Annotated in this window: 100 protein-coding genes and 1 pseudogene (2 of these 101 running past the window's edge); 47 read left to right on the top strand and 54 right to left on the bottom strand. The window is 35.0% G+C overall.

Features of this window, described 5'->3' with window-relative positions:
• Positions 1-243, top strand: partial view of an Ig-like domain-containing domain gene (locus Q4566_RS10455; protein WP_303420889.1) — the final stretch only. 1,362 nt of this gene lie to the left of the window's left edge; only the last 243 of its 1,605 coding nucleotides appear in the window; the start codon falls outside the window, past its left edge; its stop codon occupies positions 241-243.
• Here the strand turns inward: Q4566_RS10455 and Q4566_RS10450 are convergent.
• From Q4566_RS10450 to ald, 4 genes are all read right to left on the bottom strand, one after another.
• A complete protein-coding gene (locus Q4566_RS10450; RefSeq protein ID WP_303420888.1) occupies positions 236-1,015 on the bottom strand; it encodes an amidohydrolase in 780 nt (259 codons plus the stop codon). The genes Q4566_RS10455 and Q4566_RS10450 overlap by 8 nt on opposite strands.
• A 274-nt stretch (positions 1,016-1,289) precedes the next feature.
• On the bottom strand, positions 1,290-3,062 hold the full coding sequence (locus Q4566_RS10445; RefSeq protein ID WP_303420886.1) for a MutS-related protein: 1,773 nt from the start codon (positions 3,060-3,062) through the stop codon (positions 1,290-1,292).
• 192 nt (positions 3,063-3,254) lie between these two features.
• Positions 3,255-3,950: a zinc metallopeptidase gene (locus Q4566_RS10440; RefSeq protein ID WP_303420884.1), complete on the bottom strand. Its 696-nt coding sequence runs from the start codon at positions 3,948-3,950 to the stop codon at positions 3,255-3,257.
• A gap of 157 nt (positions 3,951-4,107) precedes the next feature.
• The gene (gene ald, locus Q4566_RS10435; RefSeq protein ID WP_303420882.1) at positions 4,108-5,202 is read right to left on the bottom strand and encodes an alanine dehydrogenase; all 1,095 of its coding nucleotides are present in this window, start codon (positions 5,200-5,202) and stop codon (positions 4,108-4,110) included.
• Positions 5,203-5,688: 486 nt separating this feature from the next.
• On the opposite strand from ald, the gene Q4566_RS10430 reads away from it, so the two are divergent.
• Positions 5,689-6,240: a porin family protein gene (locus Q4566_RS10430; protein ID WP_303420881.1), complete on the top strand. Its 552-nt coding sequence runs from the start codon at positions 5,689-5,691 to the stop codon at positions 6,238-6,240.
• A gap of 147 nt (positions 6,241-6,387) precedes the next feature.
• Here Q4566_RS10430 and Q4566_RS10425 read toward each other — a convergent pair whose 3' ends face one another.
• Entirely contained in the window at positions 6,388-9,456 is a 3,069-nt protein-coding gene (locus tag Q4566_RS10425; protein ID WP_303420880.1) for a leucine--tRNA ligase, read from the bottom strand.
• 146 nt (positions 9,457-9,602) lie between these two features.
• On the opposite strand from Q4566_RS10425, the gene Q4566_RS10420 reads away from it, so the two are divergent.
• The 3 genes from Q4566_RS10420 to Q4566_RS10410 all read left to right on the top strand — a co-directional run bounded on the left by Q4566_RS10420 (position 9,603) and on the right by Q4566_RS10410 (position 11,897).
• Complete coding sequence (locus Q4566_RS10420) at positions 9,603-10,523, top strand: DMT family transporter (protein ID WP_303420879.1); 921 nt, start codon at positions 9,603-9,605, stop codon at positions 10,521-10,523.
• Between the two features lie 162 nt (positions 10,524-10,685).
• Positions 10,686-11,564: an ABC transporter permease gene (locus Q4566_RS10415; RefSeq protein ID WP_303420878.1), complete on the top strand. Its 879-nt coding sequence runs from the start codon at positions 10,686-10,688 to the stop codon at positions 11,562-11,564.
• 78 nt (positions 11,565-11,642) lie between these two features.
• Positions 11,643-11,897 (top strand): DUF3098 domain-containing protein, encoded by a 255-nt coding sequence (locus Q4566_RS10410; protein ID WP_303420873.1) that lies wholly within the window; start codon positions 11,643-11,645, stop codon positions 11,895-11,897.
• A gap of 11 nt (positions 11,898-11,908) precedes the next feature.
• Here Q4566_RS10410 and Q4566_RS10405 read toward each other — a convergent pair.
• A pseudogene (locus Q4566_RS10405) lies at positions 11,909-13,036 on the bottom strand (glycerate kinase).
• 232 nt (positions 13,037-13,268) lie between these two features.
• Between Q4566_RS10405 and Q4566_RS10400 the strand changes: the two are divergent.
• Genes Q4566_RS10400 through Q4566_RS10390 form a run of 3 tightly spaced genes read left to right on the top strand, consistent with a single transcriptional unit; the run spans position 13,269 to position 15,513 of the window.
• Positions 13,269-14,066 carry an undecaprenyl-diphosphate phosphatase gene (locus Q4566_RS10400; protein WP_303420872.1) on the top strand — a complete coding sequence of 266 codons (798 nt, stop codon included), beginning with the start codon at positions 13,269-13,271 and terminating at the stop codon, positions 14,064-14,066.
• Positions 14,066-14,761 (top strand): tRNA pseudouridine(55) synthase TruB, encoded by a 696-nt coding sequence (truB, locus tag Q4566_RS10395; protein WP_303420871.1) that lies wholly within the window; start codon positions 14,066-14,068, stop codon positions 14,759-14,761. Before Q4566_RS10400 ends, truB begins: the two co-directional genes overlap by 1 nt.
• Before the next feature lie 38 nt (positions 14,762-14,799).
• Entirely contained in the window at positions 14,800-15,513 is a 714-nt protein-coding gene (locus Q4566_RS10390; RefSeq protein WP_303420870.1) for a hypothetical protein, read from the top strand.
• Here the strand turns inward: Q4566_RS10390 and Q4566_RS10385 are convergent.
• Positions 15,491-16,114, bottom strand: a complete 624-nt coding sequence (locus Q4566_RS10385) for a thioredoxin family protein (protein ID WP_303420869.1) — start codon at positions 16,112-16,114, stop codon at positions 15,491-15,493. The genes Q4566_RS10390 and Q4566_RS10385 overlap by 23 nt on opposite strands.
• A gap of 109 nt (positions 16,115-16,223) precedes the next feature.
• Here Q4566_RS10385 and Q4566_RS10380 point away from each other — a divergent pair, with 109 nt between their 5' ends.
• Positions 16,224-16,790, top strand: coding sequence for a DNA-3-methyladenine glycosylase I (locus tag Q4566_RS10380; protein WP_303420868.1), 567 nt, complete (start codon positions 16,224-16,226; stop codon positions 16,788-16,790).
• Here the strand turns inward: Q4566_RS10380 and Q4566_RS10375 are convergent.
• Positions 16,787-17,776, bottom strand: coding sequence for a 2-hydroxyacid dehydrogenase (locus Q4566_RS10375; protein ID WP_303420867.1), 990 nt, complete (start codon positions 17,774-17,776; stop codon positions 16,787-16,789). The genes Q4566_RS10380 and Q4566_RS10375 overlap by 4 nt on opposite strands.
• Before the next feature lie 151 nt (positions 17,777-17,927).
• On the opposite strand from Q4566_RS10375, the gene Q4566_RS10370 reads away from it, so the two are divergent.
• Complete coding sequence (locus Q4566_RS10370; RefSeq protein ID WP_303420866.1) at positions 17,928-18,620, top strand: DUF2490 domain-containing protein; 693 nt, start codon at positions 17,928-17,930, stop codon at positions 18,618-18,620.
• 20 nt (positions 18,621-18,640) lie between these two features.
• On the opposite strand, the gene aat is transcribed toward Q4566_RS10370, so the two are convergent.
• The 3 genes from aat to Q4566_RS10355 all read right to left on the bottom strand — a co-directional run bounded on the left by aat (position 18,641) and on the right by Q4566_RS10355 (position 20,826).
• Positions 18,641-19,267 carry a leucyl/phenylalanyl-tRNA--protein transferase gene (gene aat, locus Q4566_RS10365; RefSeq protein WP_303420865.1) on the bottom strand — a complete coding sequence of 209 codons (627 nt, stop codon included), beginning with the start codon at positions 19,265-19,267 and terminating at the stop codon, positions 18,641-18,643.
• Between the two features lie 35 nt (positions 19,268-19,302).
• Positions 19,303-20,259 (bottom strand): Fic family protein, encoded by a 957-nt coding sequence (locus tag Q4566_RS10360; protein WP_303420864.1) that lies wholly within the window; start codon positions 20,257-20,259, stop codon positions 19,303-19,305.
• Between the two features lie 189 nt (positions 20,260-20,448).
• The gene (locus Q4566_RS10355) at positions 20,449-20,826 is read right to left on the bottom strand and encodes a DUF3127 domain-containing protein (protein ID WP_303420863.1); all 378 of its coding nucleotides are present in this window, start codon (positions 20,824-20,826) and stop codon (positions 20,449-20,451) included.
• 395 nt (positions 20,827-21,221) lie between these two features.
• Between Q4566_RS10355 and Q4566_RS10350 the strand changes: the two genes are divergently transcribed.
• Together Q4566_RS10350 and Q4566_RS10345 are read left to right on the top strand one after the other, a co-directional pair.
• On the top strand, positions 21,222-22,373 hold the full coding sequence (locus Q4566_RS10350) for a HAMP domain-containing sensor histidine kinase (protein ID WP_303420862.1): 1,152 nt from the start codon (positions 21,222-21,224) through the stop codon (positions 22,371-22,373).
• Between the two features lie 2 nt (positions 22,374-22,375).
• Entirely contained in the window at positions 22,376-22,717 is a 342-nt protein-coding gene (locus tag Q4566_RS10345; RefSeq protein ID WP_303420861.1) for a hypothetical protein, read from the top strand.
• Here Q4566_RS10345 and Q4566_RS10340 read toward each other — a convergent pair.
• Positions 22,712-23,101, bottom strand: a complete 390-nt coding sequence (locus tag Q4566_RS10340) for an HIT family protein (protein WP_303420860.1) — start codon at positions 23,099-23,101, stop codon at positions 22,712-22,714. The genes Q4566_RS10345 and Q4566_RS10340 overlap by 6 nt on opposite strands.
• Before the next feature lie 144 nt (positions 23,102-23,245).
• Entirely contained in the window at positions 23,246-23,719 is a 474-nt protein-coding gene (gene greA / locus Q4566_RS10335) for a transcription elongation factor GreA (protein WP_303420859.1), read from the bottom strand.
• A gap of 429 nt (positions 23,720-24,148) precedes the next feature.
• Here greA and Q4566_RS10330 point away from each other — a divergent pair, with 429 nt between their 5' ends.
• Positions 24,149-24,577, top strand: a complete 429-nt coding sequence (locus Q4566_RS10330) for a hypothetical protein (RefSeq protein ID WP_303420858.1) — start codon at positions 24,149-24,151, stop codon at positions 24,575-24,577.
• Positions 24,578-24,753: 176 nt separating this feature from the next.
• Here Q4566_RS10330 and Q4566_RS10325 read toward each other — a convergent pair whose 3' ends face one another.
• The 8 genes from Q4566_RS10325 to Q4566_RS10290 form a co-directional block, all read right to left on the bottom strand.
• On the bottom strand, positions 24,754-26,940 hold the full coding sequence (locus tag Q4566_RS10325) for a TonB-dependent receptor (RefSeq protein WP_303420857.1): 2,187 nt from the start codon (positions 26,938-26,940) through the stop codon (positions 24,754-24,756).
• 319 nt (positions 26,941-27,259) lie between these two features.
• Positions 27,260-27,667, bottom strand: coding sequence for an alternative ribosome rescue aminoacyl-tRNA hydrolase ArfB (gene arfB / locus Q4566_RS10320; protein ID WP_303420851.1), 408 nt, complete (start codon positions 27,665-27,667; stop codon positions 27,260-27,262).
• The gene (locus Q4566_RS10315) at positions 27,668-29,218 is read right to left on the bottom strand and encodes a DUF4301 family protein (protein WP_303420849.1); all 1,551 of its coding nucleotides are present in this window, start codon (positions 29,216-29,218) and stop codon (positions 27,668-27,670) included.
• Positions 29,205-29,786, bottom strand: coding sequence for an ATP-binding protein (locus Q4566_RS10310; RefSeq protein ID WP_303420847.1), 582 nt, complete (start codon positions 29,784-29,786; stop codon positions 29,205-29,207). The genes Q4566_RS10315 and Q4566_RS10310 overlap by 14 nt, the downstream gene beginning before the upstream one ends.
• Positions 29,747-30,379, bottom strand: coding sequence for a nicotinamide riboside transporter PnuC (pnuC, locus tag Q4566_RS10305; RefSeq protein WP_303420841.1), 633 nt, complete (start codon positions 30,377-30,379; stop codon positions 29,747-29,749). The genes Q4566_RS10310 and pnuC overlap by 40 nt, the downstream gene beginning before the upstream one ends.
• The gene (locus Q4566_RS10300; protein ID WP_303420839.1) at positions 30,363-30,623 is read right to left on the bottom strand and encodes a thiamine-binding protein; all 261 of its coding nucleotides are present in this window, start codon (positions 30,621-30,623) and stop codon (positions 30,363-30,365) included. The genes pnuC and Q4566_RS10300 overlap by 17 nt, the downstream gene beginning before the upstream one ends.
• Complete coding sequence (locus Q4566_RS10295; protein ID WP_303420837.1) at positions 30,607-31,359, bottom strand: geranylgeranylglyceryl/heptaprenylglyceryl phosphate synthase; 753 nt, start codon at positions 31,357-31,359, stop codon at positions 30,607-30,609. Before Q4566_RS10295 ends, Q4566_RS10300 begins: the two co-directional genes overlap by 17 nt.
• 107 nt (positions 31,360-31,466) lie before the next feature.
• Complete coding sequence (locus Q4566_RS10290; RefSeq protein WP_303420836.1) at positions 31,467-32,093, bottom strand: 4'-phosphopantetheinyl transferase superfamily protein; 627 nt, start codon at positions 32,091-32,093, stop codon at positions 31,467-31,469.
• Between the two features lie 128 nt (positions 32,094-32,221).
• On the opposite strand from Q4566_RS10290, the gene ahcY reads away from it, so the two are divergent.
• Positions 32,222-33,538: an adenosylhomocysteinase gene (gene ahcY / locus Q4566_RS10285; RefSeq protein WP_303420834.1), complete on the top strand. Its 1,317-nt coding sequence runs from the start codon at positions 32,222-32,224 to the stop codon at positions 33,536-33,538.
• A gap of 307 nt (positions 33,539-33,845) precedes the next feature.
• Here the strand turns inward: ahcY and Q4566_RS10280 are convergent, their stop codons facing one another.
• Positions 33,846-34,115 carry a hypothetical protein gene (locus Q4566_RS10280; protein ID WP_303420832.1) on the bottom strand — a complete coding sequence of 90 codons (270 nt, stop codon included), beginning with the start codon at positions 34,113-34,115 and terminating at the stop codon, positions 33,846-33,848.
• 95 nt (positions 34,116-34,210) lie between these two features.
• Here Q4566_RS10280 and Q4566_RS10275 point away from each other — a divergent pair, with 95 nt between their 5' ends.
• From Q4566_RS10275 to Q4566_RS10265, 3 genes are all read left to right on the top strand, one after another.
• Positions 34,211-34,693: a DUF1569 domain-containing protein gene (locus Q4566_RS10275; protein ID WP_303420830.1), complete on the top strand. Its 483-nt coding sequence runs from the start codon at positions 34,211-34,213 to the stop codon at positions 34,691-34,693.
• A gap of 176 nt (positions 34,694-34,869) precedes the next feature.
• Positions 34,870-39,834, top strand: coding sequence for a translocation/assembly module TamB domain-containing protein (locus Q4566_RS10270; RefSeq protein WP_303420828.1), 4,965 nt, complete (start codon positions 34,870-34,872; stop codon positions 39,832-39,834).
• Positions 39,835-39,860: 26 nt separating this feature from the next.
• Complete coding sequence (locus Q4566_RS10265; protein ID WP_303420826.1) at positions 39,861-42,143, top strand: BamA/TamA family outer membrane protein; 2,283 nt, start codon at positions 39,861-39,863, stop codon at positions 42,141-42,143.
• 261 nt (positions 42,144-42,404) lie between these two features.
• On the opposite strand, the gene Q4566_RS10260 is transcribed toward Q4566_RS10265, so the two are convergent.
• The 5 genes from Q4566_RS10260 to rplU all read right to left on the bottom strand — a co-directional run bounded on the left by Q4566_RS10260 (position 42,405) and on the right by rplU (position 49,239).
• A complete protein-coding gene (locus Q4566_RS10260; protein ID WP_303420824.1) occupies positions 42,405-43,415 on the bottom strand; it encodes a phytase in 1,011 nt (336 codons plus the stop codon).
• A gap of 177 nt (positions 43,416-43,592) precedes the next feature.
• Complete coding sequence (locus tag Q4566_RS10255; RefSeq protein ID WP_303421232.1) at positions 43,593-46,430, bottom strand: TonB-dependent receptor; 2,838 nt, start codon at positions 46,428-46,430, stop codon at positions 43,593-43,595.
• Positions 46,431-46,589: 159 nt separating this feature from the next.
• Positions 46,590-48,158, bottom strand: a complete 1,569-nt coding sequence (locus Q4566_RS10250; RefSeq protein ID WP_303420822.1) for a tetratricopeptide repeat protein — start codon at positions 48,156-48,158, stop codon at positions 46,590-46,592.
• A 153-nt stretch (positions 48,159-48,311) separates the two neighbouring features.
• Positions 48,312-48,572: a 50S ribosomal protein L27 gene (gene rpmA / locus Q4566_RS10245; protein ID WP_013869859.1), complete on the bottom strand. Its 261-nt coding sequence runs from the start codon at positions 48,570-48,572 to the stop codon at positions 48,312-48,314.
• 43 nt (positions 48,573-48,615) lie between these two features.
• Positions 48,616-49,239 carry a 50S ribosomal protein L21 gene (gene rplU, locus Q4566_RS10240; RefSeq protein ID WP_303420814.1) on the bottom strand — a complete coding sequence of 208 codons (624 nt, stop codon included), beginning with the start codon at positions 49,237-49,239 and terminating at the stop codon, positions 48,616-48,618.
• A 308-nt stretch (positions 49,240-49,547) separates the two neighbouring features.
• Between rplU and Q4566_RS10235 the strand changes: the two genes are divergently transcribed.
• The 4 genes from Q4566_RS10235 to Q4566_RS10220 all read left to right on the top strand — a co-directional run bounded on the left by Q4566_RS10235 (position 49,548) and on the right by Q4566_RS10220 (position 52,095).
• The gene (locus tag Q4566_RS10235; RefSeq protein WP_303420812.1) at positions 49,548-50,165 is read left to right on the top strand and encodes a heavy-metal-associated domain-containing protein; all 618 of its coding nucleotides are present in this window, start codon (positions 49,548-49,550) and stop codon (positions 50,163-50,165) included.
• A gap of 284 nt (positions 50,166-50,449) precedes the next feature.
• A complete protein-coding gene (locus tag Q4566_RS10230) occupies positions 50,450-50,860 on the top strand; it encodes a Fur family transcriptional regulator (protein ID WP_303420810.1) in 411 nt (136 codons plus the stop codon).
• A gap of 60 nt (positions 50,861-50,920) precedes the next feature.
• Positions 50,921-51,289 carry a DUF3703 domain-containing protein gene (locus Q4566_RS10225; protein ID WP_303420808.1) on the top strand — a complete coding sequence of 123 codons (369 nt, stop codon included), beginning with the start codon at positions 50,921-50,923 and terminating at the stop codon, positions 51,287-51,289.
• Between the two features lie 11 nt (positions 51,290-51,300).
• On the top strand, positions 51,301-52,095 hold the full coding sequence (locus tag Q4566_RS10220) for a cation transporter (RefSeq protein WP_303420806.1): 795 nt from the start codon (positions 51,301-51,303) through the stop codon (positions 52,093-52,095).
• A 201-nt stretch (positions 52,096-52,296) separates the two neighbouring features.
• On the opposite strand, the gene gldD is transcribed toward Q4566_RS10220, so the two are convergent.
• The 4 genes from gldD to mutY form a co-directional block, all read right to left on the bottom strand.
• Entirely contained in the window at positions 52,297-52,878 is a 582-nt protein-coding gene (gene gldD, locus Q4566_RS10215; RefSeq protein WP_303420804.1) for a gliding motility lipoprotein GldD, read from the bottom strand.
• Complete coding sequence (locus tag Q4566_RS10210) at positions 52,875-54,182, bottom strand: gliding motility-associated protein GldE (RefSeq protein WP_303420802.1); 1,308 nt, start codon at positions 54,180-54,182, stop codon at positions 52,875-52,877. Before Q4566_RS10210 ends, gldD begins: the two co-directional genes overlap by 4 nt.
• 50 nt (positions 54,183-54,232) lie before the next feature.
• Positions 54,233-54,697 carry a single-stranded DNA-binding protein gene (locus Q4566_RS10205; RefSeq protein WP_303420800.1) on the bottom strand — a complete coding sequence of 155 codons (465 nt, stop codon included), beginning with the start codon at positions 54,695-54,697 and terminating at the stop codon, positions 54,233-54,235.
• A gap of 149 nt (positions 54,698-54,846) precedes the next feature.
• The gene (mutY, locus tag Q4566_RS10200; RefSeq protein ID WP_303420798.1) at positions 54,847-55,887 is read right to left on the bottom strand and encodes an A/G-specific adenine glycosylase; all 1,041 of its coding nucleotides are present in this window, start codon (positions 55,885-55,887) and stop codon (positions 54,847-54,849) included.
• Between the two features lie 139 nt (positions 55,888-56,026).
• Between mutY and Q4566_RS10195 the strand changes: the two genes are divergently transcribed.
• Positions 56,027-56,317, top strand: coding sequence for an HU family DNA-binding protein (locus Q4566_RS10195; protein ID WP_013869848.1), 291 nt, complete (start codon positions 56,027-56,029; stop codon positions 56,315-56,317).
• A gap of 423 nt (positions 56,318-56,740) precedes the next feature.
• A complete protein-coding gene (locus tag Q4566_RS10190; RefSeq protein ID WP_303420789.1) occupies positions 56,741-58,288 on the top strand; it encodes a ribonuclease E/G in 1,548 nt (515 codons plus the stop codon).
• Positions 58,289-58,694: 406 nt separating this feature from the next.
• On the opposite strand, the gene Q4566_RS10185 is transcribed toward Q4566_RS10190, so the two are convergent.
• Positions 58,695-60,230 carry a family 16 glycosylhydrolase gene (locus Q4566_RS10185; protein WP_303420787.1) on the bottom strand — a complete coding sequence of 512 codons (1,536 nt, stop codon included), beginning with the start codon at positions 60,228-60,230 and terminating at the stop codon, positions 58,695-58,697.
• A gap of 392 nt (positions 60,231-60,622) precedes the next feature.
• Between Q4566_RS10185 and Q4566_RS10180 the strand changes: the two genes are divergently transcribed.
• Complete coding sequence (locus tag Q4566_RS10180; RefSeq protein ID WP_303420785.1) at positions 60,623-64,738, top strand: two-component regulator propeller domain-containing protein; 4,116 nt, start codon at positions 60,623-60,625, stop codon at positions 64,736-64,738.
• Between the two features lie 7 nt (positions 64,739-64,745).
• Here Q4566_RS10180 and Q4566_RS10175 read toward each other — a convergent pair whose 3' ends face one another.
• Positions 64,746-66,038, bottom strand: coding sequence for a DUF445 domain-containing protein (locus tag Q4566_RS10175; protein WP_303420783.1), 1,293 nt, complete (start codon positions 66,036-66,038; stop codon positions 64,746-64,748).
• Positions 66,039-66,291: 253 nt separating this feature from the next.
• On the opposite strand from Q4566_RS10175, the gene Q4566_RS10170 reads away from it, so the two are divergent.
• A complete protein-coding gene (locus Q4566_RS10170; RefSeq protein ID WP_303420781.1) occupies positions 66,292-66,669 on the top strand; it encodes a hypothetical protein in 378 nt (125 codons plus the stop codon).
• A 113-nt stretch (positions 66,670-66,782) separates the two neighbouring features.
• Positions 66,783-67,160, top strand: a complete 378-nt coding sequence (locus Q4566_RS10165; protein ID WP_303420778.1) for a hypothetical protein — start codon at positions 66,783-66,785, stop codon at positions 67,158-67,160.
• An 88-nt stretch (positions 67,161-67,248) separates the two neighbouring features.
• Here the strand turns inward: Q4566_RS10165 and Q4566_RS10160 are convergent, their stop codons facing one another.
• Both Q4566_RS10160 and Q4566_RS10155 read right to left on the bottom strand, forming a co-directional pair.
• Positions 67,249-68,208 carry an OmpA family protein gene (locus Q4566_RS10160; protein ID WP_303420776.1) on the bottom strand — a complete coding sequence of 320 codons (960 nt, stop codon included), beginning with the start codon at positions 68,206-68,208 and terminating at the stop codon, positions 67,249-67,251.
• A 29-nt stretch (positions 68,209-68,237) separates the two neighbouring features.
• Positions 68,238-68,999 carry an exodeoxyribonuclease III gene (locus Q4566_RS10155; RefSeq protein WP_303420774.1) on the bottom strand — a complete coding sequence of 254 codons (762 nt, stop codon included), beginning with the start codon at positions 68,997-68,999 and terminating at the stop codon, positions 68,238-68,240.
• Between the two features lie 170 nt (positions 69,000-69,169).
• Here Q4566_RS10155 and Q4566_RS10150 point away from each other — a divergent pair, with 170 nt between their 5' ends.
• Positions 69,170-72,592, top strand: a complete 3,423-nt coding sequence (locus Q4566_RS10150) for a hypothetical protein (RefSeq protein WP_303420773.1) — start codon at positions 69,170-69,172, stop codon at positions 72,590-72,592.
• 99 nt (positions 72,593-72,691) lie between these two features.
• Here Q4566_RS10150 and Q4566_RS10145 read toward each other — a convergent pair whose 3' ends face one another.
• The 7 genes from Q4566_RS10145 to Q4566_RS10115 form a co-directional block, all read right to left on the bottom strand.
• Positions 72,692-73,018 (bottom strand): hypothetical protein, encoded by a 327-nt coding sequence (locus tag Q4566_RS10145; RefSeq protein WP_303420770.1) that lies wholly within the window; start codon positions 73,016-73,018, stop codon positions 72,692-72,694.
• 119 nt (positions 73,019-73,137) lie between these two features.
• Positions 73,138-73,464 (bottom strand): hypothetical protein, encoded by a 327-nt coding sequence (locus Q4566_RS10140; RefSeq protein WP_303420768.1) that lies wholly within the window; start codon positions 73,462-73,464, stop codon positions 73,138-73,140.
• 259 nt (positions 73,465-73,723) lie between these two features.
• Positions 73,724-74,647 carry a M28 family peptidase gene (locus tag Q4566_RS10135; protein ID WP_303420765.1) on the bottom strand — a complete coding sequence of 308 codons (924 nt, stop codon included), beginning with the start codon at positions 74,645-74,647 and terminating at the stop codon, positions 73,724-73,726.
• Between the two features lie 109 nt (positions 74,648-74,756).
• Positions 74,757-75,509, bottom strand: coding sequence for a succinate dehydrogenase/fumarate reductase iron-sulfur subunit (locus Q4566_RS10130; RefSeq protein WP_303420763.1), 753 nt, complete (start codon positions 75,507-75,509; stop codon positions 74,757-74,759).
• A gap of 10 nt (positions 75,510-75,519) precedes the next feature.
• Positions 75,520-77,532 carry a fumarate reductase/succinate dehydrogenase flavoprotein subunit gene (locus tag Q4566_RS10125; protein ID WP_303420760.1) on the bottom strand — a complete coding sequence of 671 codons (2,013 nt, stop codon included), beginning with the start codon at positions 77,530-77,532 and terminating at the stop codon, positions 75,520-75,522.
• An 11-nt stretch (positions 77,533-77,543) separates the two neighbouring features.
• Positions 77,544-78,221 (bottom strand): succinate dehydrogenase cytochrome b subunit, encoded by a 678-nt coding sequence (locus tag Q4566_RS10120; protein WP_303420759.1) that lies wholly within the window; start codon positions 78,219-78,221, stop codon positions 77,544-77,546.
• A gap of 149 nt (positions 78,222-78,370) precedes the next feature.
• Positions 78,371-80,239, bottom strand: a complete 1,869-nt coding sequence (locus tag Q4566_RS10115) for a T9SS type A sorting domain-containing protein (RefSeq protein WP_303420756.1) — start codon at positions 80,237-80,239, stop codon at positions 78,371-78,373.
• A 113-nt stretch (positions 80,240-80,352) separates the two neighbouring features.
• Between Q4566_RS10115 and Q4566_RS10110 the strand changes: the two genes are divergently transcribed.
• The gene (locus Q4566_RS10110) at positions 80,353-81,645 is read left to right on the top strand and encodes an aminopeptidase P family protein (RefSeq protein WP_303420753.1); all 1,293 of its coding nucleotides are present in this window, start codon (positions 80,353-80,355) and stop codon (positions 81,643-81,645) included.
• An 85-nt stretch (positions 81,646-81,730) separates the two neighbouring features.
• Here Q4566_RS10110 and Q4566_RS10105 read toward each other — a convergent pair whose 3' ends face one another.
• Positions 81,731-83,053: an aspartate kinase gene (locus Q4566_RS10105; protein ID WP_303420751.1), complete on the bottom strand. Its 1,323-nt coding sequence runs from the start codon at positions 83,051-83,053 to the stop codon at positions 81,731-81,733.
• A 108-nt stretch (positions 83,054-83,161) separates the two neighbouring features.
• Here Q4566_RS10105 and Q4566_RS10100 point away from each other — a divergent pair, with 108 nt between their 5' ends.
• Entirely contained in the window at positions 83,162-83,818 is a 657-nt protein-coding gene (locus Q4566_RS10100) for a hypothetical protein (protein WP_303420749.1), read from the top strand.
• Positions 83,819-83,928: 110 nt separating this feature from the next.
• Here the strand turns inward: Q4566_RS10100 and Q4566_RS10095 are convergent, their stop codons facing one another.
• Positions 83,929-85,617 (bottom strand): FAD-dependent oxidoreductase, encoded by a 1,689-nt coding sequence (locus Q4566_RS10095; RefSeq protein WP_303420747.1) that lies wholly within the window; start codon positions 85,615-85,617, stop codon positions 83,929-83,931.
• A 160-nt stretch (positions 85,618-85,777) separates the two neighbouring features.
• Between Q4566_RS10095 and Q4566_RS10090 the strand changes: the two genes are divergently transcribed.
• Both Q4566_RS10090 and Q4566_RS10085 read left to right on the top strand, forming a co-directional pair.
• A complete protein-coding gene (locus Q4566_RS10090) occupies positions 85,778-86,554 on the top strand; it encodes an alpha/beta fold hydrolase (RefSeq protein ID WP_303420745.1) in 777 nt (258 codons plus the stop codon).
• A 62-nt stretch (positions 86,555-86,616) separates the two neighbouring features.
• The gene (locus tag Q4566_RS10085) at positions 86,617-86,895 is read left to right on the top strand and encodes a hypothetical protein (protein WP_303420743.1); all 279 of its coding nucleotides are present in this window, start codon (positions 86,617-86,619) and stop codon (positions 86,893-86,895) included.
• Positions 86,896-86,944: 49 nt separating this feature from the next.
• Here Q4566_RS10085 and thiL read toward each other — a convergent pair whose 3' ends face one another.
• Entirely contained in the window at positions 86,945-87,991 is a 1,047-nt protein-coding gene (thiL, locus tag Q4566_RS10080) for a thiamine-phosphate kinase (RefSeq protein WP_303420741.1), read from the bottom strand.
• 433 nt (positions 87,992-88,424) lie between these two features.
• Between thiL and Q4566_RS10075 the strand changes: the two genes are divergently transcribed.
• The 12 genes from Q4566_RS10075 to Q4566_RS10020 all read left to right on the top strand — a co-directional run bounded on the left by Q4566_RS10075 (position 88,425) and on the right by Q4566_RS10020 (position 98,258).
• Positions 88,425-88,754: an iron-sulfur cluster assembly accessory protein gene (locus tag Q4566_RS10075; protein ID WP_303420738.1), complete on the top strand. Its 330-nt coding sequence runs from the start codon at positions 88,425-88,427 to the stop codon at positions 88,752-88,754.
• Between the two features lie 87 nt (positions 88,755-88,841).
• Entirely contained in the window at positions 88,842-90,290 is a 1,449-nt protein-coding gene (sufB, locus tag Q4566_RS10070) for a Fe-S cluster assembly protein SufB (RefSeq protein ID WP_303420736.1), read from the top strand.
• Positions 90,291-90,353: 63 nt separating this feature from the next.
• A complete protein-coding gene (locus tag Q4566_RS10065; protein WP_303420734.1) occupies positions 90,354-90,740 on the top strand; it encodes a hypothetical protein in 387 nt (128 codons plus the stop codon).
• 1 nt (position 90,741) lies between these two features.
• Positions 90,742-91,497: a Fe-S cluster assembly ATPase SufC gene (sufC, locus tag Q4566_RS10060; protein ID WP_303420732.1), complete on the top strand. Its 756-nt coding sequence runs from the start codon at positions 90,742-90,744 to the stop codon at positions 91,495-91,497.
• Positions 91,498-91,636: 139 nt separating this feature from the next.
• Complete coding sequence (gene sufD / locus Q4566_RS10055) at positions 91,637-92,950, top strand: Fe-S cluster assembly protein SufD (RefSeq protein ID WP_303420731.1); 1,314 nt, start codon at positions 91,637-91,639, stop codon at positions 92,948-92,950.
• 133 nt (positions 92,951-93,083) lie between these two features.
• Positions 93,084-94,298, top strand: coding sequence for an aminotransferase class V-fold PLP-dependent enzyme (locus tag Q4566_RS10050; protein WP_303420729.1), 1,215 nt, complete (start codon positions 93,084-93,086; stop codon positions 94,296-94,298).
• 45 nt (positions 94,299-94,343) lie between these two features.
• On the top strand, positions 94,344-94,820 hold the full coding sequence (locus Q4566_RS10045) for a hypothetical protein (RefSeq protein ID WP_303420727.1): 477 nt from the start codon (positions 94,344-94,346) through the stop codon (positions 94,818-94,820).
• Positions 94,821-94,860: 40 nt separating this feature from the next.
• A complete protein-coding gene (locus tag Q4566_RS10040; protein ID WP_303420725.1) occupies positions 94,861-95,283 on the top strand; it encodes a SufE family protein in 423 nt (140 codons plus the stop codon).
• A gap of 80 nt (positions 95,284-95,363) precedes the next feature.
• Positions 95,364-95,687: a DUF59 domain-containing protein gene (locus tag Q4566_RS10035; RefSeq protein WP_303420723.1), complete on the top strand. Its 324-nt coding sequence runs from the start codon at positions 95,364-95,366 to the stop codon at positions 95,685-95,687.
• Between the two features lie 60 nt (positions 95,688-95,747).
• Positions 95,748-96,254: a DUF2480 family protein gene (locus tag Q4566_RS10030; RefSeq protein ID WP_303420722.1), complete on the top strand. Its 507-nt coding sequence runs from the start codon at positions 95,748-95,750 to the stop codon at positions 96,252-96,254.
• Between the two features lie 65 nt (positions 96,255-96,319).
• Positions 96,320-97,246, top strand: a complete 927-nt coding sequence (locus tag Q4566_RS10025) for a DUF3078 domain-containing protein (RefSeq protein ID WP_303420720.1) — start codon at positions 96,320-96,322, stop codon at positions 97,244-97,246.
• Positions 97,247-97,325: 79 nt separating this feature from the next.
• A complete protein-coding gene (locus Q4566_RS10020) occupies positions 97,326-98,258 on the top strand; it encodes a DUF3078 domain-containing protein (RefSeq protein ID WP_303420718.1) in 933 nt (310 codons plus the stop codon).
• 210 nt (positions 98,259-98,468) lie between these two features.
• Here the strand turns inward: Q4566_RS10020 and Q4566_RS10015 are convergent, their stop codons facing one another.
• Both Q4566_RS10015 and hflX read right to left on the bottom strand, forming a co-directional pair.
• A complete protein-coding gene (locus Q4566_RS10015) occupies positions 98,469-100,724 on the bottom strand; it encodes a transglycosylase domain-containing protein (protein ID WP_303420716.1) in 2,256 nt (751 codons plus the stop codon).
• Between the two features lie 9 nt (positions 100,725-100,733).
• A complete protein-coding gene (hflX, locus tag Q4566_RS10010; protein WP_303420714.1) occupies positions 100,734-101,945 on the bottom strand; it encodes a GTPase HflX in 1,212 nt (403 codons plus the stop codon).
• A gap of 165 nt (positions 101,946-102,110) precedes the next feature.
• Here hflX and Q4566_RS10005 point away from each other — a divergent pair, with 165 nt between their 5' ends.
• From Q4566_RS10005 to Q4566_RS09995, 3 genes are all read left to right on the top strand, one after another.
• Positions 102,111-103,082 carry an endonuclease gene (locus tag Q4566_RS10005; protein ID WP_303420711.1) on the top strand — a complete coding sequence of 324 codons (972 nt, stop codon included), beginning with the start codon at positions 102,111-102,113 and terminating at the stop codon, positions 103,080-103,082.
• An 18-nt stretch (positions 103,083-103,100) separates the two neighbouring features.
• Positions 103,101-103,736 (top strand): DUF1801 domain-containing protein, encoded by a 636-nt coding sequence (locus Q4566_RS10000; RefSeq protein WP_303420709.1) that lies wholly within the window; start codon positions 103,101-103,103, stop codon positions 103,734-103,736.
• Between the two features lie 179 nt (positions 103,737-103,915).
• Positions 103,916-104,554, top strand: coding sequence for a hypothetical protein (locus Q4566_RS09995; protein ID WP_303420707.1), 639 nt, complete (start codon positions 103,916-103,918; stop codon positions 104,552-104,554).
• Positions 104,555-105,027: 473 nt separating this feature from the next.
• Here Q4566_RS09995 and Q4566_RS09990 read toward each other — a convergent pair whose 3' ends face one another.
• From Q4566_RS09990 to Q4566_RS09975, 4 genes are all read right to left on the bottom strand, one after another.
• Positions 105,028-105,285: a DUF3781 domain-containing protein gene (locus Q4566_RS09990; protein ID WP_303420705.1), complete on the bottom strand. Its 258-nt coding sequence runs from the start codon at positions 105,283-105,285 to the stop codon at positions 105,028-105,030.
• 349 nt (positions 105,286-105,634) lie between these two features.
• Positions 105,635-106,012 (bottom strand): hypothetical protein, encoded by a 378-nt coding sequence (locus Q4566_RS09985; RefSeq protein ID WP_303420703.1) that lies wholly within the window; start codon positions 106,010-106,012, stop codon positions 105,635-105,637.
• Between the two features lie 31 nt (positions 106,013-106,043).
• Positions 106,044-107,489 carry a DUF5689 domain-containing protein gene (locus tag Q4566_RS09980; RefSeq protein ID WP_303420701.1) on the bottom strand — a complete coding sequence of 482 codons (1,446 nt, stop codon included), beginning with the start codon at positions 107,487-107,489 and terminating at the stop codon, positions 106,044-106,046.
• A 13-nt stretch (positions 107,490-107,502) separates the two neighbouring features.
• Positions 107,503-110,304 (bottom strand): TonB-dependent receptor, encoded by a 2,802-nt coding sequence (locus Q4566_RS09975; RefSeq protein ID WP_303420699.1) that lies wholly within the window; start codon positions 110,302-110,304, stop codon positions 107,503-107,505.
• Between the two features lie 103 nt (positions 110,305-110,407).
• Between Q4566_RS09975 and Q4566_RS09970 the strand changes: the two genes are divergently transcribed.
• A complete protein-coding gene (locus tag Q4566_RS09970) occupies positions 110,408-111,451 on the top strand; it encodes an endonuclease/exonuclease/phosphatase family protein (RefSeq protein ID WP_303420697.1) in 1,044 nt (347 codons plus the stop codon).
• 2 nt (positions 111,452-111,453) lie between these two features.
• On the opposite strand, the gene Q4566_RS09965 is transcribed toward Q4566_RS09970, so the two are convergent.
• From Q4566_RS09965 to pgi, 3 genes are all read right to left on the bottom strand, one after another.
• The gene (locus tag Q4566_RS09965; RefSeq protein ID WP_303420695.1) at positions 111,454-111,891 is read right to left on the bottom strand and encodes a hypothetical protein; all 438 of its coding nucleotides are present in this window, start codon (positions 111,889-111,891) and stop codon (positions 111,454-111,456) included.
• A 102-nt stretch (positions 111,892-111,993) separates the two neighbouring features.
• Positions 111,994-114,522, bottom strand: coding sequence for a TonB-dependent receptor (locus tag Q4566_RS09960; protein WP_303420694.1), 2,529 nt, complete (start codon positions 114,520-114,522; stop codon positions 111,994-111,996).
• A gap of 151 nt (positions 114,523-114,673) precedes the next feature.
• Positions 114,674-115,343: the end of a glucose-6-phosphate isomerase gene (gene pgi / locus Q4566_RS09955; protein ID WP_303420693.1), read on the bottom strand. It continues 947 nt past the right edge of the window; 670 of the gene's 1,617 nt are visible here — the last part of the coding sequence; the start codon falls outside the window, past its right edge; its stop codon occupies positions 114,674-114,676.

The raw sequence follows: 115,343 nt of genomic DNA, 5'->3' as shown, positions 1-115,343 counted from the left end.
CAGTTAACGGATAAAGATGGTAAAGTAAAATATGAAAACTTTATCACCGAAGAAGGCCCCGTTGATTTCCTTGATTTAAATCCTGCTATTTATCTTATTAGAATAATCCATGATGTTAATGGCAATAATAAATACGATACAGGAAGTTATTTAGAAAAGCGCCAACCTGAAAAAATAAGTCATTTCCCTGATGTTGAAATTAGAGCCGATTGGGGTATTGAAGAAATGCTTGAATTTAAGTAATTGAAAACTGGTCTCTATCGTTTAAAAATTTGAATTTATTTCGATAGGCCTCAATATGTCGTTTTTCTAAAGTTACGGTTTTTACCTGCTCTTGGTTGGGCGTGATTTCAGAAATACCATTACCCAGCACATCGTATGCGGCTGAATGTCCTGAATACACACTATTCACACCATCAACACCTACACGATTTAAACCAATACAGTAGGCCATGTTTTCAATAGCGCGGGCTTTTAAAAGCACATCCCACGCCGAAATTCTTGGTTTTGGCCAATTGGCGACATACAGTAACACATCGTAATCTTCAGTATTTCTAGCCCAAACTGGAAAACGTAAATCGTAACATACTAGCGGACAAATTTTCCAGCCTTTATAATCGACAATCAACTTTTTAGTTCCTGCGGAATACGTTTGCTCTTCGCCTACCAAAGTAAAGGTATGGCGTTTATTGTAAACACTTATTTTTCCTGAAGGCTCTACAAATAATAAACGGTTATAAAAATTGCCGTTTTCGGAAATCACTAAACTACCAGTAATTGCAGCATCTTGTTTTTTAGCCATTTCCTTCATCCAAGTAACCGTTTCACCTTGCATGGTTTCAGCAACTTTTTCCGCATTCATCGTAAAACCTGAAGAAAACATTTCAGGTAAAATAATGAGATCAGTCGCTTCCGAAAGATTTTCAATTTTTTCACTGAAGTTAATACGATTTTGCTGTGGGTCTTCCCAAGCTAAATCGGCTTGAATCCATGTTACTTTTAGTTCTTTTTGCATAGTCCTAAAGATAAAAAACTTCTGAAGAACCTTGTTTTTGTTTTCTGAAATATTTAGTGGTTATCAACTATAAATTAAATAATGAGAACAAACAGAACTCTCTTCATTTCAATTTCCATGATGTAACCTAATGATTTTGAAACCATAGTAGTGTCACATCGAGCGCAGTCGAGATGTCTTGTTTTAGTAACCTGTAGTGGTTCTCGACTGCGCTCGAACTGACATCCTACTAAAAATCAATAAAGTTTTACTAACAGCTTCTATGGTTTTCAATCTACACGATCTCCATCTTCTTCAACAAAAAGGAAGCATTCATATTCTGGCACACACCTTTTTTCAGTCTGTAATCAAAATGCAGTTCGTCATTAATAATTTCAGCATCGAAATAATAGTTTTTCACTTCGCTGAGCTCTTTTTCAATCTCACACAAACTCAAATCGTGTGTCGCGATGATTCCCGTAGCATCTGAAGCTACCAGTTTCTCAACAAATTTCTTAGAACCAATCGCTTTATCGGTGCTATTAGTACCTTTTAAAATTTCATCAAGAATAATAAAGTACGGTTCTTTTTTAATGGCATCAACAATATATTTTAAGCGTGTTAATTCTGAGAAGAAATACGAACTCTCATCGGTTAACGAATCGGTGGTACGCATGCTTGTAATTAATTTTACTGGCGAATAAACGCTAGCTTTTGCACAAACAGGCAAGCCCGTATTCGCCATAACAATATGTAAGGAAATAGTTCGTAAAAAGGTACTTTTCCCAGCCATGTTGGCGCCAGTAACGATAAAAAACTGTTCGTTGTCAATGATGACATCACTATCAACACGTTTGGTTTTACTCAATAAAGGGTGCCCCAAACCTGTAGCTTTTATCACTGGTCCATCTTTCATTATTTCAGGAAACACAAAGTCGGGATGATTGTAAGCATAAGTACCAAGGCTATTATAAGCATCGAAGAAAGCTACGACTTCAAACCATTCGGAAACTACATTTCCATATTCTGAAATCCACTGCTCAACTTGATATGAATTTTTAATATCCATTAAGAAAAGGCCATTCCCGAACATGGCACCGATTAAATTATTACGGTTATCCAACGCATCTAAAGATTTTGAAAACGCCTTAAAAATAGCTGACGCTTTCTTAGCCTCTGCCTGAATAAGCTGCTGTTTTTCTTTAAGTAATGCTGAAGTAAAAGTTTCCTTTTCAATCAAATCCAATAAGGTGGCGTACTGGCGAAAAGTATCACGAACTTTATCGGTTTTAGAAGCTAGAACGTTAACCTTTTTTAAATAAATGGTAGAAAATCCTAAACCTAAAAACATCCAATAGGCAATTAGAGGTTTGTAAGTAATGACATTAAAAACGGTTAATACAAAGATGAGAATGGAAATCATGCCAAAACCTTGAGCCAACCTAAAAACGGTTTTATTTAAAAAGAGCTTATGGTCTTTAATCCAATTAACTATGAATTCAGCAGGCGTTTCAACCTTAATTAAGCTAGAGGTTGCCGCATAAAATTGACGGAACTCCGTTTTTTCAGCCAATTCTTTTATGGCTTCTTGTCGCAGTGGAATATCTGAAACATGGTTCGCCTTTAAAAGGTCTGCCAAAGTTTTTGCTCCTTCGCGACTCGTGGTACGATTCATAAACTGATAAAAGGAACCTCTACCAAACAAATCGATATCCAAACTATAGAAATGATTCGAGTCTTGAAATTGGAGTCCTTCCTCGCGATTATGAAAATCACCAGCTGCGATTTTAATTTCTTCTTGATTAAGTACTACTAGAGCCTTATTAAATTCGCGTTGCTGCTTGATATCGGTGTATTTTGAAAGCAAATACAGAAATATAGCAATACCAATTACAGCCACAAACAATGCGACTTGCCATTGTTGAAAAAACAAATAAACACCGAAACCAGTGGCTACAAAAACAGCCAAACGCAGTACACTCAAACTGGCAATTTTTTTGTAAAGTTTTTTAACTTCTAATTGATAGGTTTCTAGGTGGTTTTTATAGTACTCTAAAGGTGATTTCATTTAAAAAATTTGTTGCGTATAAAGTAACAAAAAGAGGCTGTACAAAAAGTATTAAAGTACGTCATTCTGAATTTATTTCAGAATCTCATCATACTGATAACCAATCATTATGAGAACCTGAATCAAGTTCAGGTTGACGAAAACTTTACTTTTTAGACAGCCTCTTTGTTTTGTGTTTTATTAATCTATAATTTAATCGCGTCCTCCAAAAAGCTGAAGTGCCCAGTACAGTAAGTTTGCTAAGGCACCAATGGCAGCAACTAAATAGGTTCTAGCTGCCCATTTAAGCGAATCTTCCGCCCCTGCATATTCTTCTGGAGCTAGCATGTTTCTGTTTTTTAACCAAGCTAAAGCGCGGTTACTCGCATCGTATTCCACAGGTAAAGTAATGAAGCTAAAAAGCGTAGCAAAACCCATAAACACAACACCTAAAACAGCAACCCACCAGCCTAATCCAACACCAGCGGCACCACCTAAAACAAGCCCACCAATAATTAACCATTGCGACATGCCTGAAGTTGCACTAACCACAGGAACTAAAGTAGAGCGCATTTGTAACCAGTTGTAAGCTTGCGCATGTTGCACAGCGTGACCACATTCGTGCGCTGCAACAGCTGCCGCAGCGGCGTTACGTTGGTTATACACCGACTCACTTAAATTTACAGTTTTGTTTTTTGGGTTGTAATGGTCTGTTAATTTCCCAGGTGTAGAAATCACCTCAACATCATAAATACCGTTATCTGACAACATTTTCTTAGCGATTTCAGCACCACTCATACCGTTTCTTAAGTGGACCTTAGAATACTTTTCAAACTTACGTTTAAGCGTATTACTCACTAACCAACTTACCAAAGCCACGGCTCCAATAATTACATAATATCCTATCATCTATTTCTTTTTTAAGTTTTGTTTTTTTTATAAAGATAACAAAAATGACGCCATAAATATATCGTGAAAATTTGTCAGTTTTGGTAAAAAACAAAAAAAACGCCCAGACTTAAAAATTAAGCACTGGGCGTTTCAGTATATTTAAAATCTTATCGACTTAAGCCATTTCCATATCAAAAGCTTCAGCGATTTCTTTATAAACAATTTCTCCTTTAACAATGTTTAATCCTTTTGCTAATGGCGCATTGTTTTCACAAGCAGCTTCCCAACCTTGATTCGCTAATTTAAGCACATAAGGTAAAGTTACGTTTGTTAAAGCCATTGTAGACGTGTATGGTACAGCACCTGGCATATTTGCTACGGTATAATGCACCACCTCATCAATAATATAAGTTGGATCTTGGTGTGTTGTAGGTTTTGTTGTTTCAAAACATCCACCTTGATCTACAGCCACATCAACCATAACGGTTCCTGGTTGCATCTCTTTCAACATATCTCTTGTAATTAACTTAGGCGCTTTGGCCCCTTTAATTAATACACCACCAACAATTAAATCGGCATCCTTAATATGCTTTCTAATGTTATATTCACTTGAAAATTCACTAATTACGTTATTTGGCATAGAATCACTTACATAACGTAAAGCTTTCATATTAATATCCATAATAACCACGTGAGCTCCTAAACCAGCTGCCATTTTAGCCGCTTGATATCCTACAATACCAGCTCCTAAAATAAGTACTTTTGCAGGAGGCACTCCAGGAACACCACCTAATAAAATACCACGTCCTTTAATTGGTTTTTCTAAGTATTTCGCTCCTTGTTGAATAGACATTCTACCTGCAACTTCAGACATCGGAATTAATAATGGCAACGTACCATCGGCATCTTCAACCGTTTCGTAGGCAATACAAATCGATTTACTTTCAATCATCGCGTTTGTTAACGCTTCACTTGATGCAAAGTGGAAATATGTAAATACCACTTGATTTGGTTGTATTAACTTGTATTCTGGTTCGATGGGCTCTTTTACCTTCACAATCATTTCTGCCACAGCATACACTTCTTCAATCGTGTCAAGAATGGTTGCACCAACCTCAATATAATCTTCATCTAAAAAACCACTGTTAAAACCAGCATTTTTCTGAACAAAAACCTCATGGTCTCTCTTTGTCAATTCAAACACCCCAGAAGGCGTCATCCCCACTCTATTTTCGTTGTTTTTAATCTCAATAGGAACACCAATTTTCATAAGCGCAATTTTTTTAAAAAGTTAATATTTGAAAACGCTACAAAGCTAATTTAAATGATTGACAAAAAAAACCATAAATCCATTTTTACTTAAATTTTTAATAACACATTTAACTTTTTGTTAAGAATAAAATAATATATACCGATTTACTAGGAATTAAATGAAGATTCAACAATTCAAAATCACAAAGTTTAAATTCACACACACCCAAGCCATTAATAGCTTAGTTTTTCGGGCGTTACCACAAGGGTCAGGCTATCCGTTGCAATCTTTTTAAAACTCTGGTTTTAAAAAGGATTTCCACTACTATCCTTAACGCAAAACACGTTACATATTAATCACACAACTAAAACCATAAAACCCTCATAACGCACAAAATACAAACGTATCTTAAAGTTAGTTAAAAAGGTTAAAACTATACTAAACAGAAATAGCAACTTCAAAAAAAGACCTTGCTTTGAATCAAATTAAATCAAACTTTATATTATGAAAAAACTATTACTAGTGATCGCAGTCGTCCTTTTTGGAACTGTAAACCTCCATGCTCAAGACTTTCAATTTGGGATTAAGGGCGGACTCAATTTCGCAACAATTACGGGAGACAACACCCTGAAATCTGACATGGTTACCGCTTTTCACGTGGGTGGGATGTTAGAAATCCCAATTTCCGAAAAATTCTCAGTGCAACCTGAAATCCTGTTTTCTGGAGCAGGTTATAGTTTTGAAGATAACATCACTGCTTTAAATTACCTCGACATCCCAATAATAGCTAAATATTATGTCACAAAAGGACTAAGTCTTGAAGCAGGACCACAAATAGGATTTTTACTTTCCGCTAAAACTGAAGATCTTGATGTAAGAGACGCCTACGATAATGTTAATTTAAGTTTAGCTACAGGTGTAGGGTATAAATTGGATAACGGACTTCATTTTGGAGCACGATACAATTTCGGACTAACAAGTATGTATAACCTCAATGATATTGATGACAAAAATACAATTGGTGTATTCCAACTTTCTGTGGGCTACTTCTTTTAATGTATAAAAACGACAAACCCGAAGCCAATCGACCTCGGGTTTGTTTATTCAAGATTAAAAATTAAAATAAGGAAGTGCTAAGCAAGAGCGTTTAACTTTTCAACATTTCACTTTTAACTTTTAATTTTTAATTTTCAACTTCAATTCCTACCCTACAATATTCACAATTTTACCAGGTACCACAATCACCTTTTTAGGTGTTCTGCCCTGTAATTGCTCTTGTGTTTTTTCGTGAGCTAAAACCGTGGTTTCAATAGCTTCCTTACTCATGTCTAATGGCAATTCTAATGTGAAACGCATTTTTCCGTTAAACGAAATCGGATAGTTTTTAGCACTTTCAACCAAGTGGCTCGCATCAAACTCTGGGAAAGCCGCTGTTGAAATCGACTCCTCATTCCCCATCAAACTCCACAATTCTTCTGCAATATGTGGTGCATACGGCGAAATTAAAACCAATAATGGTTCAAGCACGTCTTTACTTGTACATTTCTGAGTTGTTAATTCGTTAACAGCAATCATAAATGTTGATACCGATGTGTTAAACGAAAAGTTTTCAATATCTTCTTGAACTTTCTTTATGGTTTTATGCAAGGTTTTTAAAGCATCTTTCGAAGCTTCAGCATCGTTTACTTTTATGCCATTATCGTCTACATACAACTTCCAAAGTTTTTTAAGAAAGTTATGTACACCTGTTATACCTGCAGTATTCCAAGGTTTGTATTGCTCTAACGGCCCAAGAAACATTTCATATAAACGTAAACTATCAGCACCGTAATCGGCAACAATATCATCTGGATTCACCACGTTGTATTTCGATTTCGACATTTTTTCAACATCGCGACCTACTTTATAAACGCCGTTTTCTAAAATGAATTCGGCATCTTTAAATTCCTTTCGCCAGTTTTTGAAGGCATCTATATCCAACTCATCTGAGGCATTTACAAAAGAAACATCGGCATGGATAGGTGAAATAAGATTGGAAACCTTAATAGATAATTCTTTTCCTGTTTCTTTTAGGGCTTTTTTGAATTTATCTTTTAGTTTGGGTGATATTATTTCAATTATTTTTTTTTCTAATATTTTATCTTCAATGATTACATTTTCAGTTTTGTCTAAAAACGGCTTAACTAAATTGTAAGAGATAAACACCTTGTTAGAGTGTAACTCAAGATAAGGACTTTCTGTCTTATCTTCTGTCCACTTAAAATCCTGCAGTTGCAAAACTATATCCACACGATAAACAAAAGCACTTGTTCCTAAAATCATCCCTTGGTTAATCAGTTTTTTAGCAAACTCATCAACAGGCACAACGCCTTTATCGAATAAGAATTTTTGCCAAAAACGAGAATATAGCAAGTGTCCAGTAGCATGCTCACTACCTCCAATGTATAAATCTACATCCTTCCAGTAGTTTAACGCCTCCTGACTAGCAAATTCATTTTCGTTGGTAGAATCCATGTAACGGTTAAAATACCAAGAACTTCCTGCCCAACCTGGCATAGTGTTTAATTCGAGGGCAAAAACGGTTTTATCATCAATTAAATCGTTAGAAACCACTTCGTTTTTAGTAGTATCCCAAGCCCAAACAGTAGCGTTTCCTAAAGGTGGCTCACCTGTTTCGGTTGGTAAATATTTTTCAACTTCTGGAAGTCTGATTGGTAAATGTTCGGCAGCAATCATTTGTGGCATCCCATCAACGTAATAAACCGGGAATGGCTCTCCCCAATAACGCTGACGCGAAAATACGGCATCACGTAAACGGTAATTGGTTTTCCCTTCGCCAAAACCTAATTGCTCCAATTCGTAAATAGCACGTTTTGTTGCTTTTTTATAGTTCATGCCGTCTAAGAAACCAGAGTTTTTTAGAGTAAACCCGTCTTTTTCAGTAAAAGCCTCAGCGGCAATTAAATCGTCCGAGTTCTTGGTTCCCCCTTTGGGGGATAGGGGGCTAAAAATGTTTATAATCGGAATATTAAAATGCTTCGCAAAATCGTAATCACGTTGATCTCCACAAGGTACCGACATTACTGCTCCTGTACCGTAGCCTGCTAAAACATAATCACCAATCCAAACAGGAATAGGTTCTTTAGTAAAAGGGTGTTCCGCGTAAGCACCAGTAAAAGCACCTGAAATGGTTTTTACATCGGCCATTCTATCGCGTTCGCTACGTTTTGCGGTTGCTAAAATATAAGCTTCAACGTCTGCTTTTTGCTCTGGAGTTGTTATTTGAGACACTAAATCGTGCTCTGGAGCTAAAGTCATAAAACTTACTCCAAAAATAGTATCAGGGCGGGTTGTGAATACGTCTATAACGTGAGATTGCTTCGTTTCACTCGCAATGACATTAAAGGTCACCGAAGCTCCAACCGATTTTCCAATCCAGTTACGCTGACTTTCCTTTAAAGAATCTGTCCAATCAATGGTATCTAAACCTTGTAACAAACGCTCGGCATAAGCTGAAATTCGCATGCTCCATTGGGTCATTTTTTTACGAACAACGGTGTGTCCACCACGTTCTGAAACACCATTTACGATTTCATCATTTGCTAAAACCGTTCCTAATGCAGGGCACCAGTTTACTTCAGTTTCTGCTAAATAAGTTAAACGGTATTGTAATAATATTTTTTGTTGTTTTTCTGAAGTATATCCATTCCATTCTTCAGCAGAAAACACTTCAATGTTGTCATCACAAACTGCGTTTACATTTGCATTCCCTTCCGAAGCAAATATTTTTTCTAACTCAGTGATTTCTTCAGCTTTACTGGTATTGTTATTAAACCATGAATTGAACAATTGAATGAAAATCCACTGCGTCCATTTATAATAACTCGGATCTGATGTTCTCACCTCACGCGACCAATCGAATGAAAAACCAATTTGGTCTAACTGTCGGCGGTAGGTTTTAATATTTTCTGCTGTAGTAAGCGCTGGGTGTTGCCCCGTTTGAATCGCATACTGCTCAGCAGGCAAACCAAAACTATCATAGCCCTGTGGATGCAAGACATTAAAGCCTTGATGACGCTTGTAACGCGCATAAATATCGGAAGCAATATAACCTAAAGGATGCCCAACGTGTAAGCCCGCACCACTCGGGTAAGGAAACATATCCAAAACATAGTATTTTGGTTTTTTACTGTTGTTTACCGCTTTAAAAGTTTGGTTCTCGGCCCAATATTTTTGCCACTTGGCATCTATCTCGTTGAAATTATAGGTCATTATCATCCTTATTTTAAGAAGTTGCAAATTTACGTTTTAATTAGAAAAAGGACGACCTAAAGCATAAAAAATGAATTTCTAAACGATTGCCATAAAATACAATTACTTTTGCCGCAGATTTAACGTGATAAAAAAACCTAAATTCCTTGGTAAAAAGTAACATTATAAAAGCCCACCTGGCCTTATTTGGAACGCATGTGATATATGCTGCCAATCATTTTATAGCTAAAGGTATTATGCCTGAAAAGCTAGACCCGAGACCTTTTGTTTTGTTTCGCGTTGTAGGTGCTGGTCTTTTATTCTGGTTTATCAAGATGTTTATTAAAGAAAAGGTAGAGAAAAAGGATTTCTTGCGTTTAGTGCTTTGTGGACTCTTTGGAGCCTCCTGCAACCAGCTCTTTTTCTTTGAAGGTTTGAGTTTGACTTCGCCAGTAGACACCTCAATTATCATGACCTCCTCTCCTACCGTGGTCTTTATTTTAAGTATGATTTTCTTAAAAGAAAAAACAAGCACCAATAAACTCATTGGTTTAAGCCTTGGTGCTGTTGGAGCCGTTGGCTTAGTTTGGTACGGCCATGTGGCAGAAGGCACCTCTAGTTTTTTAGGTAATTTGTTTGTTTTCCTTAATGTGGTTTTCTTTTCGCTTTACCAAGTGGTGGTAAAACCGCTTATGAAAAAGTACCACTTTATCACCATAATTAGCTGGGTATTTTTATTCGGATTATTGTTTGTAATTCCTGTGGGCTTGAATGATGCCATATTTAATACAGACTATGAGTTATTTAACCTGAACACCTGGTTAACGGTTGCCTATGTGATTGTTTTTACCACGTTTTTAACCTTTTTATTTAATATTTACGCGCTTCGACAGGTTTCACCATCGGTTGCGGGCAGTTATACTTACATTCAACCCGCGGTGAGTTTTGCCATTGTCTTGATGCTAAGCTATTTCCTAAACGACAACACGTATAGCGAAGATATCAATACCATTAAAATCATGTCCTGCTTGTTGGTTATTGTTGGGGTGTATCTCATTAGTAAAAAGTCAAAAAAAGCCGTAAACTAAGCTTTCATTTCACAACAAAATCTATTTATTTGAGTTTCTATAATCACTGTGATTCTTAAGAACGCATCACTGCAATTTAGCCAGAAACCATAAAGACTTAAAACCTTTTGAAGTTTTCTAAAATTACTTTAGTATTTTTACCTCGTTAATCCAAAATTTTTTATGAGTTCATCCTTTGAAAAGCACCAAAAACGCAGACTTATCTCCTCTTATTTCTCTGTAGTGCTAAGTATTGCACTGGTTTTATTTTTGTTGGGATTACTAGGTTTGTTAATTCTTAACGCTAAAAAAGTATCCGATCATTTTAAAGAACAAGTGGTTGTGACTATTTATTTAAAAGACACGGCGAAAGAAGTAGAAACCAAGCAACTTGAAAAAAGTTTAGCCATGGCCGATTACGTAAAATCGACCGAATACGTCTCTAAAGATCAAGCTGCCGAATTCATGAAAGCAGAAAATGGTGAAGACTTTATGGATTTTGTGGGTTATAACCCTTTACAGAATTCTATTGATGTGCATTTAAAAGCAGATTACGTAACTTCCGAACACCTTGAAAAAATTTCAACTGAAGCCTTAACTAAAAATTTTGTTGAGGAAGTGACTTACGATAATGACTTGGTTAATTTAATGAACGATAACGTTAAAAAAATCAGTTTCTGGGTGCTTATCATCAGTTCTATATTCACGTTAATTGCGGTTTTACTTATAAACAGCTCGATACGTTTAGCCGTTTATTCCAAGCGATTTACCATTAAAACCATGCAAATGGTAGGTGCTACCAAACAGTTTATTAGACGCCCATTTGTGCTGCAAAGTGTAAAACTTGGCATTATTGGCGCTGTTTTAGCGCTTATTGGTATGGCCATCGTCTTATATTACTTAAACAAAACGTTCTTAGAATTAAACCTTTTAGGGCAACCTATTCATGTCGGTTTACTTTTTACTTTAATTTTTGGCTTAGGCATTATCATCACTTGGATAAGCACACATTTTGCAACGCAACGTTTTTTAAATTTAAAAACAGATCAGTTGTATTACTAATAATTTAGAAAGCCATTAACAGGATATTTTTAAATAAATCTTTTACTTTGCGAAAATAATTGCCTCAGTATTTTAATTATGGGAGAACAAAAACGAAAAGAAGCAGCAAAACCGAGTTTTATCTTCGGAAAGAAAAACTATAAATTCATGTTTATCGGTTTAGCCGTTATTGCTCTAGGTTTTATTTTAATGTCTGGTGGCGGAAGCGACGACCCCAACGTTTTTAACCCAGAAATTTTCAGTTGGAGACGCATACGTTTAGCGCCAACTTTAGTGCTTATTGGGTTTGGTATTCAAATTTATGCCATACTATTAAACCCAGATAAAAAGTAAATTTCTGTAATTCACAGTACATTTTTAGCAAAACATTTAGCCATCGTTTTTACGTGTTCAAAACTTTGATGCATCGCATCGTTTAAATCTTTAGCATGCTTTAAAACCGTATCACTATAGTTAATTCCGAAGTCTTTTAATATTGAAGCCTCTAAATCTATAGTACCACAAAAAGCAGCGACTTTTATGTTTTTCGCTTTCGCGGAATGCAGCACGCCACGAATCGTCTTTCCCGATAAAGTTTGAGAATCTAGTTTACCCTCACCGGTAATAATCTAATCGGCATCTTTTATCGATTGATCAAAATTCGCTAAATCTTTTACCAGCTGAATACCCGATTTCAATTCGCCATTTAAAAATACTTTTGAAGCCACACCCATACCTCCTGCTGCTCCTGCTCCTTTTACAGAAAGTATACCAATTTCAAAAGTCTGTTCTAATACTTTGGAGAAACCAACCAAACCGTGTTCTAACATTTCCATATCTAATTCGGAAGCCCCTTTTTGCTTCGCATAAGTGTAAACCGAACCGTTTTCACCGTATAAAGGATTATCAACATCACAAGCAATTTGAAAGTTTACAGTCTTCAATTTTGGATGAACTTTAGAAACGTCAATCGTTTTAATTTGTGATAAATTCGCTCCAATAGGCTTTACTTCCTTTCCTTTTTTATCTAAAAACTGATAACCTAAAGCGGTTGCCATACCAACTCCGCAATCGTTGGTTGCGCTTCCTCCTAGACCTAAAATAATGGTTTTAACATCTCGGTTTAATGCATTAACTATTAAATCGCCCGTTCCAAAAGTCGTAGCATTTTTACAATCAAACGCTGCTTCATTTAATAATTTAAGCCCTGAGGCTTCGGCCATTTCAATAAAAGCAGTTTTAGAATCTTCCGAATACAAATAAGTTGCTGAAATTTTTTCAAAAAACGGATTATGAACCTCAACACGAATTAATTCAGCATTCAAATAAAATTTAATGACTTCAATGGTGCCGTCTCCACCATCGGCAAGAGGTCGTTTTACTATTTCAGCTTGTGGATGAACCTCTTTTATACCAGCTTCAACCGCTTCACAAAACTGCAAAGCAGATAGGCTATTTTTAAATTTATCGGGTGCTAATACCAATTTAACCATATAATGTCACATTTAATTAGTTTCTTTTTCGCCCATATTTCAGTATAAAATAAAACCGTAGCTAAGGCTATGCTTGAATTTTCTATTTCATCTGAACAAAAAATAATTCAAATTAAAAACACAACATTATACAGTCAAATTGGTATAAACCAATTTCATAAGGATTCTAAAATAACGCTTTATTATTTAGCAAGGCATGTTGAATGTTGCAGTATTTTAATATTTTAGCGCCATGGAAATTATTGACGCAATCATTTTAGGCATCATTCAAGGCCTTACCGAGTTTTTACCGGTATCTTCAAGCGGACATTTAGAAATAGGTAAAGCCATTCTTGGTGACGACCTTGAAGCTGAAAGCAGTTTACTGTTTACCGTCGTACTGCATTTTGCTACAGCCTTAAGTACACTTGTAGTTTTTAGAAAGGACATTTTCGACCTCATTAAAGGCGCACTTAAATTTGAATGGAATGAAGATTTACAATTCATCACCAAAATTGCCATTTCTATGATTCCAGCAGTCATTGTTGGTTTGTTTTTTGAAGAACAATTAGAGCAATTATTTGGCGGAAACATCATGCTTGTTGGGTTTATGCTTATCTTAACCGCAGTATTATTATATTTTGCCGATAAAGCTAAAAACACTGATAAAAAAGTATCTTTTAAAGATGCCTTTATCATTGGAATTTCTCAAGCTATCGCCATGCTTCCTGGAATTTCACGTTCAGGAGCTACCATTTCAACTTCAGTATTATTAGGAAACGACAAAACAAAAGCAGCACGTTTTTCATTTTTAATGGTGGTGCCGTTAATCTTTGGAAAAATTGCTAAAGATATTTTAAGTGGTGACTTAGCTTATGACAGCGGAAATTTCACTTCCCTTTCTATTGGGTTTGTAGCTGCTTTTATTGCGGGACTTTTTGCTTGTACCTGGATGATTTCTTTGGTTAAAAAAAGTAAACTAATCTATTTTGCCATATATTGTGCCATTGTTGGTATTATTGCCGTTATATTTTCAATGTTAAATGCCTAATGAAAACGCTTGACGACTATCTTTCTGGAGAAGTTTTATTAATTGATAAACCTTTGCATTGGACCTCTTTTCAAGTGGTTAACAAACTGCGTTGGGAAATTAGGCAAGCTTTCAAAATTAAAAAGATAAAGGTTGGTCACGCAGGCACATTAGATCCGTTAGCCTCAGGATTATTAGTGCTTTGTACGGGGAAAATGACTAAGCAAATAGATACTTTTCAAGGTCAGATTAAAGAATACACAGGGACTATAGTTTTAGGAAGTACGACACCTTCCTTCGATTTAGAAACTGAAATTAACGAAACTTTCCCTACCGAACACATTTCTGAAGCTCTGATTAAAGAAACAACCAACCAATTTATTGGCGACATTCAGCAGTACCCACCTGTTTTTTCAGCATTGAAAAAAGACGGAAAACGCCTGTATGAATTTGCTAGAGCTGGTGAAGACGTGGAAATTAAACCAAGAACGGTTTCTATTTCAGCATTTGAAATCACTAATATTGATGGTTTAAACGTAAACTTTAGAGTGGTTTGCAGTAAAGGCACTTATATTCGTTCTTTAGCAAACGACTTTGGTAAAGCTTTACAATCTGGCGGACACCTTTCTGAGCTAAGACGTACTAAAATTGGTGATTTTAATGTTGAAGATGCCACAAGTATTGAAGCCTTTATTGAAGCCCTAAAAACTAGTTAAGTTTAATTACGTATATTAAATCCATTAAAATCATAGATTTGAACCTAACAAATCAACATAGAGCCCTACTGATTACCCTTCTAATTTCTGGAACAGTTGTTCTTATGGTTTTTAATTTGAGTTTAAATAAGCAAAAGGAATTCGCTTCTGAGAGCTATTACGAATTAGAACCTGAAAAAGAACCTACACCAGAGGAGGTCAAAATACTTGAAGCTTTAGAAAACCAAAGTAGCGCTAAAGCGGAGACCAATAATGCTTTTAACGAAACACAAAAAGCAAAACATTTTGCTCAAGCCTTCAAACCTATTGCTCCACCAGAAGATTACACACCGAAATCTAATGAGAAAGGCGAAGCTGAACCTTCAGAAAAAAACGATTTCAAAAAGTCTCCAGACGCTTCATTAAACCAAGAAGAGTTATCTAAATTTAGTAAGGTTAATGAGGTACTCAAAAAACAACGTGCTCAAAACAATTCGAGAAGTAGCATTAGCTATGCGCTACCAAATAGAACCAAAGTCTACATTCCCATTCCAATTTATCTTTGTGAAGTTGACGGAAAAATAATTGTAAATGTTACGGTAAATGCCGATGGTGACGTTGTGGATTCTTATGTCAACACAGCCTCAACATCCGAAAATGAATGCTTGATTGAACGCGCTATAGAATACGCCAATCGATCTCGTTTTAGCAGAGATCCTAATCAGAAAAGTCAGCTAGGAACTATTACATTCATGTTTGTTGGCAAGCGGTAACTTGTAATTTAGCGAGTAACATTGTAATATCTTCAATTACATTCTGGCCTTTATTATCATTATACCAATGTTGTAAATCGGCTTTAAAAGCTGGCGTTAATTTTCCGTTTTTAGCCACAAATCTTTTTACGTAGTTTGCCGCTTCAGTGGGTCTAGGACCATAAGTTTTAAGCACATCACCAGTTTCATCGTCAATAATTATAACTTTAGGAATAGACGCACTACCCTTTGTTAAGAATTGCTCCATCAGTTGCGGATTTTCATCACGAATAACCACTTTGAAATCGATGTTATCACTAAACGAAGCTACCTTATAAAGTGCAGGTAATACATGGGCAGCATCACCACACCAACTTTCCGTAATCACTAACCAGGTTACTTTTTTCTGGAATCCTAAAATACGTTGCTGTGCTTCTTGAGAAAGTGTTATGGTTTTATCCCAGCGCTTCATACGCCTTTCATTTAGCTTAGTAAAATGTATGAATTCTTCCGATTTATTAATCCCGGTACTTGAGTGGTCATCAACTAGTTGTTTCACCAAAGTTCGATAGGCCTCATAGGACATGCTACGTTCAAAACTTTCTTTAATAATGGATTTCATACGCCTTATTTTTAAAATGTAAAATAACTTAACGCAGCAAAATTAGTATCTTGACAAGATAATTAAGCTGACATTTGTCATAATTCAAATTTAAAACCTACAGAATCAAATGAATACTAAAGAAAGATGCCCTTGGTGTCAAGGTGACGCCCTATATGAAGCGTACCACGATCAGGAATGGGGAGTCCCTATTTATGATGATGCCAGTCTTTTTGAATTCTTGATTTTAGAAACTTTTCAAGCCGGTTTAAGCTGGATTACCATTCTGCGGAAGCGTGAAAATTTCAGAAAAGCTTTTGATGCTTTTGACTATAAAAAAATAGCCAATTACGATCAAGATAAAATCGACGGCCTTCTTTTAGATTCAGGGATTGTTCGCAACAAACTCAAAATAAAAGCTACGATAACGAATGCACAAGCTTTTATTAAAATTCAAAGTGAATATGGTAGTTTTAGCAAATACATTTGGGGTTTTATTGATGGAAAACCTATTAAAAACAAATTTAAGAATATGAGCGAAGTCCCTGCAAACACGCCTTTAAGTGATGCGATTAGCAAAGATTTAAAAAAACGCGGTTTTAAATTTGTAGGTTCTACGGTTATTTACGCCCACATGCAAGCCACAGGCATGGTTAACGACCATACGGTAAACTGCTTTAGGTACAACGCCGTTTAATTAACTTCATTAACGAGTTCTTCACCGTTTTTAAAAGCTTTGATATTTTCTAAAGTTGTTGTGGTGATTTCAAACATGGCTTCTTTGGTAAAAAAAGCTTGATGCGACGTAATTAATACATTCGGAAAACTATTTAATCGCAGGATAAAATCATCATGAATAATGCTTTCAGAGAGGTCTTGATAAAACAAGTTCTCTTCTTGCTCGTAAACATCGATACCTAAATAACCAATTTTATTTTGCGACAAACCTTCTATAACATCAGCTGTATCAACTAAAGCTCCTCTACTCGTGTTAATAATCATGACACCTTTTTTCATGAGTTTTAAAGAGTCTTTGTTAATAATATGCTTGGTGCTTTCCAATAACGGACAGTGAAGCGAAATAATATCTGATTGTTTGAATAATTCATCTAAAGAAACATATTTCACACCTTGCTCAATTAACGCTTCCGAAGGATAGACATCGTAAGCTAAAATTTCACAACCAAAACCACTTAGTACTTTACAAAAAGTGGCGCCAATTTTACCTGTACCAATAACACCAATGGTTTTGTTATTTAAATTAAATCCGATAAGTTTATTTAAAGAAAAATTGCCTTCACGTACACGATTATAAGCTTTATGTGTTTTTCGATTTAGGGTTAAAATCAAGGCTAAGGCATGTTCAGCGATGGCTTCAGGGGAATAGGCAGGAACTCGAACTACTTTTATATTTTTAGCTTTTGCTGCATCTAAATCTACATTATTAAACCCGGCGCAACGTACGGCTATGAGTTTAATGTTATTTTCGGCTAAACGCTCCATAGTTTTTGCATCCAACTTATCGTTCACAAAAGTACAAATCGCATCAAACCCCTTGGTTAAATTGGCGGTATGGCTATTTAAGGGCGTTTCAAAAAAGGTGAAATCAAATTGATAATCAACATTATATTTTTCAAAATATTCTTGATCGTAAGGTTTTGAGCTGAATAGTGCTATTTTCATAAAAAATGGTTTAATACCAATTTAACTTTATAATTTAAAAATTGAAGATAGTAATTCCTTTTAATTCTATTTGCCGAAATCTTTAAATCTAATTACTTTTGAATCTCGCTTGTTAAAAACAATAATTTAAGCTACCACCTAAACATTGGATTTGAGAAATAAGCTAATCATAATAAAAAGAACTTTATTTATCTTTTTCATTCTTGGATGTTTTAAGGTTTCTGCTCAAAATAATTCAGCTTTTCTAGGTGAAACTTCTGTATTACTCATTCACCCGTTTACTAAAAAATACAGCGTTGATTTCACAGTACGTTCTCGTTATTTTCTCTACGAACCTCCTGGTTGGATATATTACCAACAGCAAGTTGACGTTTATCATTTCTCCAATTACATTATAAACAATAAGAACGTTGTAAGCTTGGGCGTTTATTACAGAAATCGAGATGTTTTTGATACCGGGCGTAGTGAAATTAGGCTCACAGAAAAATACAATTACATAACACACAACCAACAAATACGCTACCGTCACAAGATTAGAATTGAACAACGTTTTTTAGAAGACATCACTATATTTAGGCAACGGTATTTATTTGAAGTAGGTACGCCTCTAAATGGAGACACTTTTGATGTGGGCGAAACCTATTTAACCGGTAGTATTGAAGGTTTATTGAGCTTGAGTCCTAACACTTCAACTACGACTAGTTTAAGAACAAATGCTCTTGTTGCATGGAAAATTTCAACAACATTTAAAGTCAGAGCAGGGCTTGAATACCGATTAAACGCTTTTAATGAAGAGGCGTACAGTCGGTTATATTTCTTGACTTCAGCCGTTCTTCTGCTATAGTTTAAAGAATAAAAAGCAGCTTATAAATACCCTAAAAAATCTGTTCTAGAAATTTCTTCAGCACCTAAACTTTCAAGGTGGTTGGTGTGCACTTGACAATCGATGAGCTTATAATCATGATTTTGAATAAAGCTGATAAACCCAACCTTACTCGCATTACTCACTTTAGCAAACATGCTTTCGCCGCAAAAAACACCGTTACCTAAATCGATGCCGTAAAGTCCGCCAACAAGGTTACCTTCCTGCCAAACCTCAACCGATTTCGCATAACCTAGTTTATGAAGTTGAGCATAGGCATCGATCATGCTTTGTGTGATCCAGGTATCTTCTTGACCTTCTCGTTTTATCTTAGAACAGGATTGCATGACCTCTAAAAAGGCTTTGTTTTCAGTAACCTTAAAATAATCTTTACGAAGTACTTGCCGCATGCTTTTAGAAACCTTTAATTTTTCTGGAAACAACACAAACCGTGGATCTGGTGACCACCATAAAATAGGGTCTCCTTCACTAAACCAAGGAAAAACACCGGTTTTATAAGCTAAAATTAAGCGTTCCACTGATAAATCACCACCAACAGCAAGTAGGCCGTCAGCCAAAGCGTCTTCATGATCTGGAAACCATAATTCATCGGATAGGTAGTGGAACATGGTGTGGGAAAATAATTTATCGAAATTAAAATCTTCTAAGCTAATAACCTATACATGGTTTTATTCTTTTCTCCAATTTTCTCGAAAAGCTGAAGTTCTAATCCACGTTTCAAGTCTCTACTAGCGGTTGCAGTAGAAATATCTTTAAAAATAGCCATATAATCTTTTCTAGTGAAATTTGTTTTGCTTAGTGCTAAAAAATATTCTAGTCGGCCTTCTTGGTCTAAAGTTCTATTATTAAAATTTAAAAGATCACTAATTGCCATATCAATAACTTCAAGCATGTATTCAATGAACGTTGTGGATTGCCCAGACTTATCACTATCAGATAGCGCTTTGTAGTATTTCTGTTGATCATTACTAATCAGCGTCTCGAATGGCAGAAATTCAAAAACAGGATATTGCTCCATTAATATTAAAGTCTGCCACAATCTTCCCATTCTGCCATTACCATCTAAAAACGGATGAATAAATTCCATTTCGTAATGAAAAACACAACTTTTTATAAGTATTATTTCATCTTCATGTTTTAAATAATCAAATAGGTCTTTCATTAGATACGGCACATTTTCAAATGGTGGTGCCATATGCTCTACTTTCGAACCTTTTACAATACCAACACCTTGTTTTCTATACTTTCCTGCGTCATGAATTAAGCCGTTCATCATTTTTAAATGCGCTTTGAGAAACGAACTTTCATTTTTAGGATTACACCCTTCTAAATGCTCATAAACGGCAATGGCATTTAAAACTTCTTCAACATCTTTTTTGGGGCCAATAACTCTTTTGTGCTCTAAAAGTGCAGTAATTTGAGCTTCTGTTAATGTATTTCCTTCAATTTTCAAAGAAGAATGAATGGTTTTAATCCGGTTCTGTTTTCTTAGTTTAGGTGATGGTCGATTTAGAAAGCTCGCATTAACGGCTCCAATTTTTTCTGAAATTGAAGTGATCAGTTTTAATATTTGAGGTGTAATTTCGTAAGGCGGTTTCATCTTTGATAGTATCATTTGATACTATCAAAGATACAACCATTTATGGGTGAATGGAGGTATTTGAGATGATCTTTTGACTTGGATAAGGTAAAGTTATGTCGCTTTTTTTATAGGACGGAACAAAAAACCCCAACGTTTTTCAACATTGAGGTTTTGTATTTATTTCCGCGAAAGCGAAACACCTTTAATTTAGAAAGGTAAATCGTCTGCGTCTTCTTCTTTTAAATCACCTGCTGGCTCAAAAGCATCTGCTGGTGGTACTGGAGGCATGTTTCCACCTGAAGCATCAGCTTGTAGAGCTTCGATACGCCATCCTTGGATAGAGTTGAAATACTTAGTTTCACCTTGAGGGTTAACCCATTCTCTTCCTCGTAAATTAATACTAATTTTTACTTGTTGTCCAACTTGGTAGCTGTTTAATAAATCGGTTTTATCTTGAACAAATTCCACCATGATGTGCTGTGGGTATTGCTCATCTGTAGTCACTACAATCTCTCTTTTTCTAAATCCGTTACTTCCGAATGATTGTGTTTCTCCAACCATTTTAATTCTTCCTTGAACTTCCATTTACTCGTATTTATGTTTGATTTTACTTCTTAACTTAAACTATAATAAATATGGGGTTACTCACATACTGTAAAAACTAATCTCAATATGAATTGCAAAACGCCTATGGCATTAACGTATCCGTTTTAAACGAAAAAAACCTGTAATTTATTGACCAACAACCTTTTTTGGCCTTTGTAGAATAATTTCCCCAAAATATTTTCACAAAACTAACTAAAAAAAACATGAAAACTTAATCTAGTTTTCAACAATAACAAAAGCTTTCATAAAATGAATTTAAAACTGGTTCAGTTAAAACCTAAATAAGTGCACAACAATGAAAATTTATTTTACACAACGTCCGCGCAATAATATTAACATATTTGCATTATATTACCAATCAAATTTTGATATCAATGATATTTGCAAAATATAGCAATACTTTTCGTTGGGGCATTATTATCGCATCGTTTGCTATTGTCTCTCTCATTTTATGGAAAACTTATGAGTTCTTTCAACACTTTAAAGAGGAAGAACGCATCAAAATGGAAATTTGGTCGTTTGCCCAAACCGATTTAATTAATTCAGACGACAACACCAATCTCGACCTGACCCTTAAAGTATTGAACAGCAACACTACGACACCTGTTTTAGAAATTAACAAAGACGGTAGTATAGGCAGTTATCTTAATATTGATGACACACGATTTTCTGATCAAAACTATGTTAACAACTTAATTGCGACTTTTAAAAGTGAGAACAAACCTATTGAAGTTATTTTCGATAATAAATTAAATAGCACGATTTATTACGGTAACTCGCCTTTAATCAATAAACTTAAATATTACCCTTTAGCTTTATTACTTATCGTTTTTCTTTTTGGCGCTGTAATTTTCTTCTTTTATAGAAGTAATAAGAACGCCACACAAAATAAATTATGGTCTGGAATGGCCAAAGAAACAGCGCATCAAATTGGCACGCCTTTATCTTCTTTAATTGGTTGGACTGAAATTTTAAAAACAGAAAACGTAGATCCCGATTATATTATTGAAATGGAAAAGGATATTGACCGTTTGCAAACCATTACTGAACGTTTTAGCAAAATAGGGTCGCTTCCTACCTTAGAAAAAGCTAATCTTGTTGAGGAAACCATTCAGTCCTACGAATATTTAAAAGCACGCTCGTCTGATCTTATTGAATTTGAATTACATGTTCCGGATGGAGAAATTTTTGTGAATTTAAACAAACAACTCTACAGTTGGACGATTGAAAATTTAGTAAAAAATGCAATTGATGCCATGAAGGGCCGCGGAAAATTAATTGTTGAAATCTCCCAACTAGAAAACAACGTTAAAGTTTGCGTTTCCGATACCGGGAAAGGCCTCGCTAAAAAGAACTTTACGAAAATATTTGAACCTGGATATACCACAAAAAAACGTGGTTGGGGCTTGGGATTATCATTAACAAAACGTATTATTGAAGATTTCCATGACGGAAAAATTAAAGTTTTACAATCTGAGATTGGAAAAGGAACTACCTTTCAAATCAGTTTAAAAAGCACTGTATAATTATGCCTGAAAGACTTATAGAGATTAAAGAAGTCGCTTTAAATAATAATTGTCCTGAGTGTTACAACACTAAAGGATTACACTTATTGTTCAAGCAAAAAGTAGTGGAGACATCGTTTTATAAAGCGATTACTCCAGAGATTAAGCATGAATTAAATTGTAAAACTTGTGAAACTGCTATTTACCCAGAACAATGGACAGATGACATCGATCGTGTTGTAGACTATCAGAAAAAAGTATTTGAACCAAAATCACCATTAACCAAGCTGAAAACATTGTCTTGGTCGCTTATTATTGGTGGTATTGCACTTATTGGTTTAAGTATTTCCCTAGTTGTATTATAGTTCTGCTTGGATAGCCTCTGCCAAAGACTGAAACTCTTCGTTAGTCATGGACACTTTTTGAATAAAACGCGCATCATCCATTGATTGTAGTGGTATTAAATGCACGTGCGCATGAGGCACTTCTAAACCAATAACACTAACTCCTATTCGTTTACAAGGCACCGCTTTTTTTAACGCTAAAGCTACCGCTCTAGAAAAAGCCATTAAACCATGGTAAGTTGTTTCATCTAAATCGAAAATTTTATCAACCTCTTGCTTCGGGATACAAAGTGTATGTCCTTTTGCATTTGGGTTAACATCTAGAAATGCTAAAAAATCTTCGGTTTCTGCTACCTTATAACAAGGAATTTCGCCATTTACTATTTTAGTGAAAATTGATGCCATAATATCGTTTTGATTTTTGAGAGATTTAAGAACATATCTCGATAAGTTCCATGTAAATATAAAAGATTCCTGTTTAAATAAAACAGAAATCTTTTATATCAATTCTTTAAACTATACTCAACAGAAAATTTCTAAAATTAAAATCTACCTTGAGATTTCAACAATATCAAATTTCATCACGCCATTAGGCACTTGAATTTCGGCAACATCGCCAACCGATTTACCTAGTAAACCTTTACCGATAGGAGAATTTACAGAAATTTTTCCTGTAGCTAAATTAGCTTCACCATCAGCAACCAAGGTATAATTCATTTCCATGCCATTGGTTTGGTTCTTTATTTTCACTTTCGATAACACTAAAATTTTAGACGTGTCCATTTGCGACTCATCAATAACACGTGCCCCGGCTAAAGCGTCCTCTAACTTGGAAATTCGCATTTCTAACATACCTTGTGCCTCTTTCGCGGCATCATATTCGGCATTCTCACTTAAATCTCCTTTATCTCTTGCTTCAGCTATGGCTTTCGATGCTTTTACACGCTCAACATCTTTAAGTTGCCTTAACTCGTCTCTCAATTTTTTTAATCCCTCTGGTGTATAGTACGATGCTTTACTCATAACTTCATTGTTTTACTTAATAAAAGATGCTGAGATACTTTAACATAACCGCGTTAAAGGATTCAGCAAACAAAAAAATCCCGTTTTCACGAGATTGTCCTACAAATATACAAAATATTTAAATCATATATTTAGAGGTCGTCAGTTAGTTACGAAAAATTAAATTTTAAGGAGCATGTCAAATCGAGCGCAGTCGAGATTGGTTACTATAACTCCGAAACGTTCTCGACTGCGCCTGTCTTCCGATAGGTAGACTCGAACTGACAAGAGAACATAATTTAATATATTTCTTGTTTTCACCTAAAAATCTGTATAATTATTTACTAGCCTCTAAAAAAGTAATTACAATAAAAGTACCTGCGTTAAACAATAAAATTTAACAGCCGCTGTTTTCTTTTTATTGTAAATTGCGCCTTATTTTGTGATATTATGAAACCACTATATATATTTCTTTGTTTCGCTTTGCTTCTTAATTGCGGCAGTAATAACGACGACAACGACAACTGTAATTTTTTACTCGAAATTAATGTGAATTACCAAATCGATTTAAACCTTCCGCAGTATAGCCAATTAAATTTTGACGGTAACTCTATTTACATTCCGAATATAGGAAACAACGGCGTTATTGTTGCGCATATTGGAGGTAATTATATGGCTTGGGATGCTAGCGACCCTAATCATGCTCCTAGCGCATGCTCTGCTATTGAGCCAGAAGGACTTTTCGGCGAATGTGGTTGTGGTGATGGGAACCGTTATAATTTTATAACCGGAGAACCAGATAATAATGATGCTTTATCCTGTGCTTTGAAATTTTACCCCGTAAATAAAAGTGGAAATATTATTTATATTTCTAACTAGATAAAATATCTTTTTTACAAAAAAACAAGAACTCTAAAAGGTATTAAATTCGTCATTCTGAACTTGATTCAGAATCTCATCATATTGATAACCATGCATTATGAGAACCTGAATCAAGTTCAGGTTGACGGCATATTGACTTTTCAAATCGTCTCATTTTATTTTTCTACTTATTCTTAAAACTTCAAATTAAGACCTAATAAAAAGTTAGCCGTGGCTTGCGGATAATAGCCCGCGTAATAACCTGTTGTAGTTCCTGTTGCACTTGAAGAATCTGGGTAATCGTAAGAACCAAAATATCCATTGGACACATATTCACGATTGAAAATATTATTAGCTAATCCTGAAATCACAATAGCTTTAAATATTTTTTTAGGTTTAATCACATACGTAACACTTAAATCGTTTACAAAATAGTCAGCAAGTTTCGATTCCTCGTTATCGGTATTCCCCATATACTGTTCACCAACAAATTTGCTTAACCATGATAGTTGTAAATTTTCTATTGGTGAAAAGTTAAAGGCATTTCCAACCACGATATTTGGTGAAAATGAAATATTGGTTTCTCCCAAATCTACCAATTCACCATCTATAGACGTTGTAAAATCTCTGTTTTTATTGCTACTTAGCGTCACATTAGTATTCATACTGAATCTATCGGTAAACATAATATTAGCATCAACCTCAAGACCTAATCGGTAACTTTTTCCACTGGTGGCTCTAATTGGGCTCCCAACATCGTCCAATTCACCTGTTAAAACCAATTGATTTTGGTAAAACATGTAATACAAGTTAGTATTTAAACTTACTTTCTCGCTATTATAACGCCAACCCAATTCAATATCATTAAGCGTTTCATTTTCGGTAATTCCTGCTTTAAAATCATCTCTATTTGGTTCTCTATTCGCAATAGCAAAGGAGGCGTAAAAACTATTGAAGTCACAATGTTTATAGGTTAAACCTACTTTAGGATTGAAGAAATTGAAATTCGCATCAGTTACAAAAGGTACACCATCGGAATTTATACCATCAGTTTTATAGCCTACAAAACGACCCTGTAAATCTACAAATCCAGTGAACTTTTCGGCAAACACAAAAGTAGCCTTAGAAAACACACTGAAATCATTCTTAGTCGCATCACCATCATAATAATGATCTCTAATTTCAGCGTCTGGCGCAAATTGCCTTGCCCAGATCACTTCTCCGAAATGATCACCAGAGTAAGTATTGTATGAAATTCCTGAAATGACCTCTAGAGCATTATTTTTATAGGTTACATTGGCATTCACCACATAAAAATCGTTATCCAACCAACGTCTTCTAATCACATCGGTAATCGGTTCACCGTCATCATTAACGTCTGTTGCTTCTACAATACCGTTGTATAAATCAATTTCATCAGTTTCGCTTTCGTACTGCTCAAAATACCCTTCGCCTTTCGTGTAGTTTAAACCCAAAGTAGTAGACCAACGATTGTTTAAACGCTGATTCCAGTGCAACTGATAATGATCTTGCCAATAGGCATCAATTTCATTGTCGTAAGTATAGGGGTTTTGGCGACGGTCTTCCTCAAGCTCATCTGCCGTTAAACCATACCAAGCCTGATAGGTTTTTTCTTGATTCCCAAAAGTCAACGCCTTAATTAAAGTATTTCCTTCTTTATAAACTCCTTGTAGAAAATATGATTTTAAATCGGTAAAAGCACGATCGACATAACCATCGGAGTCAATTTTAGAAAAACGTCCAGAGACCTCAAAACGATCATCAATAAGCCCTGTGCTCATTTTTACGGTATGTTTTCTAGTATTATAGCTTCCGAAACTATTAGCAATTTCTGCGGAAGCGTTATCTGAAGAATTATCGGTTAACAAGTTTAAACTAGCACCAAAAGCTCCAGAACCATTGGTTGAAGAGCCCACACCACGTTGCAATTGTAAACTCTCGGTTGAAGAAGCAAAATCACCTAAATTCACCCAAAACGTCCCTTGACTTTCAGGATCGTTGTAAGGAATTCCGTTAATGGTCACGTTTACGCGTGTCGCATCGGTACCACGAACACGAATACCCGAATAGCCAATTCCTGCTCCGGCATCGCTAGTTGTAACTACAGAAGGCAAATAATTTAAAAGCGTTGGAATGTCCTGACCTAAATTACGTTTTTCTAATTCTTCTTTAGAAACATTGGAGTGTGTTATAGGCGAATCGGCGTTTACACGAACGGCTTTCACCACCACTTCATCTAAATTTTCGGTTACCGTAGAATCTACAGCCTTCTCATTGTCTTGGGCAAAAGCATTTACTGAAAGTAATAAAACAGTAAGACACAGCAGTCTTTGAATAGCAATTTTTAAAGTCGATTTCATATCGATTAATGGTTATAATCGAATAAAAAGAGGCTATTATTCTTTAAAGTTATTAGTTTGTTTTTAGAATTTATGTCGAACTTTATAAGTGGCATGAATTCAAATTCCTAAACAGCATTACCTGTTCTAGGTTCGATGGGTATGATCTCAGCCCTTTGTGTCAGTTAAAAATTAATAGTTAAAAAGGAATAATTAATTGCTATGCAAAAAAATGATTCACTACAAACTCTTAACGGTTCACTGAAAGAAGCACCCCTTTATTGAGAACGCTGCAAAAGTACTAAGCAATTCCTAAAAGCCAAGACTTAATACCTGTTTTTTAATCAATGTCAGGTTTACGTCTATTTGCTTTCTTATCAGACACTTGTTTTTTACTTTTCAGTCGTTTTTTTATAACCGATTTCGGGATTTTAGTCGGAATACGGCGTTTTCTTACTTTTAAACCCTCCGTTATCAACTCCAAAAAGCGTGTAATGGCAAGTTCTTTATTTTTATGCTGACTCCTACTTTCATCACATTGTAGAATTAAAACACCTTCATTAGTCAGCCGATTTTGAAGCTTCCTAAAAAGGCGTTTTTTTTGAGTTTCAGATAAAACTAAAGTATTGTTTAAATCGAAAGTAAGTTCAATCTTGGAGGACACTTTGTTTACATGCTGCCCGCCACTACCCGAACTACGAATAGCTTTAAAACTTAACTCTTTTATGAGATTTTCCTTATCAAACATTTAAGACACTTGATGCGCAGGTTTTAGCAGGTCGTTTACGGTTTTTACAGGATTAAAGGTTTCTAGAGGCACCTCAACAAAAATAGAATTCCAAAAGGCCATACTGCCATTCCATAAGCCAGGGAGTTCTAAGGCCTTAATTTCAACGCCGTTTTGGGTTTTAGTCGTGATAAAAGCCGCCTCAGAATCGACGTAATCTTTAAGATTAAATTTTTGACCTTTATAATCTTTCACACCACAAACCAAATCAGTTGGATTAAAATGTGTGGCTTTATAAACTATACCTTGTTGGGCTGTTTTACTAAAATCGATTTGTGCAAACTCGACAATTTGAAGGGACACCTCATCATTTTTATCCTTAACCCAAAATGGTCCGCCACCAGGTTCGCCTTGATTTTTAACCATGCCACAAACACGAATTGGGCGGTTTAGTTTCAGTCGTAAATAATCTATTTTCTCTGAAGTTGAAAGCGTTTCAAAATCAACATTTACCGGCACATTAAGGCGGTAGCGTAAAAACACAAGCATTAACTGACAATCGGCATCGGTAAGATTACCTGAATCTAATTTGTGTAAATACTCAAACACTTTTCCTTGGGCTTCTAATAATACCCCTGCAAGCAATTTTTTATATCTCGAAACCTCAACATTTTGATCGGCTACAACAATATTATCTATGTTTTTTATAAAAATAATATCATGATCCAAATCATTTAGATTCTCTAACAAAGCACCATGTCCTGCTGGTCTGAACAAAATAGAGCCATCATCGTTTCTATAAACTTTATCTTTTGTGGTAAGTGCAACCGTTTCAGTTTCTTCCTTTTGATAAGAAAAAGACACATTAAAAACGGTGCCTGTTTTTTCTTGTAAACCTTGTTTTATTTTTTTCAGTTCATTATTAAAATAATCATGATGCTTTTCTGAAACCGTAAAATGTAAGTTTGAACTCCCTCCTGAAGACGCATATAAAGTCGATTCAAATAAGTGTTCTTGAAATGCTGTAACATTCACCCCATCATATTGATGAAAAGGCAACAATCCTTTTGGTAAAGAAGCATAATTTAAGGCATCTTCATCAACCATGGTTTTCACAAATTCAACACAGCGCTCTCCTCTGGATAAATTATCGAAACCTGAATGTCTTTCATGAGTCAATTTAAGCACCTCCTCATAGAAAGGGAATAATTTGAAATTTGAAATAAAAGTATCAACGAGTACATTGGTTTGTTTATCTACATAGGCCTCAATAGTTTCTTTCGTAGGGTTGTAATTCTTCAGAAACTGAAATAAAAACTTAAACATTCGAGTAGCTGCCCCAGAAGCTGGAACAAACTTGAGCATAGATAATTCAGTTTTATTGATGTCATAAAATTGAATTAACTTTTCAGTTTCGGCTTCATTATAATTTTCAATACCCTTTCCTATTGTTGCAGCACCAACTAATTCGGAATGTGTCATTCCATCTTTTAAACGCGTAATCTGACCTCTTACTTGATCAATGGTTATTCCTTTTTTATAAATCTGCTCAACATCCTTATCTAGAAACATGGTGTTCTTCTTTTATTAATTTATCAATGTGTTTTATTGCGGTTTCAAGACGTTCGGCCTTACTTCCTTTCAGTAAAACATAAGGTTTATTATACTTAATGAGCTCATTTTGAAATGCTTCAAACATGGCTTCACGTTGGTTGGGTTTATCTCTTAAATCGTCTGCTTCCCAAGGCGTATCAATATAGGTCAAAAAATACAAATTGTAGCTGTTTTCTAAGGCATATTTTTTAAGAATGGGGTCGCAACTTCCCAGGTAATACACTTCAGAATAGACCTTCGTTTCCAACAAATCGGTATCGCAAATTAACACCGAATCTGTTTTTTTCGCCAGTTCATTTTCTAAGCGCATTTGCCCTTCGGCAATAGGTAGTAAATCTTTAGGCTCGCAGGTTTTCCGTTCGTTATTCCATTTATTTTGAAGATACTCGCGCGCATACTCAGGCACCCAAACCGAATGATAATGTCGTGCTAATTGCCTAGAAAGTGTCGTCTTTCCTGTAGATTCAGGGCCAAACAACACCACTTTTATACAATTTGCGGGTTGCTGTCTAAACTTTTCTTCCATGCTTTATAGCCATAAATGGCAATTACTGTAAAAATTAAATACTGAAACGAGGTAAATACTAAGCCTTTGTACAAATAAAGTGGCACCGAAATGAGATCGCCAATAATCCAATATACCCAATTTTCTAGCTTCTTTTTAGCCATTAGCCACATGCCAACAAAAAATATAGCTGTGGTGAGCGTGTCTACGTAAGCGGTCCAGGTGTTAAATTTATCAAACACAGCATACACTACGACAATAAACCCAAGGGTTAAAAGAAAAATGAGTACACTCCAAAAATGTTCTTTTTTCGTGGTTGCCGTTACAGGAACTTCGTTATTATAGGCGTCTTTTCTGGTCCAATAATACCAACCATAAATACTCATGATAAAATAGTAAGCATTAATAATCATATCACCCAAAAGGCCATAAACCAATAAGATATACACAAAAATCGCCGTACTGATGATTCCTGTTGGGTACACTAAAATATTCTCTTGCTTAGAATACCAAACACTTAAGAAACCAAAAAACACACCAAGCATTTCTAAGATAATGAGATGCGTTGGAATGCCCTGATACTGCGAAAAAAACCAATCAAAAATGTGGCTCATAATCTTGTCTGTCAGATTTTACGATTTTCATATAAAGCAAACCGCGTTCAATCAATTCAAAAGCTTCTTTAATTTCAACGGTGAGCAATTGCATAACAGCATCATAATCGCCATAAACCTGAGTGCTTAACGGATTTTCAAGCACGGTTAAATCTGATGCTCGTAATTTTTTGATAAAATTTATAATTGCTGGCTCGTATTCGTCTTGAATAGGCGTTAATGTTAATTCAACGGATATTTTCATAGTATATGTCTTTTTTTAACTCTTCAAAAAATAATTCATCCTGCTCAAAAGCCGTTCCAATTACGGCTAAATCTGCTCCAGCTTTATAAACGGCATCCAACTGTTGTTTGCTTCTTATTCCTCCTCCAACAATTATTGGAAGTTGCACTATTTTTTTTACTTCAGAAATAATTTCATTTGTCAACGGATCTTTGGCACCACTTCCGGCTTCGAGATAAATCAACTTCATGCCAAGCAACTGTCCTGCAAAAGCGGTATCAACTATTTCCTGAACATCAGAACGACCTAGAGGTTTTTCACCAGTTACCCGTTCTACAGCTGTTACTTTTCCGCTTTCAATTAAAAGATAGCCTGTTGGAATGATTTCTAAGCTGCTACCCTTTAATTTTGATGCTGCTTGCACATGTTTTCCTATGAGATATTCTGGATTTCTACCAGATAACAGCGACAAAAACAACAAAGCATCAGCCCTATTCGTAATTTGTGTCACATCACCAGGAAATAAAACCACCGGTAAATTGGTATGTTTTTTTATTTCAACAACTAATATTTCGGTTACAAAATCATCCACCGTGCTACCACCTACAAAAATATGTGTTGCTATAGAAGCGTTCACTTTCGCAAGGAAACTTTCAGCTTTCTCCACAGTAAATTTATCAGGATCAATTAAAACAGCTAGTAGTTTTTCTTTCTCCAAAACCGAATTTAGTATGTTTTGATATATTTTATTATTCATCACAATTACCCTCTATCTCGTATAACCACCTTATTTACATCTAGCAAAAAAACAAATACTCAACGCCTTAACTCCTCAATCAATGAACTACTTAACTACTTACCTCCTCATTCCGCGGCGTAAGCACAGGTAAAACCTTCAAACTCTAAAAAGTGAATATTATAAGGGTATTTTTTATCTTTATAGTCTACCCAAGCCTTTGTTTCTTCATCAATCAATTCAAAAGGAATCACCAAAAGACAATCCTTAAAACTCAATCCTGGCACGGCAAACAGCTTATACAAGGACTCTTTAACACACCAAATAGCCGTTAGTTTTTTGATGTAACAGCTTGATGATTTATCGAGATAATCGGCCTCATAATCAACAAATTTATGAGCGATAACGGTAATTTTATCACGATGTTTTTCAATATCAATACCAACAATACCATCACTAATAATCACACCAGCAAAAATAAAAGAATGGGTAATCGAGATTTGCTTACCATCTTTTAAATGCGGTTTTCCGTTGTCGTCGTAAAACAAATCATGGTCATCATAGCCAAATTCGGCTAATAATTTACGAACACAAAGAAATCCGCGTTGATGTAATTCACTTTTCATACCCAAAACACGCTTTAATGTTTCAGGTTTCAAGGTCATATCCTGCATTAAATCATCGTAAGACTCTTCAATCTTCCAGATTTTAACGGTAGTTTGTGAATTTGGTGTTATGGTTTTATAAAGAGGCATTTAAAATCTAAAACTTATTGATTACCTTTGCAGCTCCTAAATATTTTAGTGCTTTTTGATAGGCGAATTTAAGTATTTTCAGTCCTAATCACAATGATGTTTGGGTTTTAACAAAAAGAAAAATTGATATGAGTACAAAAACAATTCCATACGTAGCAAACAAAGTTAAAGACATCTCGCTTGCCGATTGGGGTAGAAAAGAAATAGAATTAGCTGAAGCTGAAATGCCAGGACTAATGAGCTTAAGAGAAGAGTACAAAGATGCTCAACCATTAAAAGGTGCTAGAATTGCTGGTTGTTTACACATGACCATTCAAACAGCTGTTTTAATTGAAACTTTACAAGCTTTAGGTGCAGAAGTAACTTGGAGTTCTTGTAACATTTTCTCTACTCAAGATCAAGCTGCTGCGGCTATTGCTGCTGCTGGAACGGCTGTTTACGCTTGGAAGGATATGACCGAAGAAGAATTTGACTGGTGTATCGAGCAAACTTTATTTTTTGGTGAAGACAGACAACCACTTAACATGATTCTTGATGATGGTGGTGATTTAACCAATATGGTTTTAGATAAATACCCAGAACTAGCTTCTGGAATCAACGGTTTATCTGAAGAAACCACTACTGGTGTTCACAGACTTTACGAGCGTGTAAAAAAAGGAACACTTCCAATGCCTGCTATTAATGTTAATGATTCGGTTACAAAATCGAAATTCGATAATAAATACGGTTGTAAAGAATCTGCTGTAGATGCGATTCGTCGTGCAACTGATGTCATGTTAGCTGGAAAACGTGTTACTGTTTGTGGTTATGGTGATGTTGGTAAAGGTACTGCTGCTTCTTTTAAAGGTGCAGGAAGTATTGTTACGGTAACAGAAATTGACCCAATTTGTGCGCTTCAAGCGGCTATGGACGGTTTTGAAGTTAAAAAACTAGAAACGGTTATTGGAAACACAGATATCGTAATTACAACTACTGGAAATAAAGATATCGTTCAATCGAGACATTTTGAAGCTTTAAAAGACAAAGCTATCGTGTGTAACATTGGACATTTTGATAATGAAATTGACATGGCTTGGTTAAACAAAAACCACGGACATACCAAAAACACCATCAAACCTCAGGTTGATAAATACACTATTGACGGTAAAGACATTATCATTCTTGCTGAAGGCCGTTTAGTAAACTTAGGTTGTGCTACAGGTCACCCAAGTTTTGTAATGAGTAACTCATTTACAAACCAAACTTTAGCACAAATTGAACTATGGACAAACGCTGATGCTTACGAGAATGAAGTATACATGTTACCAAAAGCTTTAGATGAAAAAGTTGCAAAACTTCACTTGGCTAAAATTGGTGTAGAATTAACAGAATTACGCGAAGAGCAAGCAAGCTATATCGGTGTAACTGTAGATGGTCCTTACAAACCAGAACACTACAGATACTAGTTCCCCAATTCCCGCGCAGGCGGGAATCTCAAGAACAGAAGTAGTTATATAAAACAAAGAGGCTGTATTAAAAGCATTTAATCGCGTCATTCTGAACTCGTTTCAGAATCTCATTATACTGATTACCAGTTGTGATGAGAACCTGAATCAAGTTCAGGTTGACGAAAAGATTAGCTTTTAATACAGCCTTTTTTTCATTTTTGGGCGTTTACCCCGAAAAGGGGTCGGGCTTTCACTACTCGCTCCCTCCTACCGTCAGGGAGCTCAAACAAACCGTTCAATCCCTAACGCGGGTTCAAGATTACTATTAATCGACCAAGTCTTCTTCAAAATACCACCACAAACTGGAGTCTATGGAGGATTTCATTTTAGTAACATCCACATGGTCTTTAAAGAAAACTGTTAGGTTATCTTCTTCTCTATTTCGGCCATGCGTTTTTCTAATTTCAACAAGTTCAATCTCATTAAAATGATCTAAGTGTTTTTTAATTCTAGGAACCAAAGTCTCGTCACTTAAAAAGATTTTAATGGTAGGGTGCGATGGGGAATTTCTAATTTCAGATCTAAAAGGCAGCATATCTTATCAGTTTTAAATGAAACAATAGGTTGGCATTAGTTGGAATAGCTTAAAGTTAAGAATTTAATTGATATCTTTTAAGAATATTTTAAACCATGATTAACAAGCAAATAGAAAAACTACAAAAACTTCTATCTGAAATAGAGGCAAACATCATTTATAAAGACTTAGAAAATTTAACCGTTTCAAAATCTACCATTGGTTGGCAACTCGATCATAGCCTAAAAGTTTTTAATGCCGTTTGTAAAGTACTAGCAGCTTCCAATCCTGAAGATTACAAATCGAATTTCAACCTCACCCGTTGGTTTATTTTTTTAATTGGTCGATTTCCACGCGGTAAAGTAAAAGCCCCAAAACAAGTGGTTTCTACAAACTCAAATATTTCAGAAAACATATTAAGGAGCCAGCTTGAAGAAGCTCTAATAGGATTAAAAATCATAAGCACTTTAGACAAACATGCTTTTTTTAAGCATCATATCTTTGGAAATTTATCAAAAAAACAAACCTTTCGATTTTTAGAAATTCATACCAATCATCATTTGGATATAGTCAAAGAAATATTGTTAATAGACAAATAAAAAACATCAAAATAGATTACTTTTAACCCTTAAAAACGAAAACTCCCCTCACACTGAAAGAAAACGCCGAAGAACCAAATAAAACCAGCACTCCGCCTGAGAAAAGGAAATACCGAGGCTTACGACGCCTAGGCCGGGTTTTTATTGGATTAATTGTTTTTTTTGTAATTCTAGTTTTGGTCATAAGAACGCCTTGGGCACAAAACTTTATTAAAGATAAAGTCCTTGATTACGTTTCCTCAAAAACCGAAACTAAAGTAGATATCGAGTCCTTGTTCTTAACCTTTGATGGCGATATAAAAATTACCGGCATCTATCTTGAAGACAAGCAACAAGACACGTTACTTTACTCCAAATCTCTAGAAGCAAACATCGCTCTTATTCCGTTAATAACAGGAGAAAGCATTGGTGTTGATGGTTTGGATTGGGAAGGCGTTCGTGCTCATATTTGGCGAAAGGATTCCATACAGGGTTATAATTTCAACTTTTTAATCGATGCGTTTGCTTCTCAAGGCACAACTACCGTTGAAGTTGAAGCAGACACCAGCTCAACTAGCATGAAATACATGTTAAGAGATCTCGATTTAAAAGATTTTGAAATTTCTTTTAATGATGATCTTATAGGCATACATAGCTCGGCTAAATTTGAAGAGTTGTTTCTAGATTTAAAAACCATGGATCTCGATGCGATGTTATTCGAGGCTCCTGAAGCGCGTATCTCCAAGGCTAACATAGAAGTGCTTCAAAGTGAATCTAAAACCACGGACAACGACACCACTAGCAGCACCCTACCTCGTTTTCTTGTTGAAGAGTTTGCCTTAAAGGAAGTTAATGTACATTACAATTCAAGCACAGCAGATTTAGATTTAAGAACCGATATCCAGGATTTTTTAGTTAATGAAGCTGAAATCAATTTAGACACGAACCTTATTACTTTCGAGGAAATCGCCTTAAGCAATTCCTCCGTAAACCTGAAACTTACACAGGTAGCGAGTACCCCTAGCCCTGAAACTACTAAAAAATTTGAGTGGCCCGATTACGATATCTCAGCAGACAATATCAACCTAAACAACAATAACATTGGTTACTTTGTGAACGGTAACAAGGTGAAAAAAGGTGTTTTTAATGCCAATGCTTTAGATTTTAAAGACCTCACCCTTATAGCCAATACCGTTTACATGAATAAAAGTGGTGTGGGTTTAAATGTTGAAAAAGGACAATTTCAGGAAGGTTCTGGTTTAAACTTGAAGCATCTCATGATGCAAGCAGAGCTTGGTAACAAGAAACTAAGTTTAAACAACTTGGATATCGCATTAAACAAAGACAGACTTGTTGGCCGCCTGGAGATGCAGTACCCTGAGATTAATGCCTTAATGGAAACCCCTGAAAAGTCTAAACTTGATGTACTTCTTTCTAAAATTAATTTCGATTTTAATGATATATTTCTGTTTCAACCGGACTTAAAAGATAATGAATACATGGCTGCTTTAAGCCAAAAACAGCTTTCAGGAAATGCTAAAGCAACAGGTTATCTTTCAGACATAAAAATACCTAGTTTAAACTTACATTGGGGCGATTCTACTAAAATTTCAGTAAAAGGAAACGTTAAAAATAGTACCAATACAGACTCGCTTAAATTTAATATCCCGAACTATACCTTTATCACTCAAAAATCGGATATCCAGCGTTTTGTTGCGATTGAAGATTCTACAATGACTATTCCTAGTCGAATTAATTTATCAGGTAGTATTGCAGGATCACTCAACAGTATTTCCACAAACAGTAAATTAGCTACAGACCAAGGTTTCGCTAGTATTGAAGGACAATTTGATAATTTTGATAAAATAAAGTTTAGCACCAAAATAGCTGTTGAAGAATATGAATTAAACAAACTGCTTAACGATCCTGCCTTCGGAACATTAACAGCACATGTAGAAGCTAACGGACAAGGACAAACGGTTAACAATCTTGACGCCTTAATGAAAATTGTTATTAATGATTTTACTTATAACAATTACGAGATTTCTGAGCTTGAACTGAACGGTGATATTAAAAACGGTGAAGGTGATATCAAATCAGTTTATAAAGATGAAAACATTAACATGGACTTAAATGCTCATGTTATTTTAGATTCTGTTGCACCCGCGGTTTCTGCAAATCTTAATTTAATAGGTGCTAATCTTCAAAAACTAGGCTTAACAAATCAAGACCTTAAAACAGCCTTTAATTTAAATTTCGATTTCAAAGGCGATGCCACATCCTTTGATGCTAAAGCCTTACTAAAGGAAGGCGTTTTAGTTTATGATAACGAATCCTTTTTATTGGGAGATTTAGAAGCTGTTGCTCATCTTCAACCAGACACGACTTCAGTGGTCGTTGAAAATAGAATTATAAGTATCGATTTACAATCCAATGCCAGCCCTAATGTTTTTAGCAATGCTTTAAAAAATCATATTTTCAGTTATTTCTACAGAGACAGTAGAACCAATGTGTTAGATACCCTAAAAAACCCAGTTAAAATTAAGTTTAAAGCAAAAATAGCCAATTCGGACGTTATCAATGAAGCCTTATTAGTGAATTTGGAAGATATGGATACCATTAATATGGACATCGATTTTAATGAAAAAAATCGTAAACTTCTAGCTAATATAAGTGCTCCACACATAAATTATTCTGAAAACATAATTGACAGCCTTTCCTTTTCTATGAGTACCGATGCAGAAAAGTTTGATTTTAATTTAGGCTTCAACGAAGTGAATGCTGGGCCGATTTTGCTTCCTAAATCAACCATAACCGGCAAACAAAGAAACAACGAACTCCTATTAGATTTAAATGCTACATATAAAGATGAAGAACTATCGGATGTTCAAGCCGTAATCTCAGGTAACCGAGACAGTTTAAATTTTCATGTATTACCAGAAAAAGTCCTTTTAAATAAAGAAAACTGGACAATCCCTAGTGATAATGCCATTATATATAGTAAAGATCGGGTGGCTTTTAACAACTTTAAAATTTCAAAAAACAATCAATCCATCGATATTACCAATAAGCTTCCTGAAATACAGAAAGACCATATAGCTGTTACCTTTAAAAGCTTCAACTTAACTGAAATTTTCAATTATTTAAACCCTGAAAAACCTATAGCCAAGGGGAGCTTAAACGGTAAATTTATTGTTGAAGACCCCTTAAAAAAAGCTGGAATTGTAGCCGATTTAAATATTTCCAAACTGGAGATAAAAGACATGAACATGGGAACCTTAAGTCTCCAAGGAAAATCTCAAGGTGCTAGCAACTATACCTTAGAAAGCACCTTATCTGGCGGAGATATTGATCTAGATCTGAAAGGAAACTACAAAGCTCAAAACAACACCGCTAATTTAGATTTAGACATTAATCTAAACGAGTTCAAAATGCACGCCCTGGAAGGACTTACCGAAGGTGAAGTTACCGAAACTGACGGCTACTTTAAAGGAACTTTTAAAGTAAACGGAACTACCAAAGAACCAAAATATAACGGCACTATAAACTTCAACAATGCTAAATTTAGAATCGTTAAACTAAACACGGCCTTTGCTTTGGTAAATGAAACTTTAAAAATAGACAATAAAGGGCTCTATTTTACAGATTTTGAAGTGCAAGATGAGAATAATAACACCTTTGATATCGCAGGAAATATAGGTACAGAATCTTTTATCAATCCAACTTTTGACTTGAGCTTAAACGCTAAAAAATTTCAAGTATTAAATGCAACAAAAGAGGATAACGATATGCTTTATGGGAAGGTTGTTTTTGATGCTGATGCAAAAATAACAGGCGATATGGAAATCCCTAAAGTAGACTTAAAACTTACTGTAGACTCGGAAACGGATGTCACATACATCATGCCCACTTCTTCCGTTGATGAAGAATCACGAGATGGTGTTGTTCGTTTTGTAAATCGCAACAACCCCGATGCTATTTTAACCCAAACCAACGAACAAACCACAACACTTACAGGTTTTGATATTTCTAGTTATTTAAAAGTTGGAGATAATGCGGCATTTACCATAGTTATAAATGAGCAAACTAACGATAATTTTAAAGTGTTTGGTCAAGGTGAATTTGATTTTACCATGAAACCAAACGGACAAATGAACCTCTCGGGAGTTTATAACGTTTCGGGTGGTCATTACGAAATGAGTTTGTATAATTTGGTAAACAGACGCTTTGAGCTTGCACCAGAAAGTAGAGTAACATGGTCTGGAAACCCTTTTAATGCAGCCATGGATATTCGGGCGATTTACGATGTTGAAACTTCAGCTACTGGTTTAATGGCTTCAGCTTCCTCAGGAGCCGATATTTCGGACAAAGGACGTTTCCAACAGGTATTACCGTTCTACGTTTATTTAAATATAGATGGTGAACTTACAGCACCTGAGATTTCATTCAAACTTGACATGCCCGAAGATGAACAAGGTGCTATTAGCGGACAGGTATATGGCAGAGTTCAGCAAATTAATCAGGAGCCAGATGCTTTAAACAAGCAAGTTTTCTCGCTTTTAGTATTAAACAGATTTTATCCAGATTCTAGTAGTGATGGTAGTGAAGGTGGTTTCAGTACAATTGCCAGAGATAATTTAACTAGTGCACTTTCCGATCAACTTAATGTCTTTTCAGATAAACTTTTAGGTAACTCTGGATTTGATTTAGATTTCGGCCTAAACAGTTATACAGACTATCAAGGTGATTCGCCAGAAGACCGTACCAATTTAGATATTGCAGCACAGAAAAAATTATTTCACGACCGTTTAATTGTAAAAGTTGGTAGTGAAGTTGAAGTACAAGGCAGTTCTGACAACCGAGAGCCTACACCTCTAATCGGTAACGTTAACTTGGAGTATTTACTAACCAAAGATGGCCGTTATAGACTTAAAGGCTTTAGAAAGAATGAATATGAAAACATTATCGAAGGGCAAACCATCGCAACAGGACTAGCAGTCGCATTTACCCAAGAATTCAATAAATATCGAGAATTGTGGGATGCGATGTTTAAGGCTTCGAAAGAAGAAGAAGAAAATGATGATGATGATGATGATGATGATGATGATGATGATGATGATGATGAAAAACCACAACCAGATGAACCTAAAAATAAAGACTAACTAATAAATAGCATCCTTTTAAAAATATGACGTTTAAAAATTTCATAGTCTTATGCATCCTAATCGTATTATGCTACGCTTGTAGTGTTACGAAATACATCCCTGAGGACGAACTTCTCTACACCGGTGCAACGCTTGAAATAGAAAGTGACTCTTTGCTTAAAGACAAAACAAAGGATATCATAAAAACCAATCTGAATTCGGTAATTTCCGTGACTCCTAAACCTAACGGGAATATTTTGGGCATGCCAATAGGACTATATTTTTACTATAAGAACCAGCAAGAACATCCTGGATTCATCAATAAATGGCTTTATAAAAATTTTGGAGAAGAACCTGTTTACCAAAGTGACGTGCAACCTTTTGAGGTCGAATCACTACTTCTTAACAGACTTGACAACAGAGGCTTCTTTTACAGTTCTTCTTCTTCCGAAGTTATTGAAAATGCAGATGAAAAAGAAGCATCTGTAGACTATAAAGTGATCGTTGCGCAACCTTATAAAATGGAAAACTATACTTTAGACAGTCTTCCACAACCTATAGAAAGTAATATAAGCGCAGGTTTAGACAAAACAATCATAAAAAAAGACATGCGCTTCGATTTACCATTAATGCAAAATGAACGCAAACGTATTGATCAGTCTTTAAAAAAAATAGGGTATTATAATTTTAATGAAAGGTTTTTAATATTTGAAGCAGACACCAATCAGTATAAAAACAAACGCTTCGATTTATTCTTAAAACTAAAAGAAGAAACCCCTAAAGAAGCTATTATTCCTTATGAAATTTCAGAAATAAATATATATCCATATTATAATTTAGAAACAGATACCTCAAATATGGCTGCCGAAAGGTATAAAGAGAAAAATTATTATCAGGATGAATTATTTTTTAAACTAAAATATCTAGATCCTTTCCTAACGCTTGAAGAAGGACAGCATTATAATGCCGAAAACTCCAAAAACACAGCAAGGCGCCTATCACAAATAGGAACCTATAAATTTGTAAATATTCAATATAAAGAAATCGATTCGGCGTTAACGGACAGTCTTGGAAAACTAGAAGCTAACATATATTTATCACCTCTTAATAAAAGAGCGATTCAAGCTGAATTGCAAGCGGTAACAAAATCGAATAACTTTACGGGGCCAGCCATGAGCTTATCCTTTATAAACAGAAATATATTTAATGGAGGTGAAACCTTAAAGATAAGCGCCAAAATTGGCTATGAAGCTCAATTTACGAGTAAGGATAACGAAGATTTGAGCAGTACACAACTTGGGTTGAGTGCTGAACTATTATTCCCAAGAATTATATTTCCTGTAAAAGTAGGTCCGCACTTTTTTAAATACAACATACCAAAAACAAAAACCTCCTTAAGCTTAGATTATTTAGACAGAAAAGGCTATTTCAGCTTAATATCCTCATCTGCACTCTTTGGCTATACCTGGGATGCTAATAGACTGGTTACTTATGAAATAAACCCCATAAGTATCAACTACACCAAGCCTTGGAACATTACAACGGACTTTCAAGATATCTTAGACGACAATCCTTATATGCAGGATAGTTTTGAGCAGGAGTTTATCACAGGAATGACCTTCTCCTTTACTTATAATGGTTTGTTAGAAACCCGTAAACGCGATCAAATATTTTTCAACACCAAATTAGATATTGCAGGAAACTCTTTAAGCTTGTTTAGTAAGGACAACCCAGATGGGAGTCCGAATGAAATCTTCGGTTTAGAATATGCCCAATATGCCAAAGCCGATGTTGATATTTATTACCATCATAGATTTAAAAAAGATCATGTGCTTGCCAGCCGAATTTTTGCGGGTTATGGTATTGCTTACGGAAACTCCACCATTCTACCCAATGTAAAGCAATACTTTGCTGGTGGCCCTTACAGTGTACGTGCGTTTAGAATCCGTTCTTTAGGCCCTGGAACCTTTGACGGAAGCACGGTGAGCGACACCTATTACGATCAAACAGGAAACATAAGATTAGAAGCTAATGTAGAATACCGTTTCCCAATTTACTCATTTTTAAAAGGTGCAGCTTTTGTAGATGCTGGTAACATTTGGAATTCAATTGAAAACCCTGCTTTACCTGGCGGCAAATTTTCAAGCGATTTTCTTCAAGAATTAGGTATGGGAGCTGGTGTTGGTTTACGTGTAGATGTTCAAGGTTTTGTAATACGTTTAGATTTAGCAACCCCTTTTCATAATCCCGCGTTACCAGAAGGTGAACGTTACGAGTTTGACACCCAAGAATCGGTATTAAACTTTGCTATTGGTTATCCTTTTTAAACCATACAAATTTCATTTAAAAAAACCGAATACTACGTAACAGGGTCACATTCATATTCGGCTTTAAAAACAATAAAAATTATCTAAATAGGCTTTAGCTTAACACTATTGTCAGTTCGAGCGCAGTCGAGAACGGTTTGATGTTAAAGGAAGCCAATCTCGACTGCGCCTGTCTGCCGATAGGCAGGCTCGATTTGACATAAAAAGACCCCTCAGGTTTTTAAAACCTGAAGGGTCGATCTACTAAACTCTAAATATGTTTTATTCTGTAAGCTTCAGCTTGGCTAAATCATGAAAGAAAAAGTTCTTATCATCATTCATTGAAACAAATACACCGTTAGGGAATTTATCACCTAAAGCAACCGTAGTGACATCACAACCATCAGTTTCAACAGTCCCTAAATTAAGCTCTTTTATAAAAGCAAGTGTTTCTAGGTCGAAAATATTAAAAGTGTGTGCTTGCTGATTAGACACAATAAGAAAACCACGGTCTTCATATTTTGCAATAGCAATCCCTTCAATATCTCTTTCAAAATGTTCGCTACCAATCATAGCCACCTCTTCGTTACCTTTTGATGGTTCAGCGTGGTATTTTCTAACCCCGTGCATTTCATCAGAATAGTAAACAAAACCATTTTCGTTATCTACAGCAATAGCTTCAACTTCTTTTTTACCACTGAATTTTCCGAACTCTCTTACCAATTTAGCGTGCACCCCTAAACTATCGCTAGATAATTCATATTGGTGTAAATAGCCATCTGCTGGTCCGTTTTTTCTACCAACAATCGCGTAAATTTTGTTAGAGATAGCCGATTTGTAAAGCGCAATTCCCATTGGCGAATCACCTTCTTCTTCAACAGCATTTTCAAAAACAGAGTAACCACCGTTATCAAGAGGAATCATCTCTGGAACAGCATACAGTCTGAATACTTTACGTTCTCTTTCAGTAAAAGCGATAATAGCGGTTTCTGTAGAATCATTGATTTTAAAACCATATTCTAAATCGATGTTATTCGGACGCTTTAAACCACGAACGGTTTTATCTTCGATAACTTTTCCGTCTAAATCGAAAGCATAAATAGCCCCTTCTGTATTTTTATCGGTACCAAATATGATACTTTCTGAAGCATTGTTTGGGTTGATCCAAATCGCAGGATCATCAGAATCATGTAATGTGTGTTCCGTAATTACATCTGGCGCGATTTCTGGAAGTTTTTTTCCACAAGATGTCGCTACTGCAATCAGGGTTGATAATAAAAGTATTTTTTTCATATATTTCTTATAATGTATATTGATTGTCCGTAAATGCTCTTAAAGCTACAATATTTTAATATTGTCATTCAGAAGGAGGCACGACTGAAGAATCTCTTAATGTTTTATGAGATTCCTCGATTCCTCGGAATGACACAAATAGCCTTTATATTTAAGAACAATCCTAGTTATATCTTGTTATTTTTTTCTTTTAAATAAATCGTATTTCAGACCTAAAGTATAACGTCTTCCGTAGTATTCGGTTTGCATCGTTCTATCTCTTTCACCTTGGAAATAACGTAAAGATTGGTTCGTAATATTATTCACATCAGCGTAGATGCTTAAGTTATCTGTGATATTAAACCCAGCGTTAAAATCTAAGAAAAACTGTTGGTCGTAGTATCTGTCTTCAAAAGCATTCCCTCCAATTTCATCAATGTAAGCGTCAGAAAAGTTAGCCGAAAATCTCGCGCTAAACTTCTTATCAGCATATCCTAAAGACCCGTTAAATAAGTTTGGTGCTGTGTTAGGTAAATCTAAATCCTCACGCTCTTCACCATCTTCATTTCTAATCCCATCAGTACTAGAAGCTACATACGTATAGTTCGCATAAATGCTAAAGTTTTTAGCAAAACCAGGTAAGAAATCCAAATTACGTTGGAAAGAAAACTCTAAACCAAATACAGAAGCTCTATCTCCGTTTACTGGTTGATACACATCAAATCCTGTTGTTCCAGCTCCAAAAGTATCATCTTCAGTTTCAAACTGAGAGGTATAGATAAAGTCTTTGATATCTTTATAGAACGCACCACCTGATACAATACCAACACTTTTAAAATAGTGTTCAGCCATAATATCAAAGTTCATAGACGTTGTAGGATCTAGCTCTGGATTTCCAATGAAAATTTCATCATCACCATGAACAATATCAACTGTTGGTACAATATCTACGTAGTTAGGACGCGCCAACGTGTTGGTCCAAGCAAAACGTAAAACTGTAGCCTTAGTAGCATTATACTTAAAGTGCACACCAGGAAGTACGTTAGTATAAGAGCTCTCTCTAGTGACCTCACCAAGAAAAGTATCTTCATCTTCAATTTCGTTACCTGTAGCTCTTAGGTTTGTGTTTTCAACTCTTAAACCTACAATCATACTTAATTTATCTGTGATTTTTTGATCTACCATAATGTAAGCTGCATAAACATCTTCTTTTACATCAAAGTTTTCACGTAAATATTCATCTGGCACAGGATCTCCTCCTGATAAATCAAGACTACCTAACCATGCGTTATCAGCATAATAACCAGCCTGATACTTGCTACCAACTAAATAATCTGAATCTGTTAAATTTTTTGTAGGCACATCAGCAAGTGTTGGATACATCGCTTCTAAATCACTTTCAGAAAAGTCATTATCTCTATACTTGGTTTTGAAACGTCCTTTTACTCCAAATTTAAAAGAACCATCACCTTGTTTGAATAAATCTAATGGTAATTCAAAGTTTAAGAAAGTATTGATATCTTGCTCTTCAGTGTATTGGTTTTCTTCGGTAATTTCTCCAAATTCAAAAGCAGACATATCATCAGCATCAGCAGGGTTTGCTGCTGTGAATAATGGGTATCTCATGTTTGACACATCGTTGTTGATGATGTATTCACTTTCGTAAACAGCATAACGCTCATTTAAACGCTCTTCTGAAGCCTTAGCATAAGAAGCCATCCAATCTACTTTTAATTTTCCAACTAAGTGATCACCACCTAAGCTGTAATTTTGCATACGTTGATCTTCTAAACGGGTATTTTTATTTCTGTTATTATCGATACCACCTTTAGTTTCTCTAACCACTTCAACAGGGAAACGCGTAGGCACATTATTTTCAATAGTAAAATCACCTACTTCAATATCTTCACCATCTAAAATACCATGTTCTAAAACATAACGGTTTTCACGGTCATCTCTCCAGTTGTAAATGGTTTTTAAATAAATACTATTGTTGTTATCAAAGTCGTAATCAAAGTTGGCAGAAAAACTTCTTCTTACACGTTGAACAATGTAGTTACGTTGCTCGTAAACGTTAGTATACGGATCAACATCAACGGTTTCAACATCTGTTCCGTTGAAATATTCAAATTCATCAGACCATTCAGCTTCCACATCATGAGAACCAAAATCGTTGTCATTAATAGACGCAGAAAGCATCCAACCAAATTTATCGTTTTTACTACGATCACCTAATAAAAATGAACCGTTTAAAATTCTTTTCCCTGAAATTTCATTAACTCCAGAACCTGCTGTAGCCGACAACCTGAAACCTTCAGGAGAGGTTCTTGTTACCAAGTTAACCGCACCACCTAAGGCATCAGCATCCATATCTGGAGTTAGTGCTTTACTTACTTCGATAAGCTGAATCATATCAGAAGGAATTAAATCCATTTGAACGTTTCTGTTATCACCTTCAGCAGAAGGAATACGACTTCCGTTTAAAGTTACCGAGTTTAATTGCGGTGCTAAACCACGAACAATAATGTTTCTAGCTTCTCCTTGATCCACTTGCATGGTAATCCCAGGAATACGTTTTACGGCATCACCAATATTAGCATCTGGAAATTTACCAATTTGATCGGTAGATACGATATTAGTAATGTTCGCTTTATTTTTTTGTGCATTCAGGGCTTTGGCTTGACCACTGTTATATCCCGTTACTAATACATCTTCTAATGCTACCGACGAAGGTCTAATTACAATAACCACTTCCGCTGTTTGTCCTGCAATCACATTAACATTTGTTTCTGCAGTAGTATACCCTATATAAGTTACTTTAACCGCATGTTTTCCTTCTGGAACACCTACAATAGTAAATTTACCGTCTTCATTAGATAAATTCCCTTTACTTAAGGCTTCAATTATAACGTTACTAAAAGGAACAGAAAGACCATTTTCGTCTATAACTTTTCCTTGAATATTTCCATTTTGAGCAAATCCCCAAAATGAAAAGCATATTATAGTTAATAATAATAATGCGTACTGTTTTTTCATCATTTAAATATTTTTAGTTTGTGGGGCAAATCTAGGTTTCAAGCGCCGTTGCAAACTGAAATATGTATTAACAAAAGGTAACTTAAGCCCTAAAACAGGCTATATAGGATAGCAACATTAACACGCCGGTAACATTCGCGTTATGATTATTAAACACACCTAGAGATTTAGCAAATAGCCTTGCAAATCAGTTTTAGAATCGATAGGTAACTTCTTTCGCAGCCTATATCGCGCAATACGAACACTATCGGGTGTGATATGAAGAATAGAAGCAATCTCTTTTGAAGACAAATTTAGGCGTAACAACATACAAAGTCGTAATTCTGATGCCGACAACTCCATGTTAACTGCTTCTTTTAAATTTTTAAAATAATCAGGATGAATTTTCCCAAAGAAACCCATAAGTTCGGTCCATTCATTTCCGTTAACAAGATCAAAATCTATTTCTTTTGCCAGGCCTTCTAATTTAGATTTTACAAATTCGCCATTCCTGCTTTTTAAATTGGTGAGGGTTTTAGAAATATCAGAAAGCATTTTGTTTTTGTGTGCTATATTTAAACTGTAGTTGGTAAGTGCTGAAATTTTAATATCAATTTCCTTTTTTAAGGCAGCTTCCTGAGCAATTTTACTTTCTAAATCCTTTTGAAGTATTTGTTGTTTGTATTCCAATATTTCTTGTTCTTGTCTTTTACGTTTCTTCATATAAATAAACCAAACAACAAACATCAAAAACATGGCAACACTCGAAATTAAAATAGCAAACTGACGGGTTTCGTTAATTTGATTTTGTTTCTTGAGCAGTACCAATTGCCCTTCACTTTCTTTTACATGATAAAGCACTTCCATGGCACTAACCAAATCTGCATTTCTACGTTTAAAAGCTTCATCATTCAAAATATTTTGTTCAAATAAATAGCGATAGGCTTCTTTATGTTTCCCCATGTCTGCATAAGTTCTGGCTAAATCTTTTAGTCCGCTCTCTTCTTGCTCAATATTCTTAGTTTTTCTAGCCAATTCTAAAGCGTGTTGGGTATATCTAATAGACGCATCAAAACGCCCTTGTTTTCTATTAACATCTCCAAGATTGTTAATGATATTGATTTTTAGGTCTGATTGCGGGTTAACCTCATAGCTATAGGCTTTTTTAAAATAACTATTAGCCACATCGAACTGTTCTAAATCCTCATAGATACTTCCTATATTTTCATGGGTAATCGCAAGACCTGTACTATCCCCTAACATTTTGAAAATAACTAAACTTTGTTCTTGGTAAGCCAATGCTTTATCGTAGTCCCCTTCTTTTTCGGCGACACCTCCTAATAATGTATTCGCCGTAGCTAATCCTTTTGGAAATGGTAAACCTTTAGAGATCTTTAAACTTTGGTACAAATAAAACTTCGCTTCCTTAAAATGTTTTAATTTATGCTGAATCGCTGCAATATTATTATTTGCATAAATGAAAAACGTGTCTTTTTCAATATGAAACTCTTGTGCTAGATGATAATTTTTAAGCGCTTCACTATCTAGGTTTAGACTTTTATAAAAATCGGCAAGCTTAATATAAACTTGAGCCATTTTTAAGGAATCTGCGTCTTTTTGGGCCGAATTAAGGCGTTTTTTAAGTGCTTTAATTCTCAGTTCGTGAGAAACGGAGGTTTTTTCTTGTGCGTTTAGGGAGTAATTGACACAAAAAAGAGTAATAATAAGTAGGTACTTGATAAAATTCACGGTAGGTTATTTTATTTCACAAAAAGGTGTAAAATAACCATACGAACATTAACAAAACATCATGTAAAGAACATGATTATATTAAAAAAAAATAAACACGAAAAGCCCTTCCTGAAAACAGAAAGGGCTTTTATACATTAAGAAAAGTGTTTCCTAAGCCTCGAAAGGTTCGATTGAAACGTAAGATTTGTTATCTTTTTTCTTTGTAAATTTTACAAGTCCATCAACTTTAGCGTGTAAAGTGTGGTCTTTTCCTTGGTATACATTTTCACCTGGGTGATGTGTATTACCACGTTGTCTTATGATAATGTTTCCAGCAATAGCAGCTTGTCCACCAAAAATCTTAACGCCTAAACGTTTCGATTCTGATTCTCTACCATTCTTCGAACTACCAACTCCTTTTTTATGAGCCATGATCTTAAGGTTTTATATTGTTAATATTAAGCGTTATTGAAAATTACTTTTCAATACCACCATCTAATTCGTCTTGCCATTTTTTCAACTCATCCCACTTACCATCAGCAGCTAGTTGAGCTTGTGCTGGCCAAGTATCAGTTACGTGGTTTCCACGAACATCAGAAATGATTTCTGCAATTTTAGCAGCATCAGTTTTTGCTAATTTAGCAAAAGTTGCGATTCCTGCTTCAGCTAAAGTTTCAGCGATTTTTGGTCCAATTCCTTCGATTTTTTTCAAATCATCAGATTTAGTAGCCTTTGCTTTCTTTGCTGGAGTTGCTTTTTTCTCTGCTTTGGCAGCTTTTTTAGCTCCCGAAGTAGCTATACTTTCAATTACAATTTCCGTTAAAGATTGACGGTGTCCGTTTTTCACACGGTAACCTTTACGTCTTTTCTTTTTGAAAACTATAACTTTATCACCTTTAAGGTGTTTTAAGACTTTTGCTCCTACTTGAGCTCCGTCTATAGCTGGGGCGCCTACAGTTACATTGTCACCATCACCTACTAAAAGAACATTATCGAAAGAAACTTCTTTACCTTCTTCAGTTTGTAAACGGTTAACAAAAACTTTTTGGTCTTTTTCAACTTTGAATTGTTGCCCTGCTATCTCTACAATTGCGTACATAGCGTAACGTTTTTATTAATTAATTTTGTTTAAAATAAGCCTACCTGTCGGAAGGCGGGTGCAAATATACTTCTAATTAATTAAACTACAAATGTTTTGCTTCCCTAGATGACTATTTTTTTTAGTTTTCACAGAAACATCCTAAAAAGCTGAATCACAACACCCTAAAATCATCTAAAAAGCTATGAAACTTCAGTTAAAAATCACTTTTTAACCCCCAATAATAGCTACAAATATTTCTTTTTAACATATTAAATCGCAATATTTAGTAGCTTTGCGACAAAACAACGCTTTATAAAATATCTATTATGAAAACTATAAAACACCTTTTACTACTTGCATTAGTAACAACTTTTGCTTTTAGCTGTAAAAATAAAAATGCTGAAGTTAAAACTGTTGAAGTTGACACTACTCAAGCATCAACAAATGAATTAGACCCTAATGCGACTTACGCTAAAGCTGAATTTACGATTAAAGGCATGACGTGTGCTATGGGATGTGCTGCTACTATTCAAAAGAAAATTTCTAAAATGGATGGCGTAAAATCGGCTACAGTAGATTTTGAAAAAGAATTAGCCATGGTAGAATATGACGAAGCCAAAGTCAACCCAACATCTTTAGAAGAAACCGTTGTTGGTGTATCTGACACGTATTCGGTTACCGATATGAAAACCGTTGAAAATTTTGCAACTAAAACAGCTTGCAAACCAGGTTGTGAAAAAGATTGTTGCAAAAACGGCGTTAAAGCTGGAGAAAAAATGGCTTGTAAAGCAGATTGCAAAGAAGCGTGTTGTGCAAACAAAACGAAAACCGCTTGTGAGCCAGGCTGCGAAAAAGACTGCTGCAAAGCAGGAATCAAAGAAGGTGAAAAAATGGCTTGTAAAGCAGACTGTAAAGAAGCCTGTTGCAAGGAGAAAGCAGCGTAATCAATTTACTATTGATTATTTATTATTGACTATTATTTCGGGTTAATCGTTTATTTGTTTAATCGAGGAGAACGTAATTACTATTGAATAATTATTATTGATTATTGGGCTCAGTACTTTTCAAAACAAAGTAGTTTGCTACAGTCTTGATTCTTGACTCCTGAATCTCAAATCCTTCAATGAAAAACCCAATACTAAATTTAAACAAGCAGCCAAAACCTAAAACAAAGCCATCGTTTCACGTTTCACGCTTAATTTCATAACTAAACTCTTATTTTAGGAAAGTGCAAACCGTTGATGACATCCTGAAAATAAAAAAGGTTAAAAGTACCGCTATAAGAACGGTTGTTTTAACCCACCTCTTAAAGCAGGAAAAAGCACAATCTCTAAAAGACATTGAAAACGCATTAATTTACACCGACAGAAGTTCTATCTTCCGAACCTTGAAAACTTTTGAAGAAAACAAAGTTATTCATAGTATCGAAGATGGCTCTGGCATGACCAAATATGCGGTTTGTGCCGAAGGTTGTAATTGCGCTCCCGAAGATTTACACTATCACTTTTATTGCACAAGCTGTGATAAAACATTCTGTCTTTTCGATGTTCCTATTCCTAAAATTCAACTTCCCGAAAACTTCAAACTACAGCAAGCCAACATGGTTGCAAAAGGTCTATGTGGCCATTGTAACAAGTAAACTTTGCAATCGAGTTGCACCCTAAGGTATTTACATTTGTAATATCAATAAAACGATATTATGAAAGTGTACACTTCAATACCTAAAACCTTAAAATCACATTTCCATAAGGAATTAGTGAAATACAGTGATGAAACCATATCTGGAAATTTAAGCAAAGCTTGGCATCATTTAGAACGTGCTCACATAATAGGACAAAAATATCCTTACACACATACTTTAGTACATTGGAAAATGCTGCAGTTTGGGTTTAAAATCAAAAGCAGTAAAGAAGTTATTGGGCAAATTCCAAGACTGTTTTTTGGAGGTGTTAAATCCTTTGTTGGAAAAATTCCAGTTGGTAACCCAGGTGGAGCGAACGTACCTCCTTTAAAATCATTCCCAATAGAAAAAGAATTACAAGATATTTTCAATAATGCGGGAGCCTAACAATAACCGCTATGAAGAAAACAACATATGAAATTTCTAAAATGGATTGCCCTTCGGAAGAAAACTTAATCCGAATGAAATTGGATGGCATTCAAGAAATCAAAAACCTCGATTTTGATATTCCCAACCGAAAATTGGCTGTTTTTCACAGTGGAAATACCTCAGAAATAGAAAAGGTCATAGCTGAACTAAATTTAGGCGGAAAGAAAATCGCATCTGAGCAAACTGACGAAACAGACTTTAAAGAAAATGCCAACCAGAAAAAACTACTCTGGGCGATACTTGCCATTAATTTTGCCTTTTTTATTATTGAAATGACGACAGGAATCATTTCAAAATCAATGGGATTGGTTGCTGACAGTTTAGACATGCTTGCAGATAGTTTTGTTTACGGCATTAGCTTGTTTGCGGTTGGTGGCACTATGATTAAGAAAAAACAGACTGCAAAACTGGCTGGTTATTTTCAAATTACACTTGCAGTTATTGGCTTTATGGAAGTTTTAAGGCGATTTTTTGGAAATGACAAACTACCCAATTTTTCAACCATGATTATCGTTTCAATTTTTGCCCTTATCGCAAACGCTATTTGTCTTTACATTTTACAGAAATCAAAAAGCAAAGAAGAAGCCCACATGAAAGCCAGTATGATTTTCACTTCAAACGACGTAATTATCAATTTAGGCGTCATCGTCGCGGGTCTTTTGGTAAACTGGTTAAACTCAAGCACACCTGATTTAGTTATAGGAACCATCGTTTTTGCATTAGTCACTCAAGGTGCATTTAGAATATTGAAACTAAGTAAGTAACAGTAGCTATTGAATAATTACTATTGATTATTGGGCTCAGCACTTTTACAAAACAAGTAATTTTATACCGTCTTGATTCTTGTATCTTGAATCTTGATTCCCTCAAAGAAAAGCCAAATACTCAATTTAAAGCAAGCAGTCGGAACATAAAACGAAGCCGATTTTTAATTTTTCATTATTAACTTTTCACTTTAAAAAACACTACTTCCACTCCACCGTTTCCATAATATGTCTAATATCCTTTTGAAGGTAATTTGCTGCTGGTAAGATCGAATCGTAATTTGGTTTAGCGTAGAAATAAAGGGAACCGGTTAAGAAGTGATTCACGCTATCAGTCACATAAAACTGAGCAGGAGATGCCACATCGCCTTTAACTTCCGCGAAAGCGCCATAAACTTTACGCTTATAATTCTCGTAAGGTGTTACTGGAATTTCATCTGCTTTTACCGTGTGCTTTTGAGTGAAATTTTGAGCGTCTCTTAAAAAATCGTTGAGATTCTTTTCGTCGTTATCAATAGATTTATAGGTTAAAAACAAGGTTCCTTTTAGCGAAGGATATTCAATATTCACACCATAACTTTCAGTTGTTCCTTGTACTTTTTGAGATTTTACTTTAGTTGCAAGCGTGTTGATTTCAAAAGTAAAAGGTAAATCGAATTTTGAATCTTCATACTTCGCTTCAGGGTACTCTAACCTTAAAAAAGCTTTAGGTTTTGGCAGCAAATCTTCTTTACATGAACAAAAGCAAACCACAAGTATTAAAAGGAAATATATTTTTGTCATTCTTTAATTGTAAATTTTACAAGCTTGATACGTTTTTTATCCAAAGCTTCAATAGTAAAAACGTAATTTTCAAAATTTATTTTACTGTTTAGCTTTGGGAAACTCCCTGAAATTTCTAAAACAAAACCTGCAATGGTTTCGGCTTCACCTTTTTTAGATTCAAAAACGGTTTCATCTTCAATCTTGATAATTTTATAAAAGTCTTTTAATGCCGTTTTACCTTCAAAAACATAATTATGGTCGTCTAGTTTTGAATAGGTTAAATCTTCATCATCAAACTCATCACTAATATCGCCTACAATTTCTTCAATAATATCTTCTAATGAAATTAGTCCTGAAGTTCCGCCATATTCATCAACCACAACAGCTAAATGCACTTTTTTCTCTTGAAATTCGGTCATTAAATCATCCAACTTCTTGTTCTCTGGAACAAAAAACGGATCACGTAATAAGCTCGTCCAATCAAATTGCTTTCTATCAATGTATGGCAATAGATCTTTCACATATAAAATCCCTTCAATCGTATCGACACTATCACGAAATACAGGAATTCGAGAATAACCGTTTGCCACAATTTCCGGCATGATATCGGCATATTTCTGATCAATATTTAAAGCAAAAATATCTATACGCGGACGCATAACTTGTTTCGTATCGGTGTTTCCGAAGGACACAATACCTTTTAAAATTTTATGCTCCTCTTTGGTTGTATCTTCTTCACTGGTAAGCTCTAATGCTTGTGACAACTGATCAACACTAATATTCGATTTTTGTTTCCCAAGTTTACTATGTATTCCCAAGGTCACACTACGCATAGGTAAACTTATCGGAGACAATAAAAAATCCAACACTTTCAACGGGTAAGCCATAAAAACGGCAAACTTTAAATTGTTTCTGCTCGCATAAATTTTTGGCAATATTTCACCAAATAATAAAATTAAAAAAGTAACAACAACAACTTCAATAAGAAATTTAAGCTGCGGATTTGCCAAATGGCCAAACATAATATCCCCTAAAAAAGCGAATAAAATAACCACGGCAATATTTATAAAGTTATTAGCAACTAAAATCGTGGCCAATAATTTCTTAGGACGTTCTAAAAGTTTTTCAATAATTTGAATGCGCCTTGATTTCTGCTCACCGCCCACTTCTATATCACCCCTATTTAAAGAAAAGAGCGCTACTTCAGCGCCAGAAATGAGTGCAGAGCACACCAAAAGGACAAACAATAAAATAAAGCCAAGCACTACAGGAAGGTCTTTGACTATAAATAAGGACATTAAACTGGCAGGATCAGGATCCAATGGCTATTGGTTTAGTTAAACTTAAATCTTGAAAAATCATTGTTTTCATATTAAAATGGAAGATCATCTTCAGCACCTTCTTCGCTAGGCTTTTGCACAGGCTCAGGTTTCGCAGAAGTTTCAGTGTTTTGAGATGTTGCTTGATTAGTATTGGTATTCGTATTAGAACCACTTTCTTTTTTTGTGGTTAAAAAAGTAAAATCATTACAATGAATTTCGGTAGAATAACGCTCTAATCCCTTATCGTCCATCCATTTTCTGGTTTTTAAACGACCTTCAACATAAACTTTATCACCTTTACTTAAATACTTTTCACAAATTTCAGCCCCCTTATTTCTAACAACTATATTATGCCATTCGGTATTTGTTACGCGCTCGTTAGTTTGTCTATTGGTATAGGTTTCGTTTGTAGCCAAAGGAAATCGCCCAATGCAATTACCACCTTCAAAATAGTGCATTTTTACTTCATCACCTAAATGCCCAATAAGCATCACTTTATTTAACGTTCCTGACATAATTTGTTTTAAAATTAGAAAAGCAAAATTAGTTTAAATGCTTCACATGATTTTAAAATTAAGAAAAAAATGTGACGACTTAAACCTTAAGCCTCGAAAATAAGAAATTCTATGCCAACCACCATACATATAATAGGTTTCAAAAAACGCTAAAAATTGAAGCTTTCAATAAAATTACCTATCAATATAGGCACAGCATAATCTCGAACGCATTCCACAGGAATAACATCTGTTTTTAATGCCTTAATATTTACAATCCAAAATGTGGTATATAAATGTTGATGCGATAATTTATGTACAATAGGCTCCTTATTATATTGACTCCATTTATAATCTTGTTCATTTACATAGTCATGCAATTGTAACTTGGCCTCAAAAGCATCAGCATCCAAATTACTTTTAGTTTCAACTAAAGGGAATTGATACAAGTTTTGCCAGATACCTTTACCCTCTCGTTTCTCTAATACGGTGTTACCAATTTCATCAATAAAAACTAAAAAATTAAAATATTTCTTTTTCGCTTTCGCGGATTTGATTTTCACTGGCAACTCACCTATTCTATTGTTGTTGAAAGCGACGCAAGACTCCTGAAACGGACAAACCAAACAGTCGGGATTTTTAGGCTTGCATTGTATGGCACCAAACTCCATAATGGCCTGATTATATTCGGAAGGTTTCTTATTATCTATAAGCTCATGAGCCAAAGCTTTAAATTCCTTTGCCCCTTTTGTTGAATTAATGGCCGTATCTATACCATAATAACGCGACAACAAGCGATACACATTGCCATCAACCACCGGCGTGACTTCATTAAAGCAAAAAGAAGCTATAGCACTGGCCGTATAATCACCAACACCTTTTAATTTTAATAAGTCCTTATATGTATTTGGAAAAACGCCATCCAATTCATTGACAACATATTTTGCTGAAGCATGTAAATTTCGCGCTCGAGAATAATACCCCAAACCTTGCCATAATTTTAAAACCTCGCTCTCTTCTGCAGCGGCCAAATCGAAAACTGACGGAAAATTAGTAATAAAAGCATCATAAAATGGTAACCCCTGATTCACTTGTGTTTGCTGTAAAATAATTTCAGACAACCAAATATGATAGGGATTCTTGGTTTCTCGCCATGGCAACTGACGTTTATTTACTGAATACCAATTAATTAGCTTTTTTGAAAATATCATACATTATTTAAATAGAGCGCGTAAAAATAAACGTTTATAATATTAAATTTAAGTGAATTAGGTTTGAAATATTGAATATTTAATCCTTATATTTGCATCCCTTTTAGAATTTATAGTAACCCATAATAAAATATTAAAAATGACGAAGGCTGATTTAGTAGCAAAAATTTCTGAGAAATTAGGAATTGAAAAAGGTGATGTTCAAGCAACTGTTGAAACATTTATGGAAGAAGTAAAAACTTCTTTAGAAGCTGGTGATAATGTTTACTTAAGAGGTTTTGGAAGCTTCATTATTAAAACAAGAGCGGAGAAAACTGGTAGAAATATCTCAAAAAATACAACTATTAAAATACCTGCTCATAATATCCCTGCATTCAAGCCTGCAAAAGTTTTTGTTGAAGGCGTTAAAACGAATGTAGACGTTAAATAAGATTGCATATGCTGAATGCGATTCAGCAATTAAAACGAATTATTAATTTAAAAAGACACTATTTATGCCAAGTGGTAAAAAACGTAAGAGACATAAGGTAGCGACGCACAAACGTAAGAAACGTAGACGCGCTAACCGTCACAAGAAGAAAAAATAAATCAAAAAAGTAGTTAGATTAACTACTTTTTTTGATTTTAACAACAACGAGTTCTTTGAAATGAGTTTTTAAGGCTTTTAATAGCTTTATAAAACTCCACGGATTTAAAAAATCCTGTGGTCTGGTGTTTATTCACCAGATAAAAATAATGTATAATCCATCTATACTATATAGTTGTTAGTTGTTTGTTTTTGGTTATTAGTTTCTAACTTTTCAACCTTTATCAAACAACTTTCAACTTTGTTGTATGGATAAAAATTAACACCATGGATAAAGAATTGATCATTCGATCTAGTTCCGACAATGTTGATTTTGCCTTATTAAAAGATGGAAAACTTATTGAATTACAAAAGGATGAAGATAGTAACGACTTCTCTGTTGGCGATGTGTTTATAGCCAAAATACGAAAAGCCGTTCCAGGACTAAATGCTGCATTTGTAAATGTAGGTTATGAAAAAGATGCGTTTTTGCATTATCATGATTTAGGTCCAAAACTCCCTTCACTTTTAAAATTCACAAAACGTGTAAGCACAGGTAAACTAAAAGATTTTTCTTTAAAAAATTTCCCATTTGAGAAAGATATTGAGAAAGACGGCAAAATTGTCGACGCCTTAAAATCTAATCAGTCGCTATTAGTTCAAATCGTAAAAGAACCTATATCAACCAAAGGCCCTAGAATAAGCTCAGAGCTTTCTATTGCCGGTCGATATATTGTTTTAGTACCTTTTTCTAATCGAATTTCTATTTCACAAAAAATAGAAGATCGCGAAGAAAAGGACCGCCTTAAACGCTTGGTAAAGAGTATTACTCCTCCAGGTTTTGGCGTTATTGTTCGTACTGTAGCACAAGGCAAAAAAGTAGCAGAACTAGATAAAGATTTACAGAATTTGCTTAGTCGCTGGACGGCAATGTGTAAAAAGCTACACAAAGCACATCATCCAAGTAAAGTATTAGGAGAAATGAATAAAGCCTCTTCTATTCTACGAGACATATTCAACGATACCTTTACAAGTATTCATGTTGATGATGAAACGCTTTTTTATCAAATTAAAGATTATGTGCAAGAAATTGCACCAAAAAAAGAATCAATAGTGAAATTGTATCAGTCAAACGTTCCGATTTTCGAAAAACACGGAATCGAGAGACAAATTAAAACCTCCTTTGGCAAAACCGTTTCTATGGCAAAAGGCGCCTATTTGGTAATTGAACATACCGAAGCCCTACATGTTATAGATGTAAATAGCGGAAACCGTTCTAACAAAGCCAACAATCAAGAGGACACCGCACTAGAAGTTAATCTAATCGCAGCTACAGAAATGGCCCGACAATTACGTTTACGTGATATGGGTGGTATCATTGTAGTCGATTTTATAGACATGACCAGTGCCGAAAACAGGCAGAAGCTTTTTAATCATCTTCGCGATGAAATGAAAGACGATAGAGCCAAACACAAAATATTACCTCCAAGTAAATTTGGATTGATACAAATAACAAGACAACGTGTGCGTCCAGAAATGAACATTAAAACACGTGAAGAAAATCCAGATGGCATTTCCAACGGAGCCGAAGTAGAAGCCCCAATTGGAATCGTACAAAAGATAAACTTCGATCTTGAAAAACTATTCAAAAAAGACTACAAAAAGGTGACCCTAAACACACATCCTTTTATAGCAGCCTTCTTAACAAAAGGTCTTCCATCTGTGCGTTCTAAATGGTTTTTAGAACACAAAAAATGGGTAAAAATATTACCAAGAGATGCTTACACATATCTAGAATACCACTTTTTCGATAAAGACGGTAATCAAATTAAATAACCTAAAAACCCCTTACTATTCATTTAGCTAGGGGTTTTTTGTTTGTCAGCCAGAAAGAGGTACGCCTGAAGAATCTTTTAATTATTCATGAGATTCGTCGATTCCTAGGAACGGCAAACCTTTATATTATCTCTATACCAAACCATAGCTTTTGGGCAATTGCAAAGCACCACGCTTTCCGCTATATCTTTTTTGTCTTTTCCTGTTTCAGCACACAACCCACTTTTTAACTTCACTTCAAATTTTCATCCTCAAACAAACTTATAGTATAGCACAAAAAAGGATGCCGCTGCAATCGCTATTGCGGGGTTTGTAATTTTGAATTCAATCATAAAAAAAAGGCAAAAAAAATCTCAGATTAAAATATTAACCTGAGATTCAAAACTTAAACAAGTTTTAAGTTTTACTATTTAATAGCCACCTTTTTTGAAATAGAATTTACGTCATTGGCCACTTGTATAACATACAACCCTTGGGCTAAATGACTAATATCCAATTGTGTATCATCTTGAAACGACTGCTTTAATATGATAGCTCCTTGTAAACTATAAACATTTACAGTAGCCAAACCATCAGAAACAATACTTATAGACTTACTAGCCCTATTATAATCTATAGTAATCACTCCAGAAGGCCCAAAACCTTTCATTTCTTCAGACATTTCAGACTCTAAAACACCGTTTCCAACATAGTTAGAAACATCACTAGCTTTAGTAGCTTCCCCCTTATTTGTCGCACTACAAGTTCCTAAATCGCGCCATCTACCACATGACACAGGTGTACAGTTTCCAGGAGTTCTTGATTTCCAATTCCATTTTTTTCCCTGATATAGTATTTCGTCACCTAATGAATATGTTCCATTGGCACTCCATACAGGTGCACAAGATGTAGATCCAGCACCACCTCCTGAACTGGAATCACAAGTACCTAAATCACGCCATCTACCACATGCCCCAGGCGTACAATTTCCTGGAGTTTGCGACTTCCAATTCCATTTTTTTCCTTGATATGACACTTCTTCACCAACAGAATAAGTGGCATTTGCCTTCCACGCTGAAGCACAACCAGTAGAGCTTCCTCCACCACCTCCTGTATTTCCGCTACCACGTTTCCACGTTCTCACATAATCGACGTGCATGGTAGTTGGAAAACCTGATGGCTTCGTATTTGTTTCTGTAGCAACTCTTGTACCATTTACATATTCATAATAAGGCTCACGTAACCCTAAGGAAATTACCAAACGTTGAAAATGTTTTTGATAAACAGACTCCGTAGGATCTCCTGTAGCTACTTTAACACCATCAATATAGAATTCAATTTTATCCTCTTCCCACAAGCACCCATAAACATGGTAAGCGTTTCTAGGGTCGAAGGATGGTCCGAGCCCACCTCCTGTGGTTTTTCTAACAGAAGTTCTTTTTTGAGGTCTAGCATCATCGGCACGAATAATATTCCAATCTATGAGATTTACATTTCGCTGGCGTTGCTGGATTTCTGGAAAATCAATTTCGTTATACTTCACGCGCTTTCCGTTAATCACTTTAACATCTTGAGCTATACTGTAAGTCCAAAATGCTGGACAAACACCAGGGTGGCGAGAAGCACCTTTCATCTTGACTTCAAAATACCCATATTTAATATCCTTTTTACTTCTAATAATTCCTGAAGTAAAATACAGCTCATTATTCCCTCTAGTATGCTTATCCCAGTCTAGAGTTAATTTCAAATTACCGTTGTTAACGACGGTATGCCTAGGCTCCCAAGACCATGGCCCCCAATCGTTTGGATTATGATCCCATTTATTGGTATTCAACCCATTATTAAATTCATCTGAAAAATCAGGCTGTAAATCCCAATTTCCGTTTAATCCAACTGGTTGCTGTGCGTAACTCGCACTTATAAAAAGCAAAAGTACAAGCGTAAAAAAATTAATTGTTTTCATATTAAGTTTAGTGTTTAGTTTTTGAGTTAAAGCGTATTCTTTAACTCGGGTTAAATAAATTACTTGGTAAGAGTCTGCTAAAATTATATGAAACAGAACTTATTCATTTGCCTATGCGTATATAAAAAATGCCTGTGAATTTACAATACTGACTTACAGCGTTTTAACTAAATATATTTGAAACATTTAACCGTATATTTTATAGATTTCAACTCAATAAAACACAAAACACTTCCAATAATCTATATAACTAAAAAAGCCTACTATACATCCACCTAAACTATTTTACCCTATTAGCATCAATGTTTTGATTATTGATAATAACTTAATATTTTAACCGTTTTAATAACTAATTTTTAATATTTCTTTGAAAAATATTGAATTCCTAAATCATGTTAACCTCCACAAAAAAAGACCTATTCATATTCTTTTTACTGGTATTATTTTATAATTGGTCTGCTTGTCAAGCGTGTTATTTTTCACCCTTAAAGCAATTCTCAACTGCAGATAACTTATCTCATAATGGTGTCACCACAATTTTTGAGGATAGTTATGGATATATCTGGCTTGGCACTTATGATGGCCTTAATAAATATGATGGCTACACCTTTAAAGAGTATCGAAACAACTTAGAAAATCAACTTCTTTTAAGTAACCGCGTACTTTCAATTAATGAAGACATCAAAGGCAAATTATGGATTGGAACCGAGTACGGCGTCAATATTTTAGACCTAAAAACAGATCAAATATCTACTGTTTATGGTGCAACAACAAACAAACAAAAACTAAAACGTGTAACAAAAATTATTACTTTAAACAGTGGCGAAGTTATTTGCCTAGTTGAAAATTCGGCATTACTCCATTTTGATTCTAATTACAGTTTGATTGGTACATATACACCTAATTTACAAACCAATGAGTCGTTCATTTTTAATGATATGATTCTTATAAATGATGAAAAATTAGCCATTTCAACATCAAAAGGTTTATTGATATTCAATTGTAAAACAAAAAAGTATAAACAAGTTTTTAAAGATAACATCGGTCCTTGTTTTGGCATATACAAGGACAATAACAAGCGCTTATTTGTACTTAAATCACATGGTATAGCCTATATAGAATTATTGCCTAACCCTACCTATCAATTCACACTATTTAAAGACAAACGTTACAAATATATCTCTATAGATAATGAAGGAACACTATGGCTAGGCGCAGTTTCTGGAGTGGTAAAAATTAAAAATTTTAATCCCAATAAGCCTACAAATCAATTAAAATTATGTGCTCTAAAAACAAATGAAATATACGTAAGCTCTATTTCTACAAACATAAAAGGGCGTTGCTGGATTACAACGTTTAACAAAGGGCTTTACGAGTTTGAAATCGCCAATTCAGGCTTTAAAAGTTACAATAAAAGTGAAGGTCTTACACATGGTATTGAAACCAATAATGTAGTAAGCTTAACGCCTTTTAACGGCCATAGCGTTTTAATATCAACTTATTTTGGAAAGATTTCTTTATTCGATTTAAACACAAAAACATTCTTGCCTTTACCCTTTAAGAGGCCTCCTCAAGGCACCGAGTTTACAGGAATTATTTATAAAGACTCCCAAAATAATATTTGGTTTTCTCCAAGAGGCACTCAAATGGGGTTGTTTTTAAAAAAACATAATGAAACCGAATTTAAATTAATTACCTCTTCAAAATATTCTAATTTTAATAATGCACAAATTCGATTAATAACTGAAGATCAAAAAGGCTATATCTGGGTTGCAGATAAAAGAAGCGTGTACCGACTATCACCAACTAAAAACTCTGAAACATTTGAAATAAACAACCTCAACAAGGAAACCAACTACCCTCTAGGCTTTCCCTACATTCGCTATATTTATCCAGATCCAACTGGCAACTATGTATGGCTAGGCTCTGAAACCAATGGTCTTTATAGGCTTCAAATTGCAAACGACAAAAAATTTTCTTCGATTAAAGTTTCTAATTATCAAAGTAAAACTAATGACACTTCCATTTCAAGTAATTATGTTTCTTGTATTTTAAGAGATCACTTAAATCAATTGTGGGTAGCTACCGATCAAGGTGGAATCACTAAAGTAACACAAGCTTTTTCTTCTCCAAAATTTATAACCTATTCAGAACGGGATGGCTTAATCAATAATGGTGTAAAACGTATAGAGTGTGATGTAGAGAATAATTTATGGTTATCTACAAATGCAGGTATTAATAAATTTATTACCAAAACGAAAGAATTTAGAAAGTATCAAAAAGATGATGGGTTACCCTTTCTTAATTTTGAATTTGCCTCAACTAAACTAAATGATGGCACTATGTTATTCGGAGGTAGAGAAGGGTTCGTTTATTTCAAACCACAGGACATTAAAAAGGTGAATAACTTACCTAAACTAGAACTCGGGGATTTTACCTTATTCAATAAGGTGATAAAACCAGGCGACAGCATTGACGACAGAGTGATTCTAGAAAAGAAACTAGCCTTAATGAACCATTTAAATCTTAACTACGATCAAAACGTTTTTTCAATAGAAGCAACATCTTTACATTTTAAAAGTCCTAAAGCACATCTTATAAGACACAGACTAGTCCCAATTAACAAAGATTGGATCATAACGCCTTCAGAGAAAAACATGCTACACTTTAATGGGCTACCTCCGGGCGAATACACCTTAGAAGTTGCTGCCTCTAACAGAGATAATATTTGGGGAGAAACTAAAAAACTTAATATTATAATTACCCCACACATTCTTAGAACCCACCTAGCCTATACTTTATATATTGTTTTGGGTTTAGCTATCCTCATTCTTATTATTCAACTATACCTACGCTCTTTTAAACTACAACACAAATTAGAAATAGAACAACTTGAAAAACGTCAAGAAATGGCCATAAGCGAAGAAAAACTACGCTTTTTCACCAATATTTCACATGAATTTAGAACCCCATTAACACTAATTATTGGGCCTCTAGAAATGTTTTTAGACCGTTTTAAACATGACCAAACCATTAGAGATTACCTAAATCTAGTCAAGCGACAATCAAAAAAAATATTGCAATTAGTAGAGGAATCTCATGATTTTAGAAAAGCAGAAAAGAACTTATTACAAATAAAAGAGTCGAAATTTAATTTTACCCGCTTTTTAAAGAAACTTACAATTGATTTCCAATACTTAGCAAAAAACTCGAACAAAACATTAGAATTAATCACGCCTCATGAAGATATATTTGTTATAGCAGATAAAAATATGCTACAAAAAATATTAAATAACCTCATCAATAATGCATTTAAATTTACTAGACAGAACGACACCATAAAAATTGAATGCATGGAACATGACGGCACTTTAAGCTGTTCCATTAAAGATTCTGGCATAGGCATTAGCAAGGAAGATCTGCCCTTTGTTTTCGAGCGTTTTTACCAATCAAATCAGAATAGCGCATTACAACAAGTCGGTTCTGGAATAGGCTTAGCCTATGTTAAAAAATTAATAGACTTACATCAAGGGGAGTTACTAGTAAATAATGAAAAAGGTAATGGTACTGAGTTTATTTTTAAAATTCCGATAGGCAACCTTAATGAATACAAAAAGAGAACCGATATATTAACCGAAATCATCAAAGAAGAAAAATCTCAAAAATATCAACACCCTGTTTTGTTCAATGAAGAATTTGATTTCAATAATTTTTCAATAGATGATGAAGTAAAAAATGAAAAGGTATTTGTTGTGGAAGATAATGATGACATGCGCCATTTTTTAGAAAATGTTTTATCACAATACTTTGCCGTAGAATTATTTTCTAATGGTCAAGAATGTTTGTTAGCTTTAGATAAGGAATGGCCAAATTTAATTATATCAGATGTTATGATGCCTTTAATTAACGGCATCGAACTGTGTAAATCTGTTAAAACAGATATAAAAACAAGCCATATCCCAGTTATTCTATTAACAGCGGTATCATCTTTACAAGGTAAACTAGAAGGCATTGGGATAGGCGCAGATGCTTATATAAACAAACCTTTCCATGTAAAACATTTGGTAACTCAATCCATATCACTACTTAAAACACGTAAACAATTGAGGGAACGGTTCCAAATAGATTTCCCACATAGCATTGAAAAACACCGAGGTAATGATAATGACAAACTATTTGTTAGAAAACTATTTGATTTAATAGATAAAAACATTGACGACCAAGAGTTTGATATAAACAGTTTAGCCAAGGAATTATGCGTAAGCCGATCTCAATTATTTGAAAAAACTAAAGCTCTAACAAACAAAACACCTTACGAAGTAATTAAAATCTATAGACTAAGAAAAGCGGCCGAGCTATTAATAACGGATAAATTTCAAGTTGCCGAAGTCGCTGTAAAAGTAGGATTTAAAAGTTTATCACATTTCAATAGGGCCTTTAAGGCGAAGTATACGGTTACTCCTGGAAAATATAAATCAACGAATAAATTTATGTTTAATGAGAATTAGTTTTTTTTTAATGCAAACGTAAAACAAACAATTTAATAACCATAATAATCATACCTACAATACCACCAACAATGGCCCCGTTTAAACGAATGTATTGAAGATCTTCGCCCACTTTTGACTCTATTTGTTTCACCAATTCTACATTCGATAATTTCTGTAAACTCTCACCTACCAATTCCCCTATTTTATGATGGTGCGTATCGATGAGTTGAAGTATTGTTGATTTTAACCAAGCATCGGTTTGCTCTAATTTTGAGGAATCATCATGAAATGCTTGCAATGCATCATTTACCTTATCGCTAATTAATACGGTATATTCGTTTTCACCATCAAATAAATGTTCTTTTATCATTAATTTTAGACGAGACAATCCCTGTTTTACGATTCCAGAATCAACTAAGCGCTCTAAGAATTGCTCGCCAAACTGATTCACGTCAGCCTGGGCTTTTTCATCACCTGAAGTTAAACGCCCTCCATAATCATGAAGTTGGGTATCTAAGGCTATAATTATTTTATGTGTTTCTGGCTCTCTTTGGACTTCTTCAATAAGAGCTACTAACTGCTCTTGTATACCTTCTGCAATACGTCGTGGCTTTATTGCTCCTAATACTTGTCCGGCACCAACCAACAAGCCTTTTATTGGCGAACCTTCCTTTTGCTTATTAACCAAAACCTGTACTTCGGTTACTAAAAAGGCTAAAGTCGCTTCAGAGCCTACTTTATCCTTCAGCACGTCTAAAAACACTTTCAGTATACCGTAATGATCTTTATTCTCAACCGTTTGCTTCAACAAGTTCCCAAGTGGTACGGCTAAGTTATTTCCCTTAATAGCAGGTTTAATAATGCCTTCTAAGGTGTGTACAACATCATCATGATCTAACTTTAAAACTAAAGCCTCCAACTCTGGCTTTAATGTTTTTCTTATGGTTTCTTGATTATCGTCTTCCATTAAATAATCTACAATAGGTTTAGCCAACGAAACCACCGATATTTTATCGCGTATCATATCTTTAGACAACCACTCGTTATTCACCAAATCAACAATCCCAGCCGATAACTTTTCGCGGCTTTTAACAATAATATTAGTGTGTTTTTTCACCACCGGAATAGGAATTTCTTGAAAAAGGGCCCGTACCGCAAACCAATCGGCAACACCACCAACTACAGCGGCTTCAAATCCGGCAAGTAGAATTTCAAGTGTATTGCCTTCATATATTTTAAAGTATTTTAAAACCAACCCCGCAACCATACAAATAACAGCGATGGCCAAGGAGCGGTTTCCTAATCTATTTTTCTTCATGAATCTCTTATTATAATAATGTACTACTTAATACTTCATCTTAAAGCATGGCACATGAATCTAAAATACAAAAAGCATTTACAATGCTTTATACTATTTATATCGGAAAAGTAAGATTTTGTGCCATAATAGCCCAATAAACAGTTAAACTTAAAAACTTATGTTAAAAACCTTAAAGTCGTGTTAACGTATAATCTTTGTGACTTCCATGGTTCGTAGTTGCAACAAAGACGTTTAACAAAACTATTTAAAAATGAAAAACCTATTAAGAACCATTAGTTTAATTGCAATTGTAACTTTAGTATTCACTTCATGTAGTAGTGATGACAATCCAGCTGACAACGATTTGTTTGCAGGAACCTACGAAGGTCAAATTGGTTATAACGATGATAACACTACAATTGCTTCAGAAGACGGCAGTGTTTTTGTTACCAAAGTTGGAGACACCTATAATTTCGATTTCTCAAATAGTGACATACCGAGTATAAACGGTATTGAATTTGAAGAAGATGAAGAAACCAACATCAATATTGGAGGTAGCGAAACAAGCTACATTAGAATTGATGAAAGTTCTTTAAATATTTTTTACAATGAAGATGGTAAAACTTGGACTGCTGATTGTACCAGATAAAAAGCATAATTATTTTTTAGACTCCAAAAAGGCTACTCAATCTTTGAGTGGCCTTTTTTAATAAAATCTATAACTGAAATAATTTTTCTCATAGGCCTCAAATTCTAAAAACCATGATTAAAACCAAATTTAATAATGAATTACAAATTCTAGAAATTACCTTCACAGGTGAAATTCATGCTTCCGACGTGTGTCATTTTATTTCAAGCTTTAAAAAAAATAAATCGTACCCTAAAAAACTTAAAGGAATAATTACAGCAACCGAAACTGTATTTAAATTTTCAATTCCAGATTTAAGTACTTTTGATCGGGCTAAATCAGCATCTTTAGAAAACTGTGATTTGGTAGTCATGGCTATTATAATTAATAATGCATCTACTGCAGCTATGAGTACTTTATTTCAAATTCAAGCCAATAACAAAGATTTCAAATTCAATGTTTTTTCAACACGTGAGGCCGCCAAATTTTGGTTAGACAGCTATACCATATAATAAAAAAACCTTTCAGTAGAATAAAACTGAAAGGTTTTTTATGTTTAATACTTTGTGTTAGCAATTGCAATGAAAAGCCCAATTGACTTTAATTCTCGTGTAAAAGCTTTGTTAATTCGTCTAATTTCGGTGTTAAAATGACTTCAATACGGCGGTTTGTTGCTCTCCCTTGTGGTGAATCGTTTGAAGCAATTGGCGCAAACTCGCCACGACCAGCAGCCGTTAGATTTTCTGGGTTTATCGCTTTATTTTCTCTTAAAATATTCACGATTGATGTTGCACGTTTGGTTGATAAATCCCAATTACTCGTTAGAGGCCCGTTACCTTTATATGGTACATTATCAGTATGACCTTCAATTAAAACAGCGATGTCTGGGTTTTGCCCCAGTACCGTTCCTAATTGTTCTACGGCTCTACGTCCATCTGATCCTACAGCCCAGCTTCCAGAATTAAATAACAACTTGTTCTCCATAGAAACATATACTTTACCATCCTTTTGTTCTACGGTTAAGCCTTTGCCTTCAAAATCTGTTAAAGCACTAGAAATCGCATCTTTTAGAGATGTCATGGCCGCATCCTTAGAGGCAATTACGCTTTCCAATTCAGCAACACGATTAGAACGATCCTCTAACTCTTTTTTAAGGCGTTCTAAACGGGTAATCTCGGCAGATAATGCTTGTTCTTTAGCTTCAAGTTGTGCTAATAACTCTCTGTTTTTCTCTGAATTTGAAGCAATGGCACGCGAACTGTTTTTTTCCAAAGCACTGTATGATGATTTTAAAGCTTCAAGATTGGCTTGAGTAGCTTCATAATCAGCTTGTAATTTATTACGCTCAGCAATAGCTTCGTCATAAGCTTTCTTAGTTTGTTTAAAATCGTTCTCTGCCTGAGCTTTCGATTTCAATAAAGACTCATAGTCTTCAGTTAAATCACGATTCTCCTTTTTTAACTCAGCATATTTAGCTTCTAAGTCCTTATATATTTTAGGAGATACACAAGATGCCAAAACGGCCATCGTAAAAATGGTAAAAACACTTTTTTTAATCATGTTGTTTAGTTTTAATAATAAGTATATATTTAATCTTCAAGCTCTAACAAAATCGGGCAGTGATCACTATGTACCGCCTCGGTAAGTATAACGGCTCTTTTTATTTTTTCTTGTAATGGTTGCGAAACCATCGCGTAATCTAATCGCCATCCTTTATTGTTTGCTCTAGCGTTGGCACGGTAGCTCCACCAGCTATATTGTTGTAATTCAGGATTTACAAATCGGAAAGAATCTATAAAACCGCTATCAATAAAACGCCCAATCCAATCACGTTCTACTGGTAAAAATCCAGAAACACCTTTCATTTTAGGGTTATGGATATCAATTTCTTCATGACAGATATTATAATCACCACAAATAACTAAGTTAGGATGTTCCAATTTAAGGTTGTTTATATAGTTTTGGAACATGTCCATATATTCCAATTTATGGTCTAATCGCGCATCATTTGTTCCTGAAGGCAAGTATAAACTCATAACAGAAACATCATCAAAATCGACACGTAAATTTCTACCTTCGAAATCCATCGACTCAATACCCGTACCGTATTCTATATGATTAGGCTTTGTTTTACACAAAATAGCCACACCACTATATCCTTTTTTCTGAGCACTAAACCAATAGTGATAATTGTACCCTGCTTCTTCAAAAAGTGTTAAATCTAACTGTTCTTGTAAGGCTTTAATTTCTTGAAGACAAATAACATCTGGATTTGCACTTGTTAACCATTCGATAAAACCTTTGTTTAAAGCGGCTCTAACACCATTGACATTGTACGATATAATTTTCATTTATGAATTTAATTTAGAAAGCTTTTAGCCTAAGTTTTGGAACTTCACGTTTAAAACGCGTTAATTTCAGCTAAAATAAATAATACGTTACTTTTACCCTATTATTTTACAGCAGTTTTAACAGGTTACACTTGCAAAATAATTTAAGGGATTTTCAGTTTAAGTATCTAATGAAATTTTTTACTTGTATACTTTTGTTTTTCATTGGTTTTTGTGGATTCTCACAGAACAATCCCTCCAACTACAGATCGAAAAAAGTTGCCGTAAAAGACACTATTATTATTGAAAATGTAAGTATTAATTCTAGTGCTTTTTCAGTTCAGAAAAAAGACAACACTCTTATTGACTCTACATTATATACTGTAGATTTTTCGAAAGCTATTTTAACCTTCAAACAACCTATTGATACAGATACGATTATTATCAATTATTTGAAATTTCCGAACTTCCTAACCAAAACCTACAAGGAACTTGATGAAAATATTATTGTGAAACACAATAGTCAGACTCAAAATTTGCATAAACTCCAACAATCAAATTCGACTAAAAGCTTTGTTCCGTTTGATGGTTTAACCACATCGGGAAGTATTTCTCGAGGAGTAACTGTGGGAAACAATCAAAACTCTGTATTAAACAGCGAATTAGATCTTCAAATTACAGGAAAACTAAATGATAAGGTTTCCTTACGTGCTTCCATTCAGGATGCCAATATCCCTTTGCAAGAAAGCGGATATTCCCAGCGACTAGATGAATTTGACCAAGTTTTTATTGAATTATTTAGCGACCGCTGGAACATTCGCGCTGGTGATATCGACCTAGTGAACAACGATTCCTATTTTGCTAAATTCTCTAAACGTGTGCAGGGTTTAAATTTTAATGTGAATTTAGGTCCGGAAAAAAAAGAAACCAACCTTTTTGCCGCTGGAGCTATTGTTCGCGGGCAATTTACGCGCAGCCAATTTACAGCTCAAGAAGGTAATCAAGGGCCATACAAGCTTCAAGGACCAAACGGTGAATTGTTTGTACTTATCGTTTCAGGAAGTGAAACAGTTTACGTGAATGGCGTGGCCGTAAAACGTGGTGAAAATGAAGATTATATTATCGATTATAACGCTGGAGAAATTATTTTCAACCCTACATTTCCTATCACTTCCGAAATGCGTATTACTATCGACTACCAGTTTAGTGAACGTAATTATACCCGTTTTGTAGCCTATGGCGGCGGACGCTATGAAAGCAAAAAACTAAAACTTGGTGTTTCAATTTATTCTGAAAATGATGCTAAAAACCAACCGCTTCAACAAAATTTATCTGAAGATCAAGTTGAAATTTTAGCACAAGCCGGAAACGATAAAACCCAAATGGTATCTCCTTCAGAATCACGAGCAGAATACAATCAAAACAGGATTTTATATAAAAAAGAAGTCTTAAACGGTGTGGAGCAGTTTGTGTTTTCAAACGATGAAAATGACGAATTATACAACGTCACTTTTACCTTTGTTGGCGCAAATCTAGGCGCTTATGCTTTAAGCAGCATCAATGCCATAAATAATATTTATGAGTACGTGGGCGATGGTCTTGGAGCTTATGCGCCCATAATTCAACTTGTGGCACCTAAAAAAACACAACTTGCTGTGATAAACGGAAGTTACAGTCCTTCTGAAAAAACGACCATTAGCTTTGAAGGCTCTGGAAGTAAAAACGACGAGAATTTATTTTCAGTAATCGATGACGACCAAAATGATGGTTTTGCTGGAAAAGTAACCTTACAACAAGCCCTCATTAAAAATGATAACAACTGGAATCTAAACCTGCTTATTGACAATGATTATATCAGTGCCAATTATCGTAATATCGAAGGGCTTTACAACCCAGAATTTAGCCGCGATTGGAACCTCGACCAAACCGATTTATATGGTATAGGTTACAATTTAGGAAATCAAAATTTACTGAATACTGGCGTGCAACTGTTTCATCAAGAAAAAGGTCTTATTGATTATAAATTTGAACACTTGAATTTCTCTGACGGTTTTAATGGTAATCGGCATTTGGCTAACATTAATTTACAGCTGAATAAATTCAATATCATCTCCTACTCTAGTTTTCTAAACTCGAATGCTACAGTAAATAACTCCACGTTTTCAAGATCTTATAACCGCATCACTTATAGTATGAATAAAACTTGGGTAGGCACAAAATTAGCTTTTGAAAACAACGAACAAAAAAACAATACCACACAAACCCTAACCGCTTTAAGTCAGAAATTCCAATCTTACGAAGCTTTTGTTGGCGTAGGAGACAGTACAAAGGTTTTTGCCGAAGTGGGTTACATACACCGAGTAAACGATAGTGTTCGAAACAACATACTTGAAAAAGTAAACACTTCCAATACGGTATATCTAGATTCTAGAATTGTTCAAAATAAAAACACCAACTTGTCATTATACGCCAATTATAGAACTTTAAAAAATGAAGACGATACTTTGGATGATGAACATTCTTTAAATTCTAGGCTGCAATACAGCCAAAAACTTTTCAAACAAATGGTACACTGGAACACGATTTTCGAAACCAATTCGGGCACTTTACCACTTCAAGATTTCACTTACGTGGAAGTTGAGCCTGGGCAAGGATCGTACACTTGGATAGACTATAATAACAACGGCATTCAAGAGCTTGAAGAATTTGAATTGGCGCAATTTCAAGATCAAGGTAAATATATTCGAGTGCTTTTACCAAATCAGGTTTTTGTAAAAACCCATCAAAATAGACTGAGTCAGTCATTAACCATTAATCCTTCTACTTGGGCAGTTTCAAAGCATAAAACTAAAAAATTCTTCTCTCATTTCTATAACCAGACCAGTTATCTTATAGACCGAAAACATGAAAGAAGCAATAGTGGTTTTAACTTAAATCCGTTTGAAGATAGTGAAGACGACCTGCTTGGGTTACAACTTAACTTTAGAAACGTTTTCTTTTTTAACCGCGGAAAACAGCATTACACAACCTCCTATACCTACCTAGAAAACTCAACTAGAAATATACTTTCTATTGGCTTTATTGAAAACAACTTAAGCAGCCATCAGTTAAATTTTAATCATAAAATTGCTGAAAATTGGCTCATCAATATGCTTTCTGCTTTCAACACGAACGAAAGTAAAAGTGAAAATTACTCAAGTAAAAATTACAATTTAGATGAATCAGTTTTAAACCCCAAATTATCCTATTTATTTAATACGAATTCAAGTTTCGATATTTTTTATCAGCACACAAATAAGTCTAATACCATTGGCGACGGCGAAACTCTAAAACAACAGAAATACGGGACGTCTTTCTCTTTTGGAACCAGTCAAAAAAGCGCCATAAATGGCGAGTTCAACTTCATTTCAAATGCTTTTGAAGGCAATTCAAACACCCCTGTGGCTTATCAAATATTGGAAGGGCTACAGCCTGGAAAGAACTTTACATGGAGCTTATTGGCTCAAAGAAAACTAACTAAATTTTTAGATTTGAATTTAAGTTATTTTGGAAGAAAAACAGAAACCAGTAAAACCATTCATTCAGGTTCTGTGCAATTGAAAGCGTATTTTTAGAAGAAAAAACACTACTAAATATTATTGATTGAAATCATTTTGTTGGAAGCTTCTTACCAAAACCATTCCATGTAGGCTAAATTCATTTTAGGGTTTATTTTAATTATAATCACTACAATCAATCTCGTCTAGATCCTTTTTAATCTCTCTAAGAGTTTCTTCATAATCATAACCATAATCAGGAATACAATCATATATATCTTCTATAGCATCATAATACCGTAGTGTTGCCGCCTTATATTCATTACAACTTTCAGGCGAAGGATTTTCACTAAAATCACTACTAGCCTTGCCAAAATCTGATAAAGCGTCTTCATAATCGTCTTCCCAATCTACTCCACTGCAACCAGAAATCCCTAGAGCATCTTCTACATCATCTTTACCGCAAGCTGTAAACAGCATAAATAATGATAAGCATGTAATCATTAATAGTTTTACGTTTCTAAAAAAAATTGAACCATTTGCCCCCTTAATTTTAATTTTGTTTAAATTTTTCATGTGTTTGTTTTTTAGTTTGAATATTGAGTTTTAATAATAGCCTTCATTTATAAATAACAATCGCTAACAACAGTCATTGGTATGGTATCGTGTTTATCTAAAAGTGTATGGTAATAAAGAGCCCTTGCCGCTTTATATCTTTCACTATTTTCGTTTGTAGGGTTGTTTCTAAAATTAATACCTGCAGAATTAAAAGACGATAAAGCTTCCTCCAATTGTCCTGTCCAGCCAATAGCTTTTTCAAGTTTCCTAGGATTGGGCTTGCCTTTTTTATTTGAGCTAGTCCCACTAGAAAAAATAGTAAAATAGGTTAGTGATGCCATTTTTAATTTGAAGGCATTCATTTGTTCCTCTCTATAGTTTAGATGTTCCATATACATATTTTATTAAAGTGAATACTTGACCATTTACAACTAATCTCTTACAATCAATTGTCAATCTTATTACTAACAAGGATAACCCTGATAACAACTTGTATAAAAGTATATAGGGGCTTTAGGAAGAGATACCACATATGTAACAAACTATAGAACTATTGTTACATACGTAAAAGCGTCAATAAAAACAGGGGTTTTGAAATAATTAGGCTTAAATTAAGAGCATAACTTAAGTTAGATTTTAATAGTAGAACGGTTATTTATAAAACCTAAAATCATCTGCTTTTTCAAAGAAGTTAATAATGGTTTTTACAGCGTTTACGTAAAAACCGGGTTGTATCCTGTCAAAAGTATCTGTAGGTTCATGATAATCTTTATGATCATCAACACCAAAATACAGAAATGGAATAGCTTCCATGAAAAAGCTCATGTGGTCTGAAGCATAGGTCCAATTTTCTAACCCATCATAACCATCATGTCCCGCCACTAAATTAATTTGACAGGCTGCTTTCATATTTTTGTAAATATATGCTAGGCGTTCATTATGAGATACACCAACAACAAATAAGGTATTGGAATCACTTCGACTAACCATGTCTAAATTTAGATTAAGTACGATGTTTTTTGACCGTGCCAAGCCACTCTTTACAAAATATTTGGAGCCTTGAAGATCAAGTTCTTCCGCATCAAAAGCAGCAAAGATTATAGAATGTTTAGGAGGATGTTTTTTGAAGTATTCAGCAAAACTAAAAAGCGCACAAACCCCGGAAGCATTATCATCGGCACCATTATATATGTCGCCGTTTATAATGCCCTCATGATCGTAATGCGCACTTAAAACAATATAATCCTCTGGAAATTCCGATCCTTTAATTTCACCTAAAACGTTAATACCCTTATAATATCTTTTAGCCTCTGTAAAGCCAAAATGCTGCTCGTAATTTTTAGTGCTTGGCAAAACATTCAACGCATGAAATTGATTCACGATAAACTGTTTTGCTTTTCTGCCGCCTTTCGTTCCTGTTCTTCTACCTTCAAAGGCATCAGAAGACAGCGACTTTAAATGTTTTAATAAGGTTGTTTCGTTAAAATAACTTCCCTCACAGTAAGACTCTTGAGCACGCGTTACTGGAGCAAAAAACAACGTTAAAAAATACAATACAAAAGCGACTCTAATCATAGGTTATGGAGATAAAACTTAGGGTATATAAAAGTATAACTAAAAAAAATACCACAAAAAAAGCCCATATCTAAAAACGATATGGGCTTCATTTTATTATTTAGGAATCTTATTTAAGCGCGGCTTTCATAAGTTCTCTATTCATTCTAGCAATATTGTCTAATGAAATGCCTTTTGGACATTCCACTTCACAAGCGCCAGTATTTGTACAGTTACCAAAACCTTCAAGATCCATTTGAGCTACCATGTTTTTAACACGATCGGCAGCTTCCACTTGTCCTTGCGGTAATAAAGCATATTGCGACACTTTTGCTCCAACAAATAGCATTGCAGATGAGTTTTTACAAGTCGCTACACAAGCTCCACAACCAATACAAGTTGCAGCATCCATAGCTTCATCGGCTGCATGCTTTGAAATTGGTAATGAGTTTGCATCCTGAGTATTCCCTGACGTGTTTACAGAAATATATCCTCCGGCATGTTGAATACGCTCAAAAGACATTCTATCTACAATTAAATCTTTAATTACCGGAAAAGCAGCTGCTCTCCATGGTTCAATTGTAATAGTATCACCGTCGTTAAACATTCTCATGTGTAACTGGCACGTTGTAATACCTCTATCTGGACCGTGTGCTTCACCGTTAATGTATAAAGAACACATTCCGCATATTCCTTCACGACAATCATGATCGAAAGCCACTGGCTCTTCACCAGAGTTTACCAATTGTTCGTTTAAAACATCCATCATTTCAAGGAAAGACATATGCTCTGAAATATCGGTTACTTTATAATCGACCATTTGACCCTTTGCATTCGAGTCTTTTTGTCTCCAAATTTTAAGCGTTAAATTCATATTATCCATAATGTCAATCTTATTTGTATGAACGTTGTTTCAGTTCAATGTCTTTAAATTCTAATTCTTCTTTGTGTAAAACCGCATCAGCAGGTTCTCCTTTATACTCCCATGCAGAAACAAACGCAAAATTAACATCGTCACGTTTCGCTTCACCTTTTTGTTCGCCGTCTAATTCAACAGACTCTTCTCTAAAGTGACCACCACAAGATTCTTCTCTTACTAAAGCATCTTTAGCAAATAATTCACCTAATTCAAGGAAATCTGCTACACGTCCTGCTTTTTCTAATTCAGGGTTTAATTCGTTAGCACTTCCTGGAACTTTAACTTCTTTCCAGAATTCTTCACGAATGGCTTTAATTTCAGCCATAGCTTCAGTTAAACCTTGAGCATTTCTTGACATTCCTACTTTATCCCACATCACTTTTCCAAGTTTCTTGTGGAAATAATCTACAGATTTTGTTCCGTTGTTGTTCATGAAGAAACTGATACGATCTGTAACTTCTTTTTCAACAGCGTCAAATTCTGGAGTATTTGTTGGAATGGTTCCTGTTCTAATATCATGAGATAAGTAATCTCCAATAGTATAAGGCAATACAAAATAACCATCAGCTAAACCTTGCATTAAAGCAGAAGCTCCAAGTCTGTTTGCACCGTGATCAGAGAAGTTCGCTTCACCAATACAGTATAAACCTTCAACCGTAGTCATCAAGTTATAATCAACCCAAACACCACCCATGGTGTAGTGCGTTGCTGGGTAAATCATCATTGGGGTTTTGTATGGATTTTGATCTACAATTTTCTCATACATTTGGAATAAGTTTCCGTATTTGGCCTCAACGATTGCTTGACCTAATTCGTATATTTTTTCCGCGGAAGCGTTTTTAATATTATGAATTTTCGCTTGTTCTTGACCGTAACGTTCAATAGCCGCTGCGAAATCTAAGTAAACAGCTTCACCTGTTGCATTTACACCATAACCAGCATCACAACGCTCTTTAGCAGCTCTCGATGCTACATCACGTGGTACTAAGTTACCAAAGGCAGGGTAACGTCTTTCTAAGTAATAATCTCTATCGGCTTCAGCAATATCTGTAGGTTTTAATTTCCCTTGCTGAATCGCTTTGGCATCTTCTATTTTTGCTGGTACCCAAATACGACCATCGTTACGTAAAGACTCAGACATCAAAGTTAATTTAGACTGATAATCTCCTGAACGTGGAATACAAGTTGGGTGAATTTGTGTATAACAAGGATTTGCGAAATACGCCCCTTTTTTATGGATTTTCCAAGCTGCAGTAGCATTAGAACCCATCGCGTTTGTTGAAAGGAAGTAAACGTTGCCGTAACCACCTGTTGCAATAACAACAGCGTGTGCTGAGTGACGTTCAATTTCACCTGTAATTAAATTACGAGCGATAATCCCTCTTGCTTTTCCGTCAATTTTAACAACGTCAAGCATTTCATGACGGTTGTACATTTCAATTTTACCACGAGCAATTTGTCTATTCATCGCTGAATAAGCTCCTAATAATAATTGCTGACCTGTTTGTCCTTTAGCATAGAATGTTCTTGACACAAGAACCCCACCAAACGAACGGTTATCTAATAATCCACCGTAATCACGTGCAAAAGGCACCCCTTGAGCAACGCATTGGTCGATAATATTTCCAGAAACCTCAGCTAAACGGTAAACGTTAGCTTCACGAGAACGGTAATCACCACCTTTTACAGTATCGTAAAATAATCTGTAGTTTGAATCCCCATCACCTTGATAGTTCTTCGCTGCATTGATTCCCCCTTGTGCAGCAATAGAGTGCGCACGACGTGGTGAATCTTGATAAGCAAATGCTTTTACTTTATATCCTAGTTCTGCTAAGGTAGCTGCTGCCGAACCTCCTGCTAAACCTGTACCAACAACGATAATATCAATATTACGTTTGTTTGCTGGGTTTACTAAGTTGATATGATTTTTATAATCTGTCCATTTATCTTTAATTGGACCTTTTGGTATTTTTGAATCTAAAGCCATTTTATTGAAGATTAATGGTTAAAAAAATGATAAAGTGCTACAAAAATAAATCCTACTGGAACAAAAATTGAGTAGGCTTTACCTATTGCTTGTAATGTCTTTTTTCTACCTGCAGTACCTCCCATTGATTGGAAAGCTGAAGTAAAACCGTGCATTAAGTGCAAGGCTAAAAACACAAAAGCTACAACATAAGCTCCCACACGTACTGGGTTTACAAACTTATGAACTAGCTCTTCGTAATAACGGTATCCTTCAACACCTGCCATGGTACCAGACCAATCACCTTTTATAAATTTGGTGTTAATTTCTGGAAACCAGAAATCAATAAAGTGTAAAATAATAAATGCTAGAATGGCAATACCACTCCAAATCATGTTTCTACTTACCCATGAAGAGTTTGCTGCCCCATTATTTTTAGCATAAGCAACACCGTTTGCTTTCTTGTTTTTTAACTCTAATATGAATCCCATAACAAAATGGAACACCACACCAAAAATTAAAACAGGTTGCAGCGCAAATTGAATTAATGGATTTGTACCCATAAAGTGAGACACTTCATTAAAAAGGTCTGGACTAATTACAGATAAAAGATTAATAGCTAAATGCTGAAGCAAGAAAAACATGAGAAAGAAGGCTGAAAGTGCCATAGCTACTTTCCTCCCTATCGAAGATTTAAAAAATCCGTTCATTTTGATTAAGTTATTTAAGATTCTAGCAAAGGTAGGTCAGACGCCAATTATAGACAAATAACATTTGTCATGTTTTCGTTATTTAGAATCATTTTAATTAACTACGTATTTATACTTAGAGCAGCACAAAAATACTTAGTTTTAATATTTTAGTCTACAATCACTTTTTCAGTTAGAGTGCCTTCTTTAGCTAAAATCCTGACAAAATAAACACCTTTTTTAAAAGTGGTTAAATCCACAACCTCAGTACTTGAAGGATTTTCAATCATTTTATCAAAAACACATCTACCACTAACATCAAAAATATACATCTGTTCTAGTTCTGCCGCAGCTGCACCTTGAATAGAAAGCAACCCATTTGTTGGGTTTGGGTATAATTTTAAAGTTTGATGCTCTGCAATATGAGCACTTGTACTTAGAGTACAACCAGACTGCCTCACTGGAATCAAGGCCGATTTACCACTATAACAAGATTCCACTGGCAGGCTTTGCACGCTTTTACTTTGTATAACACCACCTGCTAATTTATTATCATCAGACAAATCTCTGATTTGCTGCCCAATAGACGTAGAATAATGCATAACATCATTAAATTCTTTAATTACATGTGCCAATTGATGAGCATGACCAATTTCATGCAAAGCAACCCCTTGAAAATCGACAGCAAAACCAGGACTACCCGTACCAAAATACCAAGAAGCTTCATCATCAAACACCATATCAATATCAGTAGGAAAAACCACCGAATTATTTAATACATCACTATTACTAGGACAAAGCTTAAACCTATACGTTGTTCTCGCTAATGTCCCATCAGGCAATTCATCACCATTGTCAAACCTAACAATATTCACACCATCTGTAGGGTTAGCACTATCAACAGAAGAAACCGGCCCAATACTTAAGTTAACACCAGTTTCACAGCGCCAGGTTTCTAAGGCTGTAAAAAAATTATCTTTAGCACCAGGATGTACATTATCGGCATTGAAACTAGTTTCCAACCGAAATCTATAACCACCACTCCCATCATTATTCACCAAACGCGTAGGAAACGCATAATCCTTATTACCACTACCTGCATCAACATTAAAAACAACATTTTGCAACGCATAAACGACTGTTAAACTATTAGCAGACTCAATGATGTTAGAGTTCGCATCTGTCACTCGTATATTACCTGTTCCAGCTTCCGACGGTACTTCAACAGTAATCGAATTCGTAGACCAACTAATAATTTGAGAATCTAAAGCATCAATAAACACAGCCTTACCCCCATCATCTTCGCCACCAGTATCAGCATCTCTAAAACTTACTTTTCCTTTAGAGCTACCAAAATTCCCTGAGGCTCCAGTTGAGCTTGTAATTTTAATAGTAGACCGCGTACCTGCAGTTATCGTGTTAGGCGCAAAAGATATTCCGGATGGAATCAAACTACTCTTGGCTTCATTTAATTTTGATGTTTCACTAGCAGCACTAAATACTTTCACCTTTTTAAAATTAGCTTTAGTATATCTAGCGAGCGCTTTATAAAAACTATTTGAAATGCCCTGCTTTGCAGTAAACGCGTTTACTACTGCATCAGCATATAAATTATACTTGTAATAACCTTGAACACCACTATAAACCACGTAATTGTTGTTAGAATTTAGACCTGAAACAGCACTTTCAACTAAAGTAAAAACACCCAAATCTCCAACATTTAGCTTCAAACTGTGCGTTACCATCTGGCAATCTAAACCTACCGTTCCACCAGTTGTAATTACATCTACACTAGAAACAACAGCTCCTTTAAATACTTTATAAACTTCAATTATATTTTTAGTGTAAATATTATCATCTGCCCCAAAAAAAGCCTGTTTAGCAATAACTTTACCCTCAACCACCAATTTTGACGCCGCTATTTGCTGTTCAAGTGGAATTTCCTTTAAAAATATTTGAGAAAAAACAGTTGTTCCTGAAAGAAAAAACACCAGAAAAAGCAACCCGATTTTGTTTAATGTAATATTAAGCGCCCCCATGCCATTTATATATTTAATTAATAATTAACCCCTTAACTCCAAAAGTAATAAATTATACCTTATGTTTTATTTAGAATCACTACTTTTATGGTTCTTATAAATTCACAGTAAAAATGAAATACACACCTATTAATAGTAAGCTATTTATAAAAAATCGTGAAAATTTTAAATCAAAAATGCTTGCAAACAGCTTAGCTGTTTTTAACTCTAATGACATTTATCCCGTAAGTGCTGACAGCACATTACCATTTGAGCAACATCGCGATATATTTTACTTAAGTGGCGTAGATCAAGAAGAAAGTATTTTAGTTCTATTTCCAGACTGTCCGAAAGAGAAACATCGTGAGATTTTATTCTTAAAAGAAACCAACGAACACATTGCCATTTGGGAAGGTGCCAAACTCACAAAAGAAAAGGCTTTTGAAACAAGCGGTATCAAAACCGTTTATTGGTTGCAAGACATGGAAAAAATCATGTTTGAAATCATGACCCAATGCGATACGGTTTACATCAACACTAACGAACATTACCGCGCCAATGTTGACGTCGAAACCCGCGAGGACCGTTATACAAAATGGCTAAAAGAGAAATATCCAGCGCATCGCGTCGCTAAAAGCAACCCCATCTTACAACGTTTACGTTCTGTAAAAGACCCTATTGAAATTGATTTAATTCAACAAGCTTGTAATATCACAGAAAAGGGGTTTCGCCGCATTCTAAACTTTGTGAAACCTGGCGTTTGGGAACATGAAATCGAAGCTGAATTTATGCATGAGTTTTTAAGAAACCGTTCTAAAAAATTCGCTTACACTCCTATTGTAGCTTCAGGAAACAACGCTAACGTACTACACTATGTTGAAAACAACCAACAATGTAAAGCTGGTGAACTTATTTTAATGGATGTTGGGGCCGAATACGCAAATTACTCTAGTGACATGACGCGTAGCGTTCCGGTTTCTGGAAGATTTACCGACAGACAAAAAGACGTTTACAACTCTATTCTTCACGTGAAGAAAGAAGCTGAAAAAATGCTTATCCCCGGAACCGACTGGGCAGAATATCATGTTGAAGTTGGTAAAATGATGACTAGTAAACTTTTAAAGCTTAATTTACTAGACAAAGCTGATGTTCAAAATGAAGATCCAGAATGGCCAGCGTATAAAAAATATTTTATGCATGGCACTTCTCACCATATCGGACTCGACACACACGATTACGGTATTTTAACCGAACCTATGCAAGCGAATAATGTGTTTACCGTTGAGCCTGGAATTTATATTCCGAATGAAGGCTTTGGCATTCGTTTGGAAGATGACTTGGTAATTCAAGAGTCTGGAGCACCAATCAACCTAATGAAAAACATCCCTATTGAAGTTGAGGAGATTGAAGATATTATGAATTCTTAAGAATTTAAATTTCTTTAGACAAAAACAAAAGAGGCTGCTTGAAATCAAGACAGCCTCTTTTTGCATACAAAACAGAGTAATATTTTTAAAGAGTGACTAATTCAAATAAATAATCATTAAGTTTTTGCAGCGTATTAATTTTATCTTTTGAATCAATTAATAGTGAAATATTATTTTGGCTTCCACCGTAAGAAATCATTCTAATTTTTACATCTTGTAATATTTTGAATAACTTAAATGTATCATCATGATTTACAACCTCATGCCCCACTAAACACACAATACTTTGGTTTTTATCGACCTCGATGGTAGCAATTTTATCCAATTCAGCTAAAATAGCATCTAAATTTGAATCATCATCAATAGTTAGTGACACCGCAACTTCCGAAGTGGTAATCATATCAATTGATGTTTTATAGGTTTCAAAAATTTCAAACACTTTCTTCAAGAAGCCGTGCGCTTGCAACATACGCGCCGATTTAATTTTAATAGCCGTAATACCGTCTTTAGCAGCGATAGCTTTAATACCATCACCTGCTGTAATACTAGAAATTAAAGTACCATGAGCAGAAGGTTCCATGGTGTTTTTTAGGCGCACTGGAATATTATCAGCTCTAACTGGTGTTACTGTTTGTGGATGTAAAATCTTTGCTCCGAAATAAGCAAGCTCAGCCGCTTCATCAAACGATAAGTTTGAAATTGGATGCGTATTCTCAACGTGTCTCGGGTCGTTGTTATGCATACCGTCAATATCAGTCCAAATTTGAACTTCTTCAGCTAGAAAAGCAGCACCAATAATAGTAGCTGTGTAATCACTTCCACCACGTTGTAAATTTGAAATTTCACCTTCCGTATCTAAACATATAAACCCTTGGGTGATGTATATTTCAGAATCTGGAGTTCCTTCAAATACTTTTTTGAAGTTCTCTTTGATATAAGCGATGTCTGGCTCTTTATTTTCATCAATACGCATAAAGTCTAATGCTGGCAACAACGACGAACTAACACCTTCTTGATTTAAATACGCATTAAACATAAATGTAGAAAGCAATTCGCCTTGCGCTACAATCTGATTTTCTAAATTCACAGAAAATGCTTTTGAAGCACAGCTTTCTAAAAAACTAAAAACATCAGCAACATAAGACTTTACAGCAGCGTTTAAATCGGTATTCTGCAAAAGATTATCAATCGTCACTTTGTAAGTGGCATGAAGCGTTGTTACTTTTTCAACCGCAGCAGCACTATTTCCAGCCTTAATATCTTGACCAATAGCAACTAATTGATTTGTGGTTCCAGACATAGCTGAAAGCACTACAACTTTTTTCGCACCATCGTTTATTATACTTTTAACGTTGGACATGTTTTCCACTGAACCTACAGATGTTCCACCAAATTTTAATACTTTCATGACTATCAATTTGCTGGCGAAATTATAATTCATTTAGATAACTGCGATGTTTATTAAAAAAAAAGTTTATTTTTACACATATTGTTAAATAGTTAACATTTAGTGCTCATGAAAACGGTATCAAATTGCGTTGAAGACATATTAATCACGCAGCCTTATTTAGAAGAAGCCTTATCTAGAAACATCATTAATTTTAGCGCATTAGCTATCGAACTTGTAGAACCTATAAGTAAAATGCTTAAAAAAGATGTCAAGCCAGGTGCTATTATGATGGCCTTGCGTCGTTATAATCCGCCAGCAACTTTGTCGAATTCGCTTAAAATGAAAAAAGCCATTCAGAACTTAGGTGATATTACGGTACGATCAAACCTTACCGATTTTACGGTAAAAAATTCAGACACGCTTATTGATAACCATTCAAAAATCTTGGAACGCATTAAAATAGAATCTAAACCCTTCTACACCTTTACAAGAGGTATTCATGAAAGCAATATCATAATTTCTAGCAGTTTAAATGATTTTATTAAAGGCGAATTAAAAAATGAAACCTTATTAGCCGTGCAAGAAGGCTTATCAGCCATTAGTATAAACTTACCACAAGACAACTCTAAAATTGCAGGTTTATATTACCATTTTTTTAAGCGTTTGGCTTGGGATGGTGTGGTGATGTATGAAGTTATTTCTACCACCAACGAGTTCACCATTTTAGTTGAAGATGAATATGTAGACAAAGCTTTTACAGCCATAAAGCGTGTAAAGTCATAATAAGACGAGGCTATCTAACAACCAGTCGCTATGAAAACCTGAATCAAGTTCAGGTTAACGACACAACACTTTTTAGATAGCCTCGTATATTTATAAAAAACTTAAACCCTTTACTTCTTCACAGGTTTTGGGATTTCAATTTTATCACTATACATTTCCCAGATTTTAAAGCCTCCGGCAACATTCTTAACTGCTTTGATGCCGTTATTTCTTAAAATTAATTCAGCCAAATATCCTCTTAATCCTTTTTGGCAAAATATGATGACTTCCTTATTCTGATTTTTTATAAAATCAATATGATCTCTAATAGCATCTAAAGGATAATTTAAAGCCCCAGGAATGGTACCTTTTTCATATTCGCTAGCTGCTCTCGCATCTAATAATAAGTAATCTTGAGCTGAATCCTCATTTATAAAGACATCTAAGTCTTCCACTGAAATTTGCTCACTCTTGCCATTTATAATATTCTGAGCTACAAAACTTGTTACAACAACAGGGTCTTTAGCTGGTGAAAATGGTGGCGCATAAGCCAAATCTAACTGAGACAAATCGCTAATTTTTAACTTCGCATAAATAGCAGTACTTAAAACGTCAACACGCTTATCTACACCTATTTCTCCAAATAATTCTGCCCCTAAAATTTCTTCGGTTTCGGCATGATAATAAATTTCCGTAATTAAATCTTTTTGACCAGGATAATACCCAGGCGTCGCTCCTGCTACCGTTAAAACCGTTTTAAAAGCAATATTTTTTTCTTTTAAAGCTGTAGGATTCATGCCGGTTCTTGCTAAAGTGTAATCAAATACTTTTACAATAGCGGTTTTGTAAGCACCGTTAAACGAAATTGTATTTCCTTGAACAGCGTTAGCTCCTGCGGCTCGACCAGCTTTATTAGAATGTGTTCCTAACGGAAAATAATCGTAAGTATTGGTTTGAAGATTTTTCAAAGAAATATTATCACCAGCAGCATAAACATCCTTTAAGGAAGTTTCCATAAATGCATTCACTTTTAGAGCGCCATTGGCAATAGATTCGGCACCTTCAGCTAATAATAAATCTGTATTCGGCTTAATTCCTGTACTTAATATTACAAAATCTGTCGAAATTCGCTTTCCGTCCTTAGTTTCAATGGCTAAAATTTTACCGTCGGCATCAATATCAAATTTAGACACTAAGGTTTCAGTGAGCACTTCAATCCCTTCAGCCTCCAAAACATGTCCAGCAAAATTTCCGAATTTTTGTTGCCACATATTTAATACATGAGATGACCCCTCTATTAATGTCACATTTTTGCCTGCTTCTCTTAAATTTTCAGCCACTTCAACACCAATTAACCCAGCACCAACAATGGTGATATGTTTTGATTCACTAGTTAAACCTAACTTCGTGATTTTATCAAAATCTGGCATCGAACGGCAAGTAGACCAATTACTTGCTAATTTTATATTTTCTATTGGTGGTACAATCGATCGTGCTCCGGTGGCAAAAATAAGTTTATCATAAGCGTATGATTTATCTTTTGAAAACACCAATTTAGCCGCAGTATCAATCTTAATAATTTCTTCATTCAATCGCACATCGATATTAAATCGGTTTTGCAATAATTCCGGCTTAACAACCATTAATTTATCTCGACTTTCAATAACACCAGAAAACGCATAAGGCATTCCACAGGTTGCATAACTTATATTGGCACCCTTTTCAAACAAAATAATTTCTGCTCGCTCGTCTTCTCTTCTTGCTTTGGCAGCTGCAGAAGGCCCTGCAGACAAACCACCTATCACGATAATTTTCTTCATAAAACATCTAATTTATATACAAAGGTCAATTAAACCCACAAACTAACATGTAACGTTTATTACAGAAGGCTTTAGTCAGCAGTCATTACATAAAAATAATGAAGTTGAAGATTACAATTAGCTAAGCCCTATCATTTATCTTTGCCACACAATTGAGGTTATGATTTTAGATTTTAAAGGTACAAACATTCACTACACCGATTCAGGAAAAGGACATGCCGTAGTTTTACTTCACGGCTTTTTAGAAAGCACCAAAATTTGGAAAAGACTCGCTCCCGAACTCTCCAAAAAACACCGCGTCATTTGCATTGACTTATTGGGTCACGGACAAACGGGCTGTCTTGGCTATGTGCACACCATGGAACAAATGGCCGAAGTCGTAGAGGCCGTTCTTAAACAACTTCGTATTAGACGTTCCACTTTTATAGGACATTCCATGGGCGGCTATGTGGCACTCGCTTTCGCGGAAAACAATCCAGACAACCTAAAAGGACTTTGCTTGTTAAATTCAACAGCTTCTTCTGATTCCACAGAGAAACAAATTAACAGAGATCGTACGATTGCCGCTGTAAAGAAAAGCCACGAAACTTTTATTAGAATAGCAATAACTAATTTGTTCCGCCCCAAAAACCGGAAACTTTTTAAAGATGAAATTAAAGAGCTCATCAATGAAGCCAAACAAACACCACTTCAGGGTATTGTAGCCGCATTAGAAGGCATGAAAATCAGAGACAATCGCGAGGCTTTATTGCACTTTACGCCTTTTAAAAAAATGATGATCGCTGGTAAAAAAGACCCCGTTTTAAACTATGATGCTCTTTTAGAAGAAGTTGAAAATTCACAAGTGAAATTTGTTGAATTTCCTGACGGACACATGAGTTTTATCGAAAATGAAGGCGAATTACTACACCGCATAATGCATTTCATCGAAAAATAACCGCTCTTTGTCGTTTTATTTGGTTTTATTTTTACATTTAGTGCAACCCAACCCAAAAAACCATGAAAACAACATCTAACAAAGTCGCATTAATACCGAAAATGTATTGCACGCTTTTCGGTCATGATTATCAGGTATCTAAAAATGTAACCTCTCACGTAAGAGAGTATACTTGTAAAACTTGTAAGAAAGAATTAACAACAAACAGCAATGGTAATCTTACCGAGCTAACACCAACATTTAGAGAAATAAATGCCATTTTAGAACGCGTTTATAACTCTAAAACAGAACGGTTAAAAGAAAAAGCGATTAATAGCAGCTCAATCTATCAGCACGTTTAGTAAGCCCAACATCTTCCCTTAAATAACGGCTTGCATCAAACAACTTTGCCTAGGCATTAAAATTTTTCCAACCTTGCGCTTTAATAGGAATTCGCGTGTCAGCTCGTGTTACTAAATGTAACCCTTCGCTAGCCTGCTTCATATGCCCTATAACCGTAAGATGTGGATTTGCTTTAATTTTAGCGTAATCATCTTGAGAAATTGTGAATAATAATTCATAATCTTCTCCGCCATTTAATGCCACAGTTGTACTGTCTATATCAAACTCCTCACAGGTAGAAATCACTTGAGGATCTAACGGAATTTTTTCTTCGTACAGATCACAACCTACCTCACTTTGTTTGCAAATGTGAATGATTTCAGAAGATAAACCATCGCTAATATCAATCATAGATGTAGGCTTTACATCCAATTCAGCTAATAATTGCGGAATATCTTTGCGCGCTTCAGGTTTTAACTGCCTTTCAATTATATAAGTATAGGGCTCTAAATCTGGTTGATTGTTAGGATTTACCTTATACACTTCCTTTTCACGCTCCAAGACTTGTAATCCCATATAAGCAGCACCAACATCACCAGAAACTACTAGCAAATCATTAGGTTTCGCCCCATTTCTATACACTTCTTTTTCAGCATCAACGGTACCAATTGCAGTCACAGAAATAAGCAACCCAGTTGTTGATGATGTCGTATCACCACCAATAACATCAATACCGTAAACATTAGCTGCCGTTTCAATTCCTGCATAAATTTCTTCTAATGCTTCTAGAGGAAAACGATTCGAAACCGCAATAGAAACCGTAACCTGCGTAGCTTCGGCATTCATGGCATAAACATCAGACAAATTCACTACAATCGACTTGTAACCCAAATGCTTCAGCGGCACATAACTCAAATCAAAATGCACCCCTTCAACCAATAAATCTGTAGTCACAACAACACGTTTTTTACCAAAATCTAAAACAGCGGCATCGTCTCCAATACCTTTCAACGTAGAGCTTTGTTTAATCTTGAAATGTTGTGTTAAGTGATCTATTAATCCGAATTCACCTAAATCACTCAACTGTGTTCTTTGTGGGTTTTTATCTTCTATCATGCTGCAAAAATAAGAAGCAATTTTCGTTTTTACTACCTTTATTAAAAAACATCATGTTTACAGCTCAAATAGTTGGTTTCTCAGTCCATTATCCCAAAACAACTTCTGTTTTCGCTTCCGCGGAAATAAAAACGCAACATTTAACCATTTTACAATCAACAGCTTCGATTTAAAAAAATTTTGAACTTCCGCAATCTGATTAAGAATTCATTAATAATTCCCCAATTAACAAGTAATAATAAAAATCTATAAAACTATATACTAATATAATGTTAGGTTACATGGTAATGCATGACTTATATTGTATATTTGCATTCTGTTTTTGGAATCTTTCTAAATAAAAAAGAAAATATATTTTCAACCGATTGATTTCAAGAATTTTAAGATGGCATGTATGAAATAAAATATTACATGATAAAATCTAATAAAAACTATGATAAAAGTTTCTGAAACTGCTAAAAAGAAAGTGATTGAGCTTATGACCGATGATGGTTATGATGCCTCGAAAGATTATGTGCGTGTTGGCGTAAAAAGCGGTGGTTGTTCTGGTTTGTCGTACGATTTAAAATTTGACAAAACACAACAGGATGACGATAAGGTTTTTGAAGACAATGACATTAAAATCATTGTAGACAAAAAAAGCTTTTTATACTTAATAGGCACCACCTTAGAATATTCGGGTGGATTGAATGGAACTGGGTTTGTATTTAATAACCCTAACGCCAACCGAACTTGTGGTTGTGGCGAATCATTTTCGCTATAATTCACAGTAAAGATTAATCAAGAATTTAAAAAATTAAAGCAGAAGATAAACCTAGTTTATAGACACTTTAAAACATTAAAATAGCATATGAGCAAGTATACCGAGGATGATTTACGCGAAGAGCTAAAAACCAAAGAATACGAATACGGGTTTTACACCGATATAAAATCTGACACCTTTCCTGTTGGTTTGAATGAAGATATTGTGCGTGCCATTTCTAAAAAGAAAGAAGAACCACAATGGATGACCGATTGGAGACTTGAAGCTTTTAGAGTTTGGCAAGAAATGACTGAACCAGAATGGGCAAACGTACATTACACCAAACCAGATTTTCAAGCCATTTCATACTATTCTGCACCTAATAGCAAACCTAAATACGATAGTATCGATGAGGTTGATCCAGAATTACTGGAAACTTTTACCAAACTAGGGATTTCACTAGATGAGCAAAAGAAATTAGCTGGTGTGGCTATGGATGTGGTCGTTGATTCGGTTTCAGTAGCCACAACATTCAAGAAAACACTTGGTGAAAAAGGTATTATTTTCATGAGTATTTCTGAAGCGATTAAAGAGCATCCAGAATTAGTTAGAAAATATTTAGGAACCGTAGTACCACAAAAAGATAATTTTTATGCGGCTTTAAATTCAGCAGTATTTAGTGATGGCTCTTTTTGTTACATTCCTAAAGGCGTAAAATGCCCAATGGAACTATCTACTTATTTCAGAATCAATCAAGCAGGTACAGGGCAATTTGAAAGAACTTTAGTGGTTGCCGATGAAGGCAGTTATGTAAGCTACCTTGAAGGTTGTACAGCACCAAGTCGTGATGAAAATCAATTACACGCAGCCGTTGTAGAGCTTATCGCTTTAGACGATGCTGAAATAAAATATTCAACAGTACAAAACTGGTTCCCAGGAAATGCTGAAGGAAAAGGTGGGGTTTACAACTTTGTAACCAAACGTGGTTTATGCGAGAAAAACGCTAAAATCTCTTGGACTCAAGTTGAAACAGGTTCTGCCGTAACATGGAAATACCCTTCTTGTATCTTAAAAGGTGATAATTCGGTTGGTGAGTTTTACTCTATCGCCGTGACAAATAATTACCAACAAGCCGATACTGGAACTAAAATGATTCATTTGGGAAAAAACACCAAATCAACCATTATTTCAAAAGGTATTTCAGCAGGAAAATCACAAAACAGTTACCGTGGTTTAGTACAGATAGGATCGCGTGCCGAAAATGCCCGAAACTTTTCACAATGTGATAGTTTACTAATGGGTAACGAATGTGGCGCACATACCTTCCCGTACATTGAAGCCAAAAATAAATCGGCTAAAATCGAACACGAAGCAACAACAAGTAAAATTGGTGAAGACCAGATTTTCTATTGTAACCAACGTGGTATCGATACCGAAAAAGCCATTGCCTTAATTGTAAATGGGTTTAGTAAAGAGGTTTTAAACAAACTCCCAATGGAATTTGCTGTGGAAGCTCAAAAATTACTAGAAATAAGTTTAGAAGGAAGTGTAGGATAAAATTTTTTAACCAAAATGCACTTAGTTAGTTAAAGTGTCGTTTTAAGTTAAAACCCATTCAAAATGAAAAAAATATTTTTTATCACATTAATTCTAACAGCATTTATAAGTTGTAAAAGCGAATCGAAAACGGAAGAAACAACTTATAGCGAAGACGAACTTACCACAATAAAGGGTGAATTTGTGTATTTCGATGGTGCCGGTGTCCTGCAATCTAACGACAAAATTTATGGCGTATTAAATTCAGGAAAACTTAAAGCGCTTGTAAGTCAAGCAGACGAAATCAAAGAAGAACCAACAGACATGGTTCAAGTAGAGATAAAAGGAAAAGTTACAGATCAAAAAGATGATGTTATCCTTTGGGAGAACAAGGTTGAAATTGTAGAAATACTTAAAGTAAAACCTGCTTCTAAAGCCGCTAACAACATCGTAAAAATAGGAAACGAATAGTATGTTAAAAATTGAGAATTTACACGCAGGTGTTGAGGATAAGAACATTTTAAAAGGTATTAACCTTGAAGTGAAACCAGGAGAAGTTCATGCAATCATGGGACCAAATGGTTCTGGAAAAAGTACATTATCTTCAGTTGTCGCTGGAAAAGAAGAATATGAAGTTACGGATGGTAAAATATTTTTTGAAGGTGAAGACATTGAAGAATTAGCTGCTGAAGAACGTGCCCATAAAGGCATCTTTTTATCGTTCCAATACCCAGTTGAAATCCCTGGTGTGTCTGTTACAAACTTTATTAAAACAGCCATTAACGAATCTAGAAAAGCAAAAGGTTTAGAAGACATGCCTGCTAAAGACATGCTTAAACTTATCCGCGATAAAGCTGAATTACTAGAAATCGATCGTAAATTTTTATCACGTTCTTTAAACGAAGGTTTTTCTGGAGGTGAGAAAAAACGTAACGAGATTTTCCAAATGGCGATGTTAGAACCAAAATTGGCTATTCTTGATGAAACCGATTCTGGATTAGATATTGATGCCCTTCGTATCGTTGCCAATGGTGTTAATAAATTAAAAAGCAAAGACAACGCTGTTGTAGTAATAACACACTACCAACGTTTATTAGATTATATCGTACCTGACTTTGTACACGTTTTACACAACGGACGTATCGTTAAATCTGGCGGAAAAGAATTAGCGCACGAGCTTGAAGAAAGAGGTTACGACTGGATTAAGGAAGAAGCAGCGAACGCATAAAATTAGTTGGCAGTATTCAGTCGCAGTTTGCAGTAGCTTACTAAAAACTGATTACTCAAGATTTTAAAAAAATAGTAAACAGTCTTTTCTTAGTTTTTTATTTACTGAAAACTGAGACTGCGACTGAAAACTGAAACCAATGGATTTAAAAGACAAATTAGTATCATCATTTTTAGCATTTGAAAACAGGGTCGATGTAGACACACATGTTCATAATGTAAGATCTGAGGCTATAAAAGTATTTGAAGAAAAAGGCTTTCCTACTAAAAAGGAAGAAGCTTGGAAATATACCTCTTTAAATAAAGTATTAAAAGAAGATTATAGCGTTTTCCCTAAACAAGAAAATGCCTTAGACTATAAAGACGTTAAAAAATATTTAATTCATGATACCGACACTTATAATGTTGTTTTTATCGATGGAAAATATTCTTCGCATTTGTCACAAACCACACATGATGGTATTGATGTATGTTTAATGTCTTCTGCACTTACGAGTCCGAAATACCGTTTAATTATTGAAAACCATTTCAATAAAGCCGCAACTGCAGACAGCCTTTCTTCTTTGAATACAGCATTTTCACAAGAAGGTGTTTACATTCATATTCCTAAAAACAAAATTGCAGATAAACCGATTCAGTTTATCAATTTTTCAACAGGAACTGAAGCTTCTACCCTACTTCAGCCACGTAATTTAGTGGTTGCAGAAGAAAATAGCCATGTGCAAATTATCGAACGTCACCAAAGTTTAACAACTAACCCTGTTTTAACGAATAGTGTGACCGAAATTTTCACTAAAAAACGTGCTATTGTAGATTATTACAAGATTCAAAACGATAGCGAAAACGCTTCATTAATAGATAATACATTTATTAAACAACAGCGTGAAAGTATCGCCTCTGTACATACTTTTTCTTTCGGTGGAAAACTAATTAGAAACAACCTCAACTTCTTCCAAGAAGGCGAGCGTATCGATTCTATCTTAAAGGGTGTTACTATTCTAGGTGATAAACAACATGTAGATCACAATACTTTAGTGCACCATATTGAACCAAACTGTGAAAGTCACCAAGATTACAAGGGTATTTTTGGAGATAGTTCTACTGGTGTTTTCAACGGAAAAATTATCGTAGAAAAAGAAGCTCAAAAAACAAACGCTTTCCAATCTAACAACAATATTTTGTTAAGCGATAAAGCATCAATAAACACCAAGCCACAACTTGAAATTTTTGCAGACGATGTAAAATGTTCTCATGGTTGTACTATTGGTCAGTTAGACGAAAGTGCTATGTTTTACATGCAATCGCGTGGTATTCCTAAAAAAGAAGCCAAAGCCCTTTTAATGTATGCCTTTAGTAATAACGTTTTAAACTCGGTTAAAATTCCAGAATTAAAACAACGCATCACTAAAATTATCGCTAACAAATTAGGCGTTAATATCGGGTTCGATTTATAATAATAATTCCCTCGAAAGAGGGATTCTATTAAACCTTACTGAAATTTTTATTTGAAGCTATATCCCGCTTTCGGCAGTCGCTCTCTGCGAGGAGCTTCAACAAATGCCTCAATCGGGGCTAAGCCTTACAGCCATGTTCAAAGTAGAAGACATCAGAAAAGATTTTCCAATTCTTTCACGTAAAGTAAATGGCAAACCTTTAGTGTATTTTGATAATGCCGCCACATCACAAACCCCTAAGCAGGTTATTGATGTTATGGTAGACTATTACTCAAATTTTAACGCCAACATTCACCGTGGCGTACACACCTTAAGTCAAGAAGCAACCGACTTATACGAACAAGCCCGTTATAAAATACAAGAACATTTCAATGCCAAGTTTTCACATGAAATCATTTTCACTTCAGGAACGACACACGGCATTAATCTTGTAGCCAACGGATTTTCCTCATTACTTAAAAAAGGCGACGAAATTATTGTATCAGCCTTAGAACACCATTCTAATATTGTGCCTTGGCAAATGCTTTGCGAACGCTCTGGTGCGCTATTAAAAGTGATTCCAATGAACCAAGAAGGGGAATTGGTAATGGATGAATTCGATAAATTACTTTCAGAAAACACCAAACTTGTTTTTGTAAATCACGTTTCAAACGCTTTAGGAACGGTTAATCCCATAGAATATATCATTGAAAAAGCACACGAAGTTGGTGCTGCCGTTTTAATTGATGGCGCGCAATCGAGTCCGCATATCAAACCTGATGTTCAAAAGCTAGACGTTGATTTTTATGTGGTTTCAGCCCATAAAATGTGCGGACCAACAGGTGTTGGGATGCTTTACGGTAAAGAAGAATGGTTAAAAAAACTACCGCCTTATCAAGGTGGTGGCGAAATGATTGCTGAAGTCACTTTTGAAAAAACAACTTACGCCGATTTACCACACAAATTCGAAGCAGGAACACCAAACATTGCTGGAGGTATCGTTTTTGGAGCGGCCATAGATTACATGAATGGCATTGGTTTTGACACCATCGCAGCTTATGAACATGAACTTCTAGAGTACGCTACCGAAAAACTTTTACAAATTGACGGACTTAAAATTTACGGAACTTCAGAACATAAAACATCTGTGATTTCTTTTAATTTAGAAGGCATTCATCCGTATGATGTTGGTACTATTTTAGATAAACTTGGTATCGCCGTAAGAACAGGGCACCATTGCGCCCAACCTATCATGGATTATTACAAGATACCTGGTACTGTACGTGCTTCACTGTCCTTTTACAACACTAAAGCCGAAATTGACACTTTATTTGAAGGTGTTAAAAAGGCAAAGATGATGTTGTCTTAAACTGATTTTAAATTACTTTTCGTAATTTTATTTCAAACTTGGTTCATGAAATTAATAAGCCTATTTCTGTGTTGCCTTATGACTGTGAAATCTTGTGGTACAGTGCACCCTTCCAAATCAGGTGATTCATTAGCAGAATCTGAAGCCTCACAAGTACCTTCAGAAACCATGATTACTTTTGAATATACCGCAACAACACGAGGTTCCTATCAAAAAATAAGTGTCATAGAAAATATGGTTGTTGTGTCTAAAAAACGAGGAAAACCAGGTTCACCGGTAGTTTTAGAAGCTTCAGAATGGAAAAAACTATTATCTATTTTAGAACCTATTCCCTTAAAGGATTTAAACACGATCAAGGCACCAAGTCAAGATTTCGCCTTCGATGGGGCTGCAAAAGCGACACTAAAAATTACTTCCAACGAAAAAACGTATGAAACACCGCCTTTCGATCATGGAAATCCGCCCAAAGAATTAGAAACCTTAGTTAAAGAACTGCTATCAATCTCCGAAAACATTGAATAGCAACATTTCTTATTGTATTTTTGCCTAAAATTTGAGATTTATGAGTATTGAAGAAATCCAAAATGAAATAATAGACGAATTCTCAATGTTTGAAGATTGGGAAGAACGTTACCAATATATGATTGATTTGGGGAAAGATTTACCCCTTATCGACGACCAATATAAAACGGATAATAACATTATAAAAGGTTGCCAAAGTAAAGTGTGGGTACATGCCGAAATGGAAGATGGTAAATTAATATTCACTGCCGATAGCGACGCCATTATAACAAAAGGTATTATTGCTATTTTAGTACGTTCATTTTCAAATCAACCACCAAAGGATATCATCCACGCCGAAACTGATTTTATTGATCAAATCGGACTTAAAGAACATTTGTCGCCAACCCGCGCCAATGGTTTAGTAAGCATGGTTAAGCAATTAAAAATGTATGCTATTGCTTACCAAACACAAATGAAATAATGTGTTTTCGTATTCCTGTGGAAACAGGGATTTAATACCGTTTTCGCTTTCGCGGAAATTAAAAAATAAATTATATAATTATGAGTGAAGCTATAGATACTGCCGAATTAGGAGAAAAGATCGTAAACGTATTAAAAACCATTTTCGATCCAGAAATCCCTGTAGATATTTACGAATTAGGTTTAATCTACGACGTTTTTGTAAACGAAGACAACGATGTTAAAATCTTAATGACTTTAACAACACCAAATTGTCCTGTTGCTGAAACTTTACCTTTAGAGGTTGAAGAAAAAGTGAAATCACTTGACGAAGTAAAAGGCGCTGAAGTTGAAATCACTTTCGATCCGCCATGGACTCAAGAATTAATGAGTGAAGAAGCTAAACTTGAATTGGGCATGCTGTAAAACTAAGTTTTCAGAAAACAGTCACAGGACGTAAACCAAACACTTAAAAACCACATTTTTTTGAAAGACGAAATTATAAATCGCGTTGCCAATAGCAAATTAGTCACTGTTAATCTTGAGGATTATTATCCAAAAGGAAATCGTGTATTATTTGATATAAAAGATTGGTTATATGAAGGTTTTGTACTTCGCGAGAAAGACTTTAGAAATCAAGTTGCTGAATTTGATTGGAGTCAGTTTCAAGATCAGTACGTGGCACTAACCTGTAGTAGCGACGCTATTATTCCAGGTTGGGCTTACATGTTATTGAGTGTTAACTTGGAGCCTTATGCGACAAAAACTTTAGTTGGTTCACTGGACAACCTTGAAACCGCTATTTATCAAGACATCATCAAAGATTTAGATGTTAATGAGTTTACAGACAAACCTATTATTATAAAAGGCTGTTCAAATAAACCAGTACCTCAAAACGCATACATCATGCTTGCTAACAAATTATTACTTGTAGCAAAATCGATTATGTACGGCGAAGCGTGTTCGTCTGTGCCCTTATACAAAAAGAAATAAATCATCCTCAATCTTATAAATTAAAGAAAACTTAAAAATTAATCCATTTATTAAAACTGAAAACTATGAAAAAATCGCTACTAATCTGTGCTTTATTTATCGGTGTTATTTCTGTTAATGCCCAAACCAAAGACGAATTAAAAGCTTTAAAATCGGCTAAAGAAGATTCTATTAGCGCGCTTCAATCGGAAGTTGACGATCTAAAAAAACAAATTGAAAAATTCCCAGGTTGGCATTATGGTGCTTTTGGTACTATAGGTGCTAATATTTCTGAATTCAGCAACTGGTATGCTCAAGGTACACCTAACAATTCTGCTGGAAATATCACGATTACCGCAAATCCTTTTGCTAAATTAAACAGAGAAAAATATTTCTGGTATAATACAGCTAACATTAACTTAAGCTGGGTGAAATTTGATGATAAAGATGACCCAACTGATGATGACGACTACAGACAAGCTACTGATGTTTTTACAGTAACATCACTTTATGGTTATAAGATTACGAAAACCTTGGCCGCTTCTGCTTTAGGAGAGTATAGAACAACGCTGCTAAACAACTTTAACGATCCTGGATATCTTGATTTAGGTATTGGTATTACGTGGACGCCTATTAGTGAATTGGTTGTTGTAGTACACCCTTTAAACTACAATATTGTATTTAGTGATGAATCTACAATTTTCGATTCTTCTTTAGGTGCTAAAATTGTAGCAAACTATGCCAAAGCATTTGGGAAATTGAAAGTTAATTCTAACCTTTCTATGTTCCAATCCTATAAGAGTTCAGATTTATCTAACTGGACGTGGACGAATGGTTTAGCTTACGAAGTATGGCAAGGTATTGGTTTAGGTTTCGAATTTGGTTTAAGAGACAACAAACAAGAAGCTTTAAACTTTGCAATCAACGAGCTTGGAGATCCAAACGCTACGTTTGATAATGTTGATAACGACTTGCAAACTTACTGGACTTTTGGTTTAAGCTATGCTTTTTAACTAAAACCCTATATATTAAACAATTAAAGCGCCTCGGTAGGCGCTTTTATCTTTTTACCTTTTTTAAACAATTTACCTTATGAAAAGACTAATACAAACCCTATTCATTTTGGCGATTAGCATCCAATTCATGCATGCTCAAAAAGCACCAAAAGTTAAAGACACTATTCCCGTTCCTGAAGGTTGGACTACCGATGGAAAAATAAATTTACTAATAAATCAATCGGCTTTTTCTAACTGGCAACCAGGAGGCGATAACAATTTCGCTACAAACCTGTCTTTAAATTATGATCTAAATTACCATAAAGGACCTTGGTCCTGGGATACAAAGCTTCTTGCTAGTTATGGACTTAATGTTACCGAAGATGACGGCCGACGAAAAACAGATGACCGCCTGGAACTGAACTCGGTAGTTGGTAGAGCCATGAACAAGAAATACTGGAGTTTTTCATTCTTTATGAACTTTAAAACGCAATTTAGCGATGGTTATGATTACAATGATGATTTTATGGGTGATAATGAAAACTATACTACTTCTGGTTTTTTCAAACCAGCATATTGGAGTTTTGGACCTGGTTTTTTATGGAAGAAAAGCAACAACCTTAATGTGAATATAGCACCATTAACTTCTAGATTCACATTTATAAGCGATGAAATATTTACAATTAATGACGACGATAGCGCCAATGTTTTTTATGAATCAAGTAACGATTATGAAACGTTTGGTGTGCCTCCAGGGGAAAATCTATTGTATGAATTTGGTCTTAATGTGAGAGCTTATTACAAGTTTAATATTATGGAAAATGTATCTATGGAAAACATTTTAAACCTGTATTCAAGTTACCTTCATAAACCTTTAAACACAGATATCGATTACACGATGAATATCGTTATGCAGATTAATGATGTACTTTCTACAAATTTAACCTTTCAAACCGTATATGATGATGATGCCTTTCAAGGTTTTCAAGTACGTGAAGTATTTGGTCTTGGGGTAAATGTTACTTTTTAAAGTATTCTCAGCCTATTTATTACATAGGTCATTATAAACAAAAAAAGAGGCTGTACAAAAAGTATTAAAGTACGTCATTCTGAATTTATTTCAGAATCGCATCATATTGATAACCAATCATTATGAGAACCTGAATCAAGTTCAGGTTGACGAAAACTTTACTTTTTGTACAGCCTCATTTTGTTTAATAATAGGTTCATTAGGATACCTTTATTCTCCTTTGAATTTTTTCTTTTTATTCTTGCTTTTAAATAAGCGTTTTAAAAATGAATCACGTTTTTCGGGCGCACAGCTTAAATCTGAAATTACTTGTTCTGACGGACTTTCAAATTTAGCATTAGTGATGTCATTAAAGGATATATCTGCATTCAATTTTTGGTAAAACTCGGCAAAAATAGGCAAGGCAGAATTAGCACCCTGTCCCATACCTGTGGTTTTAAATCCGATACTGTGGTTATCATTTCCAACCCAAGTTACAGTTACTAATTTAGGAGTAATACCCACAAACCAACCGTCTTTATTATCTTGAGTCGTTCCCGTTTTACCTGCCATAGCATTATTTAAACCGTAGCTAGATCTTAAACGTTTTGCCGTTCCTTCATTAACCGTGGCTTGCATGAATTCTAGCATCACTTGACGCGTATAATCACTAAAGGCTTCATCTTTGGCTATTTCTGGTTCAAAAGAAGCGATAACATTCCCGTTTCGATCTTCAATTTTAGTAATGTAATATGGTTTTACCGGGTGGTTTCCATTTACAAAAGAGGTATATGCTCCAGTAAGTTCCTTTAAATTTATTTGAGCAACACCCAAAGCTAACGAGGGCTCTGCTGGCAATTCTTTTGTAATGCCCATTTTTTTTGCTTGCTCTACTACCTTCGGAATGCCTACCTTATTCAACACCTTAACCGCGATGGTATTCACCGAATGGCTTAAGGCTTTTTCTAAGGAATAATTCTCATAAGGATCAACTTCATCACCTCCAGAATTACCGGGCGTCCAGTTATCATAATTGGTATAAGTCACTTTAGCTAAAGAAAAATACGCACAAGGATCCATACCGTTTTGAATCGCTGCAGTATACACTACAGGTTTAAAGGTTGAGCCCACTTGACGTTCACTTTGTGTGATATGATCGTATTTAAATACGCGGTAATCAATGCCGCCGATATAGGTTCGAACTGCTCCAGTGCTAGGATCAACAGACAACATGCCTGTATTTAACAATTTCAAATACTCACTGATACTATCTCTAACGCTGATGTTTCTAATGGTATCTCCTTCCCAAGAAAACAATTCGACATCGCGTTTTATCGCCAACGAATCATTTATTTGGGCATCACTTAAACCCTGTGCTTTATATTGCTTATACTTTGGAAGCTTTTTTATTTCAGCATCTATAAGTTTATCTTGAGTCCAAGGACCAGAATCCCCATAGGAATCTTCAAAAGCCTTCTGTAACTTCGTCATGTGTGATTTCATGGCTTCTTCGGCCAATTCCTGCATTTTATAATCTAAAGTGGTATGAACAACCAATCCATCTTTATAAAGATCATAAGGCTCACCATCTGGAGATACAATCGTATCTAAGATAGCCGTTAATTCCTTTTTTACCTGTTCTCTAAAATAAGGCGCCACGCCCATATCATGATTAAAAGAACGGTAATTTAGAACGACATCCTCTTGACTAATCGCCTCTAAAGAATCCTTAGGCAAATAGCCATATTTCTCCATCTGCGATAAGACCACGTCACGACGTTCTTGACTGCGTTTTAAATTTAATCTCGGGTTGTAATAGGTATTGGCTTTTAGGGATCCCACTAAAATAGCAGATTCAGAAATCGTTAAATCCTTTGTCGATTTATTAAAAAATTTCTGCGAAGCACTTTCAATACCATAAGTATTATCTGAAAAAGGAACCGTATTAAAATAGAGTGTTAAAATCTCTTCTTTAGTGTAAATTTCTTCAAGACGCTTGGCAATGATACTTTCTTTAAATTTGTTTACAACAATGCCAAATAACCAATAATCCTTTCTTCCAAAAAGGTTTTTAGCCAATTGTAAAGTAACTGTACTTCCTCCTCCTGATGATTTATCTTGAAGTAAAATACTTTTTACAAAAACGCGTAACAAGCTCACGTTATCAATACCATCATGCTGAAAAAAACGCACATCTTCAGTCGCGACAAGGGCATCAATTAAATGCTCGGGGAAATCTTTATATTCCAATGGCTGCCTGTCATAAATATAATATTTACCTATTAACAGACCATCTTTATCTAGAACTTCAGTAGATTCTTCTTGTATTATAGAACTTAAATCTTGAGTAGAAGGCAGCTTTCCGAAGGCACCTAAATAAATACTAAAGTATAGGCCAATAAGAAACAGAATACCAAAGGCGCCTAGAAATAAGACGCCCTTAATCCATTTATTTTTCCATAGTTTTTTAATCCAAGTCGTGTTCATATATACAGGCTAGTCTTCAGCTTCGTAATCTGGATATAAAAATTCGTTATAAGGAAAACGCGTGACATGAATTTCACGAACTTCATCATAAACACGCTTTTTAAAGTCTTCTAAATTTTGCTTATTTAATGCTGAAATAAACAAGGCATTATCACCTACTTTACTCATCCAAGTGCTTTTCCATTCTTCTAGAGAATAATGGCGTTCGGTACGTTCGGTTTCTAAATCGTCATCATCAATAGGTTCCTGCGTATAGGCATCAATCTTGTTAAACACCATGATTGTAGGTTTGTCACCACTTTTTATTTCACCTAAAACTTTTTCAACAGAAGCGATATGCTCTTCAAAATTAGGGTGTGAAATATCAACCACGTGAAGTAATAAATCGGCTTCTCGAACTTCATCAAGAGTACTTTTAAAACTATCAACCAACTGAGTAGGCAACTTTCTTATGAAACCTACGGTATCACTTAACAAAAATGGCAAGTTTTGAATCACTACTTTTCTAACCGTAGTATCTAGTGTCGCGAATAGCTTGTTTTCAGCAAAAACTTCACTTTTACTAATCACATTCATTAACGTAGATTTTCCCACGTTTGTATATCCTACTAAAGCCACACGTACCATTTTCCCACGATTACCGCGTTGAATGGCCATTTGTTTATCGATGGTTTTTATTCTTGATTTTAGCAAAGCAATTTTATCTCGAACAATACGTCTATCGGTTTCAATTTCCGTTTCACCAGGTCCGCGCATTCCAATACCCCCTTTTTGACGCTCAAGGTGCGTCCACATCCCTCTTAAACGAGGAAGCAAATATTCACATTGGGCCAATTCCACCTGAGTTCTGGCGTAACTTGTTTGCGCGCGTTGGGCAAAAATATCAAGAATAAGATTCGTTCGATCTAAAACTTTAACCTCAAGAATTTTACTAATATTACGTTCTTGGGCAGCTGATAACTCATCATCAAAAATGGCTGTACTGATATTATGCTCCTGAATGTATTGACGAACATCTTCCATCTTCCCTGTACCAATAAAGGTTTTTGGGTTGGGCATATCCATTTTTTGAGTGAATCGTTTTACAGCATAACCGCCTGCTGTAAAGGTTAGAAACTCCAATTCATCTAAATATTCTTTAGATTTCTCTTCATTTTGTTCCTTGGTAACTACTCCTATTAAAACTGCTTTTTCTAAAGCAACATCTTTCTTTTCAATCATATAATTAATCTATGCTACAAAGTTACATAATTGCTAGCATTATCGTTAAAAAAGTATTGTTCTAACTTTTAGTAAACAACCATGTTACTAACAAGATACGCTTATTCATGCGATTAAGATTTAACATGGGCAATATTTTAAAATTTTACCCTTATTTTTGACTCTATGACAAATCTTTTTGACGATATTCCAGTAAGACCAGAATTGCAAACCGTGGGGTTTTATAATCTTGAAAATTTATTCGATTTAATTCAAGACACACATATTCACGATGTTGATTTTTTACCTACCTCACCAAAGCGATGGACTGAAAAACGTTATGAAAACAAACTTCGAAAACTAAGTTATGCCATCTCAAACATTGGGCGTCGAGAAACAGGTAAAAACCCTGCGATTATTGGCGTTGCAGAAATTGAAAATAAGAAGGTCCTTAACGACTTACTCAAATCGAAGCACCTCGCACCTCTAAACTACAATTATGTACATTACAATTCGCCGGACGAGCGTGGTATTGATGTCGCTTTGTTATACGATCAAGATGTATTTACCGTAACACATTCTGAACCTTTTAGTATTAAACTCATGCATGATGATGGTTCGCCAGATTATACCCGTGATATTTTGCTGGTTACCGGTCTTTTAGATGGCGAAGAAATTCATGTTATTGTAAACCATTGGCCTTCTAGACGTGAAGGGGAAAAAGAATCGGAGCCCAAACGTTTAATTACTTCAGCTAAGGTGAGTGAAATCATCGCTACTTTAAAGCTAAATAATGAAGCCGCTAAAATTATTGCGATGGGTGATTTTAATGAAGGGTCTAACAACCCAGGCATCCAAGAGTTGGTAAAAACATCGAGCTTATTCAATCTCATGGAAACATTACGCTCTTACAATCGCGGCTCGACCTATTACCACCGCAAATGGGATTTATTTGATCAGATTTTAATTTCCACAAATTTCTTTAAAGCCGCAACCAAGGAGTTAGAGTTTAGTACCGCAAATATTTTTGATGAAGATTTCTTAAAAACCTTTAGCGGTCCATATAAAGGCACGCCTTATAGAACTTACGTTGGAAGAAAATACAATGGCGGCTATAGCGACCATTTTCCGGTTTATGCAGTTTTTAAGAAGGAATAAACAAACATCTTTTATCATATGCTTCAAGAAGTTCAAGAGTATTTAAATAATCAAAAAAAGTGGAAAAAGGAATTAACTACTCTTCGAGACATTATTTTGACTTGTGGGCTTGAAGAAGGCTTTAAGTGGAAGCATCCCTGTTATACTCACGAGGAAAAAAATGTGGTACTTATTCATGAATTTGACAGCTACTGTGGCATGTCATTTTTTAAAGGTGTTTTATTAGATGACTCTGAAAAACTATTAATTCAGCAAACTGAAAACATGCAGACGGCGAGACAGATGCGATTTACAGATTTAACTGAAATTATAGAATTGGAACCGATAATAAAGCAATATCTAAAAGAAGCTATTAAAAAATCAGGGCAAAAAGTAGCGATGAAAAAAACATCAGATTATGAAGCCCCTTCAGAATTAGAACAAATTTTTAAGAAAAATACTGCTTTTCAAGAAGCATTCGAAACATTAACACCAGGACGCCAACGTGGTTACCTTTTGCATTTTTCAAAAGCAAAACTATCGAAAACCAAAACGACTCGCATTGAAAAAAATATGCAACGTATTTTTGATGGCTACGGTTTGAATGATTGTACCTGTGGTTTATCGAAACGAAAACCTAATTGTGATGGCTCACATAAGCAGTTGGAGAGCTAAGGTTTTAAAAAAATCATTCAATATTCTTAGCCAATCTCTAATTATCACAAACATTAGAGCCTAAGATTTATCGCCATATTTTGTAGCTGAATATTTTCTTTTGAAAAAAACAATTATTTTAGCAACCTTTTGAAGGAAAAAAATTTAACAAAACGCCTTATACGAGACAAAATTTCACTATGAATAAATTAAGTACACAAAAAATAAACTATTTAACAGATCATTTTAAAACATGGCTTCTAACCGAAGCATGCAAAGAAACATTCAATCATATATTAGAAAAAATAGTTTCTTATAGAATTTTAGAAAATGAAGAAGAAATTATGGATTCCACATGGGATAAAGGCTCGTTATCTATTGAATTACAAACTGAAAATAGTAATGGAGAACAAAAAATAGTTCGAGCGATATTTGCACCATCCACAAGCGCTAATGCTAATGATGTCATAGAATCACTTCATAGTGAGGTACTACTTATTGACACAGAGGATGATTTAGAACGATTGCATTATCCTTCTTATATGTACCACCTTTTTACAGAAGATGAGGACGAAGAAACTACCGATCGTTTTTTAGAATTTTGTGATCTAGGTCAAAATTGTGCAGTTATAGACACCGAAAACTTAAACTCATTAAAAGAACCGAAAATATGTTTCTTTAGTCATGGAGGTGATTTAGAAGATTCAGAAGAATATTCAGGTCAAGATGAAAACTCATATAATCAAGGTGGTTATATATTTAGAGTTTTAGCCTATTTCTTATATTCAGATGAAAAATCTGAAAAACATGAATTATATGAGGAGTTTAATTGCGGATAATTCTCTGTGTTAAAATCAAAAGAGTAAGCCTTATAAAAAGATAAACGCTCATAATTATTTTAAGCTATTTAGCCAAATTTTCGCTTAAAAACTTACTAAAACAAGGTATTTGACGTCATATCAAATGCCTTATTTTTTTGGTTTAAAATTAAACTAAAGCACGTATTTACCTCTCTAATCTTCTTATACCAATTATACTATAAGTATTCTCATTATTGCGATTATCGAACACAAGGATATAAACCATTTTGAATCCGCTCTAGCAAACTCGTTATTCTTTAATTTTTAGAAATATCCAATATATTTAAAATCTCACATACCTTAAAAAATAAAGAATACCGAGAATGATCCAATAGTTTAATTGAGTCAAAAACAATAATTTGCTCACTTTACAAATAAATGGACGGAGAAATATGTAAAAGCCAGCTAGAACTTTCGTGAATTAGCTAAAACATTAGTTAGCAGTTCGTTTTTTAGTTCAATCTATCCGCTGTAATTATTCTAAAGGTATTAGAATTAACCGTTAGCCTAATATTTCTTTCGTAGTTTGTTATATAAATGTTCTTACCTTTTTTATGAAATTCAGACGCCTCTGTTTCTAATAAAATTGTTGAAATGAGCATTTCAATCTTCAGTTTTGAAAGTTCTAAATTCAATTTTTTATTAATTCGACCATAAACAAGTTCGGTGTAGCATATTTTGTTTAAAATATCGGTTTTATAATTGTTCATCTGTTCGTTTTTATGGATGAATTCACCTCAAATATTATGTTTTCACATATGCCCTACACACACTTAACCACTTATAAAAAAGTTGAATTAATCAATATTTTACTGATTAGAAATAGTTTTAGGAGCAGCTTTTAATTCATCTAGTTGATTTGACGAATTACCTAATTAACATTGAATTCCAGAGGTTTGTACTTTCTCTTTTTTTTAGAGGGAGTTTCACAAGTTTATTAATTGGGGCCATTTTATCTTTCGCCTCTTGCAAGTGTACCAAAAACATAAAAAATGACTCAATTGAAAATGAGCCATGACTTTTTATCCCACATTATGTATAATAAAAGGAACACATCTCCTAAATCGCCTTAGACAACACAAAAGCTAAACCTAAAATAACCACTGGCACAAACCAAAGCACCCAGATATTATATTCAAGTTTTTTGTTTTTAAGCATTTTTACGTTAAGCACTTTACGTTTTCTTCCACCGTAATACATCCAATTTTTGAAATATAAGAAAATTACAACCAAAGTGAAAAGCACCCATGCTTTTGTGGCAGACATAGTTTGTACGTGCATTTGTCTAAAAAAACCAGCAAAAAAGACTCCTAAGAGCAGCAACAAACTGCTTTGTAAAAAGGAAACATAAAAAGTCGCAATCTCGTTGGCCTTTTTACTTTTCTTAGATTTATAAAATTGAAAAAAGTGGTAAAATAAGTTATCGAATGTGGTCATGGTTGTGTATAAAAGTTTTCAAAGGTAAAAACTATTCCACATAATCAATACGAATATCATCCAATTCGTAAACCCCGTCAAAAGATTCTTGTCCGCCACCAGTATATTTAAAGGCAATATGCATGGTACCTGTCTCACAGGACAAATCAACTAAACCCGAATTAAACCAGGGCACAAACGAATCGGAATCCTTCACCACATAAGCTGCCGATAACACACCCCAGGTGGCTTGAGAAACACCAGTTTCCGTGCCATCCCAATTTAGACTGTAAAGCACTTCCATAAAACTACTATCAGCTAAACTATTGGAGGTTTTAAACCGAAGTGTTTCCCCTTCTTGTCCATCCAAATTAATTGCAGGTGTTATAAGCCAACCAATATTACGATCATCGCCAGAACTGGCACTTTGAAAACGAGCCGAACGCCCTAACGAGGCATTTGACGATGTTGAAGAATAGCCTTCCCAAGCCTGTGTGCCTGCTTCTATGTAATTGGTCCAACCTTCAATTTCAATAGGTTTATTATTTTTCTGTGATTCGAAATCTTCAGTTAGCAAATTTCCAAAACCAAAAGTTTCTGCAAGACCGCAATCCAACTCTATGGGGTCGCACCGATTCGGATTATCAAAAGCCACATCAGAGGAACTATTGACCACCATTACATTAAAATCGTCACCATAATCACGACTATAAACGCCCGTAACAGAACCAGAACCTTGCGGAACGACTAAGGATTTGAAATCGGAATAGGTACTGGTTTGCATCATGATACTAATTCCTGAATCGCAACTTTCTAAAACTCTAAAACCATCAAATTCATCGTAAGATTCACTAGCAAAAGTAGCTCCCAATTCAAAGCGATTAAGTTGCATGGTTTCCAATTGAATTAGCGTGTTTTGATCCTTTTGAGTTAAATTTTCTAAGCTTACTACTTTAGGAGTTATCGTAACAACTTCATTACTTCTTAGGATAATATCTTTAAATTCTGAAGCTTGAATTTGCTCCACCTTTACCGCGTCTCCTTTTCCAATACATATGGTTCCGCTAGTTTCCCCAATAGTTAAACCATTCATTTTCACGTAAACTTTTTGTCCGAATTGATAAGTATCAGACAAACTACTCACATTAACGAGCACACAGAAACCCAATCTCGGATCGTTATCTGGGTCACTGCCATCTTTTTTATTCTGAATAATGAGTTCTTCAAAAAAATTTCCCGATTTATCGGAAGACACCACGTAGCCTTCAATAAACAAATCGTTTTCAGATTTAATAACTACTGTTGAATTTCCACCATTTACAGCTTGCTCATATAATGATTTTATGGTTTTAAATGTTGTAATATTTTCGGAAGGAATTTCTAGCTCATCCACCAAAATATCAGGTACCTCGTAATCATCTGTTTTTACACAAGACACCATTAAAACCATAGTTACCATAAGTATAAACCCACACCTCATAGTTTTTAATTTTCTCATAACTGTTCTAATTTTAAAAGCTAGCATTCAAGTTTAAAAAATAAGTTGCCCCACGACCGTACCAATATTTAGCCCCAAAAACTGGCGTTTCTAAAGCTTTATCGTCTCTTAGTTCTCTGTAATTCGCATTTCTTCCTTGTTCAAAACCGCCTGTCTTGTAAACTGTATCTAGTAAATTATTAATGCTTACAAAAAGTCCGATGTAATATTTTCCAAGTTTCCATGATTTTCCGCCAACAAGATTCACGACCATATAATCATCAAAACGTTCTTGTTCTAGCAGAGTTTTCGCTACGGATTCATCATAATCATTAAAAACATTCCCATCATAATCGGTACTAAAATTTGACGATCGTGTTAAGGGGCTCACATCTAAAAAAGTGTTTGAAAAGAAATTTGCCGTGGCGCCAAACCACCAATAATCAGGATCGCGATATTCAAAACCTACGGAGTAGGCACTTTGCGGCCCGGTTGAAAGTTTATAGTTTTCAAGCTTGGTCTCACCAAAATCTTTAGCGCCGTTGATAAAACCTGCGGCTTCAGCTTCAGCATCGGGTTCGGTGGTGAGTAGTAAATTCGGATTGTTAGCATAGGTAAACTGCCCCACTGAAGCCACACCTTTTAATTTTATGGTTGGGGTCACTTGAGCTTCAACACCCAATTCTGTACCAAAATGGTTTTTATCAACACCCCGTAAAATCTCCTGAACAAAAACAGCATTATCCCCACCAACACCATCGGCGAAATAGAAAGCAATTTCGTTAGCATTGGTTATTTTGGTGACATAACCTGTTAACTTAGCTTTGATTACAGATGAACGAAAAATATAACTGGCATCAGCAGACATGATGTTTTCTTCGGAAATATCTGGAACCACATTATGGTTTTCTCTGGCATTTGAAAAGGTGTTTAGAATGCTTGGTGCGCGTTTGATGAAACCACCGTTCAGATTAAAAACATGTTTCCCTGAAAACTTATAGGTTAACCCCGATTTAGCGCTAAAACCTGTAAAACCGAGTTGTTCTCCCTTTCCTAACGAATTATCTGGAAAGCCACCGTTTTTATAAAGTCCCTCACGTTGGTAGTTGGTTTGACTAACGCCTCCAGAAAAGAAAAAATCAACATGATTATAAGTAAACTGAGCTTGTCCAAAAACATGAAACACATTGGCATGTATAAGATAATGGTATTTAAAAGTATCACCTTCGGAAACAAGGCGATTAGGATGTAACAAATCGTTTTGAGCCTCATCACTCGTAGAGGCATAAGCATCAACATCTAAATAATTAAGACCTCCTAAAAGGTCTAAAACATTGGCGAAGTTTTCAGATTTTAAAGATGTATAATTCACCGAAGCATTCAAAAGTACATTTTCATTAACTGCTGCTTTTAAAATGGAGTTTACTGTAAATTGCTTGTCATCCACACGGTCTTCATACAAAGCATAAATCGCATTACCATCTTGTTCAGCGTTATTTATATTCGCCTCATACATAGACTTCCAATCTATTTGTCCGTTATCCTGAAACGCCTTTAAGGCTCGGTAGGCGTAGTCTAAATTATCAGGAAAATTTCTTTCAAAATAACTAGGTAGTTTTTGGTAGTACGCCGGACTCGGATTCGCCCCACCGCCTTGAGGCATGCCATCAACCAAATCGGTACCATTATAATCTAAACGGCTGTTCCCCATCTTTCCAAATTGATAGCTAAGATTTGTGTTTAGTGATGTTCTAGCATTCAAATCCCAGTAATGATTTAGCATGATGATGGGTTCGTTGACTTCCTTAATTCTCGAATTACGCTTTTCACCATCTTGCCATCCCCAATATTCGTTGTATTTAATGTCTTTTAAATCGTAAACCTCTTGGGTGTTTGGAGAAGATTTTCCGCGTTTATTGGGCGTATAAATAGCTGTTAAATTTAAACTCTGTTTCGTACCGAATTTCTTTTCCACGGCAGTGAAAAAAGAATTAGAGCTATACATGGTAGCGTCTTGATAACCTTCGTTTCCCCAGCGCCTACCAAATGAAAATGTGTAAGCCCAGTTGTGTTTCAATAGCCCTGAAGCATGCTTAATCATCAAACGGTTTGAATAACTTCTATTGGACGACGAATAGGTTAATCGTGTACCTGATCTTGCTTCTGAAGCTCGTACATTAATATGCGTTGACCCTAAAACGCCACCAAAGTTATAGTTTGAAGGCGCGAGCCCTAAGGCCAGTTCTTGATTCCGAAGGACATCATTAATACCACCCCAATTACTCCACTGTGGTCTGCCATTATAGAGTTTATTCATTTCAATACCATTAATGAGAACGTTACTATTGTTAGAATCGAGGCCACGTAATCTAAAAAACGACGGACTAAACTCAAAAGCAGCGGTACGCTGAAAAACATCTAGTGACGATGCTAGAAGCCCTGAAATATTATCAGACGCACTAGAATCGTCATTCAGTTCGTCATCGCTTAGTGTTATGGTAAACAAATCATTGGCATGCGCAGGATCATGACTCAAGGTCATATCGCTGATGTTTAGCGTTTGTCCTTCATTGACAACAATAGGATACTGCTTACTGATGTAACCTATTTTAGAAAGTATGAGTGTTTGTTCGCCTAGCGGAAGGCTTTCATCAAACACAAATTCACCTAAGTGATTTGTTTGAGCTTGAAGACTAGAATCTTTCAAAAGCACAGTAACTCCAACCAACGGCTGAAGCTTATCTGCATCATTCACGCTACCATGAATCGCTGTGTTTTGAGCAGCAACCACTTCTGAAAAGACAATAAATAAGAAAACGAGTAAAAGTTTGTTCACATAAAATGTTTGATGTCAAAATTAGACATTTTTACATTTTATGAAAATAAAATCTTACATTTTATGGTGAATTATCTTATTTTTATAATTTTAATATGAAGAGATGCCTTATTCGAAATTTATCATTTACCTCTTGGTTTTCGCCTATTTTAACGTAGGACAAGCCCAAGAAAAGCAATTTAAAATACATACCCTAGCCTTCTATAATTTAGAAAACTTGTTCGACACCATTAACGACCCGAATAAATTTGATGAATACAGCCCGATGATGGAAATTAAAACCCAACGTAAAAAGGCTTACGAACAAAAACTAGTAAACATGGCTAAGGTTTTGGTTGATATCGGAAAAGATTTCACCAAACAACCTCCAGCACTAATTGGTATTTGTGAAATTGAAAACGCGGCCGTTTTAGATGATTTAATAATGGAACCATCATTACGTGAGTACGCCTTTAAATATGTTCATTTTGACTCTCCTGACATGCGTGGTATTGATGTGGCTCTGTTATACCGGACGACTTTATTTGCACCTAGTCACTGGACTACACATGAACTAAAAATTTACGAGGACGATAAACAAATTTATACACGTGATCAACTTTTAGTAAGTGGTAAACTGGAAAACGAAAACATTCATGTTTTGGTAAATCACTGGCCTTCTAGGCGTGGGGGCGCTTCCAAAAGCAACCATAAGCGTATGGCTGCGGCAAAACTTAATAAACGGATTGTTGATTCTTTGCAAGTTATTGATCCCTATGCTAAAGTTTTCATTATGGGCGATTTAAACGACAACCCCAACAACGCAAGTGTGAAAAAGGTTTTAAAAGCTAAAAGCGAGAAAAACAAAGTCAACCTTAAGGGTATTTACAATCCTTATATCAATATTTATAAATCTGGTTTAGGAACAACGGCCTACCGAGATGCTTGGAGTTTATTTGACCAAATTATGTTTACAAAACCGCTTCTAGAAAAAGATTACACCTCATTTCAATACTACAAAGCTGGCATTTATAACAAAAACTATATCATTCAGCAAAGTGGCACCTATAAAGGATACCCCTATAGAAGCTGGAATTACAGTGGTTTTTCAAATGGTTTTAGCGACCATTTCCCTGTTTATGTATATTTAATCAAAGAAATTCAATGAATTTAGCTCATCCAAGTACTCCAAGGTATACGTGATAAGAACAACACTAATGCGATGGTATAGAATATCGCAATAGTTTTTAATTTCATTTTAGAAGTCAGTTTTCTTTTGTGTTTAGAATACCCAATCGTAATTAAGGCAACCGCAATAATATTTACAAAAGGATGCTCAACTAAATAGAGTCTCGCCAGCGAGTTACTCATCACTTTACCTCCTAATTCACCCCACAATGCAAAGCGTGGTGACACAAAATACAATACTAAACCAATTAACAATTGAATATGAGACACGATTAAGGTGAATAATCCTCTTCGGAAATCGTTGTTTTCATATTCCTTGTCGCCAACAGTTTTAATAATGGCAGTAATAGCAGTAATAGCTAAAATGGCTAATACCAAATAGGCCCAATAAGAATGAAGTGATAATATAATGTCGTACATGATTGGTTTTGTTTTAATATTGAATAACAAATGTAATAATTATAAACATAAAAAAAACCATGTATTGCTACATGGTTTTTTATGTTAATCAAACAATTCTTATTAGAAATTAAAACGTACACTAAAATTCCAAGTTCTGCCGTAACCAAAACGACCATTATTACTTGTATTAATACCTTTATAGTTTTCATCTGGATTAGCAGAAGCTGCAGTATTTCCAGAAACAGACTCTAAGTAAACCTCATCAAAAACATTGTTTAAGTTAAATCTGAATTGCAATGATTCATTAGAACCAACCATTACTTTGTAAGATAAACCAGCATCCATAGTATCATATGAAGGCATTGAAAGTGGCGCTTGATCTAATGCTCCAATAGAGAACATATCGTTATACCAGTTCCAAGCAGCATCAACACTAAAGTTTGAACAAATATCATAACTACCGTTAATTCCACCTGTTACTTGAGCAGCACCGCCAACACTATATCCGTCGATAACAATTTCTTCATCGGCACCAATCTGGTTTCCGTCGTTATCAAAAGTTCTTTGGTTAGCGTTGTCTTTAAACTGCCATTCACCTAAAGAAAGGAAACCGTTAAGTCTTAAGTTATCTAAAGGACGTGTCATCACTTCAAGCTCTACACCGTAGTGCACTTGCTTAACGCCCATAGTTTGGTAACTAATGTAATCATCTCCATTTTCTCCATTGTTTCTGTATTTTGTAACATTGTCCCAAGTGGTGTGGTATCCGTTTAAATTCGCTGAAAATGCTCTACCAGCCATAAATTGATAACCTAGCTCAAAACCTGTGATCTCTTCGTTTTCAGCTTCTGGCTGTAACAATTCATTTCCAGCTCTATCATTTTGATATAACGTATCATGAAAAGGTTGACGCGAATAATACCCAGTATTAAAAAATACACGGTGTGCTTGGCTCAGTTCATAAGCTAAACCACCTTTTACATTAAACCCTGGATTATTTACTTTATCCCCTTCTTCTCCTTCACCAGGTGTTGAAGTATTTAAAAACTCTGTACGTACGTGAGACTGTGTTGATAAAGCACCTTGGAAAAATGCTGAGAAACCATCTTTTGCATATTCTAACTGTCCGAAAACGCCACCATAATTAATTTGTTCAGAATAATCATATCCAAAACGTTGCAAGTGATCGGTATTAGGATTGAAAAACACCTTCCAAGGGTTAATTCCTCCAGCTTCAGTTAATTGATAATCTTGACCGCCACTATATCCTGAGCTGTTCGTTACAGAATCTACAGTAATGAATTCTCTAACATCTCTAAAGTGATAACCCGAATATAAACGTACATCAGCACCAACATTAAAGTTTAAATTTTCAGTAAGTTGATTATTGTAGTTTGTAACTAAACCATACCAATCGTGGTTGTTATTAGACCCTCTAGCGTAATCTACTGAACCAATCGATTGCGCAAAACTACCGCGACCTAATGAACCGTATAATACAGTAGACATAGACGATTGATCATTAATCGTCCAATCCCAACTTAAGTTAGCCACAGGTTTGTGGTAGATATTTCGACCACCTGGATATTTTCCACTAGATAAAGTATTTGGACTATCTACCCCATCAAAACTCCAAGAGTTGTACTCTCTTCCATTGTCAAGGAACGATTGAATATCACCACTACCAGCTACAGCATGCCATTGAGGCGCTCCTGTTAACAAGAAGTTTAATGAGTGATGATCGTTTGGTGTGTAACCAACAGAGAAGAAATACGTTTGCCCTTGTCCGTCTGTATCATTAACATATCCATCACCTTGCCAGTAGCCTAATAAAGAGGAGAAAGACCAACCTTTTTCACTTACACCAGTTGAATAATAAGCTGTAGTTTTAGTATAGTAATCGTTACCTAGCATTTGCTGAAGGTATCCACCTTCCTTTTTATCGATGGTTTTAGTAACAATATTAACAGTTCCTCCAACAGAAGAAATAGCTAACTTTGAAGCCCCTAAACCACGTTGTACTTGAATCGCATTAGCAACATCCATAACTCCAGACCAGTTAGACCAGTACATTTTACCGTCTTCCATACCATTAATTGGTTGCCCGTTTAATAAAAATGCCGTATTGGTTTGGTCGAAACCACGAACAAACATAGTACCATCACCAAAGGCACCGCCTTTTACATTTTGAATTGATGGTGTTGATTTTAACACCTCTGGCAAATCCCAGTTTCCAGCTTTTTCTTGAATTTCTTGTGATCTAATTGTAGATACAGCCACTGGTGTTTTTCTATCTTCAGCCAAATCGATAACACCACTACCAACGATAACAATTTCATCTAAGGTATTATCTGGCATTAGTTTAATTTGTCCAAAATCTTGATCACCATTAAAATCTAAAGTAATGGTACTATACCCAACATAAGAAACTACGAATTTCCCAGATGATACATTGGTTTGTAAAGTAAAATCACCTTCAAAAGTTGTAGTAGTCCCATTTGTTGTCCCTTGTTGAACAATATTAGCTCCAGGGAGCGGTGAATTCATTTCACCGTCAATAATAGTTCCTGTAATAGTACTTTGAGAGGAGGCCACAGCAGAACATAACAGAACTACCATCGCGAATAAAATTTGTGTAAATTTTTTCATGAATTAATTATTATGAATTAGTCGACGCAAAAATACATATAAAATTCATAACTACATTAACACAATGTTAACACGATCAGTCAGTTATACAAAAAAATAAAGCACCATTTTTTTAAAAATGATGCCTTATTTTTAATTGTATGCTATTTTTTTAACGTAATTTTTTGTAAAAATCTAATAAATTCTGAGTTGAAGAGTCGTGTTCATTAGTAGCGCTTGTATTAAATTCTTGTAAAATTTTACTTGCCAATTGCTTTCCTAGCTCTACTCCAAACTGATCATAGCTAAAAATATTCCAAATAATACCTTGAACAAATATTTTGTGCTCATACATGGCTATCAATTTCCCTAAACTTTCTGGTGAAAGCTTATTGATATAGATGGTATTTGTTGGCTTGTTTCCATTGAATATTTTAAATGGAATAATGGCCTCTGGTGTTCCTTCTGCCACAACCTCAGCTTCCGTTTTACCATTAAGTAAAGCTTCTGTCTGTGCCAAGAAATTTGAAGTTAACTTGTCTTGGTGATCTTGATTACCGTGTAATGATTTTCCAAATCCAATAAAATCAGCTGGAATTAATTTTGTTCCTTGATGAATTAATTGAAAAAAGGCATGTTGCGAATTTGTTCCTGGCTCACCCCAAATAATAGTTCCTGTTTGATAGTCAATTGGGTTTCCATTTCTATCAACACTTTTCCCGTTACTTTCCATAATCCCCTGCTGTAAATAAGTAGCAAACTGATTTAGGTACTGTGAATAAGGAATTACAGCTTCACTTTCAACATTAAAAAAATTATTATACCAAACACTTAGTAATGCT

Origin of the sequence: Tamlana sp. 2_MG-2023 (assembly GCF_030548465.1) — a bacterium.
Classification (GTDB): Bacteria; Bacteroidota; Bacteroidia; order Flavobacteriales; family Flavobacteriaceae; genus Pseudotamlana.
Note: the sequence above shows the minus strand (reverse complement) of the source record. Positions and strands in the feature narration are given on the sequence as shown.

Excerpts from the sequence above, each read along its gene's own strand:
- Q4566_RS10450 (WP_303420888.1), bottom strand. The coding sequence starts at position 1,015 with ATGCAAAAAGAACTAAAAGTAACATGGATTCAAGCCGATTTAGCTTGG.
- Q4566_RS10445 (WP_303420886.1), bottom strand. The coding sequence starts at position 3,062 with ATGAAATCACCTTTAGAGTACTATAAAAACCACCTAGAAACCTATCAA.
- Q4566_RS10440 (WP_303420884.1), bottom strand. The coding sequence starts at position 3,950 with ATGATAGGATATTATGTAATTATTGGAGCCGTGGCTTTGGTAAGTTGG.
- ald (WP_303420882.1), bottom strand. The coding sequence starts at position 5,202 with ATGAAAATTGGTGTTCCTATTGAGATTAAAAACAACGAAAATAGAGTG.
- Q4566_RS10430 (WP_303420881.1), top strand. The coding sequence starts at position 5,689 with ATGAAAAAACTATTACTAGTGATCGCAGTCGTCCTTTTTGGAACTGTA.
- Q4566_RS10425 (WP_303420880.1), bottom strand. The coding sequence starts at position 9,456 with ATGACCTATAATTTCAACGAGATAGATGCCAAGTGGCAAAAATATTGG.
- Q4566_RS10415 (WP_303420878.1), top strand. The coding sequence starts at position 10,686 with ATGAGTTCATCCTTTGAAAAGCACCAAAAACGCAGACTTATCTCCTCT.
- Q4566_RS10410 (WP_303420873.1), top strand. The coding sequence starts at position 11,643 with ATGGGAGAACAAAAACGAAAAGAAGCAGCAAAACCGAGTTTTATCTTC.
- Q4566_RS10400 (WP_303420872.1), top strand. The coding sequence starts at position 13,269 with ATGGAAATTATTGACGCAATCATTTTAGGCATCATTCAAGGCCTTACC.
- truB (WP_303420871.1), top strand. The coding sequence starts at position 14,066 with ATGAAAACGCTTGACGACTATCTTTCTGGAGAAGTTTTATTAATTGAT.
- Q4566_RS10385 (WP_303420869.1), bottom strand. The coding sequence starts at position 16,114 with ATGAAATCCATTATTAAAGAAAGTTTTGAACGTAGCATGTCCTATGAG.
- Q4566_RS10380 (WP_303420868.1), top strand. The coding sequence starts at position 16,224 with ATGAATACTAAAGAAAGATGCCCTTGGTGTCAAGGTGACGCCCTATAT.
- Q4566_RS10375 (WP_303420867.1), bottom strand. The coding sequence starts at position 17,776 with ATGAAAATAGCACTATTCAGCTCAAAACCTTACGATCAAGAATATTTT.
- aat (WP_303420865.1), bottom strand. The coding sequence starts at position 19,267 with ATGTTCCACTACCTATCCGATGAATTATGGTTTCCAGATCATGAAGAC.
- Q4566_RS10360 (WP_303420864.1), bottom strand. The coding sequence starts at position 20,259 with ATGAAACCGCCTTACGAAATTACACCTCAAATATTAAAACTGATCACT.
- Q4566_RS10355 (WP_303420863.1), bottom strand. The coding sequence starts at position 20,826 with ATGGAAGTTCAAGGAAGAATTAAAATGGTTGGAGAAACACAATCATTC.
- Q4566_RS10350 (WP_303420862.1), top strand. The coding sequence starts at position 21,222 with ATGATATTTGCAAAATATAGCAATACTTTTCGTTGGGGCATTATTATC.
- Q4566_RS10345 (WP_303420861.1), top strand. The coding sequence starts at position 22,376 with ATGCCTGAAAGACTTATAGAGATTAAAGAAGTCGCTTTAAATAATAAT.
- Q4566_RS10340 (WP_303420860.1), bottom strand. The coding sequence starts at position 23,101 with ATGGCATCAATTTTCACTAAAATAGTAAATGGCGAAATTCCTTGTTAT.
- greA (WP_303420859.1), bottom strand. The coding sequence starts at position 23,719 with ATGAGTAAAGCATCGTACTATACACCAGAGGGATTAAAAAAATTGAGA.
- Q4566_RS10330 (WP_303420858.1), top strand. The coding sequence starts at position 24,149 with ATGAAACCACTATATATATTTCTTTGTTTCGCTTTGCTTCTTAATTGC.
- Q4566_RS10325 (WP_303420857.1), bottom strand. The coding sequence starts at position 26,940 with ATGAAATCGACTTTAAAAATTGCTATTCAAAGACTGCTGTGTCTTACT.
- arfB (WP_303420851.1), bottom strand. The coding sequence starts at position 27,667 with ATGTTTGATAAGGAAAATCTCATAAAAGAGTTAAGTTTTAAAGCTATT.
- Q4566_RS10315 (WP_303420849.1), bottom strand. The coding sequence starts at position 29,218 with ATGTTTCTAGATAAGGATGTTGAGCAGATTTATAAAAAAGGAATAACC.
- Q4566_RS10310 (WP_303420847.1), bottom strand. The coding sequence starts at position 29,786 with ATGGAAGAAAAGTTTAGACAGCAACCCGCAAATTGTATAAAAGTGGTG.
- pnuC (WP_303420841.1), bottom strand. The coding sequence starts at position 30,379 with ATGAGCCACATTTTTGATTGGTTTTTTTCGCAGTATCAGGGCATTCCA.
- Q4566_RS10300 (WP_303420839.1), bottom strand. The coding sequence starts at position 30,623 with ATGAAAATATCCGTTGAATTAACATTAACGCCTATTCAAGACGAATAC.
- Q4566_RS10295 (WP_303420837.1), bottom strand. The coding sequence starts at position 31,359 with ATGAATAATAAAATATATCAAAACATACTAAATTCGGTTTTGGAGAAA.
- Q4566_RS10290 (WP_303420836.1), bottom strand. The coding sequence starts at position 32,093 with ATGCCTCTTTATAAAACCATAACACCAAATTCACAAACTACCGTTAAA.
- ahcY (WP_303420834.1), top strand. The coding sequence starts at position 32,222 with ATGAGTACAAAAACAATTCCATACGTAGCAAACAAAGTTAAAGACATC.
- Q4566_RS10280 (WP_303420832.1), bottom strand. The coding sequence starts at position 34,115 with ATGCTGCCTTTTAGATCTGAAATTAGAAATTCCCCATCGCACCCTACC.
- Q4566_RS10275 (WP_303420830.1), top strand. The coding sequence starts at position 34,211 with ATGATTAACAAGCAAATAGAAAAACTACAAAAACTTCTATCTGAAATA.
- Q4566_RS10265 (WP_303420826.1), top strand. The coding sequence starts at position 39,861 with ATGACGTTTAAAAATTTCATAGTCTTATGCATCCTAATCGTATTATGC.
- Q4566_RS10260 (WP_303420824.1), bottom strand. The coding sequence starts at position 43,415 with ATGAAAAAAATACTTTTATTATCAACCCTGATTGCAGTAGCGACATCT.
- Q4566_RS10255 (WP_303421232.1), bottom strand. The coding sequence starts at position 46,430 with ATGAAAAAACAGTACGCATTATTATTATTAACTATAATATGCTTTTCA.
- rpmA (WP_013869859.1), bottom strand. The coding sequence starts at position 48,572 with ATGGCTCATAAAAAAGGAGTTGGTAGTTCGAAGAATGGTAGAGAATCA.
- rplU (WP_303420814.1), bottom strand. The coding sequence starts at position 49,239 with ATGTACGCAATTGTAGAGATAGCAGGGCAACAATTCAAAGTTGAAAAA.
- Q4566_RS10235 (WP_303420812.1), top strand. The coding sequence starts at position 49,548 with ATGAAAACTATAAAACACCTTTTACTACTTGCATTAGTAACAACTTTT.
- Q4566_RS10225 (WP_303420808.1), top strand. The coding sequence starts at position 50,921 with ATGAAAGTGTACACTTCAATACCTAAAACCTTAAAATCACATTTCCAT.
- Q4566_RS10220 (WP_303420806.1), top strand. The coding sequence starts at position 51,301 with ATGAAGAAAACAACATATGAAATTTCTAAAATGGATTGCCCTTCGGAA.
- gldD (WP_303420804.1), bottom strand. The coding sequence starts at position 52,878 with ATGACAAAAATATATTTCCTTTTAATACTTGTGGTTTGCTTTTGTTCA.
- Q4566_RS10205 (WP_303420800.1), bottom strand. The coding sequence starts at position 54,697 with ATGTCAGGAACGTTAAATAAAGTGATGCTTATTGGGCATTTAGGTGAT.
- mutY (WP_303420798.1), bottom strand. The coding sequence starts at position 55,887 with ATGATATTTTCAAAAAAGCTAATTAATTGGTATTCAGTAAATAAACGT.
- Q4566_RS10195 (WP_013869848.1), top strand. The coding sequence starts at position 56,027 with ATGACGAAGGCTGATTTAGTAGCAAAAATTTCTGAGAAATTAGGAATT.
- Q4566_RS10190 (WP_303420789.1), top strand. The coding sequence starts at position 56,741 with ATGGATAAAGAATTGATCATTCGATCTAGTTCCGACAATGTTGATTTT.
- Q4566_RS10185 (WP_303420787.1), bottom strand. The coding sequence starts at position 60,230 with ATGAAAACAATTAATTTTTTTACGCTTGTACTTTTGCTTTTTATAAGT.
- Q4566_RS10180 (WP_303420785.1), top strand. The coding sequence starts at position 60,623 with ATGTTAACCTCCACAAAAAAAGACCTATTCATATTCTTTTTACTGGTA.
- Q4566_RS10175 (WP_303420783.1), bottom strand. The coding sequence starts at position 66,038 with ATGAAGAAAAATAGATTAGGAAACCGCTCCTTGGCCATCGCTGTTATT.
- Q4566_RS10170 (WP_303420781.1), top strand. The coding sequence starts at position 66,292 with ATGAAAAACCTATTAAGAACCATTAGTTTAATTGCAATTGTAACTTTA.
- Q4566_RS10165 (WP_303420778.1), top strand. The coding sequence starts at position 66,783 with ATGATTAAAACCAAATTTAATAATGAATTACAAATTCTAGAAATTACC.
- Q4566_RS10160 (WP_303420776.1), bottom strand. The coding sequence starts at position 68,208 with ATGATTAAAAAAAGTGTTTTTACCATTTTTACGATGGCCGTTTTGGCA.
- Q4566_RS10155 (WP_303420774.1), bottom strand. The coding sequence starts at position 68,999 with ATGAAAATTATATCGTACAATGTCAATGGTGTTAGAGCCGCTTTAAAC.
- Q4566_RS10150 (WP_303420773.1), top strand. The coding sequence starts at position 69,170 with ATGAAATTTTTTACTTGTATACTTTTGTTTTTCATTGGTTTTTGTGGA.
- Q4566_RS10145 (WP_303420770.1), bottom strand. The coding sequence starts at position 73,018 with ATGATTACATGCTTATCATTATTTATGCTGTTTACAGCTTGCGGTAAA.
- Q4566_RS10140 (WP_303420768.1), bottom strand. The coding sequence starts at position 73,464 with ATGGAACATCTAAACTATAGAGAGGAACAAATGAATGCCTTCAAATTA.
- Q4566_RS10135 (WP_303420765.1), bottom strand. The coding sequence starts at position 74,647 with ATGATTAGAGTCGCTTTTGTATTGTATTTTTTAACGTTGTTTTTTGCT.
- Q4566_RS10130 (WP_303420763.1), bottom strand. The coding sequence starts at position 75,509 with ATGGATAATATGAATTTAACGCTTAAAATTTGGAGACAAAAAGACTCG.
- Q4566_RS10125 (WP_303420760.1), bottom strand. The coding sequence starts at position 77,532 with ATGGCTTTAGATTCAAAAATACCAAAAGGTCCAATTAAAGATAAATGG.
- Q4566_RS10120 (WP_303420759.1), bottom strand. The coding sequence starts at position 78,221 with ATGAACGGATTTTTTAAATCTTCGATAGGGAGGAAAGTAGCTATGGCA.
- Q4566_RS10115 (WP_303420756.1), bottom strand. The coding sequence starts at position 80,239 with ATGGGGGCGCTTAATATTACATTAAACAAAATCGGGTTGCTTTTTCTG.
- Q4566_RS10110 (WP_303420753.1), top strand. The coding sequence starts at position 80,353 with ATGAAATACACACCTATTAATAGTAAGCTATTTATAAAAAATCGTGAA.
- Q4566_RS10105 (WP_303420751.1), bottom strand. The coding sequence starts at position 83,053 with ATGAAAGTATTAAAATTTGGTGGAACATCTGTAGGTTCAGTGGAAAAC.
- Q4566_RS10100 (WP_303420749.1), top strand. The coding sequence starts at position 83,162 with ATGAAAACGGTATCAAATTGCGTTGAAGACATATTAATCACGCAGCCT.
- Q4566_RS10095 (WP_303420747.1), bottom strand. The coding sequence starts at position 85,617 with ATGAAGAAAATTATCGTGATAGGTGGTTTGTCTGCAGGGCCTTCTGCA.
- Q4566_RS10090 (WP_303420745.1), top strand. The coding sequence starts at position 85,778 with ATGATTTTAGATTTTAAAGGTACAAACATTCACTACACCGATTCAGGA.
- Q4566_RS10085 (WP_303420743.1), top strand. The coding sequence starts at position 86,617 with ATGAAAACAACATCTAACAAAGTCGCATTAATACCGAAAATGTATTGC.
- thiL (WP_303420741.1), bottom strand. The coding sequence starts at position 87,991 with ATGATAGAAGATAAAAACCCACAAAGAACACAGTTGAGTGATTTAGGT.
- Q4566_RS10075 (WP_303420738.1), top strand. The coding sequence starts at position 88,425 with ATGATAAAAGTTTCTGAAACTGCTAAAAAGAAAGTGATTGAGCTTATG.
- sufB (WP_303420736.1), top strand. The coding sequence starts at position 88,842 with ATGAGCAAGTATACCGAGGATGATTTACGCGAAGAGCTAAAAACCAAA.
- Q4566_RS10065 (WP_303420734.1), top strand. The coding sequence starts at position 90,354 with ATGAAAAAAATATTTTTTATCACATTAATTCTAACAGCATTTATAAGT.
- sufC (WP_303420732.1), top strand. The coding sequence starts at position 90,742 with ATGTTAAAAATTGAGAATTTACACGCAGGTGTTGAGGATAAGAACATT.
- sufD (WP_303420731.1), top strand. The coding sequence starts at position 91,637 with ATGGATTTAAAAGACAAATTAGTATCATCATTTTTAGCATTTGAAAAC.
- Q4566_RS10050 (WP_303420729.1), top strand. The coding sequence starts at position 93,084 with ATGTTCAAAGTAGAAGACATCAGAAAAGATTTTCCAATTCTTTCACGT.
- Q4566_RS10045 (WP_303420727.1), top strand. The coding sequence starts at position 94,344 with ATGAAATTAATAAGCCTATTTCTGTGTTGCCTTATGACTGTGAAATCT.
- Q4566_RS10040 (WP_303420725.1), top strand. The coding sequence starts at position 94,861 with ATGAGTATTGAAGAAATCCAAAATGAAATAATAGACGAATTCTCAATG.
- Q4566_RS10035 (WP_303420723.1), top strand. The coding sequence starts at position 95,364 with ATGAGTGAAGCTATAGATACTGCCGAATTAGGAGAAAAGATCGTAAAC.
- Q4566_RS10025 (WP_303420720.1), top strand. The coding sequence starts at position 96,320 with ATGAAAAAATCGCTACTAATCTGTGCTTTATTTATCGGTGTTATTTCT.
- Q4566_RS10020 (WP_303420718.1), top strand. The coding sequence starts at position 97,326 with ATGAAAAGACTAATACAAACCCTATTCATTTTGGCGATTAGCATCCAA.
- Q4566_RS10015 (WP_303420716.1), bottom strand. The coding sequence starts at position 100,724 with ATGAACACGACTTGGATTAAAAAACTATGGAAAAATAAATGGATTAAG.
- hflX (WP_303420714.1), bottom strand. The coding sequence starts at position 101,945 with ATGATTGAAAAGAAAGATGTTGCTTTAGAAAAAGCAGTTTTAATAGGA.
- Q4566_RS10005 (WP_303420711.1), top strand. The coding sequence starts at position 102,111 with ATGACAAATCTTTTTGACGATATTCCAGTAAGACCAGAATTGCAAACC.
- Q4566_RS10000 (WP_303420709.1), top strand. The coding sequence starts at position 103,101 with ATGCTTCAAGAAGTTCAAGAGTATTTAAATAATCAAAAAAAGTGGAAA.
- Q4566_RS09995 (WP_303420707.1), top strand. The coding sequence starts at position 103,916 with ATGAATAAATTAAGTACACAAAAAATAAACTATTTAACAGATCATTTT.
- Q4566_RS09990 (WP_303420705.1), bottom strand. The coding sequence starts at position 105,285 with ATGAACAATTATAAAACCGATATTTTAAACAAAATATGCTACACCGAA.
- Q4566_RS09985 (WP_303420703.1), bottom strand. The coding sequence starts at position 106,012 with ATGACCACATTCGATAACTTATTTTACCACTTTTTTCAATTTTATAAA.
- Q4566_RS09980 (WP_303420701.1), bottom strand. The coding sequence starts at position 107,489 with ATGAGAAAATTAAAAACTATGAGGTGTGGGTTTATACTTATGGTAACT.
- Q4566_RS09970 (WP_303420697.1), top strand. The coding sequence starts at position 110,408 with ATGCCTTATTCGAAATTTATCATTTACCTCTTGGTTTTCGCCTATTTT.
- Q4566_RS09965 (WP_303420695.1), bottom strand. The coding sequence starts at position 111,891 with ATGTACGACATTATATTATCACTTCATTCTTATTGGGCCTATTTGGTA.
- Q4566_RS09960 (WP_303420694.1), bottom strand. The coding sequence starts at position 114,522 with ATGAAAAAATTTACACAAATTTTATTCGCGATGGTAGTTCTGTTATGT.